The organism is Corynebacterium pseudodiphtheriticum DSM 44287, assembly GCF_000688415.1.
Taxonomy (GTDB): Bacteria; Actinomycetota; Actinomycetes; order Mycobacteriales; family Mycobacteriaceae; genus Corynebacterium; species Corynebacterium pseudodiphtheriticum.
In genome coordinates this window covers 1-115343 of sequence record NZ_JIAH01000007.1, presented here as the reverse complement: position 1 = coordinate 115343, position 115343 = coordinate 1, and the positions used below count along the sequence as shown (strand labels likewise).

101 protein-coding genes and 2 pseudogenes (1 of these 103 running past the window's edge) are annotated in these 115343 nt (G+C 53.7%); 22 read left to right on the top strand and 81 right to left on the bottom strand.

The window, feature by feature from the left end; all coding sequences use genetic code 11:
* Together O146_RS0105450 and hflX are read right to left on the bottom strand one after the other, a co-directional pair.
* Window positions 1–329: the start of a uracil-xanthine permease family protein gene (locus O146_RS0105450; protein ID WP_051619279.1), read on the bottom strand. It extends 934 nt beyond the left edge of the window; 329 of the gene's 1263 nt are visible here — the first part of the coding sequence; it begins with the start codon at window positions 327–329; the stop codon falls past the left edge of the window.
* Window positions 330–364: 35 nt separating this feature from the next.
* Entirely contained in the window at window positions 365–2017 is a 1653-nt protein-coding gene (hflX, locus tag O146_RS0105445) for a GTPase HflX (protein ID WP_051619295.1), read from the bottom strand.
* A 79-nt stretch (window positions 2018–2096) separates the two neighbouring features.
* Between hflX and O146_RS0105440 the strand changes: the two genes are divergently transcribed.
* Window positions 2097–2873, top strand: a complete 777-nt coding sequence (locus O146_RS0105440; protein WP_021352619.1) for a hypothetical protein — start codon at window positions 2097–2099, stop codon at window positions 2871–2873.
* A 121-nt stretch (window positions 2874–2994) separates the two neighbouring features.
* Window positions 2995–3534, top strand: coding sequence for a hypothetical protein (locus O146_RS0105435; RefSeq protein ID WP_023019357.1), 540 nt, complete (start codon window positions 2995–2997; stop codon window positions 3532–3534).
* 48 nt (window positions 3535–3582) lie between these two features.
* Here O146_RS0105435 and dapF read toward each other — a convergent pair whose 3' ends face one another.
* Genes dapF through O146_RS11220 form a run of 3 tightly spaced genes read right to left on the bottom strand, consistent with a single transcriptional unit; the run spans window position 3583 to window position 6283 of the window.
* Entirely contained in the window at window positions 3583–4464 is an 882-nt protein-coding gene (gene dapF, locus O146_RS0105430; RefSeq protein WP_021352622.1) for a diaminopimelate epimerase, read from the bottom strand.
* An 11-nt stretch (window positions 4465–4475) separates the two neighbouring features.
* The gene (gene miaA, locus O146_RS11225) at window positions 4476–5456 is read right to left on the bottom strand and encodes a tRNA (adenosine(37)-N6)-dimethylallyltransferase MiaA (RefSeq protein ID WP_051619278.1); all 981 of its coding nucleotides are present in this window, start codon (window positions 5454–5456) and stop codon (window positions 4476–4478) included.
* A gap of 29 nt (window positions 5457–5485) precedes the next feature.
* The gene (locus O146_RS11220) at window positions 5486–6283 is read right to left on the bottom strand and encodes a hypothetical protein (RefSeq protein WP_155896240.1); all 798 of its coding nucleotides are present in this window, start codon (window positions 6281–6283) and stop codon (window positions 5486–5488) included.
* 193 nt (window positions 6284–6476) lie between these two features.
* On the opposite strand from O146_RS11220, the gene O146_RS0105415 reads away from it, so the two are divergent.
* Both O146_RS0105415 and O146_RS11215 read left to right on the top strand, forming a co-directional pair.
* A complete protein-coding gene (locus O146_RS0105415; RefSeq protein ID WP_027017890.1) occupies window positions 6477–7841 on the top strand; it encodes a DUF349 domain-containing protein in 1365 nt (454 codons plus the stop codon).
* Window positions 7842–7859: 18 nt separating this feature from the next.
* Window positions 7860–9107 (top strand): hypothetical protein, encoded by a 1248-nt coding sequence (locus O146_RS11215; protein WP_051619276.1) that lies wholly within the window; start codon window positions 7860–7862, stop codon window positions 9105–9107.
* On the opposite strand, the gene O146_RS0105405 is transcribed toward O146_RS11215, so the two are convergent.
* From O146_RS0105405 to dapB, 18 genes are all read right to left on the bottom strand, one after another.
* Window positions 9104–9766: an Rv2732c family membrane protein gene (locus tag O146_RS0105405; RefSeq protein ID WP_035000603.1), complete on the bottom strand. Its 663-nt coding sequence runs from the start codon at window positions 9764–9766 to the stop codon at window positions 9104–9106. The two genes, O146_RS11215 and O146_RS0105405, sit on opposite strands and share 4 nt — an antisense overlap.
* Window positions 9767–9789: 23 nt before the next feature.
* A complete protein-coding gene (gene miaB / locus O146_RS0105400; RefSeq protein ID WP_027017888.1) occupies window positions 9790–11328 on the bottom strand; it encodes a tRNA (N6-isopentenyl adenosine(37)-C2)-methylthiotransferase MiaB in 1539 nt (512 codons plus the stop codon).
* A 289-nt stretch (window positions 11329–11617) separates the two neighbouring features.
* Window positions 11618–12556, bottom strand: coding sequence for an ABC transporter permease (locus O146_RS11210; RefSeq protein WP_064833247.1), 939 nt, complete (start codon window positions 12554–12556; stop codon window positions 11618–11620).
* Window positions 12556–13611, bottom strand: coding sequence for a quaternary amine ABC transporter ATP-binding protein (locus tag O146_RS0105390; RefSeq protein WP_027017887.1), 1056 nt, complete (start codon window positions 13609–13611; stop codon window positions 12556–12558). The genes O146_RS11210 and O146_RS0105390 overlap by 1 nt, the downstream gene beginning before the upstream one ends.
* Window positions 13612–13882: 271 nt before the next feature.
* Complete coding sequence (locus O146_RS0105385; RefSeq protein WP_051619293.1) at window positions 13883–14530, bottom strand: regulatory protein RecX; 648 nt, start codon at window positions 14528–14530, stop codon at window positions 13883–13885.
* The gene (gene recA / locus O146_RS0105380; RefSeq protein ID WP_023019349.1) at window positions 14514–15665 is read right to left on the bottom strand and encodes a recombinase RecA; all 1152 of its coding nucleotides are present in this window, start codon (window positions 15663–15665) and stop codon (window positions 14514–14516) included. The genes O146_RS0105385 and recA overlap by 17 nt, the downstream gene beginning before the upstream one ends.
* A 208-nt stretch (window positions 15666–15873) precedes the next feature.
* Complete coding sequence (locus tag O146_RS0105375) at window positions 15874–16089, bottom strand: DUF3046 domain-containing protein (RefSeq protein WP_021352635.1); 216 nt, start codon at window positions 16087–16089, stop codon at window positions 15874–15876.
* A gap of 45 nt (window positions 16090–16134) precedes the next feature.
* Window positions 16135–17010 carry a PspA/IM30 family protein gene (locus tag O146_RS0105370; protein ID WP_027017885.1) on the bottom strand — a complete coding sequence of 292 codons (876 nt, stop codon included), beginning with the start codon at window positions 17008–17010 and terminating at the stop codon, window positions 16135–16137.
* A 109-nt stretch (window positions 17011–17119) separates the two neighbouring features.
* Entirely contained in the window at window positions 17120–17494 is a 375-nt protein-coding gene (locus tag O146_RS0105365; protein ID WP_027017884.1) for a helix-turn-helix domain-containing protein, read from the bottom strand.
* Between the two features lie 172 nt (window positions 17495–17666).
* Window positions 17667–18167, bottom strand: coding sequence for a CinA family protein (locus O146_RS0105360; protein WP_051619275.1), 501 nt, complete (start codon window positions 18165–18167; stop codon window positions 17667–17669).
* Window position 18168: 1 nt separating this feature from the next.
* Window positions 18169–18729 (bottom strand): CDP-diacylglycerol--glycerol-3-phosphate 3-phosphatidyltransferase, encoded by a 561-nt coding sequence (gene pgsA, locus O146_RS0105355; RefSeq protein WP_023019345.1) that lies wholly within the window; start codon window positions 18727–18729, stop codon window positions 18169–18171.
* Between the two features lie 36 nt (window positions 18730–18765).
* Window positions 18766–19782 (bottom strand): TerC family protein, encoded by a 1017-nt coding sequence (locus O146_RS0105350; RefSeq protein WP_027017882.1) that lies wholly within the window; start codon window positions 19780–19782, stop codon window positions 18766–18768.
* Between the two features lie 221 nt (window positions 19783–20003).
* Window positions 20004–23531 carry an FtsK/SpoIIIE family DNA translocase gene (locus O146_RS0105345; RefSeq protein ID WP_027017881.1) on the bottom strand — a complete coding sequence of 1176 codons (3528 nt, stop codon included), beginning with the start codon at window positions 23529–23531 and terminating at the stop codon, window positions 20004–20006.
* Between the two features lie 85 nt (window positions 23532–23616).
* Complete coding sequence (locus O146_RS0105340) at window positions 23617–24243, bottom strand: TIGR03085 family metal-binding protein (RefSeq protein WP_027017880.1); 627 nt, start codon at window positions 24241–24243, stop codon at window positions 23617–23619.
* A gap of 48 nt (window positions 24244–24291) precedes the next feature.
* Window positions 24292–26556, bottom strand: coding sequence for an RNase J family beta-CASP ribonuclease (locus O146_RS0105335; RefSeq protein WP_027017879.1), 2265 nt, complete (start codon window positions 26554–26556; stop codon window positions 24292–24294).
* On the bottom strand, window positions 26557–27465 hold the full coding sequence (dapA, locus tag O146_RS0105330; protein WP_023019340.1) for a 4-hydroxy-tetrahydrodipicolinate synthase: 909 nt from the start codon (window positions 27463–27465) through the stop codon (window positions 26557–26559).
* Window positions 27466–27582: 117 nt separating this feature from the next.
* On the bottom strand, window positions 27583–28338 hold the full coding sequence (gene thyX / locus O146_RS0105325; RefSeq protein ID WP_027017878.1) for an FAD-dependent thymidylate synthase: 756 nt from the start codon (window positions 28336–28338) through the stop codon (window positions 27583–27585).
* A gap of 3 nt (window positions 28339–28341) precedes the next feature.
* Window positions 28342–29091, bottom strand: a complete 750-nt coding sequence (gene dapB, locus O146_RS0105320) for a 4-hydroxy-tetrahydrodipicolinate reductase (RefSeq protein WP_021352647.1) — start codon at window positions 29089–29091, stop codon at window positions 28342–28344.
* A gap of 145 nt (window positions 29092–29236) precedes the next feature.
* Here dapB and O146_RS0105315 point away from each other — a divergent pair, with 145 nt between their 5' ends.
* Complete coding sequence (locus O146_RS0105315) at window positions 29237–29932, top strand: AMIN-like domain-containing (lipo)protein (RefSeq protein WP_023019338.1); 696 nt, start codon at window positions 29237–29239, stop codon at window positions 29930–29932.
* A 141-nt stretch (window positions 29933–30073) separates the two neighbouring features.
* Here O146_RS0105315 and O146_RS0105310 read toward each other — a convergent pair whose 3' ends face one another.
* From O146_RS0105310 to O146_RS0105300, 3 genes are all read right to left on the bottom strand, one after another.
* On the bottom strand, window positions 30074–32380 hold the full coding sequence (locus tag O146_RS0105310; protein ID WP_023019337.1) for a polyribonucleotide nucleotidyltransferase: 2307 nt from the start codon (window positions 32378–32380) through the stop codon (window positions 30074–30076).
* Window positions 32381–32612: 232 nt separating this feature from the next.
* A complete protein-coding gene (gene rpsO / locus O146_RS0105305; RefSeq protein ID WP_021352650.1) occupies window positions 32613–32882 on the bottom strand; it encodes a 30S ribosomal protein S15 in 270 nt (89 codons plus the stop codon).
* Between the two features lie 155 nt (window positions 32883–33037).
* Window positions 33038–34111 carry a bifunctional riboflavin kinase/FAD synthetase gene (locus O146_RS0105300; protein ID WP_024272723.1) on the bottom strand — a complete coding sequence of 358 codons (1074 nt, stop codon included), beginning with the start codon at window positions 34109–34111 and terminating at the stop codon, window positions 33038–33040.
* Between the two features lie 30 nt (window positions 34112–34141).
* Between O146_RS0105300 and truB the strand changes: the two genes are divergently transcribed.
* Entirely contained in the window at window positions 34142–35125 is a 984-nt protein-coding gene (gene truB, locus O146_RS0105295; protein WP_023019336.1) for a tRNA pseudouridine(55) synthase TruB, read from the top strand.
* Between the two features lie 42 nt (window positions 35126–35167).
* On the opposite strand, the gene O146_RS0105290 is transcribed toward truB, so the two are convergent.
* The 9 genes and pseudogenes from O146_RS0105290 to rimP all read right to left on the bottom strand — a co-directional run.
* Window positions 35168–35845: a 4'-phosphopantetheinyl transferase family protein gene (locus O146_RS0105290; RefSeq protein WP_027017876.1), complete on the bottom strand. Its 678-nt coding sequence runs from the start codon at window positions 35843–35845 to the stop codon at window positions 35168–35170.
* A complete protein-coding gene (locus O146_RS11205) occupies window positions 35842–36774 on the bottom strand; it encodes a metallophosphoesterase family protein (protein ID WP_231892322.1) in 933 nt (310 codons plus the stop codon). Before O146_RS11205 ends, O146_RS0105290 begins: the two co-directional genes overlap by 4 nt.
* Window positions 36756–38108, bottom strand: a complete 1353-nt coding sequence (locus tag O146_RS0105280) for an MATE family efflux transporter (RefSeq protein ID WP_081820581.1) — start codon at window positions 38106–38108, stop codon at window positions 36756–36758. Before O146_RS0105280 ends, O146_RS11205 begins: the two co-directional genes overlap by 19 nt.
* Window positions 38105–39070 carry a DHH family phosphoesterase gene (locus O146_RS0105275; protein ID WP_035000602.1) on the bottom strand — a complete coding sequence of 322 codons (966 nt, stop codon included), beginning with the start codon at window positions 39068–39070 and terminating at the stop codon, window positions 38105–38107. The genes O146_RS0105280 and O146_RS0105275 overlap by 4 nt, the downstream gene beginning before the upstream one ends.
* Window positions 39071–39095: 25 nt before the next feature.
* Window positions 39096–39527, bottom strand: coding sequence for a 30S ribosome-binding factor RbfA (gene rbfA, locus O146_RS0105270; protein WP_021352657.1), 432 nt, complete (start codon window positions 39525–39527; stop codon window positions 39096–39098).
* A gap of 171 nt (window positions 39528–39698) precedes the next feature.
* Window positions 39699–42593 carry a translation initiation factor IF-2 gene (infB, locus tag O146_RS0105265; RefSeq protein ID WP_023019332.1) on the bottom strand — a complete coding sequence of 965 codons (2895 nt, stop codon included), beginning with the start codon at window positions 42591–42593 and terminating at the stop codon, window positions 39699–39701.
* 101 nt (window positions 42594–42694) lie between these two features.
* The gene (locus O146_RS0105260) at window positions 42695–42991 is read right to left on the bottom strand and encodes a YlxR family protein (RefSeq protein ID WP_051619292.1); all 297 of its coding nucleotides are present in this window, start codon (window positions 42989–42991) and stop codon (window positions 42695–42697) included.
* A 115-nt stretch (window positions 42992–43106) separates the two neighbouring features.
* A complete protein-coding gene (gene nusA / locus O146_RS11200) occupies window positions 43107–44354 on the bottom strand; it encodes a transcription termination factor NusA (RefSeq protein WP_238632394.1) in 1248 nt (415 codons plus the stop codon).
* A gap of 116 nt (window positions 44355–44470) precedes the next feature.
* A pseudogene (gene rimP / locus O146_RS11195) lies at window positions 44471–45055 on the bottom strand (ribosome maturation factor RimP); the annotation flags it as partial.
* A gap of 37 nt (window positions 45056–45092) precedes the next feature.
* Here rimP and O146_RS0105245 point away from each other — a divergent pair.
* On the top strand, window positions 45093–45962 hold the full coding sequence (locus O146_RS0105245; protein ID WP_155896239.1) for a hypothetical protein: 870 nt from the start codon (window positions 45093–45095) through the stop codon (window positions 45960–45962).
* 9 nt (window positions 45963–45971) lie between these two features.
* A complete protein-coding gene (locus tag O146_RS0105240) occupies window positions 45972–46862 on the top strand; it encodes a PhzF family phenazine biosynthesis protein (RefSeq protein ID WP_027017871.1) in 891 nt (296 codons plus the stop codon).
* A 70-nt stretch (window positions 46863–46932) separates the two neighbouring features.
* On the opposite strand, the gene O146_RS0105235 is transcribed toward O146_RS0105240, so the two are convergent.
* Window positions 46933–48762, bottom strand: coding sequence for a proline--tRNA ligase (locus tag O146_RS0105235; protein WP_027017870.1), 1830 nt, complete (start codon window positions 48760–48762; stop codon window positions 46933–46935).
* A 43-nt stretch (window positions 48763–48805) separates the two neighbouring features.
* On the opposite strand from O146_RS0105235, the gene yaaA reads away from it, so the two are divergent.
* From yaaA to O146_RS0105220, 3 genes are all read left to right on the top strand, one after another.
* Window positions 48806–49579, top strand: a complete 774-nt coding sequence (gene yaaA / locus O146_RS0105230; protein ID WP_027017869.1) for a peroxide stress protein YaaA — start codon at window positions 48806–48808, stop codon at window positions 49577–49579.
* A 195-nt stretch (window positions 49580–49774) separates the two neighbouring features.
* Window positions 49775–50707 (top strand): hypothetical protein, encoded by a 933-nt coding sequence (locus O146_RS0105225; protein WP_027017868.1) that lies wholly within the window; start codon window positions 49775–49777, stop codon window positions 50705–50707.
* A 3-nt stretch (window positions 50708–50710) separates the two neighbouring features.
* The gene (locus O146_RS0105220) at window positions 50711–52177 is read left to right on the top strand and encodes a protein adenylyltransferase SelO (RefSeq protein ID WP_051619274.1); all 1467 of its coding nucleotides are present in this window, start codon (window positions 50711–50713) and stop codon (window positions 52175–52177) included.
* Between the two features lie 132 nt (window positions 52178–52309).
* Here the strand turns inward: O146_RS0105220 and mqo are convergent, their stop codons facing one another.
* Window positions 52310–53806, bottom strand: a complete 1497-nt coding sequence (mqo, locus tag O146_RS0105215) for a malate dehydrogenase (quinone) (protein ID WP_027017866.1) — start codon at window positions 53804–53806, stop codon at window positions 52310–52312.
* Window positions 53807–54072: 266 nt separating this feature from the next.
* Between mqo and O146_RS11190 the strand changes: the two genes are divergently transcribed.
* Both O146_RS11190 and mtr read left to right on the top strand, forming a co-directional pair.
* Entirely contained in the window at window positions 54073–55137 is a 1065-nt protein-coding gene (locus O146_RS11190; protein WP_023019322.1) for an alpha/beta hydrolase, read from the top strand.
* A gap of 5 nt (window positions 55138–55142) precedes the next feature.
* Window positions 55143–56582 (top strand): mycothione reductase, encoded by a 1440-nt coding sequence (mtr, locus tag O146_RS0105205; RefSeq protein WP_425265830.1) that lies wholly within the window; start codon window positions 55143–55145, stop codon window positions 56580–56582.
* A gap of 98 nt (window positions 56583–56680) precedes the next feature.
* Here mtr and map read toward each other — a convergent pair whose 3' ends face one another.
* The 5 genes from map to dxr form a co-directional block, all read right to left on the bottom strand.
* On the bottom strand, window positions 56681–57547 hold the full coding sequence (gene map, locus O146_RS0105200) for a type I methionyl aminopeptidase (RefSeq protein WP_027017864.1): 867 nt from the start codon (window positions 57545–57547) through the stop codon (window positions 56681–56683).
* Window positions 57548–57793: 246 nt separating this feature from the next.
* Complete coding sequence (locus O146_RS0105195) at window positions 57794–59647, bottom strand: penicillin-binding transpeptidase domain-containing protein (RefSeq protein WP_027017863.1); 1854 nt, start codon at window positions 59645–59647, stop codon at window positions 57794–57796.
* Window positions 59648–59679: 32 nt separating this feature from the next.
* Window positions 59680–60843 (bottom strand): flavodoxin-dependent (E)-4-hydroxy-3-methylbut-2-enyl-diphosphate synthase, encoded by a 1164-nt coding sequence (gene ispG, locus O146_RS0105190; protein ID WP_027017862.1) that lies wholly within the window; start codon window positions 60841–60843, stop codon window positions 59680–59682.
* Between the two features lie 67 nt (window positions 60844–60910).
* The gene (locus O146_RS0105185) at window positions 60911–62131 is read right to left on the bottom strand and encodes a M50 family metallopeptidase (RefSeq protein ID WP_027017861.1); all 1221 of its coding nucleotides are present in this window, start codon (window positions 62129–62131) and stop codon (window positions 60911–60913) included.
* A gap of 68 nt (window positions 62132–62199) precedes the next feature.
* The gene (gene dxr, locus O146_RS0105180; RefSeq protein WP_051619291.1) at window positions 62200–63408 is read right to left on the bottom strand and encodes a 1-deoxy-D-xylulose-5-phosphate reductoisomerase; all 1209 of its coding nucleotides are present in this window, start codon (window positions 63406–63408) and stop codon (window positions 62200–62202) included.
* Between the two features lie 174 nt (window positions 63409–63582).
* Between dxr and O146_RS0105175 the strand changes: the two genes are divergently transcribed.
* Window positions 63583–64020 carry a DUF2631 domain-containing protein gene (locus O146_RS0105175; RefSeq protein WP_021352678.1) on the top strand — a complete coding sequence of 146 codons (438 nt, stop codon included), beginning with the start codon at window positions 63583–63585 and terminating at the stop codon, window positions 64018–64020.
* Between the two features lie 162 nt (window positions 64021–64182).
* On the opposite strand, the gene rlmN is transcribed toward O146_RS0105175, so the two are convergent.
* The 6 genes from rlmN to rpsB form a co-directional block, all read right to left on the bottom strand.
* On the bottom strand, window positions 64183–65310 hold the full coding sequence (rlmN, locus tag O146_RS0105170) for a dual-specificity RNA methyltransferase RlmN (RefSeq protein ID WP_024272727.1): 1128 nt from the start codon (window positions 65308–65310) through the stop codon (window positions 64183–64185).
* A gap of 40 nt (window positions 65311–65350) precedes the next feature.
* Window positions 65351–66244 carry a phosphatidate cytidylyltransferase gene (locus O146_RS0105165; protein WP_021352680.1) on the bottom strand — a complete coding sequence of 298 codons (894 nt, stop codon included), beginning with the start codon at window positions 66242–66244 and terminating at the stop codon, window positions 65351–65353.
* A gap of 176 nt (window positions 66245–66420) precedes the next feature.
* A complete protein-coding gene (frr, locus tag O146_RS0105160) occupies window positions 66421–66978 on the bottom strand; it encodes a ribosome recycling factor (protein ID WP_021352681.1) in 558 nt (185 codons plus the stop codon).
* A gap of 71 nt (window positions 66979–67049) precedes the next feature.
* Window positions 67050–67745 carry a UMP kinase gene (gene pyrH, locus O146_RS0105155; protein ID WP_051137460.1) on the bottom strand — a complete coding sequence of 232 codons (696 nt, stop codon included), beginning with the start codon at window positions 67743–67745 and terminating at the stop codon, window positions 67050–67052.
* Window positions 67746–67988: 243 nt separating this feature from the next.
* Window positions 67989–68816, bottom strand: coding sequence for a translation elongation factor Ts (tsf, locus tag O146_RS0105150; RefSeq protein ID WP_027017858.1), 828 nt, complete (start codon window positions 68814–68816; stop codon window positions 67989–67991).
* A gap of 75 nt (window positions 68817–68891) precedes the next feature.
* The gene (rpsB, locus tag O146_RS0105145; protein WP_021352684.1) at window positions 68892–69710 is read right to left on the bottom strand and encodes a 30S ribosomal protein S2; all 819 of its coding nucleotides are present in this window, start codon (window positions 69708–69710) and stop codon (window positions 68892–68894) included.
* Window positions 69711–70134: 424 nt separating this feature from the next.
* Here rpsB and O146_RS11185 point away from each other — a divergent pair, with 424 nt between their 5' ends.
* A complete protein-coding gene (locus tag O146_RS11185) occupies window positions 70135–70743 on the top strand; it encodes a M23 family metallopeptidase (protein ID WP_081820579.1) in 609 nt (202 codons plus the stop codon).
* 29 nt (window positions 70744–70772) lie between these two features.
* On the opposite strand, the gene O146_RS0105135 is transcribed toward O146_RS11185, so the two are convergent.
* The 9 genes from O146_RS0105135 to rplS all read right to left on the bottom strand — a co-directional run bounded on the left by O146_RS0105135 (window position 70773) and on the right by rplS (window position 78430).
* Window positions 70773–71726, bottom strand: a complete 954-nt coding sequence (locus O146_RS0105135; protein ID WP_051619272.1) for a tyrosine recombinase XerC — start codon at window positions 71724–71726, stop codon at window positions 70773–70775.
* A gap of 78 nt (window positions 71727–71804) precedes the next feature.
* Window positions 71805–73016: a DNA-processing protein DprA gene (gene dprA / locus O146_RS0105130; RefSeq protein WP_035000601.1), complete on the bottom strand. Its 1212-nt coding sequence runs from the start codon at window positions 73014–73016 to the stop codon at window positions 71805–71807.
* Window positions 73013–74563 (bottom strand): YifB family Mg chelatase-like AAA ATPase, encoded by a 1551-nt coding sequence (locus O146_RS0105125; protein WP_023019313.1) that lies wholly within the window; start codon window positions 74561–74563, stop codon window positions 73013–73015. The genes dprA and O146_RS0105125 overlap by 4 nt, the downstream gene beginning before the upstream one ends.
* On the bottom strand, window positions 74550–74951 hold the full coding sequence (locus O146_RS0105120; protein ID WP_023019312.1) for a YraN family protein: 402 nt from the start codon (window positions 74949–74951) through the stop codon (window positions 74550–74552). The genes O146_RS0105125 and O146_RS0105120 overlap by 14 nt, the downstream gene beginning before the upstream one ends.
* Window positions 74952–75170: 219 nt before the next feature.
* Window positions 75171–75479, bottom strand: coding sequence for a DUF2469 domain-containing protein (locus tag O146_RS0105115; protein WP_021352690.1), 309 nt, complete (start codon window positions 75477–75479; stop codon window positions 75171–75173).
* Window positions 75480–75602: 123 nt separating this feature from the next.
* A complete protein-coding gene (locus O146_RS0105110) occupies window positions 75603–76220 on the bottom strand; it encodes a ribonuclease HII (protein WP_027017854.1) in 618 nt (205 codons plus the stop codon).
* 79 nt (window positions 76221–76299) lie between these two features.
* Window positions 76300–77040: a signal peptidase I gene (gene lepB / locus O146_RS0105105; protein WP_027017853.1), complete on the bottom strand. Its 741-nt coding sequence runs from the start codon at window positions 77038–77040 to the stop codon at window positions 76300–76302.
* Window positions 77018–77710, bottom strand: a complete 693-nt coding sequence (gene lepB / locus O146_RS0105100; RefSeq protein WP_051619289.1) for a signal peptidase I — start codon at window positions 77708–77710, stop codon at window positions 77018–77020. Before lepB (O146_RS0105100) ends, lepB (O146_RS0105105) begins: the two co-directional genes overlap by 23 nt.
* 375 nt (window positions 77711–78085) lie before the next feature.
* Window positions 78086–78430, bottom strand: a complete 345-nt coding sequence (gene rplS / locus O146_RS0105095) for a 50S ribosomal protein L19 (protein WP_021352694.1) — start codon at window positions 78428–78430, stop codon at window positions 78086–78088.
* 177 nt (window positions 78431–78607) lie between these two features.
* Between rplS and O146_RS12995 the strand changes: the two are divergent.
* From O146_RS12995 to O146_RS0105075, 5 genes and pseudogenes are all read left to right on the top strand, one after another.
* A pseudogene (locus O146_RS12995) lies at window positions 78608–79273 on the top strand (thiamine phosphate synthase); the annotation flags it as partial.
* 57 nt (window positions 79274–79330) lie between these two features.
* Window positions 79331–80455, top strand: a complete 1125-nt coding sequence (gene thiO / locus O146_RS0105090) for a glycine oxidase ThiO (protein ID WP_027017851.1) — start codon at window positions 79331–79333, stop codon at window positions 80453–80455.
* A gap of 83 nt (window positions 80456–80538) precedes the next feature.
* Window positions 80539–80772: a sulfur carrier protein ThiS gene (thiS, locus tag O146_RS0105085; protein WP_023019307.1), complete on the top strand. Its 234-nt coding sequence runs from the start codon at window positions 80539–80541 to the stop codon at window positions 80770–80772.
* A gap of 7 nt (window positions 80773–80779) precedes the next feature.
* On the top strand, window positions 80780–81562 hold the full coding sequence (locus O146_RS0105080) for a thiazole synthase (RefSeq protein ID WP_027017849.1): 783 nt from the start codon (window positions 80780–80782) through the stop codon (window positions 81560–81562).
* 9 nt (window positions 81563–81571) lie between these two features.
* Window positions 81572–82804 carry a ThiF family adenylyltransferase gene (locus O146_RS0105075; protein WP_051619271.1) on the top strand — a complete coding sequence of 411 codons (1233 nt, stop codon included), beginning with the start codon at window positions 81572–81574 and terminating at the stop codon, window positions 82802–82804.
* A gap of 74 nt (window positions 82805–82878) precedes the next feature.
* Here the strand turns inward: O146_RS0105075 and O146_RS12600 are convergent, their stop codons facing one another.
* The 5 genes from O146_RS12600 to rpsP all read right to left on the bottom strand — a co-directional run bounded on the left by O146_RS12600 (window position 82879) and on the right by rpsP (window position 87641).
* Entirely contained in the window at window positions 82879–83046 is a 168-nt protein-coding gene (locus O146_RS12600) for a hypothetical protein (RefSeq protein WP_021352699.1), read from the bottom strand.
* Window positions 83047–83231: 185 nt separating this feature from the next.
* On the bottom strand, window positions 83232–85577 hold the full coding sequence (locus tag O146_RS0105065) for a Tex family protein (RefSeq protein ID WP_027017847.1): 2346 nt from the start codon (window positions 85575–85577) through the stop codon (window positions 83232–83234).
* A 90-nt stretch (window positions 85578–85667) separates the two neighbouring features.
* Window positions 85668–86552, bottom strand: a complete 885-nt coding sequence (gene trmD / locus O146_RS0105060; protein ID WP_021352701.1) for a tRNA (guanosine(37)-N1)-methyltransferase TrmD — start codon at window positions 86550–86552, stop codon at window positions 85668–85670.
* Window positions 86549–87049 carry a ribosome maturation factor RimM gene (rimM, locus tag O146_RS0105055; RefSeq protein WP_027017846.1) on the bottom strand — a complete coding sequence of 167 codons (501 nt, stop codon included), beginning with the start codon at window positions 87047–87049 and terminating at the stop codon, window positions 86549–86551. Before rimM ends, trmD begins: the two co-directional genes overlap by 4 nt.
* Before the next feature lie 109 nt (window positions 87050–87158).
* Window positions 87159–87641, bottom strand: coding sequence for a 30S ribosomal protein S16 (gene rpsP, locus O146_RS0105050; protein ID WP_021352703.1), 483 nt, complete (start codon window positions 87639–87641; stop codon window positions 87159–87161).
* 411 nt (window positions 87642–88052) lie between these two features.
* Between rpsP and O146_RS0105045 the strand changes: the two genes are divergently transcribed.
* On the top strand, window positions 88053–90143 hold the full coding sequence (locus O146_RS0105045) for an acyltransferase family protein (protein WP_027017845.1): 2091 nt from the start codon (window positions 88053–88055) through the stop codon (window positions 90141–90143).
* Window position 90144: 1 nt separating this feature from the next.
* Here O146_RS0105045 and ffh read toward each other — a convergent pair whose 3' ends face one another.
* From ffh to gdhA, 16 genes are all read right to left on the bottom strand, one after another.
* Entirely contained in the window at window positions 90145–91719 is a 1575-nt protein-coding gene (gene ffh / locus O146_RS0105040) for a signal recognition particle protein (protein ID WP_021352706.1), read from the bottom strand.
* Between the two features lie 306 nt (window positions 91720–92025).
* The gene (locus tag O146_RS0105035) at window positions 92026–92418 is read right to left on the bottom strand and encodes a cation:proton antiporter (RefSeq protein WP_021352707.1); all 393 of its coding nucleotides are present in this window, start codon (window positions 92416–92418) and stop codon (window positions 92026–92028) included.
* Complete coding sequence (locus O146_RS0105030; RefSeq protein ID WP_021352708.1) at window positions 92418–92678, bottom strand: MrpF/PhaF family protein; 261 nt, start codon at window positions 92676–92678, stop codon at window positions 92418–92420. Before O146_RS0105030 ends, O146_RS0105035 begins: the two co-directional genes overlap by 1 nt.
* Complete coding sequence (locus tag O146_RS0105025; protein WP_021352709.1) at window positions 92678–93049, bottom strand: Na+/H+ antiporter subunit E; 372 nt, start codon at window positions 93047–93049, stop codon at window positions 92678–92680. The genes O146_RS0105030 and O146_RS0105025 overlap by 1 nt, the downstream gene beginning before the upstream one ends.
* On the bottom strand, window positions 93049–94641 hold the full coding sequence (locus tag O146_RS0105020) for a monovalent cation/H+ antiporter subunit D family protein (protein WP_021352710.1): 1593 nt from the start codon (window positions 94639–94641) through the stop codon (window positions 93049–93051). Before O146_RS0105020 ends, O146_RS0105025 begins: the two co-directional genes overlap by 1 nt.
* Window positions 94641–94988 (bottom strand): sodium:proton antiporter, encoded by a 348-nt coding sequence (locus O146_RS0105015; protein ID WP_021352711.1) that lies wholly within the window; start codon window positions 94986–94988, stop codon window positions 94641–94643. Before O146_RS0105015 ends, O146_RS0105020 begins: the two co-directional genes overlap by 1 nt.
* Before the next feature lie 3 nt (window positions 94989–94991).
* A complete protein-coding gene (locus tag O146_RS0105010) occupies window positions 94992–97808 on the bottom strand; it encodes a DUF4040 family protein (protein ID WP_027017844.1) in 2817 nt (938 codons plus the stop codon).
* Between the two features lie 24 nt (window positions 97809–97832).
* Complete coding sequence (ftsY, locus tag O146_RS0105005) at window positions 97833–99404, bottom strand: signal recognition particle-docking protein FtsY (protein ID WP_081820578.1); 1572 nt, start codon at window positions 99402–99404, stop codon at window positions 97833–97835.
* An 87-nt stretch (window positions 99405–99491) separates the two neighbouring features.
* The gene (locus O146_RS0105000) at window positions 99492–100370 is read right to left on the bottom strand and encodes a glycine betaine ABC transporter substrate-binding protein (protein ID WP_027017842.1); all 879 of its coding nucleotides are present in this window, start codon (window positions 100368–100370) and stop codon (window positions 99492–99494) included.
* Window positions 100371–100493: 123 nt separating this feature from the next.
* Window positions 100494–103961 (bottom strand): chromosome segregation protein SMC, encoded by a 3468-nt coding sequence (gene smc, locus O146_RS0104995; protein ID WP_027017841.1) that lies wholly within the window; start codon window positions 103959–103961, stop codon window positions 100494–100496.
* 39 nt (window positions 103962–104000) lie between these two features.
* Window positions 104001–105482 carry an alanine/glycine:cation symporter family protein gene (locus tag O146_RS0104990; protein ID WP_021353229.1) on the bottom strand — a complete coding sequence of 494 codons (1482 nt, stop codon included), beginning with the start codon at window positions 105480–105482 and terminating at the stop codon, window positions 104001–104003.
* 19 nt (window positions 105483–105501) lie between these two features.
* Complete coding sequence (mutM, locus tag O146_RS0104985; RefSeq protein ID WP_027017840.1) at window positions 105502–106410, bottom strand: bifunctional DNA-formamidopyrimidine glycosylase/DNA-(apurinic or apyrimidinic site) lyase; 909 nt, start codon at window positions 106408–106410, stop codon at window positions 105502–105504.
* Between the two features lie 5 nt (window positions 106411–106415).
* Window positions 106416–107177, bottom strand: a complete 762-nt coding sequence (gene rnc, locus O146_RS0104980; RefSeq protein WP_021353231.1) for a ribonuclease III — start codon at window positions 107175–107177, stop codon at window positions 106416–106418.
* Window positions 107170–107712 carry a YceD family protein gene (locus O146_RS0104975; protein WP_021353232.1) on the bottom strand — a complete coding sequence of 181 codons (543 nt, stop codon included), beginning with the start codon at window positions 107710–107712 and terminating at the stop codon, window positions 107170–107172. The genes rnc and O146_RS0104975 overlap by 8 nt, the downstream gene beginning before the upstream one ends.
* Before the next feature lie 31 nt (window positions 107713–107743).
* Complete coding sequence (locus O146_RS0104970) at window positions 107744–108466, bottom strand: DivIVA domain-containing protein (RefSeq protein WP_027017839.1); 723 nt, start codon at window positions 108464–108466, stop codon at window positions 107744–107746.
* A gap of 93 nt (window positions 108467–108559) precedes the next feature.
* Window positions 108560–109903 carry an NADP-specific glutamate dehydrogenase gene (gene gdhA, locus O146_RS0104965; protein ID WP_027017838.1) on the bottom strand — a complete coding sequence of 448 codons (1344 nt, stop codon included), beginning with the start codon at window positions 109901–109903 and terminating at the stop codon, window positions 108560–108562.
* 266 nt (window positions 109904–110169) lie between these two features.
* Here gdhA and O146_RS0104960 point away from each other — a divergent pair, with 266 nt between their 5' ends.
* Window positions 110170–111285 carry a glycerate kinase gene (locus O146_RS0104960; protein ID WP_027017837.1) on the top strand — a complete coding sequence of 372 codons (1116 nt, stop codon included), beginning with the start codon at window positions 110170–110172 and terminating at the stop codon, window positions 111283–111285.
* Between the two features lie 25 nt (window positions 111286–111310).
* Here O146_RS0104960 and O146_RS0104955 read toward each other — a convergent pair whose 3' ends face one another.
* From O146_RS0104955 to O146_RS12730, 3 genes are all read right to left on the bottom strand, one after another.
* Window positions 111311–111709 carry a hypothetical protein gene (locus tag O146_RS0104955; protein ID WP_027017836.1) on the bottom strand — a complete coding sequence of 133 codons (399 nt, stop codon included), beginning with the start codon at window positions 111707–111709 and terminating at the stop codon, window positions 111311–111313.
* Window positions 111710–111935: 226 nt separating this feature from the next.
* Window positions 111936–113255, bottom strand: coding sequence for a GA module-containing protein (locus O146_RS0104950; RefSeq protein ID WP_027017835.1), 1320 nt, complete (start codon window positions 113253–113255; stop codon window positions 111936–111938).
* 284 nt (window positions 113256–113539) lie between these two features.
* Window positions 113540–115343 (bottom strand): hypothetical protein (locus tag O146_RS12730; RefSeq protein WP_035000600.1); only part of this gene is annotated, 1804 nt, incomplete at its 5' end.

Sequence of the window (115343 nt, the reverse complement as noted above, 5' to 3'; positions counted from 1 at the left end):
CCGGTAACAAAAATTCCGCCCAGCTGCGCGCCGATACCGTGCTGCTGTGAGGCAATCAGCGGTGCGATGAAAGCGAACGAGGAGCCAAGATACGACGGCAACCGGTTGCGGGTAATAAGCAAGAACAGCATCGTGCCCAAACCAGAAAACAACAGTGTGGTGTTGACCGGGAAGCCTGTCAGAGTCGGAACCAACAAAGTCGCCCCAAACATCGCAAAGACATGCTGAATGCCAATGCCTATTGTCCGGGGCCACGAGAGCCGTTCCTCAGGCGCAACAACTGCGCCCTTGTTTATCTTCTTACCGTCACCGTGTAGCGTCCAGCCCATCGAAGTAGTCACGGTTAGTCATTATTGTCGGCGACTTAGCTGGTTTGGTAATCGGATTCGAATTCTGCAAGTTCTTTCGCCATCACCGCTGGTAGACGGACATCAATTACCGTGCCTTCTGCATTGTAGCTTTCGCTGTGGACCGTACCGTACTCGTGAACACGAGAAACAAGGTCACCTCGGGTGTATGGAATTTCCAGCAGCATCCGGGTATCCAGCGAATTCAAAAATAGCTCCACTCTGCCAGAAAGCTCAGCAATCCCTTCCCCCGTTTTCGCAGAGACATACACAACGTTGTCTCTTTCCAGCACATGACGCATCTCGGCTAGCACTAGTGGATCTGCAGCATCAATCTTGTTCATCACAATAATTTCCGGAGGAGCCTGCTGGCCGGTTTCTTCGACAATATCGCTGATGACCTTGTTCACAGCTGTAATTTGTTTCAACGGGAATGGATCTGCAGCATCGACCACGTGCAGCATCACATCGGCCGCAAGCACTTCTTCCAACGTCGATTTGAACGCTTCCACAAGTTGCGTCGGTAGGTGGCGCACGAAACCGACGGTGTCGGTGAAAACGACGCTGCGACCGTCGCCAAGCTGAGCTTTCCGGGTCGTCGGATCAAGAGTCGCAAACAATGCATCTTCGACAAGTACGCCGGCATCAGTCATCGCGTTAATCAAAGAGGACTTTCCGGCGTTCGTATAGCCAGCAATCGCGATTTGTGGCACCAAAGAACCTTGCCGACGAGCACGCTTAACCTCCCGGGCGGTTTTCATCCCGGCTAATGACTTACGCAATCGCGCCATTTCTGCGCGAATCCGGCGACGGTCTGTCTCAATCTTAGTTTCACCCGGACCACGCAAGCCCACACCGCCATTAGAACCGGCACGACCACCAGCCTGGCGGGACAGGCTGCCGCCCCAACCTCGGGTGTGTGTGTAAAGGTATTCAAGTTGTGCGAGCGAGACTTGGGCTTTGCCTTCCTTGGACTTCGCATGCTGGGCAAAAATGTCCAAAATCAGCATCGTTCGGTCAATAACCTTGGTATCAAGCTCGCGTTCCAAAGCCGTGAGCTGACCTGGGTTAAGCTCGCCGTCACAGATAACGGTGTCCGCACCATATTCCTGAACCAGTGATTTCAACTGTTGTACCTTACCCGAGCCAATGAATGTCCCAGAGTCAGGCGAATCACGCTTTTGGTACAAAATTTCGAGTACCTCAGCGCCGGCGGTCTCAGCCAAAGCAGCTAGTTCTTCTAGCGTCGCCTCCAATTCGGCGACAGTTCCTTCTGTCCATACACCAACGAGGATTACTTGCTCGAGACGAAGCTTTCGATATTCGACTTCATAGCCATCAGTGGTGTCCTCCGTGCGAATAGTGGTATCCCGAGTGACGCGACGGAATGCGTTTCGTTCCGCCAAATCCATATCCCCGGTAGTCGGCGCACTATCTCTAGAATTATCTCCAGAGACCAGGTCACTACGAATGGCCTCAGATTTCCCAGCCGCAATTTCACTCAAAGCATCTTGCGCGTCAGTGATTGCGAAAGAATCCTGTGCTTCATTATCTTTGAATGCTGCTTCGAGGAGTTCATCATGCGCAGCGTTAGAGGTTTTAGAGGAGTTATGCTTGGCGTCAATATTTTTAGAGCCAGCAGAAAAGCTATGTGAAAAATTCTTTGTCATCTTGTTTCCCATTATGCCAGCCACATCGCTATAAATCGAGGTTTCGCAGCTTTTCCGGTATTCGCTACACTGGGGCGCTATGACGGCGACGAAACAAACCAACTTATCCGCGATCGGCATGCACTTCGATAACTGGCAGGATGCCGTTGAAGCAGCCATCGCCACCAACCAGCTCATGGTCACCGGAGAAGTCCGCGGTGGCCAGTTGGTGCAATTCAACGACTCTTCCGGCGCACAGCTAAACATTCTGGCTGTAGAGCCATTTTCTACTTTCGTTGGTTTCAATTCGTTAAGCCAGACTTATGCTCACGTCGAAATGATCAACGACGTGCTCAGCCTGTGCGAAATTATTGATCCGCAAGGAACGCCCGTAGCAACCGTGACTGCACACCTAGCACAGGGGCCATTGCTTGCCGATGAACCTGCGCAGCCATGGCAGCAAGTCACCATGGCGGTGCTTGCCGACGACGTCGAAGTCATTTCCGATGCCGCCACATGGCAACAGCGCAACCCGGACGGACAGCTTGGTTCTGTCAGTTCTCGTGGTGCTGCGATTATCGAGTCTGGTTCTGGAGCACAAACCCCAGATGCCGCCACGACTTTTTCCGGTCAAGTAATCCAGTCCACTACGTTGCGCAACCAGCTGACCGGACAGGAATTTCATCATCTCGTATTGGATGCCCAGTTCCCACTGGACGTTTGCATCGCCACCGATGCATTAGCAACAGTTCCAGAAAAGGGGCAGATTGTACACGGTAATGGTACGTTGACCGCTGCAATCCTTGCCCCTAGCGGCGGTTGTGGATCTGGCGGCTGTGGCTGCGGTTCCGGCGGCTGTGGCTGCGGCGGACACTAGTACCCCAGGCACAAGCACAAACACTGTAGTAGATATAGGCTGGTAAGCGGACCCGAGGTATACCAACGATCGACTATCAAGTAGCAGCTTTGTATGTCACGCTAGTTTTTTAGGTTAGGTTATGTCTTCAACTACCCCCGGCGGTTATTCTCGCCAACGCATCGGCATCATCATTGTCGCATTGTTTGCGAGCTTCCTGGTGTGGTGGTGGTTGAAAGCCGCCGGAATCATCCTGGTGTTGGTAATCGGCGTCTTAGCCTGGTATTACGTTTCTTCGCGGCCTTCCTCAAATGAGGTACAAGCACTACGTGCCTCGATAAAGCTTTCACTCGACGAATTAGACGATGTGATCGCCGAATACGACGAGTTCGCTTACTCCCAAGAACCGGATTCTCTGGCTGACCGAACTATTCACCGCCCAGAACTGTTAAATAGCGACAGCGATGAGCCAGAGATCGAACGTTTTCACTACGAATATTCCACTGCACAGCGCTATCGCAACCGCATGCATGCGCATCTAGCTAACCCCCGCTTGGGAGTAAACCAGCTTGAAAGACTATTAAAAATTTCGGACGAACGAGTGTCCAACCTCCGGGAACATTGGTTCGCCGCGCGTCGTGCCGCCCAGCGCAAAGGGCCCGGCTCCACGAGAAGCAACTAACGGTAGCTACTCCGGTCCGAGGGACAGAATCCGTAGTTGCAAAAACTGTTACTGGTCCGCCAGTTCAATGTGGAAGGTACCTTGGGCAACGATGCGCGATGGGCCTGTCAGCGTTGCACCATCCTCACGGATTTCGACAGTTACAGTTCCCCCCGGTACGACGACGGTGACCGTGCCTTCTTGCTTGCCAGCATCCGCAAGGACTGCACAAGCTGTTGCTACAGTTCCAGTTCCGCAGGATTTTGTTTCACCAACCCCACGTTCAAAAACGCGCATATGCGTTGTGCCATCCACTAGTGGAGTCGCGATCTCCACATTGACTCCTGCCGGGAAGAAATCCTCATCAATACGCGGCGTCTGCAGCTGGAGACGAGCAATATCCTCCGAGTTCCATCCTGGAACTACCACCGCAAGGTGTGGGTTCCCCACATCGACCGCAATTCCTGCAAAAGATTCCCGGCCAATATGAGCCGTCGACAAGCCTGTGATTTCAGCCCGCCCCATTTCCACGCTGATAACTGCTTGCTGGCTATCCGGTATCCGCCCCGAATCGTCAACTTCCGCAACCTTGATGGTTTTATCCCCGGCGCGAGTAGCAATGCTGAATTGTGGCACCGTCTCGTAGCCCTGACGATAGAGCCAATGAGCAAAGACTCGAGTTCCATTGCCACACATCTCAGCTATAGAACCATCGGCGTTGCGGTAGTCCATGAACCAAGTGGCATTCGATTCGGATACTTGCGACACGTGTGGTTTTACGTGCTCGGTGCGAACAACACGTAGGATGCCATCGGCGCCTATGCCACCGGTGCGGTCACACAATGCTCGAACCTGTTCCTCCGTGAGGTCTCTCTGATTGCTGGGATCGTCAATGATGACGAAATCATTGTGGGTTCCGTGGCCTTTTGCAAAATCTATCTGGAAGTTCACAGGTTTTAAGTTTACCGGGGTGACAACGAACTGTGAGGATTTTCGATAGTCGCGCTCGAATTACCAATAGTGTCCAGGTAGTTAATGGCTTGCCGGTACGGGTCTGCTGTGGCATCGAGCCAGACGATGCGCTTATCACGACGAAACCATGAGCGTTGCCTTCGGGCGTATTGTCGGGTCGCAATCAGTGTTTTTTCTTCGGCTTCTTCTGCGGTGAGCGCGCCGTCCAGCATTGCTAAAACTTGCGCGTATCCAATGGCACGGCCAGCGGTGGAATCAGCCACCAATCCTTGTCCTTGCAGTGCTCGTACTTCTTCTACCAGTCCTTGCTGAAACATATTGCGCGTACGCGTGGCGATGCGCTCGTTGTAGCATTGTGAATCGACATATAAGCCGAAAACCGTGGCGTTCCAACGATAAGCGGAGGTTTTATCTGGTTGGCTGGCTTGGAACGGCTTCCCTGTTAGTTCGATGACCTCCAAGGCACGGACGATGCGGCGTGGGTCGTTTTCTTCGATCACCGCAGCAGCAGCTGGGTCTACCTCCCGCAATTTGCGGTGGAGTGCTGTAGTACCTATTTCTTCCTGTAACTCATAATATTTCTCACGCACGGCGGGTTCGGTGGGAGGGAATTCCCACTGGTCCAGCAAAGCTTGGGCATACATCATAGATCCACCGACGATGATCGGTGTTTTCCCGCGGTCCAGGGTATCGTTAACATCCGCGACTGCGGCACGCTGAAAGGCCGCAACGGAGGCGGTATCGGTGACAGCAAGCACGTCGAGTTGGTGGTGCGGAATTCCCTGACGTTCTATCGGGTGCAGTTTAGCGGTGCCGATATCCATACCACGATAAAGCTGCATGGAATCAACATTGACAACTTCCCCGTCGAAATACTGCGCCAAGGCGAGTCCGAGATCTGATTTTCCCACCCCAGTGGGCCCCACTACTGCTAATGGTCGTGGGGTATGAATTCTATTTGCGCTTGCCATATCCTCTGCAAACCCCTTTGTGAAAACTATTAAAATTCCTGCTGGAAAAATCTATTGAAAACAGCTGCAGGCTCGATTAAACCGGTTGCTATATAGCGTGCCACTCCGTGGGTCGTGTCGAGATCGTGCAAATGCAAAGACGTGATTCCTCCTGCAGCTTTCAGCTGTGCAATTTCCAGCCAAAGCTCTGGTTCCCATACCCCTGCGCGAGATAACTGCTCGCTATTCGGATGTGTAGCGAAGCCAGGCCCGCTAGTGTTGCCACCGAGCAATGCTTGCGACCATTGATGTGCGTGCGACGCGGTCGGTAGTTCGGCCAACGGTGCGCTCTGGCTCAGGCCCGCACTGCCGTCTATCCCCATGAGCACCAGTGTTCCTAACTCGTGTTGGTGAGCGGCGAATTCTTGCAGGCTACCGTAGCTAGCAGTGATTAAAGGCTCCAGTTCATTACACAGGTAGCGTAGGACCAATTCCGCCAAATAGTGTCCGTCGGCAAGCTGAATCTCCGGTGCGCCCCACGCGCGGAAATTACCACGATGTTCGGTGCGCCAACGAGGATCTTGCGAGCCGACTAAAACAATCTCGGTAACAGGTGTGCCCGATTCGCGAGTGGTGTCGACAAGCATCCTCAATATTTCGCGAACGCGGTAGCGAATACGGCCGCTAGCGGTATCTGCTGGCGCTAATTGCGCAACAAGTGCAGGACTGGTCGGCACGATGCACAAAGGAAATGCCAGGGTCGAATGGCATATCGGTAAATCATCTGCATGCTTTTCTGCAGGGGTGATTTCTGCCGACTCAGCTGAAGATACGGAATTCATACTCACGATATCTAGCCTAACGGTTGTACCTTGGGAAAGAACGATATTGTATGAAACGACGAAGAAAGGCGTATGGCAGGTAAATTAGAAGTACTAACTTGCTACCCCCTAACAGACCAGAACAACCCAGACCGCACATAAACAACGCCTAGACAGCACCGGCTTGTTTAAGTTCACGAAACTTCGAGGACAATTAGCGATGACACAGCAGCACACCCCTAACCCAACCCCCGCATCTATTCCTAAACCGGGGCCTCGGCCACACGCTTCCGCACGCTCATCCTCCATGTCTGCCTCCACACCGACACCGGTGCCAGTATCTGCGCCGATTACCTCTAATCCGGAGGACCATGGCTATATCTCCACGGATGGAACCGTCTACCTCACCAGTGTTCTTGCTGGAAGTGAGCGCGTAGTCGGCTATTGGCAAGCTGGCAGCAAGGACGAAGGGCTAGCACACTACGGGGCTAAGTTCGACGAATTAGCCACCCAAGCTGAGGTGCTGGAAACTCGTCTACGCGCGCATCCGCATGATGCTGCAGCAATCGCCCGTTCAGCACAATCACAACGCGAAACCCTCCACGATGCTGCAGTCATCGGTAATCTACCCGCCCTGGACGAGCGGCTCGCCGAGATTAGTAAACGCTGCGACGATGCCGCCGAGCAAGCCAAGCGTGATCAGCAGCACCGTGCAACCGAGGCCAAAATTGCCAAAGACCGTTTGGCAACCGAAGCCGAAGAAATTGCAGACAACTCCACAGAGTGGAAAGCAGCAGGTAACCGGTTGCGTGCGATTCTGGAAGAATGGAAGTCCATTAAAGGCCTCAACAGAGCCACCGATGACGAATTGTGGAAACGTTTTTCCCGAGCTCGAGACGCATTCCACCGGCGAAGAGGTGCACACTTCGCAGATCTAGATAAACAACGCGCGCAAGCACAAAAAAGCAAAGAATTATTGGTAGAAAAAGCCGAGGCTTTACAAAACTCCACAGATTGGTCACGTACGGCTGGAGCTTATCGGGATCTCATGCGCGAATGGAAAGCCTCTGGGCGCGCGCCACGGGGTGCTGACGATGCCTTATGGACCCGATTCCGCGCTGCCCAGGATCACTTCTTCAGCGCACGAGATGCCGAACAAGCAGCCAAAGACGAAGAATTTGCTCAAAATGCAGAGCAAAAAGATGCGTTGCTTGCCCACTACGACGAGCTAATTGATCCGTCGAAAGGTATTTCCAGCGCCCGAGAAAAACTCCGAGAATTGCAAGAGAAATGGGACGCGATTGGCTTCGTCCCGCGCAATCAGGTTCGTACATACGAAGACAAGATCGCCGCTATAGAGGCTCGGGTAGCGGAAGCAGAGGATGCGGAATGGAAGCGCACAGACCCCGAAGCACAAGCCCGTATTGCCCAATTTCAAGCAAAAGTCGATGATTTCACTGCGCAAGCCGATGCAGCGCAGAAGGCCGGGAAACAAGCCAAAGCCGAAAACTTGCGCCACCAGGCCGAACAATGGCGCGAATGGACTCGAATGGCTGAACAGAGCCTAGAGAATCCTGAACAATAAAGGAATTTCTAGATTCTCATGCAGCTCGCGCAATTTTCCACTCCCATCCAGTCTCGGCAAGAACCTTCGGATTTCACGCCGCAAGCGCAAAATCTTCCTGAGAGCCAATTCATCCCCAGCGATGAGATTCGGGATTTTGTGCTTGCTGCTAACGTTGCAGCCCAAGATGCCGCAAAGGACCCTGCAGCTTCAACAGCACCTGAACGAGTTGTCTCCCAATTAGCGGGTTCGGCGGAATCGGCGACCTATCTGTTCGCTCTCTGCGAAAACGCACCCCTGGGTGAAGTCTCAGAGTTGTCCTATCCTCTTATTAGCTCTACCGAGCCCCCGCAACAATCCGGAATTCGCGGGCATGCTTGGCCCGGCAGAGAGCCTAATTTTGCAGGTTTTATTCACCTCACTTTGCCCTTGCTGGAAGATACCACCATCGCCGAAATCGAGTGTGTACTTGACCTGGACCTTCTTCCTTTACCAGGTGAGCGCGCTAGTAAAAAAGCGACAGCAGTAGCAAAATGTTTACTCGCTTATACCGAAGATATCGCTATCCAGTTCGGCCGCACTCGCGCACAGATCACGCTGCATTATCCAGCAAACCACCCACCAAGCGCCGATCCGTTTTACTTCGCGATCACACACGCCGGTTATCAACAGCATTTAGGGCATGTCCAAGCATTTATTCCAGTCGAGAAACAGGAACAAAAACCCGTTACAGACACCCGAAACAGCAGAGGACCAAGCAGCACAGGACTAAGCAGCAGAGAACTAAACTACGAAATTGTCACGTGGCTAGATTTCGCAATTACGGAAAAATATTCTTCGCAAATACGCGAATTATTGACCATAGCTTCGGTCGATGTCCCTAACGGAGGCTTGGAACTAGAGCCAATCCACTGGACCCCAAGTCGGATGGCCCAAGCCGCTAAGCGCTTGCGGGCACGCGGTGGTACTACCCTGCTGGTCGGAATCGTCGACAAGCACACAGGAAAGATCTGTGCACTCACAGAAATTGCCCGACACTATGGCTCTGATCCCTCGGTAGCGGAATGGACTCTAACGGTCACTGCACGCGAAAATCGGAATCAGGGTCTAGCAAAGTTGGTCAAACGTCACGCAATCGCTGCTGCGCGTGCACACTGGCCAAGTGTGCAACGCATTTATGGTTCGGTCCCTGAGCAGCCCGACCAGATGCGCGCTATTTATCGCGCCCTGGGAGCCTCCGAATTCAGTTGCAGCTCCACCTGGGAAAAATCGCTCGATGCCAACTAATCGTTCTCGCTAGCACGCGAACCTGCCCGACGACGCCTGTCGTCAACAAACAATGGGTTGGAATCATAATCTGTATGCTGCACCGTCATACCGGAGACGCGCTTTAACCGAGTAACCTCATCAACCGTGGTCGAATCCGCACGCATGCGTGCTGCAGCTCGTTGTTCCGGATTCTTTTTCAAAGCAACCGCACAATACGCGCCAAACGCAAGCACCGCGCCGAGAATGCCAACATACATGCCGATGGAATGCGGCGCGTTCTCACCACCGTGTGGGCCCGTATGACGCACCCACAACGAGAACAAAGAATACGGCAAGGCAACCGCTACGCACATCCAACCGACCAACCCAGCGGGCGCGAATTTGGTGAGCAGCACAGAGGTGCTCGCAAGCCCAATACCTATGGTTAACAACACTGCCCAGACTTGTTCAATCACAGTAGTTATGTCACTGCTACCGAACAACATTTCATAGCCGCGAGTATTACCAGCATACGGGAGAATCAAGAACCCCACATACGCGAAAACTGCGCCTCCCAGTGGGTAGACAGCTTTACCCAAAGTCATAGTGCGCGCTGCTCGTTTTTCTACCGCCGCAGATTTTTCCGCGTCCGGTCGAGAATTTGATCTCGCTGGTTGTTGTGATGGCCAAGTAGTCATATTTTCGATGCTATTAGACAGCGTTAATTGCTGCGAGTCGACACCGTCGGCAAGCCCAGGCTTACGCCAACAGGTGCGGTGCTCGGGGTCTTGCCTGCACTCGACATATCACCGGCCTTAGTTCGACGATGTTGGCTAACTCCACCATCAGCAATCAGGAAATACGGTTTTGCGGCAGTGATCGTGGTTGTGACGACATCTCCTGGACGGATCTCACCGTCTAAGTCTCCGCGTGGAGAAAAGTGCACCAAACGGCCGTCGCGGGCACGCCCAGATAACCGGTTGGTTTTCTCATTTTTACGTCCTCCGCTTGCTTGGACAAGTAACTCAACCTCAGTCCCTACCAACGCACGATTGTCTTCCAACATGATCTCATCTTGCAAAGCAACCAACCGCTCGAAGCGATCTTGCACGACTTCTTTAGGCACCTGAGCTTCCATCTCTGCTGCCGGTGTACCAGGACGCGGCGAATACTGGAAAGTGAAGGCCGACGAGAACCGAGCACGCCGAACTATGTCCATTGTGGCCTGAAAATCTTCCTCAGTCTCACCGGGAAAACCGACAATGATATCAGTGGTGATCGCAGCACCAGGAATCTTCTCGCGCGCCTCATCGACAATCTTCATGAATTTCTTGCTGCGATAAGACCGGCGCATGTCTTTGAGGACCTTGTCAGATCCTGATTGCAAAGGCATATGCAACTGCGGGCAGATGACCGGGTATTCGGCCATTACGTCGATAACATCACTGGTGAATTCTGCAGGGTGTGGGCTAGTAAAGCGCAAACGATCGAGCCCCTCGATCTGAGCGCACGCTGCGAGCAGCTTAGAAAACGCACTGCGATCGCGTTTGAGTTCAGGATCAACAAAGTTGACGCCATAAGCATTGACATTCTGTCCCAAAAGGGTAACTTCACTCACCCCCTGCTGTACCAGCGCCTCAACTTCGGCGAGGATATCTCCTGGCCGACGGTCGATTTCTTTACCGCGCAAGGACGGTACGATGCAAAAAGTACAGGTGTTATTGCATCCAACCGAAATGGAGACCCACCCAGAATACGCAGATTCGCGTTTTGCCGGTAAGACTGAAGGAAAATCTTCTAAAGCATCAACAATTTCGACCTGAGCTTGTTCATTATGCCGCGCACGCTCTAACAAGGCAGGCAGCGACCCCATGTTATGAGTGCCGAACACAGCATCCACCCAGGGTGCATTGTCTAAAACTGCATCTTTGTCTTTTTGCGCCAAGCAACCGCCAACAGCAATCTGCATTCCTGGGTGGTTTTGCTTGGTTTTCTTTAGGTTACCAAGGGTACCGTATAAGCGTTGATCAGCGTTTTCACGCACTGCGCAGGTGTTAAAAACAATAAGATCCGGCTCGACTGGGCCAGAGTTTTTGGATTCCGAATCAGTGCTCTTATCCGAACGGTACTCTGCTGCCGAAACATATCCAGCATCTTCCAGCAATCCGGCTAGGCGTTCAGAATCATGTACATTCATTTGACAGCCAAAAGTACGAACCTCGTACGTCCGAGGGCTCGTTTCCGATTGTTCTGTTTTTATGTCTGCTAAATTTTCAGCTACATCTGCGCAATTCTCTTTGGCAGCCCCGTGACAGACTTTTTCGGTCTTCGCCGGCTCAGCCACGTCAACGGACGGTTGCCACATTTCAGTGTTATTTTCCCTATATTCATTGCGCATGCTCACGGGAGTTCATTGTAGTTACTGGCAGCGCGAGTTCATAACAGCACGCTACCAGCCATCTCTTGCGCCGACATGCCACCATATAGGGATCTAGGTTGGTGCCTCAGTTTCATCGTGTCCGTTCCCTGCAGCAACCGAAATTGGTGAACTACGGTTTTGCGTTCTCGACCAGACCTTGTTCCACTCTTCCTTTCTGTCGCTGTCGCCGAGCTTTCCGCCACCGTGCTAATAATGACGATGGATAATCACCAGAATTACCTAAGGCCGCTGTTAGCCGATCTAAGAATACAGCCAAAATCACCACAGCAAGACCTGCTTCCAAACCTTGGCCGAGATTAAGCGTCGAGATCGCTGCAACGACTTCTTTACCAAGACCGTCGGCACCCACCATGCCTGCAATAACCGCCATCGACAGCGAAAGCATGATTATTTGGTTTATCCCCGCCATAATCGACGGCATCGCCATGGGAAGTTCGATTCCGCGCAAAATTTGTCGATCAGTAGCACCATAGGCACGTCCCGCTTCCACGACCTCGGGGTCAACATGGCGAATCCCCAGTTCAGTCATACGTACCCCCGGGGCCAGAGCAAAGATGATCGTCGAAAAGGTTCCCGGAACCACACCGATAGAAAAGAACATCACTGCAGGCAACAGATAGACAAAAGCCGGCATTGTCTGCATAAAATCCAAGATAGGGCGTACCACTGCCGAAACCCGATCATTTTTTGCCGCCCAGATCCCGACAGGGAGCGCAATGACCACTGCGACCAGCGTCGCGATTATCACCATCGCCATAGTGTCGAGCATTTGTTCCCACTGCCGTAGCCCCATCACTAACAAGAAGCTCATACACGCGTTAAGCGCTAGCCGCCATGACCGCAGTCCCCAACCTGCGCAAGCAAAAATGGCCAACAACAGGATTGCTGGTATTGCTTTTAACCCATCCGCGAGAGCTTCGACCAGAAATTTTGTGATCTCAGAAAAAACATCAAAGATCACTGAGGCATTCTCCCTCAGCCACATGAGCGCATTATCGCCCCAGGTGCCGAGAGGGATGCGCGGGATAATTTCTTCGCTCAATGCCATTAGCGTCCGCTTTCTTCGAGAAGGTTAGTATCGTTCGCCGCAGCAGCAAGCAAACGTTCTCGAGTAATAATGCCTTCGATCTCACCGATGTCGTTCTTGACCACGAGCGGGGCATCATTGCGAGCAGAATGCGTAAATAAATGCGCGATTGGAGTCCGTGAGTTCACGATGAGCTCACTGCTAAGCGCTGCGCTAACAAATTGCTGCGATTCCGCTTGTGTGCAGATATCTCCGGCCACTAGCACGCGAGCACGGTCAATATCCTGAATAAACTGAGCTACGTAGCTATTTGCGGGTTTGCGCAAAATCTCACCGGCAGTACCAATCTGTTCAATACGACCATCTCGCATGACTGCGATTCGGTCTCCCACACGCATGGCTTCATTCAGGTCGTGAGTAATAAATACCACAGTTTTTCCTAGCTCTGCTTGGAGATTTAGCAGGTAATCTTGCATTTCTTTCCGGATCAACGGATCCAAAGCAGAAAACGCTTCATCCATCAGAAGGATCTCGGCGTCGTTAGCAAGAGCACGGGCGAGGCCGACGCGTTGTTTCATACCACCTGAGAGCTCATCCGGGCGATAATGCGACCAGCCGTCAAGCCCCACCAGTTGTAGGGCTTTGGTTGCTTTTTCTTCGCGCTCAGTTTTGCCTACACCTTTGATTTCTAAGCCATAAGCGGCATTTTCTCCTACACTTCGGTGCGGTAATAGCGCAAAGTTTTGAAATACCATGGAGATATTGTCTCTACGCACTGAACGCAGCTCAGCTTCTGACATCTCGGTGATGAGACGACCACCTAAGCTCAGCTCCCCGGCTGTCGCGGGATGCAGTCCATTGACCATGCGCAGCAAGGTTGATTTTCCACTTCCGGATAGCCCCATGACGACGAACACTTCTCCAGGAACCACCTCGAAGCTTGCGTCGATGACTGCAGCTGTCAAACCTTGGTCACGCAGCTCTGTACGAGTGGTCCCAGTTCTCAGTGCTTGCACCCCCCGAACAGGATCTTTCCCAAAAATTTTATACAGTCCGTTGGCAATTATTCCGGACATGAATGCTCTCCTCTAATTTTGAAAACCATATATACACGGACTAATACCCGTGCACGAGAGCATGTTCCGAGCCGCAAGTTTTTCTTCTTCGTCAGTTTCACCGTCAAAGTAACAGGTTGCTATGAACATCTCAGTTTCGCCGCTACCCAGGTCCAGTAGATTCTCGGCGCCTTCTCCGTAATATAGCTAACCTGCTACATATATGCGGTTTAAAACATCGACTGAGAACTCTACATTCTCATCGTGATTTGCTGCCGGTCTGGGCCAAACCCTAGCGAACTTCGGTTCCTAACTCATCACATCGCTTGTCGAGAGCTTGTCGTGCAATGCCGAGTGCCATCCCCTGGCCAAAACCTCGCCGCGCAAGAACCCCGACAATTTTCCGCAGCTCTTTGTCATAATCTGCACGATCTTCCATTCGCTTTACCTTCTTGGCTTTTTTCCTTGCCAAGGTTTCTGCGAGCGCGGCCTCGTCGTCGTCATCGATTTGTTCTAGTGCCTGCGCCCTGATCCCCGGGGCGATGCCCTTGTCCGCCAATTCATGGTCGAGCACCAACCGTGTCTTCCCACGTCGCTGGTGTCGCTGATGGACCCACTCGTGTGCAAATTTCTCGTCATTCAATAATTCAGAATGTTCTAAATCAGCGATGACTTCGTCGATAACCTCTGCTTCGAATTCTGCATCGAGAAGTTTACCGCGCAGCTCCTGCGTGGAGCGTGCACGGTAATTGAGTAGGCCGAGGGCCTTCTTGCGCACCGGTGTTTTTGCTTCTTCTAGCTCGCGATCGATGAAAGCCGAACCATCCGAGTTTTTGGCGGTGTGTGCGGCAATGGCATCCCGCAACTGCGTAATTTTTCGTGCACTCGGCTGCGAATCGCCACGAGATTGATGCGCAGGCTGGTTACTCTTCGGAGTCATCGAAATCTGGCGCACCGTCATTAACGTCTGCGTTATCGCTCAATGGTGTATCTGATCCTGGAACATCGAAGTTTTCGGCATCCTTATTATTCTTGGCTGCGTATTTACCAATTCCAAGCTTCTGGAAAATCTTTTGCTCTAGTTCATCACTCAAATCAGGGTTCGATTTCAGGAACTGACGGACTTTTTCTTTTCCTTGGCCAAGCTGCTCCCCTTCGTAGGTGAACCAGGAACCAGATTTTTTCACGATATTGTTTTCTACGGCCAGATCAATGATCGAAGACTCCCGTGAGATACCTTCACCATACATGATGTCAAATTCAGCGACCTTAAACGGTGGCGAAACTTTGTTTTTGACAATCTTGATTTTTGTCCGGTTGCCGATCGCATCTTGGCCGTCTTTTAGAGTTTGGATTCGACGAATATCGCAACGAACTGAAGAATAGAACTTCAAAGCTTTGCCACCAGTGGTGGTTTCTGGTGAGCCAAACATCACACCAATTTTCTCGCGCAGCTGGTTAATGAAGATCGCGGTGGTACCAGAGTTGTACAAAGCGCCAGTCATCTTCCGCAATGCCTGCGACATCAAGCGCGCTTGCAGTCCGACGTGCGAATCTCCCATCTCGCCTTCGATCTCGGCCTTTGGTGTCAAGGCGGCAACCGAGTCCACCACGATGATGTCGATTGCGCCGGAACGAATCAACATATCCGCAATTTCTAATGCTTGCTCTCCAGTATCTGGTTGCGAGACCAGTAAGTTATCGGTGTCGACGCCTAAGAGTCGAGCGTATTCCGGATCGAGCGCGTGCTCAGCATCGATGAACGCCGCAATACCGCCTGCCTTCTGAGCTTCTGCAATCGCATGCAAAGTTACAGTCGTTTTACCCGACGATTCTGGGCCATAGATTTCCACGACTCGACCACGCGGGAATCCTCCAATCCCCAATGCGACGTCGATTGCGGTATTACCGGATGAGATCGCCTGGATTGGAGGACGGTCATCGTCACCCAAACGCATAACCGCCCCCTTGCCGTAGTCCTTCTCGATCATCGCCATCGCGGCATCTAAGGCCTTCTGGCGGTCTGCCCCGGCGTTATCGGATTTCTTGCTATTAGTTTTTTTCTTTGTTGCCATTTCCTCTACTTTCACTAGGACTCATGGAGAGTACCTAATCACATCAATTAACCGCGTCGGCATGTACTGTCATGCAACCGCGATCGTCATTTTCCTGTACTGCATATCAATTAGACTGCGTCCGCTTACTTTTGGTTCCACGGATCATCCTGCCCCAGCTAACCGGTTTTGCACCTGGCGACGCGGGATTCATGCGGTAGCAGGACCCTTACCAGCCGGGATTATCTTTACCTAGGCGACGTTCTTCTGGAATACGAAAATCATGCATGATTCCATCCCAAATTTCTGCCGGATCACATCCCGCGTCGATGAGTTCGTCGGCAGTAGCTTCACGGCCTGTTAACACATGTGAATGCGCTATCCATTTCGCCTGAGTTTCGCCAAACTCATCATTGAGCAGGCGACTGAATTCGGTTAACCGCATAACGTCACCGCCTTAAAATCGACATCTTATTGGTGCTGATGTGACTTATTCGCCACGGAGCTCACGCATACGTTTCGCAATCTCATCTTGTGAAACCTGTGGCTGTGAATTCTGCTGCGTCTGGGAGCTGGCTTGCTGTCCAGATTCCACTTGTTTCGGGGCAGTAGATTGCCCTTGCGTGACGGATTGTTGCGCAGAGTTCGAGCCAGCCATCTCCGCACGAATCTGCTCGAGTCGCGAATGCCCTGCCATCTGGATACCGGCCTGCTTGACCTCGTGCATGCGATTCTGAACTGAATTCTCGGACAACTCAGCTTGACCGAGAGCACGAGAATAACGTTGCTCAATCTTGTCGCGCACACTATCGAGTGAAGGAGAAGAATCATTGGTGAGATTGTTCATGGAGTTCAACGACTCCGAAACCTTCTCCTGCATCTTGGCCTGTTCCAGCTGGCTCAACAACTTCGACCGTTGCTGGAACTTTTCTTGCAGTTGCATGTTGTTCCGTTCAACTGCCTGCTTGGCTTGATCCGCCTGTTTTAGCGCCTGATCGTGTAGCTGCTTAGTCTCTTCCACGGATTGTTCTGCAGTCACCAGTTGTGCAGCAAAAGCTTCAGCAGCATTTTCGTATTCAACTGCCTTGCGCTCATCGCCCTCGCGGCGAGCCTTATCTGACAGTTCAAGAGCCTGTTTAGTATTGGACTGAAGTTTTTCGACCTCATTAAGGCGGCGGTTCAACTGCATTTCTAATTGCCGCTGGTTACCAATAACAGCAGCTGCCTGCTGCGATAATTCGTGGTGCTGGCGTTTTGCGTCGCTAATCGCCTGCTCGATCTGAACTTTCGGATCCGCATGTTCGTCGATCTTGGAATCGAACAGAGCCATGAAGTAGTTCCATGCTTTACTGAAAGGATTAGCCATGCTTAATCAAACGCCTTCCTATGTGCGTATCGAGGTCAATAAGTAGGTCTCGCAGTCCCTATAGAACCACAAATCAACGGAATCAATGGACCGACGAACTGCGCGAATTCTACAGCTCCGAGACTGGTTCTGCTGCAGCCGGGGAAGCTTTCGCCAGTTCTTGGTCTACCGAAGTCATTGCCATATTTCCAGCAGCTTCGATGAGCACGTCAGCAACAGTTGCATTCAACGCGTGACAGACAGATGCTAATAGTTCCGACGAGACTTCCTTGCGTCCGCGCTCTAGCTCGGAAATATAGCCCGGCGAAACCCGAGCCGCTTTCGCAAGTTCACGCAACGTGACACCTTTATCGGCGCGAAAAGCACGCAGCGCGAGCCCTAAGGCTTGCCGCAATAACGGTTCCGGCTGCGCCAGACGTTCATGATACGCAGTGCGCTCTCCGGTGATAATCGGAGTATCGAGTACTACTGATTGAGTTGCCATCACTAATTCCAACGATTCGAGTTCATTATTTGTTCCCACTCGAAATGTGGGATCTTCGGCAAGTATACAACGACCTTTCACGCGAAGGACGGACTTTACCGGTTTAAGCAAAAGCATTTTCGAGAGCTGTCTAGCACGAAGGAACAAGAATCTATGGTTAATTTAAGGTGCTCTAGTGCAAAGTGATTTTCTCGTATAAAAGCTGAATTGCAGCATCCACAGCATTACCACGAACCTGCGCACGCGAGACATCCGGCCATTGATAGAAAGCCGATTCGCCGTTTCCCATCTTCGGGCCGGCTACCGCAACATAAACATCACCAGAAGCGTGACCGTCCGCAGCCCCTGGCCCAGCCACACCAGCCAGAGACACAGCCCAATCACTCTCACAAACTATGCGGGCTCCGGCGGCCATTGCCCTCGCACATTCTGCAGAGACAACACCATAATGTGCAATCACGTCGGCATCGACTCTAGCTAAAGAAGTTTTCAGATCCGCAGAATAAGTCACCAACCCACCTCGTAACACTGCCGAAGCCCCCGGGATATCGGCTATCCGTGCTGCCAGCGCACCGGCAGTCAAAGACTCACAGGTAGCTAGAGTCTGCCCCCGTGATTCCAATACCCCAAGCACCGTTCCAGCATTAATAAAGTTTTCGTCTGCTTCACTCACACTAATTCTCCCGTTGAGAATCCCGAAGATAGACGTATCCCGTCCATAAAGTAACTGCAACGGCGGCTAACATTACAAGCAACGTCGGAATATTCATCCAACTTGGCAGTGGACAAAGATATAGGGCAACTGCGAGAGACTGGAGCGCCGTCTTGAGCTTCCCTCCTTGGCTAGCAGGAACCACTTTTCCTTGACGCAGCAAGGCAAAACGCCAAACTGTTATGCCAAATTCGCGAACGAGGATTACAACAGTGATCCAAACTGGCAACTCGCCGATGACATTCAAGCTGACTAAGGCTGCCGTCATGAGTGCTTTATCGGCAATAGGGTCTGCAATTTTGCCGAAGTTCGTCACGAGCCCGCGCGCTCGGGCTATATCTCCATCGAGTTTGTCCGTGACCATAAGAGCCGCAAAAACCAGGAAAGCAGCCCACATCCAAGCGATTTCGGTTCCCCCGCCTGCAAGGACGAGCCATACAAAGACCGGTATAAAAGCGATCCGCATACTCGTGAGAACGTTCGGGAGATTTAGGTTAGACGGCTTCGCAGATGTGGTACTCACACCTAGAACCTTACCCCTTCAGCGTTACGCGTCTGGTCATACCCCCGCGGCTTTGCGGGTATCAACGGCACCTTGAGCTACATCGCGACGAGATTTAATGATCGAGGCAATAACGGTCACAACCAATGTCGCAACAATGAACACTAGCGAACCGACCGTGGATACTTCTGGCACTGCAAGATTCTCGCCACCGTTAATAAAAGGCAGGTTGTTTTCATGCAGTGCATGCAGCAGAAGTTTGATGCCAATAAATCCTAGGATCACGCCTAATCCGTACGCCAGATAGATCAAGCGATCTAGCAACCCGTCGAGAAGGAAATACAGCTGACGCAGTCCCATCAACGAAAAGGCATTTGCAGCAAACACCAGGTAAGCCTCGGTCGTAATACCGTAAATTGCCGGAATTGAATCAAAAGCAAACATGACGTCGATAAACCCAATTGCCAACAGTGCTACCAGAAGCGGTGTGACAGCGGTTTTTCCGGACTTACGAACGACCAATTTATCCCCGTGATAGTCCTTTGTCACTGGCATAATCTTGCGTATTGCTTTGATGATAAACATGTCATTCGGATGGGTTTCTGGCTTATCCCGAAACTCATCAACGACAAGTTTAATCGCGATATACAGCAAAAAGATCGCGAATATATAGAAGATATCGGACCATGCAGAGATCAAGGCAGAACCAGCCAGAATGAATATCAAGCGAAAAACGAGAGCCAAAACAATGCCGATCAACAATACTTTTTGTTGATACTTACGAGGCACTTGGAAAGCTCCGATAATCAATGCAAAGACAAAGAGATTATCGATTGACAAGGCTTTCTCAGTCACATAGCCCGTAAGGTACTCGATTCCATGCTCAGCATCCCAGCCAAACCACACGACCGCACCGAAAAGAAGAGCCAGACCAATATAAAACGCCGACCAAAAGCCAGCTTCTTTTAGTGTCGGCGCGTGTGGCGTGCGCACGTGACTATAGAAATCGAAAATGAAGAACCCTGCGATGACAGCGATCGTAATTAACCAAATAAAAAGTGGTACTCCCACCATGACCTCCGGTCAGCATGTAGATGGACCAGAGGTCTCTCCTACCGCAGTATCCGCATAATTACGAGCTCTTAGGAGCCTCAATGCGCTCATACTGGGCCGACAGAACCGGGTACAGAAGGCTTCGTACCGTGTTGACGATTACTGTCGCGTCGAGGATACTCCCCTCCATGGACTGCACAACAGTCTAGCGCACTGAACCAAAGATGTGGTTATTCAATGCGCTAAAAAGCTTGTGACGTTGGATTATACGTAGCTTTTGTAATATGAGCTGAACCATCCGTGTCACCAGCGGAGTCCTCGACAACGTTATCTGGCTGCCCCTGATTCTGCTGCTCTTGCACTTCTCGCGGGGCGTCGGCCGGATCTGCTCCCTTGATCATCCAAATCGTAGTGTCAAGTTCTTCTGGCTTCGTTAATACTTCGCGCGCCTTCGAGCCCTCCGATGGGCCGACGATTCCGCGGGTTTCCATGAGGTCCATCAGGCGCCCAGCTTTTGCAAAACCGATACGTAGCTTCCTCTGCAACATAGATGTTGAGCCTAATCCGGAAGTCACCACAAGCTCGACGGCTTCCAGCAAGTCGTCCATATCCTTGCCGATATCATCATCGATTGCTTTTTTCGCCTCGGCTTGTTTGTCCTCGGTAACGCCCTCGGTATAGTCCGGTTCCCCTTGCTCCTTCGCTGCCTCGACGACGGCGTACACCTCATCGTCGGACACAAATGCACCCTGCATACGCACTGGCCTTCCACCCTGTGGAATGAATAAACCATCACCCATACCAATAAGCGACTCTGCGCCTGTTTGATCCAGGATCACACGCGAGTCTGTGGAAGACGAAGTCGCGAACGCCAACCGCGACGGCACGTTAGTCTTGATTAGACCAGTAACGACATCTACCGATGGACGTTGCGTAGCAAGGACCAAGTGAATACCAGCTGCACGCGCTTTTTGCGTGATCCGCACGATGGATTCCTCGATCTCCTTCGGGGCCGTCATCATAAGATCTGCTAACTCGTCCACCACGCACACGATGAATGGGTACGGTTCCATCTTCCGTTCGGACCCCGCCGGGGCTTGCACCTCACCGGTGCGCACTTTGTGGTTGAAATCCTTAATATGACGCACGCGCGCCGAGCGCATGTCTTGGTAGCGCTGCTCCATTTCTTCCACCAACCACTGCAACGCCGCTGCGGCTTTCTTCGGTTGCGTGATAATCGGTGTAATCAAATGCGGGATGCCCTCATACGGGGTCAATTCCACCATCTTGGGGTCCACCAGGATCAACCGAACATCATCCGGAGTGGCGCGAGTTAACAGTGAAACCAACATCGCATTAACGAAAGCCGATTTACCAGAACCAGTCGAACCGGCGACCAGCAAATGGGGCATTTTCTGAATCGACGACGAGATGAATTCGCCTTCAATATCTTTACCCAACCCAACCAATGTCGGATCTTCATCTCCCGCGATAACCTCAGATTCCAGGACATCACGCAAGCGAACGATCTCCCGGTCGGAATTCGGCACTTCGATACCGACTGCAGACTTTCCGGGGATCGGAGCGAGAATACGCACACTGCCAGTGGCTACCGCGTAGGCAAGGTTCGATTGCAAGTTCGTAATCTTGCTAACCTTCACACCTGGCCCAAGCTCAACGATATAACGCGTCACTGTTGGCCCACGGGTAAAACCGGTGACCTGCGCATCAACCTTAAATTCCGCAAAACATGCATCGATGGCTTCAATTGTGCGGTCATTTATCTCCGTCCGGGTTTTCGGAGCTCGCCCCGGTTCCAATAGACCTGCAGAAGGAATCGTATATTCAGTGGCCAATTTCGATGCTTGCTGAGTCGCGCCTGCGTCTTCACGCGGTCCATCATTAATCTGCGACGCCAAACCAACCTGGGTTGCTTGTTGCGCCTCAGGCTGACGAGCGCCAGACTGCGGTTTTACTCCGAGCACACGAGTTTGTCGCGCCGTATCCTGGTACTTGGTATCCACGGTGCGCGGGTTTTCTGCAGCTTGCTTTTGTTGCAGCCCGGATTGAGCTTGGTCCACAGCATCTTCTGGCGCTAGAGGCAGCTCTTCTGTCTTCTCTACTTCTGGTTCCGTACGAGCAGACCTGGACCTCGTTGGACTGTCCAAGACCGCAGGAAACTCATCCGTATCACTTGCCGTCGGCGCATTTTCCAAACCAGCAGCAGTCTTCGAAACCTGCTCCTGATGTTCTCGAGAACCATTACTGGAAAGCACCTCAGTGTGCTCTACCTGAGATGGTTGTTCGATGCGAGGAAAAAGTCCGGTGCTCTTCTTAGCATTAGCAACTACATCGTGTGTCCCTGCGGTGCTTGACTGGGTTGTTGTGAAACCTGGCCGCTTAGACTGCGAAGCCACTGGATTCGTCCGCAACGGCGCGCGTCGACGTGGCGTGCGTTGTGCTCCAGATGCAATGGCTGCAATTTCGTCGTTCGCTCGCCCGTAGGCATCCCCGTATTCATTGTGGCCGCCGACCGACTCCCGATCGGGATCAGCATCCAAATTTTTGTTGCTATTTCCAGAAATTACATTACGCAAATACTCAGTAAACTCTTTGACCGTAATTCCGGTGACCTTCAATGCACCATAAATAATGACTAGGAACAACAGAGGAACAGCAACATAGGGACTGAATCCAGCAGCTAATGCTCCGCCTGTCCATGCCCCGAGTGCACCACCAGCGACAAATCGTTCCGGCCATTCTGCTGGTGCTCCGGAAAATAGATGGATCAATCCGAGCATAGAAATAACGATCAACGCAGTCCCCATGGATACACGAACCCTGTGTTCTACAGCCACGCGTCTGCCGGAAAACAACGCCGATGCTGCGAGAATGAGCGCGACGGGGACAATGAAGGCACCGGCCCCCAACACGGCATGGGTGGCCGTCGCGATGGCCCGACCAATAAATCCAGCGATATCAAGCCACACAGAAGCACCCAGAACGATGGCAACACCAATCAGTGTTAAGGCAATCGCATCAGAGCGTGACGAAGGTACGCCCGCCTCCGGCTTCACCGCAGGGAGAGCTGACTCGGAGGTACCGACCTCACTCCCCTCAATCTGCTCAGCGTGTGCATCATCACTCTGCTGGTCTAAGCCATCAGCTGACACATGATTATCGGTCGCGCGTTTCTTTTCTCGTGATTGCGCCATCACGCCTGAACTACGTTGTCCCTTTTTTGTCTTAGCCTTCTTGCCCGTCATGTCTGTCGAGTAGAGATCTTCGTCTAATCCTGCAGGTGAATTTTTCCGCTTCTTATTCCTGCCAGCTGCTTGCCGGCCCATTTCGGTAGCATCGGCATCTGTGTCGACACCATCGGTAAAGTCGTCGTAGTCGGCATATGCCTCGTAATCGTCATCATCCTGGCCAATATTTCCGAACTTTTTGAGCGCACCTGATGTTTTCGAAAATGCAGTGGCAATACCTGAGCCCACAGCACGGAAAGCACTTCCCGTGCGTTCATGCGAAGTATTGGCTGCACGTTGCGCAGAACCAAAAACTACAGTTTCTAGGTTTGCAGAATCAGAATTCTCCTCCCTAGATTTCGCGGGATCTCCACCAGTTTTTTCCGGCATTCCAGAACTTAATTTTTTCCCGGCTGTGCGACCAGAGCGGGTGCGCGGAGCCGGGCGAGTCGAGTTGGCGCGGGCTTTGTTACGCTCGCCGCCACCACGATGATTGCGAGGGCTGGTGGACTTTACAGACATGCCCCATACCCTAATGCCTCAATGCCCAATATCCCCAAGCGCCACACCAATTTCGTGTATTAACTTACACAACTGTTAGTCAAGTCTAAAAGCTTGATCGAACGATAGCGCTCTCTTCCCCTGTGATCTCAACGCTGACTGCATTACGTCCAAATCCCCACAAGATCAATTCACCAATATCCCCTGACACACGCACCACATCATCACCCTTATCGACTACGCCCCAGCTTCCACCGAAGGTCAATGGTGGGAAACCAGTCGCAGAGAGAATGATGGGTAGTCGAGATTTCCCCAGCATTGTTTTAGCAAGCAGGGGCAAGGCTCTGGCTAAGGATTTCTCCCCCTCCAAGCTAATTTCCCGGCGTTGCCAATTCGGTTCCGCACGGCGGACATCTTCATGGTGAACAAAGTTTTCTACTGCATTAACCTTCGCTTCAACCAATCGGAATAAGGAAAACTGCGGAGGCCCCTGCCGCCAATTTTCTACAAGCTGCTCGTAACGCTGTGCCTTTGCCTTTTCTTGCACTTTCCTAAGATGCGACGACAATGACGGGACAAACATACCTAACGCCGCATCCGGACGATGTTCGCGCACCCACAAGTGCGCTGCTAAATCTGCTGTCTTCCAACCCGAACATAAGGTTGGAGCATCAGGACCACGTTTGAGCATTAAGTCTGCCAAGCACTGGCGTTCCGAATCAGAAAAAGACATGTTTCCCAGGGTACCCTGGGAAACATGTCTTACTGAGGAAAAGCGAGCTTAGACGGACTCGCGAGAATTATCGACTTCTTCGTCGTCGACGATCTCTATTTCCGAAGCCATTGGTACAACGGTCGGAAGGATAACAGGTTCGCGTTTCCAATTTTGCTCGATGAAGCGAGATACTTTCCGGCGCAACTTCTGCACCATGCGGTAGGTGTCGTTTTCACCTTCCGCAGCAAGATCATTCATCGTATTATCCACGAGCTCGACAACCTGCGGGATCAAGGCACGATCATCTTCTGCAAAGCCCGTTGTCTCCACACGTGGGCGCTCCAAAAGCTGTGAAGTTCGGTTATCGACCACGCACGTAATAGAAACGACGCCACCAGCGCCCAAGCTCGTACGGTCAGCCAAGGTATCCGCATCGACGTTGCCCATATTTAGGCCATCAACGTAGAGGTTTCCAACGGTCTTTTGTCCGACAACCTCTGCTTTACCGTTAGCCATATCAATGACCACGCCATTCTGGGCCAACATGACTCTCTCGCGCGGAACCCCGGTAGAAATGGCAAGCTCTTTGTTGGCACGTAGATGCCGCCATTCACCGTGGACTGGCCATGCATTTTTTGGTCGCGCTGCGTTATAGAGGAATAACAGTTCACCAGCATAACCGTGGCCCGACGAGTGCACCTTAGCATCTGCGTTGGTAATCAGCTCAGCGCCGATCTGCGAAAGCATATTCATCACGCCAAAAACTGCTTCTTCGTTACCAGGGATCAGCGAGGAAGACAGGATAATAAGATCTCCTGCTCGAACGGTGATCTGCCTATGCTCGCGACGAGCCATGCGCGACAATGCAGCCATCGGCTCACCCTGCGTGCCGGTAGTGATGAGCATCGTCTTGTGCGAGGCCATCTTTGAGGCTTCTTCAATCGGGATGATGGTTCCTTTTGGTACACGTAGGTACCCCATCTTTTCCGCGATCTCCATGTTTCGCAGCATCGAGCGTCCGTTAAAAGCGACCTTACGGTGCGCTGCTACCGCGGCATCAATGGCGGCCTGCACACGGTAAACGTTAGATGCAAATGACGCAACGATCACACGGTTTTTCGCAGACGCCACAATCCGCTTCAACGTCGGAGCGATATCTGCCTCGGTAGCAGAAACACCAGGAACGGTTGCATTGGTGGAATCACACAGCATTAGGTCTACGCCTTCGTCACCATAACGTGACAAGGCTGGAAGATCTGTCGGGCGATTGTCCAATGGGGTCTGATCCAGCTTAATATCGCCCGTGTGAATGATTGAACCAGCTGGGGTGTTCAACATGATTCCCAGCGCGTCTGGGATGGAGTGATTGACAGCCCAGAAACGGCAACGGAACGGACCGTAGCTGACATCTGACTTTTCGTTAACTTCCACCATCTTCGGCTTCTGGCGGTGTTCTTTAGTCTTCGCAGCAATCAACGCCAAAGTGAATTTCGAAGCCACAATTGGAATATCTGGCCGCAGCTTCAGCAGCCATGGGATAGCCCCAATGTGGTCTTCGTGCGCGTGTGTCACAACAAGCGCTTCTACCTTATCGATCTTCTTTTCGATCGGGCCGAAGTCAGGCAAGATCAAGTCGACGCCTGGTTCTCCAGACGACGGGAATAACACGCCACAGTCGATGATCAGCAACTTGCCATCGTACTCAAAGACGGTCATGTTGCGACCAATCTCCGAAATTCCACCAAGAGCGTACATACGCAGCGAGCCTTTTTGCAGCTGGGGTGGTTCTGGCAGGCGTTTGGTGAGATCAGCGCCTTGCATCGATTTCGGTACGTTACGGCGACCACGATTGTTGTTGCCGCCCTGGTTGTTACCGCTACCCTGGTTGTTGCCACCACGGCCACGGTTATTTCGCCCACGGGAGCCACGGCCACGACCTTTAGCGGAGTTGACTCCGTTATTGTCCTTGCCGTCGCCATGGTTGTTTTCGCTGTCTTTAGCGGCGCCTTGTTTATTCGAACCAGAGTCTTCCCGGTTATTAGAGCGGGGATTCTTGCCAGATTTTTTGTTATCCGGCTTATTGGGTTTGCCCTGCTTCTGCGCCCCCTGTTTATTAGGCTTGTTCGACTTCTGTCGGTTTTGGTTGTTACCAGCACCATCGTCGTCGGATCCACCAGACTGTGAATTCGCCTCTGGTGGCTTGAACGAAGGGCTTGGTGCGGTATCAGTGGCACCACTAGATTGTGACAGTGATTGCGCTACGGTTGCAACGTCCTCCGGTGGCCCCGCTTTTCGGGAAACTTTCCGGGAACGGGTGCGAGATTCAGTCATCTATAAGACTCCAGCTTGGTCCAAATCACGGCGTAACCCATCCACCTGCTCGTCGTCTAACGGAGCGAGTGGCAGACGTGGTTCGCCTACTTCAATTCCCTGTTCGCGCAGGGCTGCTTTAGCAAAATTGGCACCTCCCAGACGCTGCTGCGCCTGGATTAACGGTGTTAATACATTTGTGTGGATTTCTCGCGCACGGGCGAGATTTCCCTCGTCATATGAGTCGTACAACTCACGCAAAGCTCGTGGCGCGGCGTGTCCGATAACGGAAATAAAGCCGCTGGCCCCGACGGACAGCCACGGCAAATTGGCCGGGTCGTCACCGGAATACCATGCGAGTCCAGTTTCTTGCATGAGGTTACAAGCAGCATGCAGATCACCTTTGGCGTCTTTGACTGCTTTGATGGTGGGCAACTTAGCAAGTTCGGCAATCGTGTCCGACTCCACTGAGATGCCCGAGCGTCCAGGAATGTCATACAAACTGATGGGCAAATCGGTTGCCTGCGCCACCGCTGTGTAATGAGCGATAAGGCCCGCCTGACTCGGCTTCGAATAATACGGCGTGACCACTAACAAAGAATCGGCTCCCGCTTCAGCGGACTTTTTTGCTAGATCGATCGTAGTTGCCGTGTTATTCGTACCGACACCTGCCATAATCTTGGCACGGTCACCGACCTCATCTTTGACAGCCTTCAGAAGTTCAAGTTTCTCGTCCACCGTCGTAGTCGGTGACTCTCCGGTGGTACCGGATACTACAAGGGCATCCAGGCCGTTATCCACCAAGTGAGCGGCTAGTTTTCGAGCAGCCGGTATATCCAAGGCACCGTCCTTATCGAACGGGGTCACCATGGCAACACTGACGCTGCCGAATGTCTCGACTCCAGTCTTGACTGTCAAACCTGTGCTCATGCTGCTCTAGGTTACCCGTTAACCACGCCCAACCACGAACCGGCGCACCCTTTGGAGCGTATGATTTGGTTTTCGACCGTGTTTAGGCACCCTAGGAATATTCAGTCTGAACGTTGGCTAGGCATAAGGGCTAGCCGCCATATAGGTACCATCCGATAACGCACTGATATAGAAATCTGAAAACAACGATGGCGCTTGTTTCTGAAGCAACCGCAGACACTCGACCGCCAGACGGCGCATTTCCACGTCCGCGTGCTCACTCGCGCGTGCACCAATAAAGTGCCGCCACGTGCGGTAATTTCCCGTCACCACAATGCGCGATTCCGTCGCATTTGGTAACACAGCACGCGCTGCTTGCCGAGCCTGTTTTTTGCGTAACAAGGCATTTGGTTCGCCGGAAAGTCTTTCTTCCAGAGCAGCAAGCAACTCGTTGTAGACAAATCGAGAATCATCTACTGCTTGTCCCACTAAACGAGATAATTCCTCATCCCCCGCAACCGCATCCGGCATAACGAATTGTGCGTCTCCCGAATGCACAAACCGCTGCGAGAGCTGGCTAAAAGAAAAGTGCCGATGCCGAACAAGTTCATGGCTCACTGAGCGCGAAATCCCACGAATATACAGTGTCGCGGTGGCGTGTTCCAGTAGCGCGGTGTGCCCTACTTCCATGATGTGGTGCAAATAAGCATCATTAGCAGCGGTATGTGGGTTTGGCTTCGCGAACGTTTCATAACATGCACGACCAGCGAATTCCACTAGAGATTCAGCATCCGTTGCAGAAGAGTCTGCTTGCCAATTTATCTCTGGATCCTGTGGGGGAAAAAATTGAGTAGCAGCGAGAAGATCTACTTTCAGGTTCTTAGATGTGGCCATGTGCTAATTCAGGCCCAGGAATTTCTCCAGGCCCACAGTCAGACCTGGGTGATCTTTAATCTGACGAACACCAGTAAATACGCCTGGAACGAAGGATGTCCGATCATAGGAATCTTGTCGAATTGTCAACGATTGGCCTTGCGCACCAAAGATCACTTCTTCGTGTGCCACCATCCCACGGGTGCGCACTGCGTGGACTGGAACCCCATCAACGTTTGCTCCACGCGCGCCGTCGAGTGATTGCTCAGTAGCATCCGGCATCTCCGGCATGTTCGCTTGCCGTCTCGCATGAGCAATGCCTTGCGCGGTATGAATCGCGGTACCCGAGGGTGCATCAAGTTTTGTTGGGTGGTGGTATTCCACAACTTCAGCGGTCTCAAAAAATTCAGCGGCCTGACGGGCAAAGTGCATCGTCAAAATAGCGGAGATTGCAAAATTCGGTGCAATTAACACGTGGCCAGCCCCATCCGCCTGAGCCCAATGCTTCACCTCTTCCAGACGCTCCTCGTCAAAACCCGTGGTCCCGACAACACAATGGATACCGCGTGCTAGGCAGAATTGTAAGTTCCCCATGACCACAGCTGGCTGGGTAAAATCAACGACGACTTCAGCCTGCTTTTCCACTAAAATGTCCAGACTGTCATCTCTATCGACAGCAGCAACTAGTTCCAGGTCATCGCTTCCGTCAATAGCTTCCACAATCGCACTGCCGACGCGGCCTCGTGCTCCTAATACTCCGACTTTAATGGTCATAAATCTTCCTTAGGTAGAACGCCCCATGATGAGAGCGCATATTTTTTAGTATGGCTTAGTGATCCGACTATCTCGTTACCTAATTGTATCGACTCTGTATTTAGTTTTCGCCGAATATTTGCGAGAGAAACGATAAACTAGAACCATGAAAACTCCTCGGACATTTCTCAGCTTGGCTGCCACCATTATCACTTCCGGATTGGTGTTAAGCGCATGCGCTACCGCTGACAATACGGATAATTCCGCGCAGCGGCCAACCAGCACCGTGACCTCGACCTCCCCACAGCCAGCAGAAACTACCGAAAACAAAACGACAACCAAAACAAACGACGCGCAAGATACATCCCGCACGACCGCTGCGCGTGGTCAAGAATCAGCTCAGCCAACAGGTGCGCAGATGCTTGGCACGCCTTCGATGGAAGACCGGCAGGACCTTCCTGACGGTCTTGGTGATTTAAGCCCCACGGATGTGCGCATCGGTACCCACCAAGGATTTGACCGGGTCGTATTCGAGTTCGCAGGTGTCGGCAAGCCAGGTTGGTTCACACACTACACAGACACCCCGGCACAACCTGGTTCCGGCTTTCCCGTGGAGTATCAAGGCAATACAGCTTTAAATATCGCTATAGAAGGCACCCCTGCCCCAATTGATCCACAAAAGCAAGCGCAATGGATCGATCTCAATGCAAGCTTCCCGGGCGCCGGGTCGGTTGCCGAAGTCAAATTAGCCGGAGCCTTCGAAGCTCAGTCTAAGTTCATCATTGGCTTAGATAAGCCACGACCCTATTCCGTTACCCGCCTGGAAAATCCAACGCGTGTGGTCGTAGATATCCAGAAATAGATATCCAATAACAGTTTTTAGTCCCCGCGCGGGCAAGCTCGGGGTAATAACAAAGGCAGCCTCCGACGGTGTAAATTACCGCTCGGAACGCTGCCTTTATTGTGACCGGTTTATACTGCACCGGCCACGACCGTGTGGAATTTAATCTTCCTCCACCGGCACCAGTGAGATCTTGCCTCGATCATCGATATCAGCGATCTCGACCTGCACCTTGTCTCCGACGTTAATTTCGTCTTCAACCTTTTCGATGCGACGACTACCGCCGATCTTGGAGATATGCATCAGACCATCACGGCCTGGCATTAGCGAAATAAACGCGCCGAAAGCTACAGTCTTCACGACGGTTCCCAAAAAACGCTCCCCAACCTTAGGAAGCTGTGGGTTCGCAATGGCGTTGATCTTTTCCACCGCGGCGTCTGCTTCCTCGCCGGTAGCCGCCGACACATAGACGGTGCCATCGTCTTCGATAGAGATTTCAGCACCAGTCTCGTCGTGGATGGCATTGATCGTCTTGCCCTTAGGGCCGATCAATTCACCAATCTTCGAAGGTGGGATGTTTACGGTGATCACCCGAGGTGCGGTATCAGCCAAGGCATCCGGTGAATCGATAACAACTGTCATCGTTTCTAGGATTGTCAGGCGTGCCTCGCGCGCCTGTTCCAAAGCCTCGGCCAATACGTCAGAAGGAATGCCATCGAGTTTGGTATCCAATTGCAGAGCCGTGATGTAATCCGGCGTACCAGCAACCTTAAAGTCCATGTCACCGAATGCATCTTCCACTCCCAAAATGTCAGTCAAGGTGACAAAGCGATCCTCACCATCGACTTCACCGGACACCAGGCCCATAGCAATACCAGCCACAGGTGCTTTCAAAGGGACACCAGCGTTGTACAGCGACAAGGTAGAAGCGCACACAGATCCCATGGAAGTCGAACCATTTGATCCCAACGCCTCAGAAACCTGGCGAATGGCATACGGAAAATCCTCGCGTGAAGGAATTACCGGCACAACCGCTCGCTCTGCAAGCGCTCCGTGACCAATTTCTCGGCGTTTCGGGGAGCCGACACGGCCGGTCTCACCAGTTGAGAATGGTGGGAAGTTGTAATGGTGCATGTATCGCTTAGATTCACCGGGGGTCAAAGAATCTACCCGCTGAACCATCTCCAGCATGTTCAACGTGGTAACCCCCAGGATCTGAGTTTCGCCACGCTCAAACAACGCAGAACCGTGTGCTCGAGGAATTAACTCGACTTCCACTTCCAAATCACGGATGTCAGTGGTGCGACGTCCATCTACACGGTAGCCATCACGCAAGATCTTTTCGCGGACAATCTCTTTTTGCAAGGCACTGTATGCAGCACGGATTTCCGACAACGCATCGTCATCGTCGATGTCATATTTTTCTTCGATATCGTCGGCGAGGTCTTCGTCCCACTCAGCAATGTAGTCATTGATAGCTTCGTCGCGGGCTTGTTTCTCACCAATCGATAGCAGCTTGTGCAGCTTCTTGCGAGCCTTCTTTGCGACTTCTTCAAAGACTTCGTCGGAATATTCCTTAAACAAGGGGAACTCCGCGGTTTCTTTCGCAACCTGCTTAGCCAATTCTGTTTGTGCCTGGCACAGTAGAGAGATAAAAGGCTTCGCTGCTTCCAGGCCCTGCGCGACAGTGGATTCGGTTGGAGCCGGCGCTCCCGCAGCCACACGGTCGGCTACCTGCACACCCGCGCCAGCTTCCACCATCATGATGGCCACATCATTGTTGGCAACTTTATTGCCTTTAGAATTTCGACGCCCCTTCTTCTGGCCGCCTTCTTTCTTCTCCACGATTCGGCCTGCCACAACCATCTCAAACAGCGCTTCCTGGTGCTGTTGATGGTTCGGGAAGGCAACCCACGCGCCTTCTGGGTGTTCATCGTCGGCCAGCAGAGCCATACGAACCGCTCCGACCGCACCAGAAACCGGTAATCCGGAAATCTGGGTAGCTGCCGAAGCTCCATTGATGGCCAGCACGTCGTAATATTCCCCCGGCGCTATCGACAGTACTGTGTTGACATTTTGTACCTCGTTGCGCAAACCTTTGACGAAAGTCGGACGCAGCGGACGGTCAATCAAGCGACAAGCCAAAATCGCCTCGGTAGATGGTCGACCTTCACGACGGAAGAAACTGCCCGGAATACGGCCCGCAGCATACATACGTTCTTCCACATCGACAGTCAGTGGGAAGAAATTTAGCCCCTCTTTCGGCTTGGAAGAGGCGGTCGTCGTCGACAAGATCATTGTCTCGTCATCCAAGTAGGTGGTCACCGAGCCATCTGCTTGGCGGGCAAGCTGCCCAGTTTCAAATCGGATGGTACGGGTTCCGAAGTCCCCGTTGTCGATGGTGGTTTCTACACCGTTGATTCCGACTTCTTCATCAATAAATTTTTGCACAGCCTGGTTGCTGCTCATACAAACTCCTTGCTCTTAAACGAGCTCGTTCCTGGTGACGATCATCGTAGCCGCCAAAAGATCTTCATCTCTTATAAAAGACCTATACCTATTTCGGAAATATTCCTGGCAGATTTTATAAGCCAGAATCAGTTTAGCATGAGACAGACCCGTGATACGCAAAAACCACCCTGCCCGGGAAGCCGGACGGGTGGCGATAAGCGTGCAGCCTAGGCTGTTTAACGACGACGAATTATCGACGCAGTCCCAAGCGAGAAATCAGGTCACGGTACCGGTTAATGTCTTTGCTCTGCAGGTATTTCAGCAAACCACGACGACGACCAACCAACAGCAACAGACCACGGCGAGAGTGGTGATCGTGCTTGTGATCTTTCAGGTGCTCGGTCAGGTTGGTGATACGGTAGGTCAGCAGCGCGACCTGGGCTTCTGGGGAACCAGAGTCAGTCTCGTGAACGCCGTATTCCTTCAGGATCTCTTGCTTCTTTTCTGTAGAAAGAGCCATGCTTATCTCCTTATTTCAGTCCACACGAAAATTTATTTGCAACCACTGCGGACCATAGTCGCAAACCAGTCACTCATACTAGCCGCCAGGGCTACTAACGAGCAAATGGCGAGGTTGTGTTTGGCCAAACTCATAATCAAGACTGGCTATCGACACTAATCCCGCGAACCTCCTTGTAAAGCACGCTGCAAGAAAAACTCCCCCGCCACTGAATCATGATCAATAACTGAACTATCGCGCATCTCCAGGTCCTGTGCTAAGACCTCACGAACGCTGCAAACATCACGGGAAATAGCTTCCAGGAGTGCATCTAGACTGTCATATTTCTCCATCGATCGAATTCGATCAACGAAATAAACCGTGGCACCATAACCGTACAAATCCGCTTCTCGGTCCAATACAAAAGACTCCACGCTGCGCTCGTCATCGCCAAAAGTCGGGTTTGTGCCCACGGAAATAGCAGCAGCATAAGCCACCCCCGGAACCATATTCCCATTCACCGGGGAATTCGACCCCTCAACCACAAGCCAACCTGCATACACTCCATCAGCAGGAAGGGCTAGGTTTTCCGGAAAATACTGGTTCGCGGTAGGAAATCCAAGTTCTTTACCACCCCGCCCGGCTCCGCGCACAATCGGGCCATAGACGCTAAACGGCCGCCCCAATGCCCGACGTGCAGCAGCCACATTTCCGGCCATAAGATATTTGCGAACGGCTGTCGAACAAACCAAAATCTCACCGTCGGCAAGTGTCTTATCATGCAACAATTGCACCACGTCTACACCAATCCCACGCGCGGCACACAGCTGCCGCATGATTTCCGGCGTGCCAACGGCGTCTTTACCAAAAGTGAAATTCTCTCCGATTATCACGTGGCTGGCGTGCAGTTTGTTGACGAGCAACCGGTCGACGTATTCCTGCGGCGACCAACCCGCCATCTCGACGGTGAAATCAATCACCATCACATTATCGATGCCCATCTTCTCCACGACGGACATACGCTGATCAAAACTACTCAGTGCTAACGGAGCGCGTTCCGGTAAAAATACGCTAACCGGGTGCGGGTCGAAGGTAATCAGAACCGATTGCTGCCCAGTAGCTCGTGCTTTGCGCACCGCAGCAGAAATAAGCTCTTGATGTCCGCGGTGCACCCCATCAAAAACTCCGATGGTGATCACAGAGGATTCCACGCGTTCGGGGATCTCGTCCATACCCTGCCAAATATTCACCCTGCCAGCTTAAGGCATACACTGACTGCTATGAATTCAGCTACGGATTTTTCGCAGCCAGACCCACTAGACGGTTCCGGGTTAGTGGTCGTCGACAAGCCAGCGGGCATGACCTCACACGACGTCGTCGGCAAGTTACGCCGCATCTTCCGCACCAAAAAAGTCGGACACGCGGGAACTTTAGACCCCATGGCAACTGGAGTACTGGTCGCCGGGATTAGGCGTGGCACCAAGTTTCTAGCCCATATGGTGGCCGCGGATAAAACCTACCAAGCAACCATCCGGCTAGGTGCTGCTACCACTACTGACGATGCCGAGGGCGATTTTCTTCCCGCAACGACAATCGAAGACGGGCTGAACCAAGAACAGGTCAGTGTTCGTTTATCCGGCCTATCTGACGACGATATTGCAGCTGCAGTTGCTTCCTGGACCGGCACAGTCGAACAAGTCCCTGCGAAAGTCTCCGCCGTGAAAATTGCTGGTAAACGAGCCCACCAGCGGGTGCGCGAAGGCGAAGACGTAGAAATTCCCGCGCGCACTGTAACGATCAACCAATTTACTGTGCATTCCATACGACGCGGCAGTGACGACGAGATCGGTACTGCTTTTATTGATATTGCATGCACCGTGACATGTTCTTCCGGAACTTATATCCGAAGCCTGGCCAGAGATATCGGTTCAGACCTGGGCGTCGGTGGCCATCTGACGAAGCTACGCCGAACGCACGTTGGCCCTTATGGGCTCAGCGATGCGGCAACCCTCGACGAGCTGGCCGACAATCCACAGCTCAGCTTAAGCCTCGACGACGCTCTGCAACGGAGTTACCCCCACTGGCAGGTCACTGAACAACAAGCAATCGATCTATCCATGGGTAAACGTTTGCCCGCTTGCGGTCTGGACGGTGTAGTTGTGGCCATTGCCCCAAATGGGCGAGCGATAGCACTAGTCACCGAAACCACAGGAGCACGAGCCGAAATTAAAACCGTCTTCGTGGCACGTCCCAGTACTTTATAAGTTGATGACTCAGCAGTCCCGTCGTCTCAGCTTTTAGCGGTCTCATGTTCTCAGAGATGATTCGGTCACGGCTGCTGCAGTAAATACGAAGCCATCGTCAATCATCCACTTCCCAGTTATCAACGGCACCGGGGTCGGGCGTACCAGTAAATAGGCCACGAAGGTGCCGTCTTCGCGAAGATCAATTTCGGCTTGTTCGAAACCTAACCATCGCTGAGTCATCGGAAACCACGTCTTATACACGGTTTCTTTCGCACAAAAGATGATGCGATCCGCACACGATATTCCGGTTGCTCGAAAACGCGAAATTTGTGGCTTTTCACTACCCCGTAGAATCAAATCCACAATATCCACTGGTAATTTTTCCGCTGGTTCAATATCGATTCCTAAGCTGTGTAACCGATGAGTCGGCGCCACAGCCGCCGCCCGCATACCAGAGGTATGCGACATGGACCCGCAAAACCCCTCCGGCCATAGCGGCATGCCTCGATTTCCCCGCAAAATAGGCTCGTTTCTGGAATACCCCAACTGCCGGAGCGCTTGATGAGCGCACCATCGAGCATCACCAAACTCGGCTTTGCGTTTTTCCACTGAATGTGAGACTAGCGATTGTTCCAACGGGTGCAACCTGTGAAAATTACTCAAGTCCCCCGCTGCATCGCTACGAACCGTAACGATTCGGGCGGAATCCGGCAACAAAAACTCATAATTTCTGGTCATACCCCATCGCTCCCCTTGCCACGACGTCGCGGCATACGTAGCTCCGGGTGACTTTCACGGCACTGCTTGAATCCTACCCGCTGCGCAATCTGTCCACCGTTCGGATCAGCAACCAGTTCTAGCACTGGGCAGGGCCAAATTCTATTCTGATCGCTTCGGCCCCATTCCCGGGGATATCCCAACGAGACCTCATGGTGTTCCACGCCATCTAGTTCAAAGATTGCTGGCATATGCAAATGACCGTAGACCACGGCCTTCGCGTTATAGCGCTGCGGCCAAGTGCGAGTATGCCGACTGCCGCACCACAACGCAAGTTCCGGCAACACCATACGCAACGTCGGTTCCTGTACCAAAGGCCAATGATTGACTAAGACTGTCGGCCCGTTAACACGTGATAGACGCGTAATAGAATAGGCCAACCGATCCCAGCACCATGCCCGGATATCGGCGAATGGTGCAATCGCGATTTCATCAGTCATCACTACGTTTTTCTGTGCAGCAAGCTCCAAAGCCTCTTCTACCCCAGTACCTGCTGGACGAAAACTGTAATCATACAGCGTAAATAGTGGCACAACGGTGGTATCACCGAACACAGGGAAAGTATCTTCCGGAGTCAAAACATCAATACTGCGACATATCTGCACCAAAGCATCATATTTGGCTCTTCCCCTATGCGCGTCCGTCGACCGAGAAAACAGCTCATGATTGCCGGGGACCCAAATCACTTGCGCAAACCGACTGCGCAGCTCGCTCAACACCGTAGAAATCAAATCTAGGCGTTCTGCGACGTCGCCTGCGACCAGCAACCAATCATCCGGATGTCGCGGGCTAATCTCATCGAGCCGCAGTCGGTTCGCACGCACCGCGGCATGCAAATCAGCTACTGCCCACAAAGTAGGCCGGGGATGGTTCATTCCGTCATGGCCCATTTCATCGAGTAGAAACGGTAAACCACCGCAGCTGTGCGAAACACGATAAATGCCAACAAACCGCACCAAATGCCAGCCAGTCCGCCGTCGGCAAGGTATGCGATCCACACGCCAGGCAAGAACCCCAATAAGACTGCCCCAATCGTAATCGTGCGTAAAAACGCGACATCACCTGCACCAAGCAGTACGCCATCAATGGCAAATAGCACACCTCCCAGCACGATCATGATGATCAGCAGCCACCACGGAGTCATGATTGTCTCTAGCACTCCGGCATCCTCGGTAAATAATCGAGGTATCCACCCAGAAAACACGGCGAAAACTGTAGCTAGCCCCACCGCAAAAATTGTGGAGTACCAGATAATCTTTAAGCCTGTCCGCCGCGCCAACGCAACCGTGCGTCCACCCAAAGCAGCACCAATGAGCGCTTGAGCGGCAATTGCTAATGAATCCAGCACCAATGTCAAAAAATTCCACAACTGCAGCATGATCTGGTGGGCTGCCAAAGCATTAGTGCCGAAACGTGCAGCCACACCTGCCGCAGATAAAAAGGCCACTTGAAAAGCCAGCGAACGCAAAATCAGATCGCGACCCAATACCAATTGCCGTGCAATCACTTGACCTCGTGGTGCCCAACTGCCCTCATGTGCACGAATCAAGCACAGCACAAAGCACGAGGCTGTCAGCCCCATGCCAAGCACATTCGCCCATGCTGAGCCCACCAGCCCGAAAGTGGAGACCAAAAATGGCAGGGCAAGTGCCCCCGGGATAACGCCTATTAAGGTGAAATAGAACGGCCACCGCGTGTTGTGGATGCCCCGCATCCAGCCGTTGCCGGCCATGATCACTAGGGTCAGTGGAATCGCACACGCCGATACTCGCAACCAGTTAGCCGTGGCCGCAGCTACCTCCGGATCGCCAGTCAACCACTGCGCAATCGTAGAACCGAATATCCACAATCCAACGGCCAACACCGCTCCCACAGCAAGTGCTATCCAGGTTGCTTGCACTCCTTCAGCTATCGCGGCAGATTTCTTACCCTGCCCGAATAACCGCGACGAACGGGCGGTAGTGCCATACGACAGAAAAGTCAGCTGTGTTGTCAACATCGATTGCACAGTCGCCCCAGCACCAAGTGCTGCTAATTCGAAGCTGCCTAAACGACCAACAACCGCCGTATCAAGCAGCAAATACAACGGCATCGCGGCCAATACACCAAGCGCTGGGAGTGCGAGACCAAAGATACTGCGTGCAGTAACCTCACGATCTACGTCAGTTCTTTTATGCACGGCGTCGTTAAGTTCGGAACTGTTATTACCAGAAATTTTGGTCATGGACACTCACGTTCAATCACCCGGAAAAGCTGATTTAGTACTGCAAGGTTGGTTCCCCGCGCAGAAAAAGCTGCGGCGGGAACATGCCCTCCACCACCGAGCTGCATGGCAATCTGCGAACAATCAATTTCTCCTGAGCGCAATGAGATATTCCAGTAGCCTGGCGCCATTTCTTTGCACACGACTCCCAGGTTCGTGCCATCGAGCGAACGCACAAAATCAACTAGTTTTTCCACGGCAGATTGACTGTGGCTTGCAATGATGCGGTGTGGAACTTGCAAAATTGCCATGTTTACCGAACCAGCGGCTTTGATCTGCAGATTGGATAAAACCTCACCCGTCATCTGCAAATCGTCCGCAGCAGTAAGATCCACCAAATCTTCCGCTATTTGTTTGGTGTCCAGACCAAACTTCATCAATTCCGCGGCCATGGTATGCATTAAGGCACTGCCCCAACGGAAACTTCCAGTATCCGTCATCAACCCTGCATACAAACCATGCGCGATGGATTGATCAAGTTCTACTCCCAGGTGCGCGAACAACTCATAAAGAACCACGGTCGTTGATTCACGGCTTGCATCCACCAAGTTGATGCTTCCGTATCCGGGGTTTGTTGCGTGGTGATCGATGTTTATGGTGTGCCCAGTGAAATCTTCGAAACTGGAAGCAGCTGTACCTGTCCGGGAAAGCGACCCGCAGTCCACACTGATGAGTATGTCTGCCGGGGGTAACGTATCGGCAGCACCGAAGAGCTCGACCCTATTTGCCTGCGGAATCGACAAAAGATTTTCCGGGATGCTTTTTTCTTGACCAACGAACATCCGCGAAGAAATGCCGAGTTGTCTTAATCCCAGGGAAAGCGCACAAGCCGACCCAATGGCATCAGCGTCAGGATTAACGTGAGCCAGGATATTTACCTGTCGAGCTTGCTTGATAAGGCTTGCAACCTGCGAATATATCATTATTCGGCACCTTTATTCTGCGCTATTATTCGGATTCTTTGTAGGGATCCGACTCACCTGCCGGGCGGGCCTGTTCACGCAATCTAGCCAGTTCTTCGTCACGAGCTTTTGCTTTCGCTAACAAGCCTTCCATATGTGCGGAAGCCTGTGGGACTTCGTCGAACTCGAACTCAAGGGTCGGTGTAAACCGTACTGAAAGCACATCACCAACGATTTTGCGCAGTTGTCCCCGGTGTCGGTGCAACGCCTGTGCCGCCTGCTCGAGATCAGGTTCTTCGCTGATATCGCGTCCGCGTACGGTGTAATACACCGTAGCGTTATGCAGGTCACCAGTTACCCGGGTATCCGTAACGGTGATGAGCTCCAACCGCGGGTCCTTAATCTGATGTTCCAAGGCACTTGCCACAATTTCTTGGATTCGCTTCGCAATTCGACCGGTACGCGCATTATCTGCCATGATCTAGCCACCTTTCACATAAATAAGTTTTAACTGCTGATATTTTAGCGCAGACGAAAAACACCCACCCGTTGCCGGTGAGGCAAATCGGGTGGGTGTGCTAGCCAGCATCATAAGTGAGCAATAGCGTGACAGTCAGGTTACTGCCCGCGATCGCTACTTGAACAGGTACTAGTCGCGTGGGACTTCTACCTCTTCGTAAGCCTGGATGATATCGCCAACCGCAATGTCTGGATACGACAGAGTCATACCGCATTCATAACCGGCCTTGATCTCAGTCATATCGTCCTTTTCGTGACGCAAAGACTCGATCGTGGCATTCGGCGCGATGACGTTACCGTCACGCAAGATGCGCGCCTTACCGTTACGCTTGACCGAGCCTTCGTTAACCATACAGCCGGCGATAAGGCCAACCGCGGAAGACTTGAACAGCGCACGGATTTCGGCTTCACCGGTATCGCGTTCTTCGTAAATCGGCTTGAGCATGCCTTTGAGGGCCTGCTCGATCTCTTCGATCGCGCGGTAAATAACGGTGTAGTACCGCACATCGACGCCTTCTTGGTTGGCAGCTTCTGTAGCTTTACCTTCTGCGCGGACATTGAATGCCACGATAACGGCATCCGAAGCAGCAGCCAAAGACACGTTGGTCTGTGTAACAGCACCAACACCACGGTCGATGATGTTCAGCTCGACTTCGTCGTCGATATCGATCTGCAGCAACGCATCTTCCAGGGCCTCGACAGAACCTGCGTTGTCGCCCTTCAAGATCAGGTTCAGCGTGCTGGTTTCCTTCAGCACCTTGTCCAAATCTTCCAGAGAAACGCGCTTCTTCGTCTTTGCCTGGATTGCAGAACGACGGCGGGCATCACGCTGCGCAGCAATCTGGCGCGCAACCCGGTCGTCTTCTACAACCAACAAGGAGTCACCTGCGCCTGGTACGCCATTAAGCCCCTGTACCTGCACCGGACGCGAAGGTCCAGCTTCTTCCACGTCATTTCCAAACTCGTCGACCATACGACGCACACGGCCGTGAGCATCGCCGACAACGATGGAATCGCCAACATGCAAGGTACCGCGCTGGACAATCACAGTGGCAACAGGGCCACGTCCGCGGTCCAGGTTTGCCTCGATCGCCAGACCCTGTGCGTTCATGTCCGGATTCGCGGTCAGCTCCAGTGCTGCATCTGCAGTCAGAACTACCGCTTCCAGAAGTTCATCGATGTTCGTTCCCTGCCGGGCAGAGATATCGATGAACATGGTGTCTCCACCGTATTCTTCCGGAATAAGACCATATTCAGTCAGCTGACCACGGATCTTATCAGGTTGCGCTTCTGGCTTATCGATCTTATTCACTGCCACAACCACTGGAATGTCAGCGGCCTTGGCGTGGTTAATCGCCTCAATAGTCTGTGGCATCACGCCATCGTCGGCAGCAACCACCAAGATCGCCAGGTCAGTAGCTTTCGCACCACGAGCACGCATTTGAGTAAATGCCTCGTGACCTGGAGTATCCAGGAAGGTCAGAGTACGCTGTTTACCTTCGGCAGTGACCTCGGTCTGATAAGCGCCGATTCCCTGGGTAATACCGCCAGCTTCGCCCTCACCTTCGTTGGTCTTACGGATGGTATCCAACAATCTGGTCTTACCGTGATCGACGTGACCCATAACGGTAATGACTGGAGGGCGTTTCGCGAGATCTTCCTCGCCGCCTTCATCCTCGCCGAACTGCAGGTCAAACGACTCCAACAGCTCACGGTCTTCGTCTTCTGGCGAGACAACTTGCACTTCATAGTTGATCTCGGCAGCCAGCAACTGCAGGGTCTCTTCCGAAACCGTAGCCGTAGCTGTGACCATTTCACCCATGTTGAACAGAGCCTGGACCAAAGCAGCTGGATCGGCATTAATCTTTTCCGCAAAGTCCGATACCGATGCGCCACGGCGTAGGCGGATGGTCTTACCCTTACCGTCTGGCAAGCGCACACCACCAACTACGTTTGGTGCGTGCAGCTCCTCGTACTCCGCCTTCTTCTGGCGCTTAGACTTCTTACCACGACGTGGAGGACCACCTGGGCGACCGAATGCACCAGCGGTGCCGCCACGGCGACCACCACGACCACCGCGGAATCCACTTGGTGGACCACCACGACCCGGGCCACCACCTGGCGCGGCTTTTCCGCGTCCACGCCCGCCACCAGATTGCTTGTTCGGCATCGCCGCCGGACTTGGAGTTGCCGGCATCATAGCTGGGGTCGGACGACGTCCACCACCGCTACGTTCATTCGAAGAGCCGGAACGATTATCACGTGGCTTGGAACCGCCATCACGAGCGGGTTTGCCCTGCCCTTGTCCCGGCTTCGGGCCCTTCGACCCTCCAGGACGTGGCCCTGGTTTCGCACGGTCATCGCCAGCACCCGACGAGAATGGGTTGTTCGCCATCTTCGGCCGGCCACCTGGCTTCGGCATTGGCCGTGGCATCGAGTTTCCTGGGCTCGGCGCACCGGGTTTAGCCTGTCCCGGTTTTGGTTGACCTGGTTTAGCTTGCCCTGGTTTAGCGGCGCCTGGCTTAGGCGCATTGGCACCTGGCCGTGGTGCTGGACGCTTATCTGCACCCACGGAAGTTTGTTTCGATGAAGGTTGTGCTGCCGCCTGCTGGTTCTTCGCAAGCTTCGTAGGCCGCTGCTGCCCTGGCTTCGGTGCACGAGCAGCCTGTGCGCCAGACTTTGCTGGACGTTCTTGGCCTGGTTTTGGTGCTCCTGCGGTGCCTTGTGCAGGTTTCGGTTGCCCCGGTTTCGCAGCGCCAGGTTTCGGTGCAGCCGAAGGCGCTTTTTGGCCTGCACCAGGCTTGGCCTGGTTTTGTGGCTTCTGCGTAGCAGCTTGTGCTGCCTCGCCAGTTTCGTTAGATGCATTCTGCTCGTAGTGAGCGCGCATCTTCTTCACGACAGGCGGTTCAATTGTCGACGACGCCGTTTTGACAAATTCGCCTTTTTCTTTCAGCGTCGCTAGTAGTTCTTTACTGGTAATGCCGAGCTGTTTAGCAAGCTCATGCACTCGTAACTTTCCGGGCACTTGACTCCTCTGTTGTTTACTAGAGGCCCAAGAAACCCTTGTGACCCCTAGTGTGTGCTAGTGACTTTCATCGCTGATGCAACTTCATGGTTGAGCGCTCATCAGTGTCGGTCTTCCTTACATTCTCTAGTCGGTGAAGCGGCGCGGGCTTCCAGGTACGTCCGTACATGACCAGCATCCAGTTTCCTGGATGTTTTGAACGCACGCGCGAAAGCGCGACGTTGCAGCGCCTTTTCGAGTGCAGATAACTCCGGCGTGATCCATGCTCCGCGGCCAGGTAGACCGCGGCCAGGGTCCGCGAGAATGCGGTGGTGATCATTGGGGTCAATCACCATACGAAGCAGGAGAGCGTCGTCAAAGCGTTTGTGAGTAGCGATGCAGGTTCGAACTGGGTTCATACCTTTGTTCATCGCATCCCTTCGCTATGTTGACACACATACTCGCTTGCAGTCGCTCTGCACGCAATAGCCCAGTCTAATAGAAAGCAGGCAAAAGGTGAACTTGGCGAAGTAGTTAGTTGTCTGTTCCCTCAGCCAAAGCGCTTGGAAATTCCGCTCCGCGGTATTCCACACCGTCACTGCTGACTACAGCTGCTGGAGTGCTGCCTACCTCTTCTTCGGGCAATCCTCCGACAAGTTCCTCGGCCTCTTGGGCATCCGCAGCAGCCTGCTGCACCCGGGCTCGAACCTGTTCCAGTGGCTCCAATTGTTCCTTATCGGAGTGAATATCAATTTTCCAGCCGGTCAAACGCGCAGCCAGGCGCGCATTTTGCCCCTCTTTACCGATGGCTAGCGACAGTTGATAATCCGGAACTACCACACGAGCTTGCTGCTCATGTTCGTCAAGCACCTCGGATTTCACAACTTTCGACGGCGCCAACGCGTTACCTACATACACGGCTGGATCTTCGGAATAACCGATAATGTCGATCTTTTCTCCACCCAACTCGCGCATGACATTGTTCACACGCTGTCCACGCGGACCAATACATGCACCTTTCGGGTTTAAACCCTTGGCATTACCACGCACCGCAATTTTTGTCCGATGCCCAGCTTCGCGAGCAATAGAAAGGATTTCCACACTTCCATCGGCGACTTCCGGAACCTCAAGTTCAAACAGGCCGCGCACCAAATCAGGGTGGGTACGTGACAAGTTCACCTGCACATTGGTATTTTGCCGGTTCACGCCAACGACATAGGCCTTGACGCGGTCACCGTGCTTTAGTTTTTCGCCGGGTACTTGTTCCGCAGGAAGCAAGATTCCGTCCTGGGCATCGATCTCAGTTCCTAGCTCAACGACGACAATGCCACGCTCGTTTGCGCGTGCATCCGCCTGCACTACTCCAGAAACCACACGTCCTTCGGTCTCGGAATAAGTTTCAAAAGTGCGCCCGGCTTCCGCTTCTCGCAATTTCCGGACAATTGCGTTACGAACGGCAGGAGCACCGATACGAGAGAAATTAATTGGAGTGTCATCATATTCTGATTCCACTTCACCTGCAGCGTCAATCTCTTGCACGATCACCGTGGCCATACCTGTATTCGTGTCAATGTCGATGCGTGCACGGTCGGTCGGCCCGTCTACTCCTGCGGCCGCCGCCCGCGCACGATTGGCTTTACCGGCTCCGGATAGATCTTCTTCCATTCCGCGGTATTCACGGTATGCGCCAAGCAATGCTCGGGCGATAGTTTCCAGCAATTCCTCAAACGGAATGCCTTTTTCAGTTTCAATGCTGCGTAATGCGTTGAGATCAATATTCACTTGTGATCGTCCTAGTCTGTGCTGTCCATCTCGGCTGTGCTTTGGTTATTGCTGCTGATCGTTTCATCATCTGCGTTCGGGTTTATCGCGAGCCGCTCCGATATTTCTACCCCACCAAAGGGTTGTCGCGTCAGCTCCAACTCTGCATGCGGCGGCTGCGAGAACTCAATTTCTACCACCGCGTGCACCGTTGGCGCTAATTCCAGGGCGACCGGGGTACGGCGCGTTTTAGCGCTTGCCTGTCCGCCCCCTTTCTTAGCCCCAGAACCAGCTGGCCCAACACCCGATTGTTTTGTGGGCACCAGAATTACCGCAGTCTCGTCGTCGGCAAGCGCACCAATACGCCAGACCTCGGCCGTACCCTGCCCACTAAGCTGAATCGCTACCAAACGGTGCCGGTTGCGTCGCCAATGCCGCGGATGAGTCAGCGGCATATCCAACCCAGGAGTAGAAACCTCCAGAGTGTAGCCAGGGCCAAAGCTCATTTCTCCGGCTTCTTCGCGGGCATCGAGCTCCTCCCCAATTTGCTGTGAAAGTTGCTCCAACATATCTGAACCAGGCCGCTGATCTCCATCAAGGTAGACCCCAACCTGTGATTTTTTACCCGCGCGGGTAATTTTAATGTGCTCAATATCTAGTTGCTGCGCATGAGCAATCGGGCTAAGAACATCTTCTAATTGTCGCGTCGACGGGAATGCCATGCCCACTAGCCTAACCGTCAGCGGTAACCTATTTGCTGTGAACCCCAACAACCATCTCCGTAGCACCGGCATCGCAGCTTCGATTATCGCTGTGGGCCTAGCCCTGAGCGGTTGTAACTTCTCGCTCGATTCCATCGCAGAGAATTTTGGCCCCGAACCTGACTCTGCACTGGTCAAAATGGCATTCAGCGCCGAAGATGAAGCTGCGAACTTTGCCGAATCCCACCCGGGACTATCGGAATTACGCGCCGGTCAGGCTGGGGCGATATTCGAAGAAATTGCACGTATCTGTGGCGATTATCCCGATGGTACCTCCCCAACCACCTGCGAAATAGATCGTGCGCAACGCAGCAACTACGACGGAGAGCATGCCGTAGCAACCACCCCTGAACAGGCTTTGGACCAGTTTTTAGCAGCACTTGCCGACGCCCCGCAGCAGTCATATCCTCTGCTGATTGAACAAGCTGTCGCGCTCGCCGAAACCATAGGCGACCACGAAGCTACGGTGGAGTTGACCGCAGAAAAGCTGCCACTAGAACCGCCCTCTACTCCTGCCAACTGGGATGCGCTAGTGGATTGGGAATATCGTCTCGGTTATGGCTTGGAAATGGCGCGCGCCTTTAGCTCAGGTGAAGATGCACAACGCATCGACGAGGCTGCATCGCAATCAGATGCTCGCTTAGCACTTTTGCGCCAGCATGGCATTGCCAGACCTGAACGTGCTCTGGCCTACAACCCCGGAAATTTTCCTGAGGGGCTCAACGATACAAACACTCAGCAGTTCGTCACTCATGCACTGGAAGAGACCTCTCAACGCTGGAAACAGCAGGCTGTCGAGGCCACTGATGCTTCATGGCAGAAACTCGCCGTACTTTTTGCCGCCGAAACTAAAAGCAATCATGGTTAGACTGGCGGCATGAGTACCCATGATTTTCTGCAATTAGATGTATTTAACACTAGCGCTTTCACCGGAAACCCCTTGGCTGTAGTCAACAACGCCGATGAGCTTAGCGCCGAACAAATGCAAGACATAGCCAGGTGGACAGGGCTTTCTGAGACCGCTTTTTTATGCGCCGCCGACGATGACGCACACGCAGATTACCAGGTACGCATTTTCACGCCTGACCGGGAGCTACCATTCGCTGGACATCCAACGCTCGGCGCAGCATTTGCTTGGCGAGAGTTTGGCGGCAGCGACAAAACCGAAATCTCGCAGCAATGCCAAGCCGGCACCGTTTGCGTGCGCGAAGAGGCTGGCAAGTGGTACTTCGCTGCCCCCGAATTGCGGCGCACCGGGCCACTTGATGACAACACTATTGGAACCATCGTGCGCGCCCTGGGAATCTCCCATTACGACATTATCGACCACTCCTGGGGCGACAACGGACCAGGCTGGGCGTTGATCCAGCTGAAGAACGCCGACGCGGTACGCCGCATCAAGGCCCGCACCCACGGTGACGTGAACATGGCAATTTTTGGTTTCGAAGAATCCGTCACCCACCAACACGCGCAACCGATCGTTGGCGCAATAGATGAAGAATTTGTTGCTGATGCCGGCGATGCCTCGGAAGGCGACGCAATTCTCGAGGTGCGCGCGGTGCACGGCTCGCACGAAGACCCTGTAACAGGATCTGCCAATGCAGCCATCGCACAGTTTCTGCACGCAAAAAACGCTGTTCCGAAGCGCTACCGCGCGAAGCAGGGTTCACGCATCGGATTCAACGGTGAGATTGATATCAACATTGATTCCGAAATCTGGGTCGGCGGAAAAGTTGCCCCGATCATCCGCGGCACTATCAACGTTTAGCTGCTATAGCTGGGAAGGTTGGCGTCGCTGGGAAAGTCGGCGTTGTTAAACGCCGCTCCCAGTGAAGCTTTTAAACCATTGGCTGAACTTGACGGTCATGCCCAAGCAGCTCAATGATCTTGGCGACGATTTCTTCCTCAGTCACTTGCAAGGTTTCGCCGCCGCGAATACGCAATTCGATTTTTCCTTCTGCATATGCGCGCCCGACGACGGCGATTAACGGCATTCCTAATAACTCGGCATCTTTAAAGCGCACGCCAGGGCTGACTTTCGGGCGATCATCGTAAAGAACGTCCATCCCGTGGTCAGACAGGCTGGTGACCAACCGATCGCCGGCCTGCTGCGCCTCCTCGCCCTTTGCAGCCACCGTCACATGTACCTGGTACGGCGCTGCAGCGGCAGGCCAGATCAAGCCTTTATCATCGTGGTTTTGCTCCGCCAGCACTGCCAACATGCGGGAAACACCAATTCCGTATGAGCCCATGGTAGGCACCACTTGCTTGCCATTTTCATCGAGGATAGTGGCTTTAAACGCTTCGGTGTATTTGCGACCAAGCTGGAAAATATGTCCTAGCTCAGTGCCTCGCTGAATACTAAGTACTTCGCCATTCGGTGCAATGTCTCCATCCTTAACTTCCGCGGCTTCGATAGTTTCCGAGACTTCAAAATCACGTCCAGCCACCAAGCCCACCACATGGTGGTCTTTCTTATCAGCCCCGGCAATCCAGCTGGTACCACGCACCACGCGCGGATCCGCCAATATGCGGATTCCCGCGCTTGCTAACCCGCGTGGGCCAAGGTAGCCGCGGACCAAGCCGTGTGCAGCAAAGTCTTTGGCATCTGCCAGCTCTGCCGTTGCTGGTTCCAGAGTGGCCTCCAAGCGCTTCATATCCACCCCACGATCACCCGGAATTAACAGGCCAACCAACTCGGACTCTGGTTCTCCCGGCGTGCCATCAGTGTCACCAGCATCAGAAACATGAGAAGCGTCAGTAGCCACGGGCGCTGGCTGCTGAATTTTCACCAACACCGTCTTCAACGTATCAGCAGCAGTGACCTCGTGCTCGGCAATGCGGATTCCTTGCTTATTTGCCCACTCCACCAAAGCATCGATGGTCTCAGCATCCGGAGTCTCATGTTCTTCCGCAGCTGGACGGGCCAGAGGATCAGATTCTGCGCCAGGTTGGGTGGTTACGGCCTCTACGTTTGCCGTGTAATCGCCCGCACTGACAAACGTATCCTCACCGCTCGGGGAAATTGCCAAGAACTCTTCTGAAGCCGAACCCCCCATGGCTCCGGAAGTAGCTTGGCAAATGGCATAGTCGATGCCCACCCGATCGAAAATACGCTGATACGCGTCGCGATGGCGCTGATAAGCAGCGTCGAGCCCCTCATCGGTGAGGTCAAAGGAATAAGAATCCTTCATGAGAAATTCCCGGCCCCGCAAAATTCCCGCACGCGGGCGTTCCTCATCCCGATATTTGGTTTGGATTTGGTACAGAGTTACCGGAAAATCCTTGTAGGAGCCGAACATGTCTTTAACTGCGGTGGCAAACATTTCTTCGTGGGTAGGGCCCAGAAGCAAGTCGGCATTCTTACGGTCCTGTAGGCGGAATAAGTTGTCGCCATATTCCCGCCAACGGTTGGTAGCATCATAAGGCTCACGCGGTAGCAATGCAGGAAACAGCAATTCTTGGCCACCGATCGCGTCCATTTCTTCCCGCACGATACTTTCCAACCTGCGTAGTGCTTTTAATCCCAACGGTAGCCAGGTGTAGATTCCTGGAGCGACTCGTCGAATATAGCCGGCACGCACAAGCAGCTTGTGGGAAACAAACTCGGCATCTGCAGGGTCTTCACGCAAAGTGCGTAAAAACAGTGTGGACATACGTGTGATCATGGCCCTTAGCTTACATTCTGTTACTACTGCCTAGTATGGGGGCATGCTGATAGTTCTTCCTCCTTCTGAAACCAAAGCGTTTGGCGGCGATGGCGCCCCACTGAACTGGGACACTTTGCCCAACTTATCGTTCCCGAGCTTGCACGAGGTCCGACGAGATATCGCACAAGACCTCGGCGCATTACCCATAGAAGAAGCGTTTGCGGTCCTTGGAGTTTCAGAAAAAATGCGGCCGGAACTAGAAGCCAACCAGCAGCTTGACCAAGCCCCAACTATGCCAGCAATTTTGCGTTACACCGGTGTGCTTTACGACGCCTTGGATCCGGGAAATCTTCCAGATGCTGCCCTAGATTCGCTTGCAATCGGCTCTGCACTTTTTGGTGTTGTGTCCTCTAGTGATCCGATTCCTTACTACCGCCTTTCCGGCAGCAGCAAGCTACCGCGACGTAGCGGCGATGACACCCCCACGATGAAAAAGCGTTGGGGCTCGGCTATTTCCACGGCGTTAAAACAACGAGAAGAGCTCATAGTGGACTTGCGCTCTGGCACCTACCAACAACTCGGCCGTGTCCCCGCGGTTACGGTAAGAGTAGAAACCCTGCGTGAAGATGGTTCGCGGAAAGTAGTTTCGCACTTTAACAAACATTACAAGGGTGAGCTAGCTAGAGTTTTAGCTCTGGCGGCAGCTGCGGGTGCACGACCGGACTCAGCAGACGAAATAGCAGATATCGCGCGGGTCGCCGGTATGCACTTTGAAGGCCCCGTCGACAAGCAGAATTGCCACGAGCTCACGCTGGTAGTTTCCTCTACGCACTAAGGCGCTGCACAATAAATTGTGGAAAAGAAACTTGTTGAACGAATTACAACCCGCCGACCGTTTTTCCCACTAGACTGAATGAACGTGACCCCTGCTACACTTTGAGGGCCTCCACTTTGGTGGCAGCGAAGCCAAGCAGCTCGGGGCAAACCGTGTCCATATAGCACCGTGTCCATATAGCAAGGAGATTCGTTCATGACCCAAGATTTCTTCCACATCGGCGCAGAAAAACTGCGCGAATTGATGAGTCCAAAAAGCGCAGCCGATGCCCTAAGGCAAACGATTCTGGATGGATTCGACCCTGCCGATGATTTCGATAAAACCCGCGCAGTCGTCGACAAGGAAGATAACGCGAAATTCCTCCTCCTGCCAGCGATCAACCCGGATTATTTCGGGGCCAAGCTGATCACGGTCGCCCACATCAACCCATCCCGCGGCCGCGACACTGTACAAGGCACCTACGTACTGTTTTCCAACACCACCTACGGTCCGTTGTTCTCTATTGATGGTGCGGAACTGACCAACCTACGAACCCCGGCCGTAACGATGGCCGCTTTCAAAGATTTTATTGAGGCCCGGGATGAAGACCTCAAGGTCGCCATCTTCGGCTCCGGCGTGCAGGCACGAGCACATAAGGAAGCCATCGACGATAATTTTGGGCAGCGCAACCCGAGCTATACCTTCATTTCCCGTAACAATCCGGGCGACCTGGACAACTGGGTAGAGATTGGTTCCGAAGAAGCGAAAAAAGCTACCAAGCAAGCCGAGGTCGTGGTGTGCTCCACCTCTGCACACGAGGCCTACCTGGATATCGACGAAGTCCGCAGCGATGCACTGGTCGTTGCTTTAGGTGCCGGAAACCCCAACGACCGCGAGTTGACCACCAATTTCATGGAAAAAGCCCAGATCATCTTGGAAGGTGGCGATGTCACTCTGCAGTACGGCGGTGATGCCGCTCGTGCATTACAAGAAGGTGCGGACCTCTCCCACGCAGTCACCCTGCGCGACATCATCACCGGTGACAAGTCATTGCACCGCGAATCCCCGATTGTCTTTAAGACCACCGGTATGCCTTGGTTAGACTTGGCTGTTGCTGGTCGTATTGCAACCCAATTAGGAATTAAATAAACAGTGCAGCATCTGCACCACGACTTCGCTGATCATTTCCCAAATCTGTGCCTCGACTGGCGGGCTGCAAAGGCCCCAGCGCCTCAGATTGTGTGCCTCAATGAGCCGCTCGCCCACGAGCTGGGGCTAGATCCAAGCTGGTTGCGCAGCCCGGAAGGAATCGGCTTTTTATGTGGGACTCATCTGCCAGAAGGCGCACAGCCGGTAGCAATGGGCTATGCAGGTCATCAGTTTGGCCAGTTCTCACCCAGATTAGGTGATGGGCGCGCCCTCCTGCTGGGAGAAGTGAGAGATGGCGCGGGCAAACTACGTGATATTCATCTTAAGGGCTCCGGACCAACGGTATTCTCTCGCGGCGGTGACGGATGGGGCGCATTCGGGCCAATGCTGCGCGAATACTTGGTCTCGGAAGCTATGCACGCACTAGGTGTACCGACGACTCGTTCGTTGGCGGTAATTTCTACCGGCAGAGCAATTGCTCGCGAACGCGTAGTCCCGGGCGCACTGTTGGTGTGCGTTGCAAGCTCACATATCCGCATAGGCAGCTTTCAATATGCGCAACTAACCGGCGGCGAAGAGCTTGTGTGCAAACTCGCAGAATACACCCGTAATCGTCACTACCCGGACGCCGCTGATGCCCGCGAAGTTTTTCACCACGCCCTCGATGCACAATTAGCCACCGTCGCACAATGGATGCGCTTAGGTTTCATCCACGGCGTGCTGAATACCGATAACACCACGTTATCCGGCGAGACTATCGATTACGGCCCCTGCGCATTCATGGATGAATTTAACGAGCATGCAGTGTTTTCTTCCATTGATCACAGTGGCCGATACCGCTACCACAATCAACCACACATCATCGGATGGAACTTTGCACGATTAGCCGAAGCGATGTTGCCAACCTTTGCCGCTGATCCAGACGAGGCAGTGGGCTTCGCACAAGAAACCATGAATACATTTCAAGAACGTTGGCGTAAGGCACACAATTCCGAGCGGTGCCGTGCAATCGGCGTGGAATACAGCGAAGATAACGCCAAGCTTGCCGACGAATTCTACGAATTAATCGGCAAAGCGAACCCAGACTTAACCTCGGCACACCGGGCTCTAGTAGACGCGGCAGTCAGGGATAGGCACACAATCGCGGCTCCCGGAGTCGACACCGCAAGATCGCCGGTTAACGTGCTCGCTCGCCACCTTGGTGATACGGCACCAGCTCGGGAATGGATTGCTCGCTGGCTCAACCACGCGCCTAGCCCCCATGCACTCGCACGATTACATCCGATGATTATTCCGCGCAACCATCTGGTGGAAAACGCGCTAAGCTCGGCGACCGATGGCGATCTGGAGCCCTTCCACCAGCTACTCCACGCCGTAACGCATCCATTCGGCAAGAAGCATCCACCGGAATTCCTGAAGCCAGCGCCCCGAGAATTCAGCGCAACGTATCAAACCTTCTGCGGTACTTAGGCCACACAGGTTTTCAGAAGATGAAGGGCTCGCACCATTAGGTGCGAGCCCTTCATGCCATCAACCACCTCGGGCAAGACTGCCCGCTGGAGTTGCTCGAATGATTCTGCTTTCCAGCTTGTTTTCTTTGCCCTAGTCTTCCAGCTTCAGGGTCTTCTGCGTGAACTCCCACAATTCGTGGTACATCTTCTCATCCTTGAACAGCTTCGTTCCGTAGGACGGAATCATTTCATAAATCTTGTCTGCCCACTCAATCATCTTCTCGCCGAAGCAACGTTCCAACAGCTCTAGCATTGCGGCAGGCGCGATAGAAGCTCCTGGGGATGCACCAAGCAGGCCGGCGATCGATCCCTCAGTGTTGTTAATCAGAGCAGTACCAAATTCCAAGGATCCGAAACGCGGTGGAGCTGCTGGCTTAATAACCTGCACGCGCTGGCCGGCCGTAACGATCTCCCAGTCCTCGTTCTTTGCGTCTGGGACGTAATTACGCAAGTTTTCCATCCGCTGATCAAAGTCCTGCATCACCTCCGTGATCAGGTACTTGGTCAAGTTAAATTCTTGAACCGAAACTCCCAGGTAAGAAGGGATATTATCTGGGCGGATCGACTTGAACAGATCCAGATAAGAGCCCTTCTTTAAGAACTTCGGCGACCAACCACCATACGGACCAAACATCAGGCCCTTCTTGCCGTCGATCACGCGGGTGTCCAAGTGCGGAACCGACATTGGCGGGGCATTTTTGGTCATGGCTTGCCCATAGACCTTGGCGTAGTGATTGTCGATCAGCTCTGGGTTCGTCGAACGTAGCCACAGACCAGAGACCGGGAAGCCCGCGTAGCCATGCACCTCAGACAAACCTGCTTTACGCAACAGGTCGAGTGCGTAACCACCGGCACCCACGAACACGAAGTTGGCTTTCACTACACTAGTATCGCCAGTGTGTAGATTTTTGACGGTTACTTTCCACTTGTTTCCGTCCTTATGGAGTTTTTTAACCTCGTGCCCATAGCGCATTTCGGTGCCAGCGGCCTTCGCTGCGGTAAAGAACTGCTTGGTCAAGGCACCAAAGTTGATGTCAGTGCCTTTGTCCGTCCAAGAGATCGCAACTTTTTCGTTGTCATTCCGGCCGCTCGCCATCACAGGCAGCTTCTCCGCAAATTCATCGCGGTCGTCGGTGAACTTCATGTCTGGGAACATGTGGTTACCGCGCAGTGCTGCAAACCGGCGCTCGATATAGCCAACCTGGTCGGTTCCCTTACCAAAAGACACGTGTGGAACTTTGTTAATAAATTCCTTGGGATCCGACAAGATTCCGTTATTAAGCTGGTGCGCCCAGAATTGACGAGAAATCTGAAATTTCTCGTTCACCCCCACGGCCTTAGACAGGTCAATGGTGCCGTTCTTTTCTGGGGTGTAGTTCAGTTCGCAAAGTGCGGAGTGACCAGTGCCCGCGTTATTCCACGGCGACGAGGATTCCATGGCCGGAGCATCCAGACGCTCAATAACCATTTGTGACCAACTAGGTTCCAGTTCACGGAGCATGGCACCGAGCGTGGCGCTCATGATTCCTCCGCCGACAAGAACAATGTCTACATCATCGGTGGGTTTCGGGTTTGGGTTTTTGGACACCTGACTACCTCTTCGTATTCGATTGCACCACTTCCGCCACGCGCAAACGGCTACGCCCGAAAAGTTGAGCGCTTCGCGATACGCACAGCGAAAATTTACTCGCCTTTTACCATACGCCCCGTGTGAGCTAATACGCGAATAACTGTGGCATGTTTATCCCCTGCATCATTTTCTGCAGCACAAAACGGATTTCCTTGTGCAACAAACACTGCCCGCTCCACGCCTGTACCTAACACGAAAGCAAACCTTGCACCTAGACTGTTGCCATGCATAACTCTTGGGAGACCGACAGCCTGCTCGGAGCCCCGTTCGAGCAGTTCACTTTTAATTTCGGAATCGAGCCAACAGAAAACACCACGGCTTATGCGACACTCGTGCGTTACCCAGGGCCCCATCACCCCGCCGCGCACGAGCGGGATACCGCTGTGCCTGCTTCTGAACCCCTTGCCGACGATTGGGCGAGCCGGCCGGCAATCTTATGGATTCATGGGCTCACTGATTACTTTTTTCACCAGCACGTGGCACACTACTTCCACGAGCACGGATTCGCCTTCTACGCGCTTGATTTACGTAAATGCGGTCGCTCTCTGCGCGCAGACCAAACACCACACCACTGCCTGAATGTCGCAGAGTACTACGAAGAGCTTGATGCAGCAGCCGAACTTATCGCACAAGCACACAACCAGGCGCCGAACAAACGAATCATCCCATTAGCCCACTCGACTGGCGGATTAATCGCGCCACTCTGGCTTGACTACCTACGTCGGGAAAAACCACAGCTGCATGCACATTGTGCTGCCTTGGTTCTGAATAGCCCCTGGATGGAGCTACCAGTCGCTGATATTTTGGCAAAAATCGCGCGCCCAGTGCTGGCAGGCGTCGGCAAGATGTTTCCTGGTCTCCCGTTTCCAGGTGGTGTCATGGACTTGTATGGTCGCTCACTGCACAAAAACTACGACGGCGAATGGGACATTGATTTAAGATTTAAGCCATTGCACAGCTTCGAAAAGCATATGGGCTGGATCCGCGCAATCATCAAAGCACAAGGCCGCATCCACCGCGATGAAATAAATACCGGAGTTCCGGTGTTGACATTGTCGTCAGCACAATCAGCGGTAGGAACTTCCACCATGGATAAAGCTCACCAGGCCGATATCATCTTGGCCGTTGAACACATGTGGACATGGACGCCACACTTGGCGCCAGACGTCACGCTTGCCCCTATACAAGGAGCAATGCACGATGTATTTCTTTCCCGCCTGTCTGTGCGTGAACAAGCATTCGAGACTACCCTGAAGTGGCTACACCGAAACGGAGCAATCGCAAACTAATGAGCATGGAATCTTCAATGACATCATCCGCAACGAATAATTCTGCACAGCCTAAGCACTCCAAGCATTATGACCTGGTGATCATCGGTACCGGCTCGGCAAATTCGATTCCAGACGAGAATTTTGCACATAAATCAATCGCGATTATCGAAAAGGGTCGATTCGGCGGAACCTGTCTAAACGTCGGATGTATTCCAACGAAAATGTATGTCTACGCTGCGGATATCGCATTAGCAGCACGCACATCACAAGACCTGGGCATCCATGGTGAAATCACCAAAGTTGATTGGAATTCCATCGTGGAACGCGTATTCGCCAACCGGATTGACCTCATCGCGCAGGGCGGCGAAGAATATCGCCGTGGCGACGAATGCCCAAATATTGACGTTTACACCGGCCATGCAGCTTTTAACGGACCAAAATCGATTACCGTGACAGGTGCCGGTGCTGATGGTTCTGATTGCATCGTTACCGGCGATGAAATCGTGATTGCTACTGGCTCCCGTCCAATGATTCCAAGGCCAATCGCCGAATCTGGTGCACAGTTCTATACCAACGAAGACATCATGCGTTTGGACAAGCAACCAGAATCGATGATTATTGTTGGTGCCGGATTTATCGCTATGGAATTCGCACATGTCTTCCACGGTCTGGGCACGAACGTCACTGTTGCAGTTCGCGGCCAAGAGTTACTGAAACACTTGGATCACGACATCAAGTCCCGCTTCAACAAGGCGATGACTGATGCCGTCGATGTTCGCTTTGGCTTGAACATCACGGATGTGGAAAATACCGATCATGGTGTCCGCGTAACCTACGACGACGGAAGCACCCAGGAAGCAGATGTCCTGTTGGTCGCCACCGGACGCGTGCCTAACGGCGATCAAATGCATCTGGATACCGCGGGCATCGAAATGCGCGAAGACGGACGTGTGAAAGTCGACGACTACGGCCGCACGACTGCAGATGGAGTCTGGGCACTCGGCGATGTATCCTCGCCGTACATGCTGAAGCACGTCGCTAATGCAGAGACCCGAGCCCTCAAGCACAATATGCTGCACCCAGAAGATCTGCGCCCGATGCCGCACGACCACGTGCCATCAGCGATTTTCACGCATCCGCAGATCGCCACCGTCGGCATGACCGAGGACGAAGCCAAAGAGGCTGGTTTCGATATCACCGTGAAGGTACAAAACTACGGTGACGTCGCTTATGGCTGGGCCATGAATGATTCACAAGGCATATGCAAACTGATTGCTGATCGCAAAACCGGGCGACTACTCGGAGCGCACTACTTCGGTGCGCAAGCATCCACTCTGATCCAACAAATGGTACAGGTGATGGCCTTTGACCAAGACGTGCGTGATGTAGCAACCAAGCAGTACTGGATTCACCCAGCGCTGCCAGAACTCACGGAAAACGCGCTCCTCGGCCTAGAATTCTAGGCTGGAATTTTCAATATATTCCTGAGCAAAATCAAGGCGCTGCCGACGTTGCAAGCACAGTCGGCAGCGCCATTAGCTGATTCTCTAAAAGGCCGGTTTTAAATGGTCGGCTTTGTCAGAATCTCGTTACCGTCGTCAGTGATGACGATTGTGTGCTCAAATTGAGCTGTGAATTTGCCGTCAGAGTTTTGGATAGTCCAATCATCATCCCAAACGTCATAATCTAGCGATCCCAGGTTGATCATTGGCTCAATAGTCAACGTCATGCCCGGCTCTAGGACATCCCGGTAGTGGTCAGAATCGTAGTGTAAGACGACCAGACCATTGTGGAAAGTCGGTCCAACGCCGTGACCCGTGAAATCACGCACCACGTTGTAGCCGAAACGGTTGGCATAGGATTCAATCACACGTCCAATGACGTTGACTTCCCTGCCTGGCTTCGCCACCTTAATCGCGCGCATCATGGCTTCTTCCGTGCGTTCTACGAGCAACCGGTGTTCTTCTGATACCTCACCAGCCAAAAACGTACGATTGGTATCGCCATGGACGCCGTTTTTGTATGCGGTGACGTCGATATTGACGATGTCACCTTCCTGAATCACGGTGGTATCCGGGATCCCGTGGCAGACGATCTCATTGAGTGAAGTACAGCAGGATTTCGGGTAACTCATATAGCCAAGGGTCGACGGATAAGCGCCATGGTCACACATGTATTCATGAGCAATGCGGTCAAGTTCATCGGTGGTCACACCCGGGGCTACGGCACGGCCTGCTTCTTCAAGTGCGTTCGCCGCAATCTCGCAAGATTCGCGCATAGCCTCAATGGTTTCTGGTTTTTGAATGAACGGCTCACCAATATTTTCTTGGACGGTGTCCTTCCATACGTATTCTGGGCGCTCGATGTTATCCGGAACAGTACGGAGAGGAGTTGGCTTGCCTGGGGAGAGCTTTCCACGTTGAGTCATGACTCCCCATGGTAGTAGCTAGGTAGCTTTCTTGGTGAACCAGGCACCAGCAGCAACGCCACGATTCCGAGTGACAAGACACGACCCAGTCCAACGCTGCACATCCTTCTATCCAAGGCCGGGGCGTTATTTGCTGTCTCAGACAGCCTAGGGTCGGTTGTTGCTGCCGGTCTGTCTATAGATTCACTGCCTGACATGAATTAAGCAAAACGCAGATCACAGACCGCTGTGCTTTACCTCGCTTCATTATTCTTCAAGCGGACCCGGTTCCGCGTAAGCACCCGCCCCTGCCCGGAGTTCATCAAGACGTTGGAAGAAACGGTCAGAGACATTGACCGCCGTTGTCGAACCTCCCCCGTCAACGATCAGCGTCGCGAAGGCAATGTCGTCGTCCCGGAACCCAGTAAACCAAGCATGCGAACCCCCGGAATATTCCGCTTCACCAGTCTTTCCGTGAATCGTGCCACCGGCTTGCATACCCGCAGCAGTTCCCGAAACAACGACTTCCCGCATCATCGAGCGCAAACCATCAATGGCTGCCGGGGAAGGACCAGGAAGTTCTTCACTCGGTTTAGTTTCGTGCCCTTCGATCAGCGTCGGCACAGGACGATACCCCGCAGCCACCGTCGACGACACCAAAGCAAAGCCGAATGGGCTAGCTAGATCCAGGCCCTGGCCATAACCGGCTTCCGTACGTTCAAACGCAGTTTCTCCTTCCGGGATTTCCCCAGTGATGGTCAGCAATCCCGGAATATCGTAATCAATTCCCAGGCCAAATTTCTTGCCAGTCTGTTCCAATTCACCCGGCGCAAGGTTCGTCGACATCTCAGCAAAGGTCGTGTTACAGGATGCCGCGAATGCGCGCTGCAACGGGACTGTGCCTAGCGAGAATTGGTTGTAGTTGACCACGGTACGGCCCTGAATATTCATTACTCCAGGACAGCCCACGGAGTTTTGTGGGTTAAGCCCTTGATGCTCGATCCCGGCTGCCGCGGTAATAATCTTGAACACAGAACCAGGCGGGTAATGCCCATTAAGCGCAATATCGCCGTCTTTATCCGCTGCTGGCGTTTGAGCGACTGCAAGAATTTCACCAGTCGATGGCCTCATGGCAACCAACATTGTCTGTTTGTCCTGCCGCAGAGCAACGGCATCTTGTGCAGCCCGCTGGACGTTGTAATCGATCGCGATTTTTAGTGCCGGGGCCGGATCTGCTTCATGCACGCTCACGTCGGAAAGCGCAGCACCGTGGGGATTAACCACACTAACTTTCCAACCGTTCGCACCTTCCAGGTCATCGCCGACGATGCGAGTCACGCGCGACATAATGTCCGGAGCAAAGTCTTTTTCCAGAGGAACCATCGCGGGTTCTTCGTTCAATCGAACTCCGGGAATATCAGAAAGATCGTCGACAATCGTTGGGCCTGCATCAGCAGAATACACCCCCACCGAATAGATCCCGTCGATGCTTTCTAATGATGACGCTAGTTCTCCGGCATCTAAGGGCGATATCGTCGCATCACGCCCACTAGCAGCATTGACTGCGCTAGCGATGCGCGCTGCAGCCGCACGCGGATCTTCCAGCTGCGCAGCATCAACCAACAACCGGTGCGATACTCCCGGCGATAGGAGCTCCACCCCGTCTGACGAAACCACGCTGGCACGAGCTGCCTCTACTGCGCGGAGTTCCAAATGCTGGTTAGCTCCAAGATCCGGGTGAATAATAGTGGGCTTATAACGGACCGTCCACTCATCGGAGGCCTTAGTCAGCGTCATCTCTGTTTCATAAACCAATTCGCGATCACGCGGAAGATTCCAATGCATGGAATAACGTGCAGTTGCGATGGAGTCGTTGACGTCAACGTCGGCAAGCGTTGTGGTTAAGCCTTCTGCTTGCAAGCCGGTGAAAGTTTCATCGATTGCTTGCACAGCACTCTGAGGATTATCGATTACCTCAGATAAAGCCTCCGCATCACGCTCAGCCATCGCATCCAAAAAATCTTGGGCGACTGGATCTGCAGAGGCAGGCTTCGGGGTACACGCCACCAGCGTAGAGCCGCTAATAACGGCAGAAACCAGCAGCGCAACCGTCTTTTTCATAGCGAGAAGACTAACACGCCAAAGGCACGGTTTTAGGAAGTGACGCGCACATCAGCCTTTGCGCCTTCTTGCGCTTCCAAACCTTGCTCCTCAGCGATGATGTTTGCCTGCTCAATCAGCGTTTCTACGATCTGCGATTCTGGGACGGTTTTGACGACTTGCCCCTTCACAAAAATCTGGCCTTTTCCGTTGCCGGATGCCACACCAAGGTCTGCATCGCGGGCCTCGCCAGGGCCATTAACGACGCATCCCATCACGGCCACCCGCAACGGGAATTCCAAACCGTCGAGGCCTTCAGTAACTTCTTCCGCCAATTTGTAGACATTCACTTGGGCACGACCACAGGACGGGCACGAGACGATCTCCAATTTGCGTTCCTTCAGGTTCATTGCCTGCAGGATCTGTTCACCGACCTTGATCTCTTCCACCGGGTCCGCAGACAAAGAAACGCGAATTGTATCGCCAATTCCCTGTGATAGCAGAGCACCAAAGGCAACCGAGGATTTAATGGTTCCCATCATCAACGGACCAGCTTCGGTCACACCTAAATGCAAGGGGTAATCCGTTTTTGCAGCTAATTGACGGTAAGCCTCCACCATGAGCACCGGATCGGAGTGCTTCACCGAAATGGCAATGTCCCCGAAACCGTGCTCTTCAAACAGAGAAGCCTCCCAAATGGCGGATTCGACCAGGGCCTCTGGGGTGGCTTTGCCGTATTTCTCCAACAACCGCTTATCCAGTGAGCCACCATTGACGCCGATACGGATGGGAATGCCCGCATCGCCTGCCGCCTTGGCGACTTCTTTCACGCGGCCATCGAATTCTTTAATATTGCCGGGATTAACGCGCACCGCAGCGCAACCAGCATCAATGGCCTGGAAAATGTATTTCGGCTGGAAGTGAATATCCGCAATGACCGGAATCGGAGACTTCTTAGCAATCGTCGGCAAAGCTTCAGCATCGACAGGCTTCGGGCACGCAACCCGGACGATATCGCAGCCCGTCGCCGTAAGCTGGGCAATCTGCTGCAGCGTAGCGTTAATATCGTGGGTTTTCGTTGTCGTCATCGACTGCACAGAAACCGGATAATCCGATCCGACTCCCACATCACCGACCATAATCTGACGTGTTTTCCGCCGCGGAGCCAGAGTTGGCGGCGGACCTTCCGGCATTCCGAGTCCAATCGGAGTTGGCATGTACTCTCCTTGCAAATTGCGAATGTGCTGGCAATATTCTAGCACTGCCTGCTGGTGCTACCCATTGCTAAAACAGTGCGATTGGATTCACGATATCCGCGATAATTACGATGACGCCCACCGTTAACAACATCGCAGCCATGCCGTACGTCAGCGGCAGCAATTTCTCGTAGTTTGCTGGGCCGCCAGGTTCTTGTCCCCGTAGTCGGCGAAGCAGGTTGCGGACCTTTTCCCACAGCACTACCGCAATGTGACCGCCATCGAAAGGCGGTAATGGAATCATGTTAAACAGTGCGAGAAAAAAATTAAGTGTTGCCAGCATCATCCAAAACATTGGCCATAATTCACGCTCGACGAGCTCACCACCCGCACGCGAGGCACCTACCACACTTATTGGGCTATCCTGCTCCCGTTCAGCCCCGAATATAGAAGCGGCGACTGCGGGGATCTTGCTTGGGAACGCAATGATGCCCTCAACCGTCGCTTGCAACATAAACCAGGAATATTCAAAACTAGCTGGAATTGCCCCGGCAACGCTGTAATCCCGATGCACGTCCAAAGGAGCACTTGCTAAACCTACCGATCCCACGGTTCGTGGTTGCCCCTCGGCGTCATAACGCACCACCGAATCTAGTTCTACATCCAACTGTAGTTCACGGCCGTTACGCTCGATATCCAGCGTGATGGTTTCCCCTGGCCGGGATTGCACCTCATCGCGGAACTGCATGAAGTTATCAAGCTTTTCGCCGTTAAAACCGGTGATAATATCTCCGGACTGCACCCCGGCCTGACCGCCAGCTCCCTGCCCTGTGCAATTTTCTAGCTCAGCAGGCGCATCAGACTGGGTGGGCGCTTTTTGGTCTGCAGAGCACGTAACCTCACCAACGGTGGCGCGAACATCAGCGTGCGGATCTGGCAGCCCAGCACTAGCAGCAACTAAGAATAAGATCAGCAAACCGAGCACAATATTGACGAACGGACCGGCTGCCAAGACCACGATTCGTTGCCAAGCTGGCTTGGAATACATGGCGTGGGGTTTTTCGTCCTCGGTCATCTCATCCATCGCGGTCATACCCGCGATATCGCAAAAACCGCCAAGAGGCAGTGCTGCCAGGCCGTACCGCGTATGTCCCTTAGTAAAAGAGAACACCGAAGGGCCAAACCCAACGTAGAAACGACGCACGCGCATCCCAAATGCCCGGGCAGAAACCATATGTCCTGCTTCATGCAAGGCAATAGTGACCGCAATGCCCAGCGCAAACAAGAAAATGCCAAGAATAAAAGCCATCGCGAAAACTCTACCTCAACTGCACGCTAATTCAGACGGATATGTTCTAGATCTCTACTGCCGAGCCACTAGTGCAGCGCTGCAATATGCTCACGGGCGATACGCCGGGCTGCAGTTTCGAGTTCATAAACATCATCCAAACTGCTAGCAAGTGGCCCTGGTCTTCCTGCAAACATATCCATCACCGCTCCAACGAGGTCAACAATCTGCGGAAAATGGATTTGCTCGCGCAAAAATGCCCCGGCGGCTTCTTCATTAGCCGCGTTGAATACGGCCGGCATTCCGTCGGTGGCTAGAGCAGTACGCGCCAAATTTAAAGCGGGAAACGCCTCATTATCCACGGGCAGAAAATCCCAAGACTGTGCATCCTGCCAGTTCAAAGACGGTTGCGCATGTGGCACCCGGTCGGGCCAAGCTAAAGCGAGTGCTATGGGCAGCTTCATTGAAGGCGGTGAGGCCTGTGCGAGCGTCGAGCCATCATAAAAGGTCGCTGCAGAATGCACAATCGACTGCGGGTGCACAACCACATCGATACTGCTAGCAGGGAAATCGAATAAATAACTAGCCTCAATCAGTTCCAGGCCTTTATTTACCAAAGTGGCCGAATTAAGCGTATTCATCTGCCCCATCGACCAGGTTGGGTGTGCTGCCGCTTGTTGCGGAGTCACCTCCCACATACGGCTACGGTTCCAACCGCGAAAGGGCCCTCCAGAAGCTGTTAGTACCAAACGCGAGACCTCTTCACGACGACCAGAGCGCAGAGCTTGTGCCATGGCAGAATGCTCGGAATCAACGGGGACAATCTGACCCTCATTAGCTTTTTCGAGCACCCACCGACCGCCAGCTACCAATGATTCTTTATTCGCCAACGCCAACGTCGAGCCCGCTTCGAGAGCCGCAAGAGTAACCGGCAACCCTCGCGAGCCATCCATGGCATTGAGTACGACATCAGCCTGCGTGGCTGCACACAATGCAGCAGCAGCATCTGGGCCTCCCATGATGTTTGCGCCGAGCTCCTGGGAAACTTTTCTCGCGACATCGTTATCAGCGATGGCGAGGCAATCTGCGGGAATCGAAAAATCTCGTGCCTGCTGACAAAAAAGCTCTATGCGCGAGCCTCCTGCCGCAAGGCCAACTAACTGGAACTTGTCTGGGTTATCAGCGATCAATTCCAGAGCTTGCGTGCCAATCGAACCTGTCGAGCCCACTACTACAACAGTGCGGGGGGATGCAGATTTCCGGGACGAAGACTGGTGGTCTAGTTGTGCGAGATTCACAGCCGTTACTTTATCGTCTAGCGACATTAATCGCTTTATGCCCGCCGATATGCGAGAATAATGGCAGCTATATTTTAGGTTCGGTAACTACCGCCACAGTGAATTCTCCGGGTTCTCCTCGGCGGTGTGCCGTACACAGGTTTTAACTGACGTTGATGTGAAGGAGTATCCGCTGTGGCTTCCCATGAACCCGCACCGCAGGTACATAATGGTGTATCTACCCTCGATGTTCCCTCGGCTGCCTGGGGTTACAGCGCCGTTAAGCGCACCACCATCCAGGTAACTGGCTGGCTTTCCGTTCTGTGGCTCTTGGGCTTGAACTTCGGCAACCACGAAGGCCATGTCGAGACCATTTACTTATTCCTCTTCGCGATCTTGATCGCAGTCGGCCTGCTCATTCACCTGTTTGAGCCAAAGCTATCGCAAGTACGCACCATTACTGGTCGAAACAAGGGTGAAAACCACAAAGAACCAGAATGGGCCTATCAACAGGCAACTTTGACCGGTGTCTATGCTGACCTGACTGATTCCCAGTTGCGCTCTATGAACATCGACCCTGCTCGTGTTGCTCAGCTGCGTGCCGGCCAGCGCAACGAAGCGATCGAAGGCTAAGCACCCTTCCCGGCCTGATTTCCACGGCCAGCTACAGCATGCCGGCCAGCAAATTGCCGTATCAGACTAATAGCCACCCCAGTTTCGGGGTGGCTATTAGTCTGTCTGGGGTCATAAATCGAGGGGAATCAAAGCTCACACAAAAAGCTAAGCAAAGGCTTTCTAAGCGCGGGCCTCGGCCTCCATTTTCCTACCAGCTTCTTCTTCAGCAGCCAACTGACCACAAGCCGCCGCGATTTCTTGCCCCTTAGTATCACGAACAGTACACGGCACCCACTGAGAAACTCTGCGAACAAACTCGTCTTGCCTATCTTTTGGCGAGGCATCCCATTCCGATCCCGGAGTTGGATTCAGTGGAATAACGTTCACGTGCACCTTGGTGCCCAAAGCATTCCATAATTTCTCACCAAGTAAATCCGCCCGCCAGTCCTGGTCATTCTTATCCCGGATTAAAGCATATTCAATGGATACGCGACGCGAAGTTTTCTCCACATAATACTTCGCCGCAGCAAGCACTTCTTCCACGGACCAACGATTATTTACTGGTACTAAGGTGTCACGGAATTCATCGTCTGGGGTATGCAAAGATACTGCGAGCGTAACGTTCATTTGTTCGTCGGCAAGCTTGCGAATAGCCGGAGCCAACCCCACAGTGGAAACCGTCACGTTGCGTGCAGAAATCCCAAACCCCTTGGGGCCGGGAGCAATAATTTGGGCAACAGTTTCCTTAACACGTTTATAGTTCGCCAGAGGCTCCCCCATCCCCATGAATACGATATTCGACAAACGAGAACCTTCGGCGGCCAAGGTTTTAGCCGCATGGCGGACCTGCTCTGTCATTTCTGCAACCGAAAGGTTACGATCCAATCCGCCTTGGCCAGTTGCACAAAACGGACAGTTCATACCGCAGCCCGCTTGCGAAGATATGCAAAGCGTGGCGCGATTCGGATAACGCATCACCACCGATTCCAGCAGTGTCCCGTCGTGCAAGCGCCACAACGACTTTGATGTGTGGCCGTCATCTGTTTCCTTGGAATACAGGTGCGTCATCAGTTGTGGGAACAACGCTTCGGCAACTTTGTCACGGGCATCGGCCGGGAGATCTGTCATCGTCGATGGATCTGCTTCATAACGCTCGTAATAATGACGAGCAATCTGGTTAGCCCGGAATTTTGGTAGCCCCAACTCGGCCAACGCAGCAATGCGCTGTTCGTCACTCAAATCCGCAAAATGCTTCGGCGGAAGGCCCCGCTTCGGGGAGGAAAAATCGAGTTTTACAGGTTGTGGCATGACGACCATACTGCCTTGTTCGGCGGGCAGGAACAAATCACTATGAGCTATATTGCACCAGTGCGTTGATCAATAGCCACGTTGCCATAGCAGCGGGCAACATGCCGTCAATTCGATCCATGACCCCACCATGGGCAGGAAGTATCGCAGACATGTCTTTGATGCCAAATTCGCGTTTGAATTGCGACTCCACAAGATCACCGAGAGTGGCACAGATGACCAGTCCCAGCCCTAAGACGATGCCGATTCGCCAGTCATCATGTAATAAGAAATGTACAGTTAATGCGCCCGTGGTAATGCCAAATAGAACTGAGCCTGCGAAGCCCTCCCAAGACTTCTTTGGACTCACTGCAGGAGCCATCGGGTGTGCGCCAAACATTACGCCAGCAGCATAACCACCGACGTCAGAAGCAACGACACACAACATGAAAGTTGCGATCGAAGCACTCCCCGACGCCCAAGGGGTAGACAAATGCGAGAGCATAGCCGCGAACGAGGCAAACAATGGGATCCACATCAGCACGAAAACGCCGACGGACATATCCCGCAGGTAATTCTGCGGAGCAGAATGCCGACCGTTATGGAACAACCGCCCGAACATCAAAATGAGAACGGACGCGACAAAAGCCGTTACCAATCCTGTGAGCTCAAATGGCCAGGAAAGCCATACCATCGCCTGGCCCATGAATATCATTTGATAAAACGGCAGGCTATAGGAATTCTCACGCAGTCGGGACAATACTTCCCACATTGCGACGGCCACTCCGACCGAGACCACTGGGTACCAAGCAACCGGACCGATCAATAGCGCACCGATTACTAGCGCTCCCAGCAGCACACCAACCAGGATCGCGACCCTAAGATCACGGCCAGCATCGTTTTTAGGGTATGGAAGATGGCCACGTAGTGACCAAGTAGATCTAGATTCTTTCATACCCCTCCTCAAGGCTATTGTTACGGAATGCATGGCACAGCAGGCGGAAACACCGTTGTAGGTATCTTCTCGCTTTCCGCCTAGGTACCTGGGAATTACTTGCTCGTTGTAGAAAGACGTCGCACTGCGAGTAAACCGCGCTCACAGTGCGACGTAAGCAGAATTGAGGAGGTAGTTTAAACTTCCATCAATTCGGATTCCTTGTTGTTTACGACGTCGTCGATTGACTCGACGTATTTCGCAGTAACTTTTTCCATCTCTGCTTCAGCAGCCTTAACTTCGTCTTCGCCGCTGTCTCCGTCTTTTTGTAGTTTCTTAAGCTGCTCCATCGCTTTACGGCGCACATTACGGATAGCGATCTTGCCATCCTCGCCCTTGGAGCGAGCAAGCTTCACCATGTCTTTACGACGTTCTTCAGTGAGCTGTGGGATAGTGACCCGCAAGACATGACCATCATTGGTGGGGTTAACCCCCAGATCAGAATTCCGGATGGCATTTTCAATCTCACCGATCATGGACTGCTCATAAGGCTTAATCAGCAGCATACGAGGCTCAGGAACCGAAACCGTCGCCATCTGCGTAATTGGGGTAGGAGCACCGTAGTACTCCGCAACCAGACCGTTAAACATGGATGGGTTCGCCCGACCAGTACGAATAGTGGTGAGGTCTTCGCGTGTGTGCTCAACAGAAGCCGCCATACGCTCTTCTGCTTCCAGCAAAATATCGTCAATCATGAATAGATCCTGTACTTAATCGTGTATTACAGATTTGAAAAGTGTCTAGCCCAGCCAGCTAGCCACGGTTTCTAGCTTTCCTGTGAGGATACCAGGGTGCCAATTCGCTCCCCTGCGACAGCACGTGCGATGTTGCCTTCAGTCAGCAGGTTAAACACCAAAATCGGCATATCGTTGTCCATACAAAGGCTGAAAGCAGTGGCATCTGCGACCTTCAGACCTTTTTCGATGACTTCCCGTGGGCTGATTTCACTGTACAGCTCGGCATCCGGGTTATGCCGTGGATCGTCGGAATAGACGCCGTCAACCCCTTTAGCCAAAAACAGTACCTCTGCCCCAATTTCCAAAGCCCGTTGTGCGGCAGTGGTATCTGTGGAGAAATACGGCATGCCCATACCTGCGCCGAAAATGACAACCCGGCCCTTTTCTAAGTGCCTATCAGCACGCAATGGTAGGTATGGTTCGGCGATCTGGGCCATATTGATGGAAGTCTGTACACGGCAATCGACTCCCAGTTGTTTTAGAAAATCTTGCAGCGCCAACGAGTTCATCACTGTACCGAGCATGCCCATGTAATCCGACCGTGCTCGGTCCATCCCTCTCTGGGACAACTCGGCACCACGGAAGAAATTTCCCCCGCCGATAACTACCGCGATTTCTGCGCCGGTTTTGGCTACCTCTGCAATTTGGCGGGCGACATTTTCCACCACATCCGGATCAATGCCAACGGTTCCACCGCCGAACATTTCACCGCCGAGTTTCAGCATGACGCGTTTATAACGGGCTCTTTGGGCACTTTCGGTGTCAGTCACCGTTGTTCTCTCCTTGGCTGTGCAGACATTGGATTCTATGCTACCTTCTCGGTTCACTAGCCTAGCAATTGGACACTAAGGTCGGCAGTTTTTCTTTCCTAGCTTCGTTAACCACCCTTAAATTACAACAAAGCCCTCGCCAGAAAATGGCAAGGGCTTTGTGAGACACGCATTGTGCGCGATTGTTAATTCAGGTTATTACGCCTGACCAACCTCGAAGCGACGGAATCCAGTCAGCTTCACGCCTGCTTCCTCAGTTACCTGAGCGACGGTCTTCTTGCTGTCCTCTAACGATGGCTGCTCCAATAGAACGACATCCTTGTAGAAACCATTCAGACGGCCTTCTACGATCTTTGGAATTGCCTTCTCTGGCTTGCCCTCTTCGCGAGTGATCTGCTCAGCAATAGCCTTTTCCTTCTCAACAACGTCGGAAGGGACGTCCTCGCGGGTCAGATACTTTGCCTTCAACGCAGCAACCTGCATTGCAGCAGCACGTGCTACGTTTTCAGCGTTGTCAGCATCAGACTCGTAGGAAACCATGACACCAACAGATGGTGGCAAGTCACCAGAGCGCTTGTGCAGGTAGAGAGCAACCTTGTCGCTGTCTACGGTTGCGGCACGCTTCAGTTCCAGCTTCTCACCGATCTTGGCTGACTGCTCTTGGATCAGCTCACCGGCGGTGGAGCCATCAACTTCAACTGCTTGCAACTCTTCCTGGGAGTTAGCCTTAGCGGAAGCAGCAGCTTCAGCGATCTTCTGGGCAAAGTTGATGAAGTCCTGGTTCTTCGCAACGAAGTCAGTCTCACAGTTAACTTCGACCATGGTGTTTCCGGAAACTGCAATTAGGCCTTCGGAAGCGTCGCGGTCTGCACGCTTGCCGACGTCCTTGGCGCCCTGGATACGCAGGGTTTCGACAGCTTTGTCGAAGTCGCCGTCGTTTTCTGCCAGAGCCTTCTTGCAGTCCATCATGCCGGAACCGGTCATGTCACGGAGCTTTTTAACGTCTGCAGCGGTGTAATTCGCCATAGTGTGGACGATCCTCCTTATGTAGGAACGATGTGGGAACGGGAAACGTTTTCTTAGTACGTCTCGTTATCGCGATTAAGCGTTCTCGGAAGAAGCGCCTTCTGCCGATGCTGGGTCAGCAGCAGCCGCTGCTTCTGCAGCATCGCGCTGTTCCTTATCTGCGGAATCGCCGGCGGATTCCTTAGCAGCAGCGAGCTTACGCTCTTCACGTGCCTTCTTGCCTTCTTCAACTGCGTGGCCGACGATGCGGGACAGCAGCTTAGTGGCGCCGATGGCGTCATCGTTGCCTGGAATTGGGAAGTCAACATCGTCCGGATCACAGTTGGTATCCAGGATAGCGACGATCGGAATGTTGAGCTTGTGAGCTTCGGAAACTGCGATGTGCTCTTTGTTGGTGTCAACGATCCACAAGGCCGATGGCGCCTTGGTCATCTCGGAAATACCACCCAGAACGCGCTCCAGTTTTTCGCGCTCGCGGGTCAGAGTTAGAACTTCTTTCTTGGTACGACCCTTGTAGCCATCCTCAGCAGCGTCCATAGCCTGCAGTTCTTTCATGCGGCCAAGACGCTTAGTGACAGTCTGGAAGTTGGTGAGCATACCGCCGAGCCAACGGTGGTTCACGTATGGCATGCCAACGCGCTTTGCTTCTTCTTCAACAGCTTCCTGAGCCTGCTTCTTGGTACCAACGAAGAGGATGGTGCCGCCGTGAGCAACGGTTTCTTTCACGAATTCGTATGCTTCATCGATGAAAGTCAGAGTCTGCTGCAGATCGATGATATAGATGCCGTTGCGATCGGTGAAGATGTGGCGACGCATCTTTGGGTTCCAGCGACGCGTCTGGTGACCGAAGTGGACACCCGCGTCGAGGAGCTCGCGCATGGTTACAACTGCCATGGTTAGCTTCCTTCTCGGTAGATAGTTTTGGTTTTCAAGGACATCGCAGGGCTTACACCCTACTTTTGTGCTGCAAGGGTTTTTATCCCTTGCCCTAGCAATGAAGTCCGCCGCTAACACTCCACGGTAAACTTTCGTGATTCACATAGAATCGAATACCACGTGGAGACCACGTCAGCGCCGGTTTTTCACCACCCTCTATATTGTTATGGAATGGTGAAAAACTTCATCGCGCGTAGTCAGTGCGCATAACACACACTGCTGGGCCGTATTTTAGGTTAATTCTTCGGATAACACCAATTTATTTGCTGAGTTATCCACAGCTCAATTGCGTTATGTCACTAAGATGTTCAAGCGCCACACTATTCACACACTTTTCATTCCCACCGCACTATTTACACGCTCTTCCTAGAGACTTGGATTTATGAAAAGTGTGCATTATCTGGCTCTACCGACTGTTCGCCAGCACGATGAAACAACCGGGTGGATAGCTCTCCCACGCAAGTTATCCAGCATCGCGTGCGTGCTCGCACTAGTGGTCTTTACCGCAATTCCACACGCACTTGCTGTCGACCAGCTAAGCCTGGACGAAAGGTCTGCCAATTCCGAGGCGTTTTCAGGCGTTTATGTTGATCCCGGCACCCGTACCGCTACCCCATCGCCAATCTTGCGTGGTTTTGATCCACCAGAAAAAGATTGGTTGCCAGGACATCGAGGAGTGGATCTGGATGTAGCGATTGGTGCTCCCGTTGCTTCTGCAGGAGCAGGTATTGTGCATTTTGCCGGAAACGTAGCCGGAACACCGACCGTATCCATCAATCACGCTGGAGGGCTACGTACGACATATCAGCCGGTCTTTCCACGAGTCAAAGCTGGCGACCACGTAACTGTCGGGGAAATCATTGGGACCTTAGCCTCCCCCACCGACGGAACCCCGGGCCTGCACTGGGGTGCTCGCACCGGCCCTAAGACATACATCAACCCGCTAGATCTATTGGGCGAAGCGATTATCCGTTTAAAACCATGGGATTGAGATAAACCGTCAGCTTACCTGGCAATTTATTAGGCCCTTGGGTGAGCCTGCGAATGCACCTGTTTTAAACGCTCAGCAGTGACGTGTGTATAACGCTGAGTTGTTTGCAGCGAAGCATGCCCCAAAATTTCTTGCACCACACGAAGATCTGCTCCCCCTTCTAACAAATGTGTTGCTGCGGAATGCCGCAATCCATGTGGACTCAAGCCCGTAATTCCTTGCTGTAGCCCGGCGCGTTCTACTATTCGCCGTACCTGGCGTTGGTCGATTCTCTTCCCGCGGGCGCCGATAAATAGTGCAGGTTCCGTGGAATCATTCCTGGTTTTGGTTTGTATTACGACACGGCCGTCGGCGATCCAGGTTGCCAGGGCATTCGCAGCTGCTCTCCCGAATGGCACGATGCGTTGTTTATTTCCTTTGCCAGTAACTTTGATGGTTTGTTGTTGGGTATCTAGATCATTCCGGTTGAGGGAAACGAGTTCGGCAACGCGCATTCCTGAGGCATAGAGCAATTCGAGGATTGCAGTATCACGTTGGCTTATGGGGTCACGTTTATTGGGTTTGGTTTGGTCTTGATTGTGTTGTGCTACGACGTCGGCAGCTTCGTTGACCGCAAGTACCGTGGGTAACGTTGAGGTAGCACTTGGATTATGTAGTCGTGCTGCTATGTCGGCTTCAAGATGTCCTTGGCGTTGTGCCCATGTAGAAAAAGCGCGAGTCGCAGAGGCCCTGCGCGCTATTGTTGCTCGGGATTTTCTCTCACGTACCGCCTGTGCAAGCCATGCCCGTAAGTTGGGCAGGGTGAATTCGGCGAAGGTCGGTACAAGGGTGGCCAGGTCATATAAATCGCTGCGATAGCTGCGTACGGTGGCCGGTGAGCGTCCTTGCACGTAATGCTGGTAATCGGCGAAGTCGTCTATGGCTTCGTGTAATTGGCTTCGCCGAGCCCCTTGTGAACTGGATATATGGGTGCCGGTCTCCATATCGTTTGATTATAGGCCGGCTCGCTATGTCATGGTCCTGCGTTGTCATGGCACAGCATTTTCTGCTCACGGTATTTGCTAATCATTTTGCTGTGTTCGTGTGAACCGTCCGTTCTTTCGTGCAATGAATCCGTTTTTGTGTAAATCGAGTAGCAAATGAACAGTCAGCCCTAGTGGCATTCCGGCCTCGGTAGCTATTTGCTCTGCTTGCTTACCGGGAAAACCATGAGCCGGTGTGCAGTCGTAAATTTGAAGTTCATTGCGTGAGAGTTTTTGTATAGGATCCGGGCCGAACTGCATCTCGTATTGGCCGGTAGCATCAATTTCGCCGATACCACCGAGTAGTTCACGCACGTCATCGGCACTCGTAACCAGCTGTGCGCGACCGTCTTTGACTAGCTGGTGACAGCCGAGCGAACCCACGGTAGTGATAGGCCCTGGTACTGCCATGGTGGTTTTACCGAAGCCTTCTGCCCAGTGCACAGTGTTCAATGCGCCAGAACGCCATGCTGCTTCCACTACGACTGTGCCTTCAGTCAAGGCCGCTACTAGGCGATTGCGAGTGAGGAATCGGTGTCGTTGTGGTGGTGTTTCTGGTGGGTATTCAGTGACCAAGGCTCCGTGGCTACCTGAGGCAATAGTGTTGAAGAGTTTTGTGTTGACGCGGGGGTAAGTTCTATCCACCCCGCAGGCAGATATAGCCATGGTTGTACCTCCTGCTGCGAGAGCCGCAGAATGTGCCACAGTATCAATACCGATCGCGCCGCCAGCGACAATAGTCCATTGCGCTGGACATAGGCCTCGCACAAGGTGTTCGGTGGCTGCTTTGCCATAAGAACTTATGGACCGCGTCCCCACGACAGCAACGGCTTGGGCGACGAGCTCCCGCAGATCGTTGCCACGCACCCACAGGCTATGCGGTGGGGAACTGGCCCCAGTGTGCTTGCTAGCTAAGCCGCTTCCACGTTCAGCACCCAGTTGAGCAAAACCAAAAGCCGCATTGAATGTCTCTGCCGGATACTCCTCATCATCTGGAGTCACCAGGCGCGCCCCATAGTCCGCAGCTATTTCTAGATCTTTTTCCCAGCGGCACCAATCATGTCGGGCTTCAGTCTGTCCCAATACCCCATTCAACCAGCTCGCTCGTGCGCGAATACCACGGGCAATTTCTGTGCAGTCTCTGCCGGAGCGCAGTAATTGCCACAATGCCTGAGAAGGTCCTTCGATCACCCGATTGAGATAAGCCCACGCATAGCGCTCTGCATCAATTTTGTTGCTACCTGAGGTCATAGCACGACCTCCTGGTGTACCTGAGTCATGTCACCACGGATTTCTATGGCTTGCGCGACTTCTTCCAAGCCAGGTTGCGCGCTGCCAACAAGATCACACAGCGTCCAAGCAAGTTTTAAAATCTTATCCACTGCCCGCTGGCTAATATCCCCATTTGCTAAGTGCGCCTGCACCAAAGCCATGCCCGCCGAATCAGCCGCAAATTCCCGGCGCAGCAAGGTAGTGGGCACCGTTGCATTTGTCCGTGCCGCAATACCAGCTTGTGCCCAGCGGAAATTACCGCGCTGCCGTGCTTCTGCGACAGATTCAGCAATGTCTGCCGACGTCCGTGCCCGATCACTGACTAACGTCGCTGCCTGCGAATGCGTCCGCACGGTCATATCAAGCCTATCGCGCATCGGCCCAGACAGATTATTCAAATAGCGCATGCGCTCATGCGGCCGACACCGACATTTCGTGGCATCTTCAGCAGCACAACGACAGGGATTAGCTGCTAAAACCAGCTGACAGCGCGCCGGGAAAATAATCTCGCGGCGGTTGCGCACTAACCGTACTTCGCCTTGCTCCAACGGGGTGCGCAAACTATCAACCACTGCGGCCGGCATTTCTGAAATTTCGTCGAGAAACAACACCCCATGGTGGGCCAGACTGACTGCACCAGGACGGGGATTACCGGATCCTCCTCCCAATAACCCGGCGCGAGTAATGGAGTGGTGCGGGGCTATATAGGGGGCTTTCGTGATTACAGATCGCGGGGCACTACCAGTTCCTAAGACGGAATGTACTGCGCTAACTTCCAAGGATTGCGATGTTGATAGTTCAGGCATAATTCCGGGCAGCCGTGCGGCCAGCATGGATTTACCTGAACCCGGCGGGCCTATTAGCAACATATGGTGTCCACCAGTAGCGGCGATTTCTGCAGCTCTAACGGCATCTTCCTGGCCCGCAATGTCTGCAAAATCCAGACTCGGAGGCCCGGAGGTATCTGAATGGCGGGCATAGCTGTGGGCGTCGGCAAGTTCTGTCTCACCACATATCCAGCGATAAGCTGCCGTCAACGTGGGCGCTACCAACACGTGCATGTCCTCCAGCAGCGCTGCCTCGGGCGCATTGGCTGGTGGAATGATCACAGTTTCAAAGCCGTAGCGGCGAGCCGCTAACAAGGCAGGCACAATTCCAGCGACAGCATGTACCCGCCCATCTAGACCTAGTTCGCCGAGCACCAGGACTGAACTCAAATCACGTTGTTGACGTCGTCCAGTGTGCCCCGCGGCTTCCAAAATTGCCAAAGCAGTAGGGAGATCGAAATGTGATCCTGATTTGGGCAAGCCCGCAGGCGACATAGAAACCACAATCTTGGTTTTCGGCCAGCCTAGTTGTGCATTTGCGACTGCTGTACGGATACGATCACGTGATTCATTGACGGCTGTATCGCCCAGCCCCACGACATGAATCCCTGGCAGCCCTGGCCCAATATTTGCTTCGACGGTGACAATATCGGCGTGGACACCAGACAGTGCGACAGTATGGGTTTTAGCAAGCACCACGCTCAACCCCTTCAAAGACCTCTACGGCAACGCCTTTGCTTGGGTCCGTGTCCGCGCTGACGACGATTACATCAAAACGAATCTGCCCCAGAAAAGCAGCACCGTCACAGTGCTGCTGTTCGCTGAGCCACCGGGAGGCAGCATGCCGCATACGGTGAAGTTTCTTCGTGGTCACCGCCTCAGCCCCTCCGAAGGCCCTACTGGTGCGGGTTTTAACTTCCACGAACACGATTGACCCCGGCGGCCCATCACCGGGCCGGACAATCAGGTCTATCTCTCCACCGCGATAATAAACGTTACGAGCGATAACTTCGTAACCGCGGTTTCGGTAAAAGTCTTGGGCAATAGACTCACCGCGTTGGCCTAGTTGCCGTGCATGAGTTGGCATCACAGATTCCCCCAACAAAAACTGTTAATCATCTGAAGCTTTTTCAGATATCACTAGTTTTCGTCGGTACGTCGTCTGCTACAAGAAGCAACCACCGAGCTACCGCTTAATCTGTGGACAATGGGGGTTATCCACAGCCTGGCGTAAACAGATTTGACAGAATCCAACTATTCCGAAAGTCAGGTTTGCCGGACGCCAGATTTGTCGGTAGTGCAGGCACTATTCCGGCATAATCATATCTGGTTTATCGAGTTCTTCGATGTTGACATCTTTGTAGGTAATCACTCGAACATAGCGAACGAAACGCGCCGCGCGATACATGTCCCAAACCCAAGCATCAGACATGCGCACCTCGTAATATACGTCGCCACCACCAGAGGTATGCGGAATGAGTTCTACCGCATTGGCTAAATAAAAACGACGTTCAGTTTCGATCACGTAGGAAAACTGGCTGACGACGTCGCGATATTCACGATACAGAGACAGCTCGACTTCAGCTTCGTAGTTGTCCAGTTCTTCTGCGCTCATCTGCGATTACTCCTTACGCGGCCGGCTAAGGATCCGGTGTCTGCGAACAATGTGAAAACCAGTCTAACTGGCAATCGCCCCTGCACGGCTGCGGCGCACCGGGGCACAAACGCCTAGCCAGAATTATGGCTGCGTGGCTTCCCAGTACGCATGAGCAGCCGCCACATTTGCGTAACTGCGACGGTGCTCCGGGCAAGCTCCCCGCTGTTCTATCGCTTGACTATGCGCTTTGGTGCCATATCCTTTATGCCCGGCAAGCCCATAGCCGGGATAACGCTGATCTAACTCCACCATCAGACGATCACGGCTTACCTTTGCCAGCACACTTGCCGCAGAAATGCACCGGGCTGCAGCATCACCACCAATGATCGGAAGCTGTGGCACAGTCAAACCGGGAATTTTCATCGCATCGCTAAGCACGTAGCCAACGGGGTGCGCCAAACCAACCACAGCGCGACGCATCCCGGAAAGGTTTGCATGCTGAATTCCCCGAGCATCAATTTGTGCCGCCGAGATATGCACAACGTTATAATCCACCGCCTGATCAACGATGAGATTATAGAGCTTCTCTCTCTTAGCAGGAGTTAATTTTTTCGAATCGGTCAACGCTGCCAATTTCGGCAATGATGCAGCAGGCAACACGCACGCGGCTATGGTCACTGGCCCACAGCAGGCACCTCGGCCAGCCTCATCTACTCCCGCGATTGGCCCAAACCCACTACTTTCCAGCTGCAGTTCCATCCAGCTTGGGCTTCCATATAGCTTCGTGCCAGCCGTATCTTTGTGCGCTTTCTGCGCGTTTCGTGTTACCGCCATGGATTTACTCCAGTCCGCCAAAGCGATCCAGAGGCAGAAAAATTCCGCGGACCTTCCCAATGAAATTATCCACCGGAACCGTGCCCTGCTGCGGATCGCCCAGGTAAGCCCGCGAATCGAGGGAATTTGTACGGTTATCCCCCATCACCCAAACATGGCCCTGGGGCACAGTCACGGGGCCGAAATAGTCCCCACCACACTCTTGTGCACCACCGGGTCCGTCGACACGATGCGCAGGCGGGTCAGCAAGATATGGTTCTGCGATAACTCGTCCGTCGACAAGCACCCCAGGGTCACCGGGCATACACTGCACGGTCTGGCCCTCAATAGCGATGACCCGTTTAACGAAGCTATTCGCATCCGGGGCGACCACACCAATCGCAGAGCCTACGTTCTGTACACCACGCAGAAAACGATTGTTGCTGCGCGGGGAAGAAAAACCCGAGCGCCACGACTCAGTACCATCAAATACTGCTACATCGCCCGGCTGTGGATCACCAAAACGATAGGCTAACTTGTCGACGACGATGCGATCATTACTCTCCGGACAGTCTGCACACCCCTGCAAGGTTGGCTCCATCGACGACGAAGGCACCACATAAAACCTGCCGACGAAAGCCTGCACCCCAGCAAGAACACCAAAACTCACGACAGCGGTGACGAGCATAATCCGCCAACGCCACGCCTGCGGAGCACTTCGGCGCACAGTGGTCGGGGCAGAACTACTGCTGGATGTCCGGGTCATCGATACCGCCAAAGCGGTTAAACGGGTAAAAGACAAATTTTGCTTTGCCGCGAATATTTTCCGCCGGGATAGTGCCCTGACGATCATCAAACATGTGCGCCCGAGAATCTGCGGAATTAGTCCGGTTGTCCCCCATCATGAAATAGGAATTTTCCGGAACCTCAACCGGGCCAAAATACGGGCCGCCGCAAGCCTCCGAACCTATAGACTCATCGACCGCATACTGTGATGGGCTTTGCACGTAGGACTGATCAATCGGCTGACCGTCTACCATCACAGCCGTGTCGCCTTCCTGGCAGGACACTGTTTGCCCGCCAGTAGCAATGATGCGCTTCACCAAAGTATTTTCATCTGGCGCGGCCAAACCAACCAACGATAAGCCATCCTGAATACGAGCAAAGACAGCATTATCGGAACGCGGTGACTGATACATGCCGTCCCAGGATGGGGTGCCTTCGAACACCACGACGTCGCCAGGCTGCGGTTCAGAAAAGTAGTAGCTGACCTTTTCCACAAAAATCCGGTCATCCGTGCACTCCGGGCAACCATGCAAAGTCGGTTCCATGGACGCCGAAGGGATCACGTACTGGCGGCCGACGAAATTCTGAAACAGCCCGACGACCACCAAAACCACCAAAACCGTCAGTATGGTCTCGGCCCAAGCTGGCATCCGCGGTTTTTCTTCGGCGGCACCACTGTCGGCGGCATCACTATCGGCAGCTTCACTGCCCCTAGTCGCTTGAGTTTCCTCGCCGGCCGCAGCCGCTGTTACAGCCCCGGTTTCAGGCGCAGTCCCGGCCTCAGCCGCTGTTGCAGCCTCGGTCTTAGCCACAGACTCAGGCACAGCCTCATCTCGCAGGCGCCGACTTTTGGCTAGATCATCTCCAGTGCGGTTTTCTTCGCTAGTCACGGATTACACCTTAGCAGTGGATAAATGTACAGGCGGCAGATCAGCAACGTACTGAGCAGCACTAGAGGTATTCAGAGCAACAAAAAACCCAGGCAGAATAATTCAGCCTGGGTGATTGCAGCATCTGTGAAAAACTTAGCGCTTTTCCTTGATACGAGCCTTCTTGCCGCGCAGGTTGCGCAGGTAGTACAGCTTCGCGCGACGGACTTTACCGCGGCGAGTAACCTTGATCGAGTCGATGTTTGGAGAGTGTACCGGGAAAGTACGCTCAATTCCGATACCGAAGGAGATCTTACGTACGGTGAAGGTCTCACGAATACCGGAACCTTGACGACGGATGCAGACGCCCGAGAAAAGCTGGGTACGCTGGGTGGTTCCCTCGATAACCTTGACTTCTACGTCCAGGGTATCGCCGGCACGAAATTCTGGGATGTCGTCGCGCAGCTGCGCAGCATCGACTTTGTCGAGAATGTGGTTCATAGCAGTGTCCTTAATACGTCGGGAAAGAGGAGCCTAGCAATCACAAAGAATCATCAGCATGACAGTTACGATTCTGCGTGATGTGACCGGTTCGTATCCTTAACAATCAACCGCTCTAGTCTGGCACAATAGTTAAACAGATTTCAAATCTATTCCAGCAATACAAACGGTGGTTTCATGTCTGCACCTTTCCCTACTCGTGCCCATAGCGCCCGGGAGCACCTGGATTTCCGTTGCTACTTTGTCACCGGATCAGGAAGCCACGACGAGATTGTTGCTCGTGCGGTTGCTGCTGCTCGCGGTGGCGCCGGCATCATCCAAGTGCGCTCCAAACCAATCACGGAGGCAGATCTCTATCGGCTCGCCGCCGATGTCTCGGTGGCTGTTACACAGGTCAACCCGAATTGTGCGGTTCTGGTCGACGATGTCGTGGAACTCGTCGCCAAGCTCAAAACCGATGGCTACCCCATTGCCGGAGTCCATGTCGGTCAAGATGACATGAACGTCGCTAAGGTTCGCGAAATCCTTGGCCCCGGCGCGGTCATCGGCTTGACCACGGGCACAGTTGAACTAGCGCGAGCTGCGAATGCCTACGCCGAAGAGCTGGATTACATCGGTTGCGGTCCGTTTCGGGTAACTCCGACGAAAGATTCCGGACGTAGCCCGCTGGGCATTTCTGGTTATCCACCAATCGTCGCAGCCAGCGCAGTGCCGGTCGTTGCCATTGGCGATGTCACTATCGACGATGCCCAGGACTTAGCCGCCACCGGAGTTGCCGGCGTCGCGATCGTACGCGGGATTATGCATGCTGCGAACCCAGAAGAATATGTAGCTGGCGTCGTCAAGAATGTTACCGCTGGGCAGGCGGCCTCCCGCAGAGCCGAGCAGGTCGAGGTCAATATTATCGGTGCTGGAATGGTGGGTTTGGCTACCGCAGTGGAGTTAGCACACCACGGTCATAGCGTCCGGGTGTTAGATCCGAGCCCTGCATCGGGTGCCACACATCATGCCGGTGGCATGCTCGCACCTGCCGCGGAGGTCGTCTATCAACAAGACCCACTCTTCCCGCTGATGCAGTATTCCGGCCAGTGGTATCCCAAGCTGATGGAGATCGTTGCCGAACACACGGATCTTCCAACTGGCTATCGCACCGAGGGCACGTTAGTGGTCGCTGCCGACCGCGCAGATTCTCAACATCTGACGGAGTTGATGGATTATCAGAATGCGCATGGTATGGATGTGGCGAAACTTTCGGTGCGCCAAGCCCGCAAACTCGAACCGGCACTTTCTCCGGCGGTGGCGGGAGCCGTGGAAATTCCGGGGGACCACCAAATTTTTCCTCGCCAGACTGCCCTTGCGCTGCTCGATGCACTCAGGAACATGGGCGTGGAGATAATCCGAGAACAAGCCACGAAGCTCGAAGATGGTGCGGTGCTTACTGCCCAGGGACGATATCCTGCGAAACAAACTGTACTGTGCAATGGTTTGGGCGCTCGCGATATCGCGGGAGTCTTGCCGGAAACCGGCACCAACCCAGCAAGCCCAAAGGAGGCGTTCCAGCTTCGCCCGGTCTATGGCGAGGTGTTACAACTCCAGTGCCCCGAGCACTTGCAGCCATTGTGCGATCGAGTAATCCGCGGTTTTGTGGAAGACCGTCCGATCTACATCATCCCGCGTTCCGACGGCCGCATCACGATCGGTGCAACCAGTCGCGAAGATCACCGCTCTGGCCCCCCAGCGTCATCAGTCTACGATCTTCTGCGCGATGCCATCCGCCTCGTGCCCGGAATTGAAGAATGTGAATTTCTCGAAGCTACCACCGGCGCACGCCCTGGCACCCCCAATGATCTACCTTATCTGGGGCGAGTCAGTGCTAATCTGGTGATATCTACCGGCTATTTTCGACACGGGATTTTGCTTTCCGCACTGGCTGCGCGCGTTAGCCGTGAACTCATTGAAGGCGCAACACCTGATCAGCTCAGCGTGGATATCAGCGCTTGCGCCCCGTTTCGCGACGCCCGCTAACAATCCGTTATTCTGCGCTAAATCTACCCCGGAACCGATTATCTGACCCCAGCACCCAGCCTATAGCTGTTGAAAGGATCCACATGACAGATCGCTCTACCGATACTGCTAAGACCGTTGAAATCACGGTTAACGACCAGCCGCACACGACTTCGGCTATTGATGTCACCGCGCTGGTTAAAGAAATCACCGGTAAAGATCTCACAGCGGGCATTGCCGTTGCTATCGACGGTGAAGTAGTGCCAGCTTCGCAATGGTGTCGCGCACTAAACGACGGTGAAACCGTCGATATCCTCAACGCACGGCAAGGAGGCTAGTGACCACATGCTCACTATTGCAGATCGTTCTTATGAATCCCGCTTGATCATGGGCACAGGTGGCTCTTCCTCACAGGAAATGCTGGAAAAAGCACTAATTGCTTCCGGCACACAGCTCACAACGGTCGCGATGCGGCGCTATTCGGCAGCTACCGGCGGAGGCGAATCTGTCTTTGAGTTAATGCAGCGCTTGGGTATCGACCCGTTACCCAATACCGCCGGCTGTCGCACCGCCCGCGATGCTGTGATTACCGCGAAATTGGCCCGCGAAGCACTCGACACCAACTGGGTGAAACTCGAAGTAATCGCCGATGAACACACATTGTTACCCGACGTCACCGAAACCTTGGACGCCTGCGAGCTGCTGATCGACGAAGGCTTTACCGTCTTAGCCTATACCTCTGATGATCCGGTGGTAGCTCGCAAACTCGAAGATGCCGGCGCTGCTGCAGTAATGCCATTGGGCTCACCGATCGGCACGGGCTTAGGAATTTTGAATCCGCATAATATTGAGCTGATCTGTTCTCGCGCGCAAGTACCAGTGCTGATCGATGCCGGTATCGGAACTGCCTCAGATGCCGCCTTTGCCATGGAGTTGGGATGCTCCGGTGTCTTGCTTGCCAGTGCCATCAATCGGTGCCAAAGCCCGGTAGCGATGGCTGAGGCGATGCGTCACGCCGTCACCAGCGGACATCTTTCACGTAGCGCAGGACGCATCCCGCGCCGGGAACATGCCCAAGCCTCCAGTACTTTTTCTGGTCTCGCCTCGTGGCCCGATCAAGTGCTATAGATGTGGAGCATGACCACTAATTCTGTCGCGCAAGCACACGATTTCCTCACCCGACTACCCGACCGCGAGATCCAGCGCACTGCGCGGCAAATGAATTTGCCGGGTTTTGGACCGCGCCAACAGGCACGTTTACATGCCAGCCATGTGCTTATCGTTGGTGCCGGTGGCTTGGGGTGCCCAGCGTTACAGCAGCTGGCGGCCGCTGGCGTCGGCAAGATTACGCTGCTGGATGACGACACAGTGGATTTAAGCAATATTCACCGGCAAATTTTGTTTGGCGCCGGTGATGTTGGCAAACCCAAAGTCGAGGTTGCTGCCGCGCGCGCTCGGGAATTGCAACCCGATATTCAAGTTATTGCCCTGGCAGAACGCATACGCGTCGATAATGTCTTGCAACTTTTCGACGGCGTCGACCTGGTGCTGGATGGCTCAGATACTTTTGCTACAAAATATTTAGTCGCTGATGCCTGCGAGATTCTGGGAATCCCACTGGTATGGGGCACGGTCTTGCAGTATTCCGGTGAGGTTGCACTATGGCACTCAGGCCCAGACGTACAAGAGAAGCAACGCGACGGTTCCCAGCAAGCGAAGCAACGTGGTGTTGGATTGCGGGACCTATTTCCCGAACAACCCGATGCCACAAGCGCACCAGATTGCGCAACCGCCGGAGTGTTGGGAGTGACGACGTCCGTGATTGCTGGACTGATGTCTACCGAAGCCATCGCCTATCTCACCGAAATGCGCTACGAACCGGGCCGGGTTTTGCGTTATCAGGCTATGCCAGCTGCGCTGACCAGCTTCCGTGTCCGTACTGATCCGCAACGCCCATTAACCACACAATTAGCAGAGTTTTATGGCGCCAGTTGCGCGGCGACTGCCACTGAACCGAAACGCCTTTCGGATCAAAATGGACAAAAAGACCACGCCACACAAGCACGCAAGCTTTTGCAACGAGTGGCTGGGGGCACAGCAGTAGCGCTTGATGTACGAGAAGCGCACGAGAAATACCTGGCAGACCTTCCAGAGCATTACCAGCCACTGCGACTACCGCTTAGTACGATCACCAACAGCGCAGACATCGAGACCACAATTGGATCCGCTACAGAAGTCGTGGTTTTTTGTGCTTCCGGGCTGCGCAGCCAACGCGTCATCGACGAATATGGCCCTGCGCTACCGCAAGTGCAGTTATGCAGCCTACCCGGCGGGCTCAATGCGCTCGGTACCGACCATCGGAAACCCTAGAATCCAAGCCCGTTGCTGGCACGCAAAAAGCCCGACTCCCGAGAAGGGAGCGGGCAAATAAGAACGGGAAAGCTTTAGAGGTATTCCAAAGCGTTGAAACCGCCGATGACCAGACCAAGGCCAACTGCCATCACAACGAAGAAACCAATGAACGGCAGATAAACCTCAGACATATTCGACGGCTGATCATCACCGGTTTTAATGTCCCGGGCCTCTTCTTGCCGGTCCTGCTTGGTACTCATGCTTTGCCCCTTTGAATAGCTTTCTAAACTCGCACCCGGGCATAACTTGTAGCACGTGCGCTACACCCGGGCATCGTCTCCTACAGTATACTGCCTGCTTCCAACAGAATCCAACAGCCGTGCGTTAAAGACGCACGAAAGAAACCAACAGCCGTGCGTTAAAGACGCACGAAACTAACCAAGAGTTAGGCACCGAAACCGGCGTTGCGCAAGGCATCAGCCATAGAACCAGCTGGTTTATTCTTCGCCGTGGCAGCAGAGTTTTTGGTTCCACGCCCCTTTCCAGCACGAGTTTCAGCACGGTCACCACCCGACCGCCCGGATCGACCACCCTGATTCGAGGACTTCCGGGAAGACCCACCGCCTGGCTTGTTGCCACCCGATTTATTGCTTCCAGCGCCAGGCTCATCGTCTAAACGTAAACTCAATCCAATGCGCTGACGGTCAACATCAACATCAATGACCTTCACCTTCACAATCTCACCCGAACGCACCACTGTGTGCGGATCAGACACGAATTTGTTGCTCATCGCAGAAATATGCACCAAGCCATCTTGGTGTACCCCAACGTCTATAAACGCTCCGAAAGCAGCAACATTGGTAACCGTGCCTTCTAAGATCATGCCCGGTTGCAAATCCGCTACCTTCGTCACGCCTTCTTTAAAACTCGCTGTTCGGAATTCCGGACGCGGATCGCGGCCGGGCTTCTCCAGTTCAGCAATAATATCGGCGATGGTCAGCTCACCAAACTCCTCGTCTGCAAACTCAGCAGGCTGCAACTTCGCCAGACGAGCAGAATCACCGATTAGCTCTTCCACGCCTGCTCCAACCGCAGCCGCAATTTTTTGCACTACCGGATAAGCCTCGGGGTGTACCGCAGAGGAATCCAAAGGATTATCCCCGCCATTGATACGCAAAAACCCTGCCGCTTGTTCGAACGCTTTGGGCCCTAAACGTGGTACTTCTACCAACTCTTTGCGCGTAGCAAACCGGCCATTCTGATGCCGGTAAGTCACCAAATTCTCCGCAACGGTCGCGTTTAACCCGGCCACTCGTTCTAATAGCGGAACCGAAGCCGTGTTGACATCCACTCCCACGCTGTTTACTGCATCCTCGACGACGTCGTCCAGCGCCCGGGCTAGGTTGGTCTGATTCACATCGTGCTGGTATTGCCCCACACCGATGGACTTCGGATCGATTTTCACTAGCTCAGCCAACGGGTCTTGCAAACGCCGGGCAATCGAAACTGCTCCACGTAGAGAAACGTCCATATCCGGCAATTCGGCCGCCGCTTGTGCCGAGGCGGAATACACCGATGCACCAGATTCCGACACCACAACAACTTGCGGGCGTGTTTCCAACGTGCCGACAACTTCCGCTGCTAACTCTTCCGACTCCCGGGAGGCCGTTCCATTACCCACGGCGACGAGCTCTACGGCGTGCTTAGCGCACAAACCGCGCAACACCTCCACCGCCTGCGCCCACTGCTTTTGTGGCTGGTGCGGATATACCACTGTGGTATCCACGACTTTTCCGGTGGCATCGACCACCGCGCACTTCACACCGTTGCGGTAGCCCGGATCCATACCCAACATGGCTTTTTGCCCAGCGGGCGCAGCCAGTAAAACATCACGCAAGTTCGTCGAAAAAACCTGTAGGGCTTCATCTTCTGCATAGCTACGCAGACGGTTGCGCGCATCCAACCCAGCAGAGACCATCAACTTGGTTCGCCACCCCCAACGCACAGCTTGTGCCAACCAACTCGAGGCCGCGGTATCTAGTTCGAAACGCTGAGCAATCAAATGCTCGTAGCCTGCGTCATCACCACCATCGAATTCCAGCTGGATAATGCCTTCCGATTCCGCGCGTAACAACGCCAAAATGCGATGTGAAGGCAATGCGGTCAACGGCTCCAAAAAATCGAAATAATCACGGAATTTCGCACCTTCAGTTTCTTTCCCAGCCACGACCTGAGCGCCCAGAGTGCCATCACGGAAAAATTGCTCACGAACCTCCCCGACCAGGTCCGCGTCCAAAGCGAGCCTATCGACCAAAATCGCTCGGGCGCCATCCAGGGCCGCTTTGGCATCAGCATAGCCGTCGACAAGATAATCCTGCGCAGCGGTCTCCGGATCCACCGACGGATTCTCAATCAACGTGTCCGTCAACGGCTCCAGGCCAGCTTCCCGAGCTTTGTCCGCCTTGGTCTTCCTGCGTTTTTTATACGGAAGGTAGAGATCTTCTAAACGAGCCTTGGAATCGCATTCGTTAATCTCCGCGCGCAGCTTATCGGTGAGCTTGCCTTGCTCGTCGATTGCAGCGAGTATCGTCTCCTTGCGCGCTGCGAGTTCTTCCAGGTAGTCCGCACGCTGTTGGATGTGCCGCAACTGGGTATCATCCAGCGCGCCGGTAGCTTCCTTGCGGTAACGGGCGATAAACGGAACGGTGTTTCCTTCGGCAAGCAGGGACAATGCTGCCTGCACGCGGTTGCTGGAAACACCTAATTCTTCGGCAATAACACTGGCGATCATTGGGCCAAGCCTAGTTATTCGCCACTGTCTCCACCACCTTTAGGCGAGCTTCTAGCAGAAGGCTAGTCCGCGGACCGCCTGATATCCCCGCTAATTTTCGCCGATACCTGCTGCTTCTTCCCGGATAGCGGCGAGAATTTTCCGGTCCGCTGTGCTCAGCTCCACATTTTCCAATAGATCTGGGCGCCGTGACTGCGTGCGCAGCAACGCTTGTTGCCGCCGCCACTGCGCCACTTTGCCATGATGCCCGGAAGTTAGTACTTCCGGAATTTCTAAACCGCGCCACACGCGTGGCTTGGTGTATGACGGCGCTTCCAACAAGCCGTCGGAAAACGAGTCTTCCTGGTGCGAACGTTGGTTGCCCAAAACCCCGGGGATTAACCGAACGATAGCTTCGGCAATCACCAAAGCCGCAACCTCGCCGCCAATCAAGACGTAATCACCGATCGAAACCTCACGCACACGGTAGCGGTGGGCCGCGTCATCAATAACGCGTTGATCAATACCTTCGTAGCGCCCACACGCGAAAACAATGTGGTCTTCATTGGACCAGGCTTGTGCCTTATTTTGACTAAACACTGCGCCAGCAGGGCTAGGCACAAGCAGCAACGGTGCATTCGGGTCCTCGCCTGCCAAGACATCCCGATCATCGTAGCGTTGCGGAACAGTACCGGACAGTTCATCGTGAGTAGCACCGTGGATGTGCTGCACTGCGGAATCTAACTGTTCAGCCCCTCCTGCACGTTTTCCCGCGGCAATCTCGTCGAGCGCAGGGCCCCATACCTCGGGTTTCATTACCATTCCTGGCCCGCCTCCATAAGGCGAATCATCGACGGACTTGTGCACCCCCGTGGCCCAGTCGCGGAGGTCATACACACCGACACTGATCAGACCACGCTCGATTGCGCGCCCAAGCAACGCGTGACGTAATGGCTGCAAATATTCTGGGAATATTGAGACAACATCAAGTCTCACAGGTCCAACAACCCTTCCGGCGGAGTGATCGTCATCGTTCCAGCTTCCAAATCTACTTCGGCAATGAACTCGTCGACGAATGGGACTAAAACGGTGCGACCGTCGTCGGTCAGCGTGATTTCCAGCAAACTACGGTTGATGGTTTCGACGACACCGCTAATTGCGCCAATCTCCATGCCATCGTGCCACACGCGCAAACCTTCCAAGTCATGGTCATAATAACCATCCTCGTCCGAATCATCAGCCGGCGCATAAAACTCCATGCCCCGCAACGATTCCGCCGTAGTGCGGTCCGTGATTTCCTTCAATGCAAGTAATAAACGCCCTTTATGCGGACGCGCACTGCGGACCTGTAATGATTGCGTGCGACCTGACTGACGGCCCTCGATAACAGTATCCGGGGCAAAGCGGCCTTCCGGGTCATCGGTAGTAGTTTCCACCACGACTTCGCCACGGATGCCATGGGTCTTAACGACCCGACCAATTCGTACGTCCATATCCCCTAATTTAGCGTGTCCGTCATACAAAAACCGCGCGGGTTCCCGGTTCGGGAACGCCACGCGGTGTTGCAAAGCCTGCGGAATCTTTCAGACCGACTGCAGACTTTTAGTCGTTGGATTCAGCTTCGGCTTCGCCTTCAGCAGCAGCAGCCTTCTCAGCTTCTGCCTTTTCCTTAGCAGCTTTAGCGTCGGCTTCTTCCTTAGCCTTCTTCTTCTTTTCGGTGATGGCTTCGATAGATGGGCCGTTGTTGGCTTCTTCCAGGGCCTTGTTGAACAGCTCCAGCTTGGAAGGCTTCGGCTCAGCGGTCTTCAGAGTACCCTCTGCACCAGGCAAGCCCTTGAACTTCTGCCAGTCACCGGTGACCTTCAGCAGAGCGAGAACCGGCTCGGTAGGCTGTGCACCTACAGACAACCAGTACTGAGCGCGCTCGGAATCAATATCGATCAGGGAAGGCTCCTGCTTAGGCTGGTATCGACCGATAACCTCGATCTCTTTACCATCACGGCGGGTGCGAGAATCGGCGATGACCACACGGTACTGTGGAGTGCGGATCTTGCCGAGGCGTTGCAGCTTAATTTTGACAGCCATTATTGGCTCCTTTTCTTTGTAGAGATTCACTGGGCAGTTCTGACACCTGCGAATACAGGCCGGTTCAACCCTTGGATTAGTCTGCGCGTGATCCCAACCGCGACGACCGTAGACGACCGCGATGTTACGCAGATACACAGACAGCCCTCGAGTATAGCCCGGAAACTTGTTGTTGGCCAACTACGGTTTTCTTGCCGCATATTCGCACAGCAGCGGTTTAGTCAACAGCAAGTTAATCAGCAAGGGCTTAAGCCAAGTTGACCAGCAGCGGCTTAAGCAAAGCACCTGCAGGGTGAGTCAAATAGGGCGAACAAGAAAAAGACGTTAAACTACCCAAGTATCCATAATCGATATCGCTATTCGCTCCCGTTTCGCAACAGTCTTATCACCGATTGATTATTTGACCCCGCTTTGACTCCTACACCAAATAAACCCTCCTACCGCTATGACTTGGACGGCCTACGCGGCCTTGCCATCGCCCTAGTGGTAGTTTTCCATGTCTTTGTTGGCAGGGTATCCGGTGGCGTGGATGTGTTCTTACTGTTGTCCGGTTATTTCTTTCTTGGTTCACAGCTCCGCTATGCCTCTGGTGACAACGCCTCGCTGAATCCATGGTGGCCCATCTGGCGCACAATTCGACGGATAGTCCCCGCACTCGCATTAGTTGTGGGCATCACCGTGATTTTAGTGCTGACCACCACCCCGTGGCTGATGAATATCGAACTGGCACAGCAGATAACCGCCAGCCTAGCCTATTACCAAAACTGGGAGTTGACCAGGCAAGACGCGGATTATGCTGCGGCGGCAGCGGAAATCTCCCCACTGCAACATCTGTGGTCGATGGCAGTGCAAGGGCAGTTTTATGTGCTGGGCATCGGATTCGCATTGTTGCTGGCGTGGGCGCTACAGAACCGTAGGCACCTGGTACAGCGGGTTGCGGGGCCGATACTTGCCATCGTCACGGCCATTTCATTTGCTTATGCTTCCCGCTTCGGCCTTTACGGCATGTCAGATAATTATTATTCCACCTGGTCACGGATGTGGGAATTAAGCCTCGGGGCAGTTTTGGTGATTTACGGCAGCAAACTAGCCCTGAACCGTTGGCTTTCCGACATTGCTGGCGTCACCGGGTTGGTGTTGCTGTTTATCACAGGCATCATCGTCGAAGATTCCACGGCCTATCCCGGGCCATTGTCGCTGCTTCCAATTGGTGGCGCCGTACTGTTGATCATAGGTGGCAACGGCTACATCGCACAGTTTTTAGCCACTCGCTCGATGCGTTGGCTCGGTGAAATCGCCTACTCGCTGTACCTTTGGCACTGGCCCCTACTCATTATTGCTACGAATTACTGGAAGCAATCCGAACCCAGCGCGATACTGGGCATCAGTATCATCGCTATTTCCGTGCTGTTGGCGTGGATCACAAATAGGTTCATAGAAAAACCGCTGCGGGAAAAATCTTCCCGCCGGACGAGCAAGTCTCCACAGATCACCTGGAAGGAACTGCGCCAGAACATTAGCTCGCACCGTGCACGCGCCACCGGAGCCACTGTTACGGTTGCCGCCTTGCTCGCGTTGTTCTGCATCCAACCATGGTGGACGCAGCGTCTACACAATGAACGCAGCCTGCCGTTACCGCAGGAAATGTATCCTGGCGTGCTGGCCCAATCTGGGCACGACGTCCCAAAGAATGTAGACGTCGCACCAGATCCACATCTCGTTTCTAGCCTCGCCCCTGTCGTGTCCGAGGTCCACTGCTTTATCCCGGCCGATCATCCTTCTTCGACCGTGCAATTCGAGGAATCCCGCTATGGGGAACCCTGCGTTTTCGGTGACCGTGATGCAGACAAGACCGTTTACTTAGTAGGAGGCTCACACGCCGAACAGTGGGCTGGACCGTTAGATGCGCTGGGAAAAAGATACGGTTTCCGCTTAGAGGTGATGCTGCGCGCGGGCTGCCCGATTGTCACGGGACCAAATGATTTGATCGTCGGCACTCATCAAATTGATCAGCGCTGCTATAACTGGAGTCAGCGGGTAATTGAGAAATTGCTCGAAGAAAAACCTGACCTCGTGATTTCAAATTCGACCCGACCGGTAGGCGAATTTGGTCATGGCCCAGATTATGTCCCGTATGGCTACGCAGCTTTTTGGCAAGAGCTTGCCGACGCTGACATCGATTTTGTCGGGATACGCGATAACCCTTGGGGCTTTCGACCCAACGGCGAGCCTTTCAACTTCAGTAACTGCCTAGTGGACGGTGGCGGGCTGTGTTCAGTCGCACGGAAGCAGGTGTATCAAGAAGTCGACCCCGCCGAATCCGTGTTGAATGAGCTGGGAATGAAGGCCGTAGATACAGCAGATTGGTTCTGCGACCAGCGACGCTGTGAAGTTGTTATCGGCAATATCGCTGTCTATCGCGATATGCACCATATTTCGAATGCATATGCAAAATCGGCCCAGCCTTTGCTGGAGCCGATTATCAAACCTTACGTCAAATAGCTTACTTGTTACCGAAGTTGAGCTTGCTCAAATCGATATTTTCCATTCCCGGAGGCATCTGCTGCTGCATTTGCTGTAGATCTTTCATCGATGGCATTCCGCCTCCCATTCCAGGCATACCTGGCATGTTTGGCATGCCTCCGCCTCCGCCCCCGCCTTTCTTCCGTTTGCCCTTCTTGTTCTTCCGGCCCTTTGGTTTCTTCTTCGTCGCCGAACGTTTCGATCCGCCCATTCCAGGCATACCGAACTGCCCAGCCATCTTGCTCATCATCTTTTTCGCTTCGAAGAAGCGCTCCACCAGTTGATTAACTTCGGAGACTTCCACACCGGAACCGGCCGCAATACGCTTGCGGCGAGAAGCGTTCAAGATCTTCGGATCGTCGCGCTCAGCAGGGGTCATGCCGCGAATAATGGCCTGGATACGATCCAGTTGTTTTTCGTCGACCATGTCGGCCATCTTCGACATTTGGCTGCCGCCTGGCATCATCTTCAATAGATTGCCGATGGGGCCCATCTTACGCACCATCATGAGCTGGTCGAGGAAGTCATTCAGCGTCATCTCGCCCGAGCCGAGCTTATGCGCAGCCTCTTCGGCCTTTTTCTGGTCGAGGTTAGCCTCAGCCTGCTCAATCAAAGTGAGCATGTCGCCCATGCCCAAGATACGGCTGGCCATGCGCTCGGGATGGAATACATCGAAATCGGTGAGTTTCTCGCCGGTCGAAGCGTACAGGATCGGCTTGCCGGTTACCTCACGAATAGACAGCGCTGCACCACCACGAGCATCACCGTCCAACTTCGTCAGAACAACGCCAGTAAAATCGACGCCATCCCGGAAAGCCTCGGCGGTATGAACGGCATCCTGACCGATCATCGAGTCTATGACAAACAAGACTTCGTCGGGGTTAACCGCGTTCCGAATATCCCGGGCCTGGTTCATCAAAGTCTCGTCAATACCAAGGCGACCAGCAGTATCGATAATAACGACGTCATGTTGGGCCTTGCGGGCTTCTTCAATGCCGTTACGTGCGACCTCGACTGGGTCTCCGTGCGAGGTTCCCATTTCATGTTGGGAATCCATGGAGGTGCCAGGGTCCGGAGCGAAGGTTTTGACTCCCGCGCGCTCACCAACAATGCGCAGCTGATCAACAGCGCCTGGGCGCTGCAAGTCACAAGCTACCAGCATTGGGGTGTGACCACGGCTTTCCAGGTGTTTGGCGAGCTTACCCGCCAGAGTGGTTTTACCAGCACCTTGCAAACCAGCCAACATGATGACTGTCGGCGGGGTTTTCGCCAAGTTCAAACGCCGTGTCTCGCCGCCGAGGATATCTTGGAGTTCCTCATTGACGATTTTTACAACCTGTTGAGCCGGGTTCAGGGCTTCGGAAACTTCTGCGCCAATGGCACGATCTTTGATGCGTTTAATGAAACCGCGCACGACGGTGAGCGAAACGTCGGCTTCCAACAACGCCAACCGGATTTCCCGGGCGGTGGCATTGATATCCGCCTCCGTCAGTTTGCCCTTGCCGCGAAGGCCTTTCAGGGCAGACTGTAGCCTGTCGGACAATGACTCAAACACGTCGTGTAACTCCCTACCGTTGGCATATACTAGCCCCACTAGCCTAGCCGGTCTTGCCCGCGCAGGTCATATCAGACTCCCCCAAATGCCGGGGCCACGAAAACACAGGATTTAGATTGCTTTTCCGCCGCTTTCCCGAGTACGGACTCGGATAACGTCTTCGGCCGGGGTAACTCAAAATGACAGCCACAGTAGCAGCGGTAGTGCTTACTCAGTCCGGCCTTGCTAAACCAATCGCAAGATAGTTAGGGGTTAAGTAGCAAAAAGCCCCAGGCCACAAGGCCTAGGGCATATAATCAAATCGAATTAGTCGCGTTTGCGCGCTTGTCCGGTCTCTTGTTTGTACTGGAAATCGTCGGGAGAGACGAATTCACCTTCCCAAACGTTTGCTTCGTTAAATTGCACATCGACGATCGCGACGTGACGCAGAATGGACGAACGTGAAATCAGTATCGAGCCGATTGCCGAAGTGCCCAGCAGTAAGATGATCGCCCCGATGCCAACGATTGCGGTAGACCAACGGGGCTCCAACAAAAAGACACCGATAATAATCATCGACACACCAAAGCCTGATGCTGTCGACAGAACTGACATACGCGCGTAAACATCTCGGAAAGTAAGCATGCCTGCACCGCAGATTACGAAGTTGGCAGCGCCTATAAGGATGAATACCGAGGAAACAATTTCCATAACGTCCATTAACGAGCACCCCTCAATAGAGCACGGGATAGCGAGACTGCCGACAAAAAGCCGACCAGTGACGCGACGAGCATCAGGTCAAAGGTATAACCGGATCCTTTCAAGAATCCGCTGAGCCCGAGAAGCGCAACCAGTACGAACAATAAGAAGTCCGCGGCGGAAACCCGGTCCGAACGGGTCGGCCCCACCAACATACGATACGCTGCGGGAAGCGCCGACAGTGCGATCATAACGATTGCGATAGCGATTACGGTTGTCATTATTTAGCGTCCTCATTCAATCGCGGACGGAACATGATGCCCTTCAGCATGCGTTCTTCCATGTCCCGGAGATCTTCGCGTAATTCGTCGGCAGATTTGTTATACATACCGTGCACATACATGATGCGTACACCGTTCTTCGTCTCCCCTGCACCGACTACCAAAGTACCTGGGGTGATGGTCACCAACGCCGCAAACAGCGTGTAATGGCCGGCTTTAAAACTGCGAGATTCATAACAAGCTACGCCTGGCGTCGAATCATGGCCCCGGGAAATAATGTCGCGAATAACGGACATATTCGCAACAACGAATTCTTTCAGGTACCAGAGCCAAAAGCCCAACATACGAAATGGCCAAGTCACAATATCCATTAGTTTTTCACCGCCTCAACATAGCTGGAGGTATCCATCAGGTTGTTAGCGGCTACCTCGGAATACTGCATCAAATATTCGCCACCGACACCAAGCACCAAGGTAATGACGGCAGTTATTACTGCTGGAGCAGCGAGCCAAAAACCAATACGCGATTTCGGTTTCTTCGTGGTTTTGTCCTCAGTCATCGTCTGAGAATCGCTACGCGTATATGTGGCAACGCCGCCTCCCAAGGTTGCATGAGGGCCGTCTGGGTCTTGTCCGTGCGCGGGATCCGGCAGTGGGGTTTTCGGGTTACCCCAGAAAACGCCTCCCCAGATCTTCAGCATCGACAATAGCGTGAGCAAAGAGACGACCACCATGACTGCCAACGGGTAGATCCAGTTAACCTCCCAAGTAGCTATCATCAGCGAGAATTTGGCTACGAAGCCGGAGAATGGCGGGATACCGGCCAGAGACAAAGCTGCGACGAAGAACGCAACGGCCATGATTGGTTCGCGTTTCGCCATCGCGGTCACCTTGCCCAATTCGCCGGTTCCGTATTGCACCTCGATTGCGCCGGTCGACATAAACAGAGAGGCTTTCACAATCATGTGGTGTACAAGATAGAAAATGCCTGCTGCCAAACCGAGTTCCGTAAACAACGCGACGCCCATCATGATGTAGCCGAGCTGGGAAACCATGTGGAATGCCAGAATCGAACGCGTAGTTTTCTCACCCACTGCTCCCAGGACACCAACGACCATGGTTAAGCTGAACAGCGCGACCATGATCCAGAGGAAGCGGTCATCGCCATCGAAGAGCACCGCGTAGATGCGGTAAATCATGTAAACGCCGACTTTGGTGTGCAAGCCGGAAAACAGTGCGGTAATCGCAGGGCTGGTATACGGGTAGGTCTGCGCCAACCAGGAGTGAACCGGCACGATCGACGCCTTGATGAACATAGCCAGCAAGCACACAGCACCTGCCAGGGCGACGGCTGGGTCTTCTTTGGCGGCACCGGCTAGCTCAGCGAGGTTAATGCTTCCGGCTGTGCCGTAAACCAGACCTACACCGACCATGTACAACGTAGAGCCAAGAAGGTTCGACGCAATGAATAGGCGCATGCCACCTACTAGCAGTGATCCACCGCGCTGGTGAATCGTTAATGCATACAACCCGTAGGACGGCAAGAGCATGATCTCAAGACAAACGAAAAAGTTAAAGAGATCGCCAGTCAAGATCGCACCAAAGACGCCGGCCATCAAAATGAGGATCAATGGTGCGGCAAAGCGCTGCTTGGTTAAACCCGAAGCAGCAGCAAACCAGGCGCAGACTAGGCCCAGTACGGCCGTGGTCACGAGCATCAGCACAGCGAACATATCGGCCACGAATGGGATCGAATATCCAAAGCCCCACATACCAATGTTGTGAGCGATGGTTTGCCCGTCAGAAACCAGTGGGAACAGCGCGGCAGATGCTGCGATAGAGCCAGTCAGCGTTGCGAAGAGCACAATGTCTTGTAACAACTGGAAACGGTGTCCGACGACCAGGACGCCACCAAGCACTAGGGGCAGCGCAGTAAAGAGTGGTAATAGTGCAGCAATATCCATTACAGAACCACATCCTGCTCGCGTGCAAGGTTAACTTCTGGGCGGGTGGCGTCGTCTTTCTTACCGACGGCTGCCGTGACAAACATCAAAACCGAAATTGAGAAGGAAATCACGATTGCGGTGAGAACTAATGCCTGCGGCAGTGGGTCGGCTGCTTCCGCGACAGCCGCGGTGTCGTGGCTTCCGAATGGCTCGTTACGCGAAGCAGTACCGCCGGCTGCAATCAGGATTAGGTTTGCTCCGTGCGAGAGCAGGGTAAAGCCGAGCGCAATGCGTAGCATGTCGCGGCGCATCATTAAATACACCGCACAGCCTACGAGCAGGCCGGCAGAAATGGCGAGTGTCATAAATTAGTTCCTTTCTGCCTGGGGTTCGGCTTCCAGGGACCGGTCCGCAAGGTCGGCATCCGCTCCTGGTTCGCGGGCATCGGCTTCGTCAGAATTCAGTCGAGGCATTCCCAGAAGGTTGAAAGCAGCCAGAATCATGCCAATCACGGCCAGATATACGCCGAGATCGAACAGCAGGGCCGTCGACAAGTGCAAACCAAAAATGTGGGTGTCCAGTGGCCTGAGGAAAGAGCCTTCGACAAAGCCCAATAGACCCGTAGCTACAGCCACTGTGATGCCGCCACCAATCAGTGCCATGTATGGCAAGCGGATCTTGGCTTCGGCGTTCGATGGTGCGGCCAGGTAGACCAACGCGAATCCAGCCGAAGCAATCAACGCAGCTACGAATCCGCCGCCTGCTTCGTTGTGCCCGCGGAAAAACAGCAAGATCGACAAAGCGACGATGATTGGCCCCACCAGCTTGCTGGTCGAACGCAAGAACACAGAGTTTGCGCGTGCATCAATCAGCGGAGAGTGCTTGTCCATGTGGGTATCGTGCACCGCAAGCAAGCGGTTATTGGACAGGAGCACGGCAATCGCAATACCAGCAACGCCAAGGACCGTTAGCTCACCCAAGGTATCGAAGGCACGGAACTCGACCAGAATGACGTTGACAATATTGGAGCCGCCCGTCAGTTCTTCCGTTTCACGCAAGAAGTATTCGGAAACATCCGAAATCTCGCGGCGTCCGGTTAGCGCCAACACGGCCAGCGTGGTGGAGATACCTACGGCAACCGAGAGAACGATAGACCAGAAATGCGAACGACGTGTATCTGGAGTGAAATGGTCCGGTAGACGGTGCAGAATCAGCACCAGAACACAAACTGTCAGGATCTCCACCGTCAACTGGGTATTCGCCACGTCAGCGGCACCAAGGACGTAGAACCACAGAGTCATGCCAAAGCCCGCGATCGATACGACCACAACCACTGTCAAGCGTGACTTAGCCATCACGGTGGCCATACAACCCATCGCGACGAGTAGAACAAAAATCCAGTCGATGGCCCAAGCCCGTTCCCCAACTACCTCAGGAAGATCGTTCAGGGTAAAGATGCCGATCACCGCCAAGGTGATGACACCAAGCAGTGGTAACACGAGGTGACGCCGCATCGACGTCGTACCAGTAGCGGCTGTGAAGTACTTGCCGCCCGTATTGATGATCCCTTGGCGCAAAAATTCCACCACATATAGACCAGTGAGCGGAGCACCAAAAACAGACATCGCCCGGAACAACTGATCACGATTCAGAACTAGCACGATGCCAACGAGCACGATGAGCACCGACATTCCGAGTGCCATGTTGAAACCGTGCCAAATGGCGAGGTGCACATGTTGGTCTGCACCGGTAACAGCGAGCGCGGCGTCATCAACCAGGTTATCGACCGCACCCGGGTATAGGCCCAATGCAAGCGTCAGCAAAGCCAACAACGCTGGGATGACCCAGAAAGTGAATGCAGCTTCTGGGACGGTCTTGTTTACGTCGGTTTCTGCAACACTGCCCCGTGCTCCGGAGACACCGATGATGTATTTGAAGGAATACACGAAGGTAAACATCGACGTCACGACCACACCGGCGGTGATTAGAACGTTCATGTTGTCACCGAACGGCGCATCCAACGCAGCCTCTATCAGACCTTCCTTGGATACGAAACCGAACAGCAATGGAATGCCTGCCATCGATGTTGCGGCGATGACCACCAAGGTCTTGGTTACCGGCATTTTGGTACGGACATAATGCAGCTCAGAGTACAAACGCGTACCAGATTCATGTTCGACGATGCCTACAGACATAAACAACGCAGCCTTGAAACACGCGTGCGCAATGGTGTGCACAATGGCCGCCGTCAGTGCTGCATCCGTGCCGATGCCAACCGTGGCCACCAAAAGTCCCAGCTGCGACATAGTGGAATAAGCAAGCAGTTCCTTCAAGTCGTCGCGGGTCACGGCGGTCATGGCGCCAAAAGCAGCCGTGAACAAACCACACACAATAAGCAAAATATTCCAGATGGCTACTTCTCCAAATAGCGGAGAATAGCGCAGAATCAAGTAGATTCCTGCTTTAACCATTGCTGCCGCGTGGAGATAAGCAGAAACCGGCGCGATAGCTACCATAGAATCAGGCAACCAAGCTTGGAATGGGAACTGCGCAGACTTTGTAAACGCGGCCCCGGCGATCAACATCGCTACCACAGTCAAGGTTCCAGGATTGTCAGCCCAATAGTCCGACGCAATAACTTCACTAAGCTGTAATGTAGCCGTCGACACAGACATGATGATGGTTGCCGTCAGCAGCAACAGACCACCTAGGACAGTGACCAAGAGGGTTCGGATAGCTGGCTGTTGACCCTTTTCACCGGAGTTCCCGATGAGGAAGAACGAACACAGCGTCGTCATTTCCCATGCAACATAGAAAACGAACAGGTTGTCAGTGGTCACCAACAGAGCCATTGCCGCCGCGAAGCCGGTGATAAAGAAGTAGAACGCCGAATCCTTGTGGTGCAGGTAGCGGGTGGAATACATCAGCACCCCGGCGCCAATCACTAGGACCAGCAACAGAAATACGAATGATAGACCGTCCAGGCGAACGTTGAAGTCCACGCCCAACGAAGGAATCCACGGTACAGATTCCGTGTGTATCCCATCGTAGACGGCAACCCCCATGATGGTTGCAACGATCAGCGGTAGAGCCAACACCCAACCCGCATTTCGGCCTAGTAGGCGCGAAAGCAGCGGGGCGCTGGCCACCGTCACCCCGAGTAGCGCTAATAAGGAAAAAATCATCGTCGTTTAGATTATCACGTAGAGCTAACGCTCATTGCCCAGGAGCGCATCGACAAATGATTCGATTTCAAACGGAGCCAGATCGTCCGCGCCTTCGCCCAAGCCCACGAGCTTGACCGGCACTCCCAGTTCTTCTTGTACTTGGAACACAATGCCGCCCTTTGCCGTGCCATCAAGCTTGGTCAAAACAACACCAGTGATGTCGACGACCTCACGGAAAATACGCGCCTGGGCCAAACCATTCTGGCCGACGGTGGAGTCGATAACCAGGAGAACCTCGTCGACTTCCGCCTTCTTCTCGATGACACGCTTAACCTTGCCCAACTGGTCCATCAGGTTATTCGAAGTATGCAAACGGCCTGCGGTATCAACCAGCACCACATCAACGCCCTCGTTGACTCCCGTAGCCACGGCATCAAAAGCGACAGAAGCAGGATCTGCTCCTTCGGCACCGCGGACGGTGGTCGCCCCAACGCGACGACCCCATGTTTCCAGCTGGTCGGCTGCTGCAGCACGGAAGGTATCAGCAGCGCCGAAAACCACATCATGCCCCATTGCTACTAACACGCGACCAAGTTTGCCGGTGGTGGTTGTCTTACCGGTGCCGTTGACGCCGACAATCATGGCAACGGCCGGTTTACCGTCATGTGGCATCGCTTTGATGGAACGATCCATCTCTGGCTTGCCTACTTCAATAAGCGCCTCACGCAGCATCGCGCGGGCCTCGGCTTCGCTCGATACACCGCGCTCAGAGATTTTCGCACGCAGCAAATCGGTGACTTTCATGGTGGCATTCGTTCCCAAATCCGCCATGATCAAGGTATCTTCAATTTCTTCCCATGCGTCCTCATCCAGATCGCCTGCTGTGAGAAGCCCCAACACTCCTTGCCCGATGGCATTTTGCGACTTGGATAACCGACCCCGCAATTTAGACAAACGTCCCGTAGCCGGAGCGATATCGTCTTGGGGCTTCGGCTCCGGTTGAGGTACTGCCTCCGGTTCTGATTCCGGTGCCGGTTCTGGTTCCGGCTCTACCTCCGGTTCTGCCTCTGTTTCTGGAGCTTCCTCTGGAGTTGTCTCTACTTCTGGAGCTGCCGGTGAAGTTGCCTCTACGTCTGGAGCTGCCGGTGAAGTTGCCTCTACCCTTCCGTCAACAGAGTCTTCCGCAGCAGACTCTTCGGCTTCTGGCTGCGCTGAAGCTTCTTGCTCGGCTGACTCAGCAGCCTCCGCATTCCTAATGGATTCTCCATCTGCCGCATCAGCCGACTCAGAAGCGATTGGTTCCTGCTTAAATTCAGGCTCAGGCTTAGCAGCAGGTTGTTTTTCCCCTGCCCCGCCCGGAGCAAAATTAAAGCCTCCGGTGGCTTGGTAATTACCGGATTTTTGCTCTTGGGTTAGCTGTTTTGGCTCTTCGGAATCCTCACCACCGAAACTAACCATCTTCGACTTTTTGCGCTTCGCGCCAACGATTAGCGCAATAATGATGATTAGTGCCAACGCAACAGCGGCAACAATCACCCAAAACGCGACGGCATTGTTCGTCGCAAAGTCCATGAGACTATCCCACCATGATTCTGAAGTATCCATGGTCTCCATTCTGGCAGCCTTCCTCGTTTTTTACATGCGCATCCCCAAAATTGGCATACGCTGTTGTTTCGTGGTTTTTAGTTGTCTTTTCGTTATCTACTCAGTAGGCCAGGCCGGTAAAGAATCGCCGTAATTTTCGATCCACTCTGCGATAGCCTCTTGCTCTTCGCCTTCGTCATATTTGTTCAGCAATAAGTCTTCGAGCGCACCATATTCCTCATCCGACAGTGAAATTTCAGAAATCCATTGCGCCAACTCTGGGTGCTCAGCGGAAAAATCAGGGCGAGCCAGCGTATGCAAGCCTTCTGGCTCTCCCAAAGCACCTTTCGGATCCGCCAAGTCCTTCACTGGGTACGTATTATTTGCCCAATACGGACGCCACAGTGTCACCACAACATCGCGTTTATCGGAAATCGCGTCGTCCAACTCCGCCAACATCGCCGGAGTCGACGAAGTTTTCAGCGTGTAGCCATCCAAACCATATTCCGGGATCACCTCGTTTTCAACGACGTTCACCGCTCCAGAACCCGCCTCAATTCCGATGATGTCGCCGTCGAAGCGCGCTTCTGCACCAACCAGATCCGCAATAGAATCCAGTTCACTGTATTCCGGTACAGCAAGAGTCAATCGTGCATTCGGGAAGAAAACCCCAATGTCTTCAATATTGTTTTTGAATCGCTCCCACTGATCCTTATTGGTACGCTCCGGCCAGCTAGACGGCACAATGTCAATATCACCATTAGACACGGCTGTATAAACAGCAGCAACGTCATTAACGTCGGTGTGCTCGAAGCTATAGCCGTGGTCAGAGGCGACGTATTCAATTAAGTTCGCCATGAGCAGCATGTCACTCCACGCTGTCATATATCCGAAAGTCAGTTCTTTGTCATCGCCGTCGTTGGGATCACTCGCGCACGCACCCAGGGCCAACGAGGCACTCACCAGCATGGACACAAAAGTCATTTTCTTTTTCACAGACGCTAGTCTACGTGCCTTAAACGTCGCTGACCGCAACCTGCAAACATGCCACTTTTACCGGCACATCGCGGGTGCTAGTTGCTGAACGTAGACTTCAGCCGCAGCTACTTAGCGGATCCGTTATCCGCGCGCCAACCGCTGCGAAAGCACATGCGTCACACCATCTGAGCGCATCGTCACACCATAAAGTACATTCGCGATATCCATCGTCGGTTTCTGGTGCGTGATCACAATCAATTGTGAATCCCTGCGCAATTCCTCGAACAAGGCCAGCAACCTGCGCAGGTTCACATCATCCAAGGCGGCTTCTACCTCATCCATCACGTAAAACGGCGACGGACGCGCACGGAAAATCGCCACCAACATTGCCAATGCAGTCAGTGATTTTTCCCCACCCGACAGCAGAGACAAACGCTTCACCTTCTTCCCCGGCGGCCGGGCTTCCACCTCAATGCCGGTGCTCAGCAGGTCTTCTGGCTCGGTCAAAAGCAACCGCGCTTCGCCACCAGGAAACAACGTGGCAAATACGCGCGGGAACTCCGCCTCCACATCTTTCCAGGCTTGCGTAAACAGTTCTAGGATTTGCTGGTCGACCTCTGTGATCATGGTTTGCAGATCGCGCCGGGTCTGGATGACGTCGTCAAGCTGTTGCGATAAGTAGTTGTAACGCTCCTCCATCGCTTTGTATTCTTCCAGTGCCAATGGATTGACTTTTCCCAACGCCCCCAGGTCCTTTTCGGCGCGCTTGAGCCGCTTCGTTTCTGCCGCGCGGTCGAAATCTTCCCCCGGACTATATTCGCGCACCAGATCCTCGATCGCGATACCCAGCTGCTCACCGACTTTATTTTCGGCTTCTTCGACGCGTACGGCGGACTGTGAGGCCTCCATGTCAGCTTGATGAAATTCCTTCGTCACCGCGTCCAACGATCTCCGCGCTGCCGAAACTTCCGCGCGTACTGTGTTTAAGCGCGTATTTGTTTCGTTCCGTCGAGCAGTAAGCTCATCACGACGGCGTCCGGCCCGCTCGGTCGCTGCTTCCGCCCGTTCTGCAATTTCTTGGGCATGGCCCAGCACTGCCTCGGCCAACTCAGCCTGTTGCTTGCGGCGAGCCATGGCTTGTTCATGCCTACGCTTAGCTACTCTCTCGTGTTCTGCTTGCCGACGCAGCGCATCACCTTTTCCATGCGCTTGCCCGGCCCGATCTTGCGCGCTACGTGCGGCCACAGCGGCATCCATTTCCCGCGCCTTAGCTTGGGATAATGCTGCCTGCGCTGCCTGTCGTTGCTGCTCTAAAGCCGCAGCTTCTTCCTTGGCATCACCGGCTTCTCCGGTGTCGTTGTGCTTATCGACGCGCGCCAGCCGGTCGCTAACTTCCCTGTGCTGCGATTCCAGCTCCTCGCTGCGTGCGCGCGCCTGCTGTGCTCTCTCAGCAGCAGTTTCATGCTCTCTGGCGTAGCGCTCCACCTGTTGGTGCACGCGCTGTTCTTCGCGTTCTGCTGCTTGAATGTCTTTATCGTGTTCCCGCAGTGCGGATCCGTGATGGGCGGATTCTAAACGGGCTTCTTCCGCCGACTGCTTCGCACCTGCGATCGTGCCAGCCAACTGCTCCAATTCCGCTTGTGCAACGCGCAGTCCCTGTTGCGCCTGCGCAATCTCCGAGCTGCGCTCCACCGCAGAACCTGCGTGCGAGCCAACCTCGACCCAGCCTTCACCAATCAGCAGTCCGTCTCGGGTAACCGCGCGCAGGCGTGGATCCTCACGAATCAGTTCTCGTGCGGTGGCGTAGTCTTTCGCGACGACGACGTCGGCAAGCATCCGGCCAACTGCCACTGCCACGGAATCATTCACAGTCACGTGGTCAAGTAGCCACTCGGCGCTGACCGCAGTATCCACATGCCAGGCAGTCGCGCTTCGACTCGTATCCACCAATACCGCGCGTGTGGAATCAACCGCCTCAGCAAGCAACTCGGACGAAACGGGACCAGCCAATGCTTTCGCATAGTCGCCTAACGCGGCAGAAAGCGCCGCCTCCCATCCGGCATCTGCTCGCACAAGATCAACCAGATCACGCCAAGAATCATCCAGATGTTCTCGGATGTCTTGCTTCGGTGCTTGCGCCTGCAAAGTGTCGATACGCGATTGCAAGGTATAAACCACGCGCTCTCGTTCTCGTTGAGTTTCGCGTAGGTCATCGAGGCGCTGCTCGGCAGCCGTCGATTCGGAACTGGCTTGTTGTGCACGCGCGGCCAAGGTTTCGCGCTGTCCATGCAGTTCCTTAGTTTTTTGCGCCCATTCACGGGCTTCTTTGCGCACCTCTTGCAGGCGCGTGCGAGCTTCCTGCCCTGTTTCTTCTGCGCGCTCCAGGTTTTCACGGGCGCTGTTCAGCTGCTGCGAGACGGATTCTTCTTCCGCGACTAGGCGCACCACGCCTTCGCGTCGGTCGGATTCTGCGCGCAATCGTGCCAGGTGCTCCCGCTCAGCTTCTTGTACCGTTTCATTGAGCTCAGCGACTTCTTCTCGAATCTCTTCTAGCTCTTCTGCAGCCGCTTCAGCGGCTTCTACGAGTTCTTCATGCTCTTCATCTGCGCGTAACGCCCGGGATTCCAATTCGTCGGGGTCTTGGCCAGAATAGGCAGCGATGTTCCCGGAATTGCGTGCTCTGTCGGCAGCAATGCGCACAGTCGCAGCGATGCGTTCGCTCAACGCGGACAGACGGAACCATAGGTTTTGAGCTTCTTGTTCTGCTGGGGTGACCTGGGAAAGCTCGGCTTCGGCTTCCGTCTGCCGAAACTCTGCTTCTTCCAGGTGTTCCTGGTTGGTCTCCACCCGCCCGCGCAGCTCTTCCGCTTTTGCTGCCGCCTGTTCTTTATGCCCACGCAAGCGCACAATTTTTTCACCTGCCAGCACCAGCCGGGCCTCCCGCACCTCTGCTTGCACAGTTGCAGCCCTACGTGCGGTTTCGGCCTGCCGAGCCAGTGGTTTGAGCTGTTTTGATAACTCGTCAGTAAGATCTTGCAGACGATCCAAGTTCGCCTGCATACCGTTGAGTTTGCGCTGAGCTTTTTCTCGCCGACGACGGTGTTTAAGCACGCCTGCGGCTTCTTCGATATAAGCACGGCGTTCTTCCGGTTTCGACTCCAGGATCTCAGACAGTTTTCCCTGGCCAACGATAACGTGCATCTCTCGCCCGATGCCGGAATCTGACAATAATTCCTGAATATCGGCCAGTCGAGCCTTAGCACCATTGATTTCATATTCACTGGCACCGTCACGGAACATGCGCCGTGTCAGGCTGACCTCGGTGTACTCGATCGGCAGCTGCCCGTCGGCATTGTCAATCGTCAGAGTAACTTCAGCGCGTCCGAGCGGTTTGCGCCCTCCCGCTCCGGCAAAGATGACATCTTGCATTTTGCCGCCGCGCAGCGTTTTCGCGCTGCCTTCCCCCATGACCCAGGCCAGCGCATCCACGACGTTGGATTTTCCAGAGCCATTTGGCCCGACAACTGCACAGATGCCGGGCTCAAATTTCATTGTCGTCGCCGAAGCGAATGACTTAAACCCTTTGAGGGTTAATGCTTTTAAGTGCATAGACTACGTGGACTATGTCTGGAACCAGCCCAGGCTGGTTTATTTCAGCGCGTCTTCTTCGCTGCGGCGGGTTACTGGATCGGACCCATCCCAGGCTTCAACGTTTTTCAGGCCCGGCAGCATATCGCGGTGGAAAACCGGATCCTGGCCGCGGCGCTTTTGCTGGTTGTAGTTCTTCAGCAGTTTGAGCGCAACTCCACCCAGCGGGACAATCGCAATCAGGTTAAGGACCACCATTGTCGCAGCGAAGGTATCTGCCAGCGCGAAGACCACAGGGATGCTGGTGACGGAACCAATAACGATGAAGGCCAGCACGCCTACTCGGAAACCATTGAGGACCTTCGGAGATTCCGTGAGGTATTGCAGGTTAGTCTGTGCCAGATAGTAGTTACCCAGTACGGAAGAGAAAGCCAGGCAGAAGATGATAAAGGTGACGATGTGGATGCCCCAGTTACCAACCTCGTTTGCCAAGGCTGTTTGGGTCAGTGCAGCGCCTTCAATGTTATCGAGGCCGTACTTGTGGTCGCCGCCAAGCAAAATGATGAAAGCGGTAATAGAGCAAACCAGGAGGGTGTCGAAGTAAACGCCCAAGGTCTGCACTAAGCCCTGCTTAACCGGGTGAGACACGGTAGCAGTGGCAGCAGCGTTCGGAGCGGAACCTTGGCCGGCCTCGTTAGAGAACAAACCGCGGCGCATACCGTGGGAAAACGCCGCACCGACAGTGGCACCGACAACCTCGGTAACACCGAAAGCATGACCGATAATGTGGCCGATCATTCCTGGAACTTCGTTGATGTTGATGATGATGACTACCAAGCCAATGATCACATACAGGCCAGCCATGAATGGGACAATGACCTGGGTGAAGTTCGCAATGCGCTGCACACCACCGAAGATGACAACCGAAGAAATAGCCGCCAAGGCAATGCCGATGATGAGATTAAACACCCAACCTTCCAGGCCTAAAGAGGTGGACATGGTATCGACAATGGCGTTCGATTGGAAAGCGTTGTAAACGAAGCCGAAGGTGAAGGCCAAAGCCACCGAGAACACCGCTGCCAGCGGTTTGAAGCCCAGGCCACGGGTCATGTAGTAGGCCGGACCACCACGGTAGTTTCCGCTAGCTTCTTTGGTTTTCCACAGCTGTGCCAAGGTCGCCTCAATGAATGCGGTCGCGCCACCAACCAGCGCGATAATCCACATCCAAAACACTGCACCAGGGCCACCGATAGTGATGGCTACCGCGACACCAGCGATATTGCCGGTGCCCACGCGGGAGGCTGCAGAGATAGTGAAAGCCTTGAATGCGGAGATACCGCCATATTCGGGGTCCAGGTTCTTGCCTTTACCTTTCGGCCCTTCACCCAACGAACGGAACATGTCGCCGAGCTTGGTGACCTGTACACCACTTGTCCGCACGGCAAAGTACACACCAGATGCAATCAGCAGCCACGGGATGATTGCCCAAATGCCGTCATTAAACTTAACGATGACGGCTTCAACGCTTTCCAGGAAGTTCATAGCTTGTCACTTTATAGTGTCATTGGCACACTGCACAAAAGTGACTCGAGCGTTTGTTAATCACAATTCGGGTGATCTCATTTCCGCAGCGTAGACATGGTTTTCCGGTTTGCCCGTAAGCATTTAATGAGCGTTCAAAATACCCGCTCCCACCATTAACGTTGACGTAAAGTGCATCGAAGCTGGTACCTCCGGCATCTAAGGCGCGGGACATCACATCGTGAGCCGCTTCCAGCAAGGCCACCGCCTGGCGTTGCAAGAGTTTGTTCGCGGGCGTCGCCGGATGGATTTGTGCCGCCCACAGTGCTTCGTCGGCATAAATATTGCCAATGCCGGACACAATTTCTTGGTTTAAAAGCACGGATTTAACCGCAGAACGGCGCTTTCGCACTGCGCGGGCGGCAGCTAACAAATCAAAATCTGGACTAAACGGGTCCGGGGCGATATGCGCTGCTGGTTCTGGCAGATCCGGCTTCTCTTCCGAAAATTCGCAGACCAACCACCTGCCAAAAGTGCGTTGATCGACGAAGGCGAGTTCACGCTTGTCGACGCCGGCCGCACGATGATCGGCAATACCAGCAGCACCGCTGTCTTTTGCATCAGCAGCGTCACTGCTGGCGCTCGGGACTTCCAGCTCTGCCCGAATGCGCAGGTGTTTGGAAGTCACCTGCCCGGGCTTGCCGACGAGCATCTGCCCGCTCATCCCCAGATGCACGTACAGGGCCTGGCCGTCGGTAAGTTCAGCCCACAGGAATTTGCCACGCCGACACCACTGCTTGATCACCGCCCCGTGTAGCAAACCGGGCAACGGAAACTCCTGCCCTCGGTTCGCCCGTGGGTGTAAAACCTCGACATTGTGGAACCGCGCTCCGGTGGTGTGCTGGGCCAGACCGGAGCGGACTACTTCAACTTCGGGTAATTCCGGCACGGTGGCTATACCTTAATCGCACCTGGGTTCGATTGCACCAATTCGCATGCCTGACGTGCGGCTTGCTGTTCAGCGGATTTTTTGTTCGGGCCTTGCCCATAGCCAACCTCGGTTTTGCCTACTGTCGCCGTGACATAGAACGTCAAGTCGTGATCAGGGCCGGTGCGTTCGTCCGAATAGACGGCCATCGGTAGTTTTGCGACCGCAAGTGCTTCTTGCAGGGTGGTCTTCCAATCCAGCGTGCGATTGCGTGCAGAAGCACCATCGATTTTGGTAGCAAAAAGCCGCAGGATTACCTCTCTAGCAATTTCGAAACCGTACTGCCGGTAGATTGCCCCCAGCAAGGCCTCAGTCGTATCGGCAAGGATGGAATCTTTATCTCCACCATCCGTGAGTTTTTCGCCTTTCCCCAACAGAATGTGCGGACCAAGATTAATCTCTCGGGCTACGTCGGCCAGGCCGTAGCGAGAAACGATGGATGCACGCATCTTCGAAATATCTGATTCAGGGCGGTCCGGGTGGAGCTCGTACAGTTTCGCGGCAATGGACAAACCAAGAACCGCATCGCCGAGAAACTCCAAGCGTTCATTGTTCGGCAGCGCGCCGTTTTCATTAGCAAAAGAACGGTGCGTTAATGCCAGGCAAAGATACTCATCAGATAAATCCACCCCCAAACTGTCGAGCAGCGGGGTGTGATCAGTCGATTCAAAAGCCTGCTTTAAGGCTTGTTCGCCAGTCAGCCGGGTTTTCTTATTCGACCTAGTCACGGAACTTCTCCAGCCCTGCCCAACGCGGATCTACACGTTCTTCGGTTTCTTCGCCCGATACTCCGTCAGGTGCTGGAGTGGGCGCATCGTCTGGGCAGCCGTCTTCACAGACCGGGTTAAACGGCAACGCGACTACTAGCTCATCAGTGACGGTTTGCAGCAAGTCAATCGTGTCCTCGTGGCTGACTTGTGGAATCTCATCGCCGGAGCCAGCGTCTTCGTCGTCTTCCGCGTCGCCGCTAATAAACTCATCGTCGGCAGCAAAAACTTGACTAATCCGGAACTCGGTCGGACGCTCGAGTGGGCTTAAACAGCGAGAACACTCTCCCCGCAGCACTGCGCTGACGTCGGCATCTGCCATGACGCCGGAACCGAGCGAGTGCAGCACGGCATCGACGGTGACTTCCGCTCCCTCTTCAATCGCGAGCATTTCTGCGCCGATGCGTCGTGGCGCTGGTCCGGTATGCGTGATCTGCTCTGGGCCTTGCTGCTGTGTCAGCAGCGCTTTGACGTCGAAAACAAATGGTGATGTCATAACTCGTCCTAGCATACCGGGCTAGCCCGAACTAGTAGTCGTAACCTTCATCGCGTTCATCCCAGCGGCGGGCACCGCGCCCGTTCGCACTGACTGCCCCACCTGCGCCAGCCCCACGACGCAGGGCGGCGCGATCGCGGGTCACCGTGCGCAAGACGCCATTGAGGTTTTCTTCGAATTCACCGAGACGGGCATCGATATAGTCATCGCACTCGGTGCGTAGCTGCTGCGAGTCGGCATGTGCTGTAGACACGATGCGCTGGGCTTCTTCCTCTGAACGGCGCACAACTTCCGCCTCGGAGACTAAACGCTGTTGCTCCGCTATGCCTTCGTCAACGCTGCGCTGGTAGGAGGCGTTACCGTCTGCGACCAGGCGCTCTGCTTCATCGCGTGCACGAGTTACGGTGGTTTCGGCTTCTTCCCGAGCACGTGTAGTCACGGCTTCAGCATCTGCCTCTGCACGGTCAACCATGTCGGTAGCACGAGTCTGGGCGTCGGCAAGAATGTCTTCAGCATCTGCCTGGGCGTCATCCACAATCTGGCGAGCGCGCTCTTCTGCACCAGTAAGAATCTCATTGCGGTTATCTAACACGTCTTGCGCATCATCAATCTCCGTCGGCAGGGCGTTACGAAGATCATCCAACAAGGCCAGCATGTCGTTACGCGGGACCATGCAGTTGGAGGTCATTGGCACGCCGTAGCCTTGCTCGACATGTTGGACTAGTTCATCAAGCGCTTCAAAGACACGATACATAACCGACATCCTAAACTAGCTGGATACAAAAACGGGTCTGCCACGTCGGTGGAGACATGACAGACCCGCAACTTGGCAGATTAGCAAGCAGTTTTAGATGACACCCTGTGCCAGCATGGCGTCGGCAACCTTCTTGAAACCGGCTATGTTAGCACCGGCGACATAGTCACCTTCGCGGCCGTAGGTCTTTGCCGTCTTCGAAATCGACTGGAAGATGTTCGCCATGATCTGCTGCAGCCGTTCATCGGTGTAGTCGAAAGACCAGGAATCACGGGTGGCGTTTTGCTGCATTTCCAGTGCGGAGGTGGCGACGCCACCGGCATTGGCGGCTTTGCCTGGGATGAAAGCAACATCCTTAGACTGGAAGTAATGCGCAGCCTCCGGGGTGCATGGCATGTTCGCACCTTCGGCAACGTACCTCACGCCATTTTCCACCAGGCGCTTCGCATCGTCCTCATCCAGCTCGTTCTGGGTGGCGCATGGCAGTGCAATATCGCCGGATTCTTCCCAAATATTGCCACCTTCATGGAAGGTAACACCGTCTACTTCTTCAGCGTAAACGTTAATGCGCTCGCGACGGTTTTCCTTAACGTCGCGGAGTTTCTCTACATCCACACCTTCTGGGGTGGAGATGTAGCCGGAAGAATCGGACATAGCGATGACAGTGCCGCCAAGCTCCTGGGCTTTTTGGGCGGCATAGATGGCGACGTTTCCGGAACCGGAGATAATAACCTTGGAACCTTCGAAGCTGTCGCCGAAGTGATTCATAGCTTCTTTGGTGATGTAGGCGACGCCATAACCGGTGGCTTCGGTGCGCACCAGCGAGCCGCCCCAGGTCAGTCCTTTTCCGGTCAGGGTGCCGGATTCGTGCTGATTAGCCAGACGACGGTATTGGCCGAACAGGTAGCCGATCTCGCGCCCGCCAACCCCGATATCACCAGCTGGAACATCACGGTATTCACCGATGTGGCGGTGCAGCTCAGTCATGAATGACTGGCAGAAACGCATAATTTCAACGTCGGAACGCCCCTTTGGGTCGAAGTCGGAACCACCCTTGCCACCACCGATAGGCAGGCCGGTCAGAGAGTTTTTGAAGATCTGTTCAAACCCCAGAAACTTAATGATCGAGAGGTTTACCGAAGGGTGGAAACGCAGACCGCCCTTGTATGGGCCCAGAGCAGAGTTGAACTGCACACGGAAGCCACGATTGACCTGTACCTCACCATTGTCGTCGGTCCACGGCACACGGAACATGAGCTGGCGTTCCGGCTCGCAAAGACGTTCAATGAGACCGTAGTTGGCGTATTCCGGATCTTTTTCCAGGACAATCTTGAGGGAGTCCATTACTTCTGCCAAAGCCTGGTGGAATTCAGGCTCTCCGGCATTGCGCTCGAGCAGGCGGTCGTAGTAGCTGTTGACTTGCTTTTCGACGTTCACGTCTATGGCCTTTCTAGTGGATTGCACCAAAGTGGCTTGCACCAATAATTTTTAAGTTTTCTCGCATCGCGTGGATTTCGCAAACAAAAACACTCCAACTTCAGGAACATACCGGTCATCCTATTGGAACCTACCCCCATAAGTGTGCACTGGATCATTATTCAACACTCCGTCACCGCGTTAGCCTGTCGTTTTTCAACGGCCATTCGACAGGTATCCAAGAACTAATCAACAACCGATCCGCCGACTCGACTACCCTGACGGCTATGCATATCGTTATCGCTCCGGATTCTTACAAAGGTTTCGCTACTTCCGAGCAAGCTGCAGCCTGGCTTGCCGACGGAGTCGCCGAGGTTTTTCCGAATGCCACTATCACCACCGCCGGTATGGCCGATGGAGGCGAAGGCACAGCGGAGCGGTTTTCCGGTGAGACCATCACCCTGCCAACGACTGACGCCGCCGGGCGCTTAACCGAGGCGAGCTATCGCTACGACCGTGCCACGAAGACTGCTTATATCGATATCGCAGCTGCTTCTGGGCTACCTGCGGTGACCGACAACCTCGACGCGTTAAGTGCTGACACTTACGGCACCGGCGTGCTCATCGCGGATGCACAGACACGCGGAGCGCAACGAGTCGTGCTGGGTTTGGGTGGCTCGGCCACCACTGATGGCGGTATGGGAATTCTGGTGGCTTTGGGGGCGGCACCACACGATAAACGTGGTTATCCTTTGCCGAAAGGTGGCGGGCCGTTGGATCGCCTAGAACACATTGACACTGCGAACTTAAATGTCGCCGCTGCGGGTATGGAGTTCGTGTTGTTGGCCGATACGACTGCCCCCGCCTGTGGCCTGGATGGCAGCGCAGAGGTTTTCTCGCGACAAAAAGGGGCCAATGATGAGCAAGTCGCCCATTTAGATGCTGCCTTGCGCAATTTGTGTGAGGTAACTGGGGTAGATCCTGACTCAGAATTCATGGGCGCAGCCGGTGCCACTCCAGCGGGACTAATCTGGTTGTCGCGTTTAATCTATGGCACCGATGATCACGTGCACCTGTTGCCTGGTGCCGCCGTTGTAGCCCAGGAATTAGGGCTTCTCGCGGCTATCGCGCAAGCCGATCTAGTGATTACCGGTGAGGGCCGTTTTGACGAGCAATCCAGCCGCGGAAAGGTAATCAGCCAGATCGCGCAGCTGGTTGATGCAGCTCGGCAGAACACCAGCGAGAAACCTGACCCAGTATTGGCTATCGCCGCGGCTGAGTTCGATGTGCAGCCGGGCGACAATGTGCTCGCCGTGCAGCTGGCGCCGGGTAAAGATGTGGCAGATCAACTACGTGCGGCCGGGGAGGAAATCGCCCGAAAATTTCAGCAAACCCGCTTATAATCGCTAGGCCTATTGCTCGCAATATCTAGCGAAAGATGTTTACCGTCCATGGGTAGGTTGCGGGTTGCTCATAGGCTTTCTCGTTTTCCAGCAGCACGCGGTCATTCGGCAGTGGCGCTTCCGGTGTTAAAAACCGCGACAGTGCCATGGTCAGCTGGTTGACCGAGCCTTTTACCCCGTCGACTTCGAAGCGGTAGCGGTGCATGACACCGTCTTCGAGTTCCGCGTCGTTGTGTTCGTCCTCGTAGATACGGTGCAGTTGCTCTACGACGTCTTCGGCTACTTTAGGCTTGTCGTCGAAGGACAGCTTCACCGATTTCAGCATCTCGGATTTCACGAGTTTATCGCAGGCAAGCTCGTAGTTTTCGCGCAGGCGTTGTGCGGGTTCTACGGGGATGAGAACGTCAAACTGAATAGTTGGCATAACGATAAGCCTACCCTCATTATTCTCTGTTGCCTAGAGGCGTTCGTGTGCCGTTATTCACGGTTTTCTTGCCGACGCCACGCTGCCTTGCGCGTTCACCACCCGACATTCTTGGCACCGCGTACACATGACGAAAACCGCCACCCCGTGTGGGACGGCGGCAGTCTAGGAGGGAACGAGTTAGCGTTACACGCAGCTACAGTTGCACGCTACTACGGAGCAGAGCTTACTTCGCAGCCTTGTTCAGCTTTTCTGCACCGTGGAAAGCGGCTTCGACTTCGAATACCTGCTTGGCGGCGAGGATCTTGTTGCGGGCTTCCTTCTTCTGCTCGTGGGTTAGCTCGGTGAAGCCTTCCAACTGTTGCAGGGCCAGGTGCTTGGTGCGGGCAATCGCCTTAGCCAAGAATCCAGATGCTTTCTTTGCTTCTTCGTTTACCTGGTTCTTGGCAACGCCAGCCTCGTAGGCATCTTCCACTTCGTAAACGTGCTCAGCATCGTTGACCATCTTCTCGTAGAAAGCCTTCTGCTGCTCGGTCAGGTGAGACAATCCACGCAACTTCTCCAAGGCCTCTGCCTTGGTGTAGTCCAGTGCCTTTTCGACGTCGGTGTCTGGAGTTTCTACTGGAGTCTGTGCACCTGGAGCTGTTGCGAATGGAGCAACAGGGTTAGCGTTTTCGGCCTTGGCAGCAGCCAAAACTGTATTCACCGTGTCTGCGTTGTCTGCAGACTCAATCTGCTTGTAAAAGACATCGCGTTGCAGTGGGTTCAGATTTGGCAGGTGGCTCAGCTCATGCAACGCATCCTGCCGTGTATGGTTCAGCTCCACCAAAGATTTTTGGGTTTTAGCTTTCGCTTCTCCTACAAACTTATTGAGTTCTTCGTCTTTGATCGTAGAAATCTCTTCGTCCGTAAACCCAGCCGCCTTGAATCCGTTCCTGAGGATTTCTTTTATCTCAGCATCGCTTTTACCTTCGCGGATTGCTTTCGCGACATTTTCTGCTGCAACAGCTGCTATTTGGCCTTTCCAAGTTCCTCCAAACTCAGCTTCGAGACGCTGCGGGGAGTATTTTCCTGCTGGCGCAGGGGTTGCCCAGTCCGCCGGGTTCTGTGCAGGACTCTCTGGTGCAGATGGGTGGTCAGCCGGCGCACCATTCTTTGCCGCCAGAGTCTGTTTTGCAGAGGCTACCGTTTCTTGGAGCTGAGATTGCAGCTCATCCGACGGATATTCGTCTAGATCTTGCTTGGAGAAATCTGAACCTGGAACTCCGGCAGCACTTTTTAGACCATTCTGCAAAATCTGACGAACTTCATCATCGGTCGCACCATTTTTCAGTGCAGTCGCAGCCTCATTCACGGTATCAACGGCAACGTTTCCTGCTTCTGTGCCGGAAAATTCATTGTGGAGCTCATCAAAGGATGGTTCATTTACCTCTACCGCCATTGCATAGTTAGCAGTAGCGAGGCTACCTCCTGCAACGGCCACTGCCGCCGCAATAGCAATTCCGCGACGCTTCACGGTTCCGGCGACAAGCTTAAGGTTGGACACGATCTGTCCCCTTTCAAATAAGTACTCAGGGTGCATCAGCGGTTGCCGATGTTTTGTACGTGTCAACTTAACTCCGTTTTATGTGTAGCTGAACAAAAATAACCATGAGTTTGTTAGCGAAAAGATAAAAGGAGGCTGACAGAAAAATGACACCTGACCAGGTGTAATTCATGTCTCCGCACGTAGTGATCCTGGGGACAATGGGCACGAAAAAGCCGCTGCTTCAGTGGAAGCAGCGGCTTTCAGCGATCAAGGATCAAACTGAAACTAGCGATCCGTTTTCTTTAGAAACGAATGCCAATCTTAGCTAGAGCATCGCGAACCTGGGCTTGGACGTTGCCAGCTCCGGTGAAATAGTTGACGATTTGCAATAGTCCGCCGAAGAGCAGTCCCAGTGCACCTACGCCGGCAGCAATACCGAAAATTCCTTTAGCAGAATCCGATGCACCGCTTGGATTCCACCAGTTAGACGATCCATCAAGCAGACCTGGCTTAGGTTGCTCCTTTTTACCGCCCTTGTCTTGGCCTGCCTTATCCAGTTCTTTCTTCAGCTGCTCAAGTCGCTGCAGATCGGATGCTAATTTTCCGGCCTTGGCAGTCAGCTCGTCACGCTGTTGTTTCAGCTTAGCTTCCTGAGCATTGAGTTCAGACTCCTTAGCACTCTGGTCCTGAGCCTTCTGCTCCAGCTCGTTGTTCAGCTTCTGCAACTTGTCAAATTGCGGCTGCAGTTCCTTCGATTTCGCAGTCAATGCCTCTTCTTGTTTTTGCAGCTTTTCAGCCAACGCTTTCAGCTCAGACTCTTTAGCATTCTGATCCTGAGCCTTCTGCTCAAGCTCATTGTTCAGCTTGTTCAGCTTTTCAATCTCCGGCTGAAGTTGCTTCATTTTCTCAACAAACTCAGCTTGCTGCTTCTTCAGTTCGGCAGCCTTAGCCTCCAACTCTGCATTACGGCCTGCGAGTCCAGACTCTTTTTGGTCAAGCTCAGCTTGGCGTGCAGCTTGTTCTTCGGCCTGCTTCTGCAAGTCATTGTTGAGCTTGTCCAGCTCTTCAATCCGAGGGAGAAGCCCCTTCGCAGCAGCATCCAATTGTTCACGCTGTTGTTTTACAGAAGCTTCGCGCTCATCCAACGTAGATGCTTTGTCGTTGAGATCTGCTTCTTTCTTATCAAGCTCAGCTTGGCGCGCATCCTGATCTTTAGCCTTCTGCTCCAAGTCATTGTTGAGCTTGTCCAGCTTTTCGATCTCGGGCTGAAGTTTCTTCAATTCCTCAGCAAACTCAGCTTGCTGCTTCTTCAGCTCGGCAGCCTTAGCATCCAGCTCGGAGTCACGCGCATCCTGATCTTTAGCCTTCTGCTCCAGCTCATCGTGCAGCTTCTCCAGCTTTTCAATCTCCGGCTGCAGTTCTTTCAGGCGTTCAACAAACTCAGCTTGCTGCTTCTTCAGCTCGGCAGCCTTAGCATCCAGCTCGGAGTCACGCGCATCCTGATCTTTAGCCTTCTGCTCCAGATCCTCGTGCAGCTTCTCCAGTTTTTCAATCTCTGGCAGAAGCGCCCTCAACTCAGCAACCAGCTCTTCACGCTGCTGCTTTAGAGCGGCTTCACGCTCATCCAATTCAGATTCACGAGCATTCTGATTCTCAGCCTGCTTCTGCAGATCGTTATTCAGCTTGTCAAGCTCTTCAACCTTAGACAAAAGCTCCTTGGCAGCAGCAACCAGCTCTTCACGCTGCTGCTTCAACTCGGCGGACCTTGCAGCTAGCTCAAGCTTTTCTTTCTTTACTTCAACCAGTGGGCGGAAGCCATCTTTCCACGCCGTCTTGTCCGCTTCATCGTGCAAATTAGAGCCAGGCTGTTCGTACACAAGCTCGGCGTGCTTATTGACAACTTCTTCGACATTCCCGACGATGGCGCCATCCGGTGAACGCAGCTCAGCTTCAATAATCTGTTCCCGTGCTTCAAAATAAGCTTTAGGCGATGGCGTCGTATAATCAGCGGCTAGTTCGACCTCGCCGTCAGCAACGAGGGTGCTGAAATACTTTTTCGTCTCCTGCTCAATCTTGTATTCAAAATTACTGTACTTATCAGCATCT

Coding starts and splice junctions, on each gene's coding strand:
- O146_RS11215 (WP_051619276.1), top strand. CDS start 7,860: ATGCAGCTCGCGCAATTTTCCACTCCCATCCAGTCTCGGCAAGAACCT.
- O146_RS0105290 (WP_027017876.1), bottom strand. CDS start 35,845: ATGACCAGAAATTATGAGTTTTTGTTGCCGGATTCCGCCCGAATCGTT.
- tsf (WP_027017858.1), bottom strand. CDS start 68,816: ATGGCGAATTACACCGCTGCAGACGTTAAAAAGCTCCGTGACATGACC.
- O146_RS0105365 (WP_027017884.1), bottom strand. CDS start 17,494: ATGGCAACTCAATCAGTAGTACTCGATACTCCGATTATCACCGGAGAG.
- O146_RS0105120 (WP_023019312.1), bottom strand. CDS start 74,951: ATGCCAACTCATGCACGGCAACTAGGCCAACGCGGTGAGTCTATTGCC.
- lepB (WP_051619289.1), bottom strand. CDS start 77,710: ATGCCAGCTTGGGCCGAGACCATACTGACGGTTTTGGTGGTTTTGGTG.
- O146_RS0105015 (WP_021352711.1), bottom strand. CDS start 94,988: ATGACACTCGCCATTTCTGCCGGCCTGCTCGTAGGCTGTGCGGTGTAT.
- O146_RS0104955 (WP_027017836.1), bottom strand. CDS start 111,709: ATGCCAACTATTCAGTTTGACGTTCTCATCCCCGTAGAACCCGCACAA.
- O146_RS0105440 (WP_021352619.1), top strand. CDS start 2,097: ATGACGGCGACGAAACAAACCAACTTATCCGCGATCGGCATGCACTTC.
- O146_RS0105275 (WP_035000602.1), bottom strand. CDS start 39,070: ATGATATATTCGCAGGTTGCAAGCCTTATCAAGCAAGCTCGACAGGTA.
- yaaA (WP_027017869.1), top strand. CDS start 48,806: ATGCTGATAGTTCTTCCTCCTTCTGAAACCAAAGCGTTTGGCGGCGAT.
- O146_RS0105165 (WP_021352680.1), bottom strand. CDS start 66,244: ATGAAAGAATCTAGATCTACTTGGTCACTACGTGGCCATCTTCCATAC.
- smc (WP_027017841.1), bottom strand. CDS start 103,961: ATGCACTTAAAAGCATTAACCCTCAAAGGGTTTAAGTCATTCGCTTCG.
- O146_RS11210 (WP_064833247.1), bottom strand. CDS start 12,556: ATGGCATTGAGCGAAGAAATTATCCCGCGCATCCCTCTCGGCACCTGG.
- O146_RS0105075 (WP_051619271.1), top strand. CDS start 81,572: ATGACCACTAATTCTGTCGCGCAAGCACACGATTTCCTCACCCGACTA.
- rbfA (WP_021352657.1), bottom strand. CDS start 39,527: ATGGCAGATAATGCGCGTACCGGTCGAATTGCGAAGCGAATCCAAGAA.
- O146_RS0104990 (WP_021353229.1), bottom strand. CDS start 105,482: ATGAACTTCCTGGAAAGCGTTGAAGCCGTCATCGTTAAGTTTAATGAC.
- map (WP_027017864.1), bottom strand. CDS start 57,547: ATGACTCAACGTGGAAAGCTCTCCCCAGGCAAGCCAACTCCTCTCCGT.
- dapA (WP_023019340.1), bottom strand. CDS start 27,465: ATGAGCACAGGTTTGACAGTCAAGACTGGAGTCGAGACATTCGGCAGC.
- O146_RS0105310 (WP_023019337.1), bottom strand. CDS start 32,380: ATGAGCAGCAACCAGGCTGTGCAAAAATTTATTGATGAAGAAGTCGGA.
- O146_RS0105415 (WP_027017890.1), top strand. CDS start 6,477: ATGACACAGCAGCACACCCCTAACCCAACCCCCGCATCTATTCCTAAA.
- miaA (WP_051619278.1), bottom strand. CDS start 5,456: ATGGCAAGCGCAAATAGAATTCATACCCCACGACCATTAGCAGTAGTG.
- rimM (WP_027017846.1), bottom strand. CDS start 87,049: ATGGACGTACGAATTGGTCGGGTCGTTAAGACCCATGGCATCCGTGGC.
- O146_RS0105315 (WP_023019338.1), top strand. CDS start 29,237: ATGAAAACTCCTCGGACATTTCTCAGCTTGGCTGCCACCATTATCACT.
- O146_RS0105185 (WP_027017861.1), bottom strand. CDS start 62,131: ATGGCTTTTATTCTTGGCATTTTCTTGTTTGCGCTGGGCATTGCGGTC.
- O146_RS12600 (WP_021352699.1), bottom strand. CDS start 83,046: ATGAGTACCAAGCAGGACCGGCAAGAAGAGGCCCGGGACATTAAAACC.
- O146_RS0105335 (WP_027017879.1), bottom strand. CDS start 26,556: ATGACTGAATCTCGCACCCGTTCCCGGAAAGTTTCCCGAAAAGCGGGG.
- O146_RS0105370 (WP_027017885.1), bottom strand. CDS start 17,010: ATGGCTAATCCTTTCAGTAAAGCATGGAACTACTTCATGGCTCTGTTC.
- O146_RS0105010 (WP_027017844.1), bottom strand. CDS start 97,808: ATGATTTTTTCCTTATTAGCGCTACTCGGGGTGACGGTGGCCAGCGCC.
- rlmN (WP_024272727.1), bottom strand. CDS start 65,310: ATGCCACAACCTGTAAAACTCGATTTTTCCTCCCCGAAGCGGGGCCTT.
- mtr (WP_425265830.1), top strand. CDS start 55,143: ATGGAATCTTCAATGACATCATCCGCAACGAATAATTCTGCACAGCCT.
- O146_RS0105375 (WP_021352635.1), bottom strand. CDS start 16,089: ATGCGGTTAACCGAATTCAGTCGCCTGCTCAATGATGAGTTTGGCGAA.
- O146_RS0105280 (WP_081820581.1), bottom strand. CDS start 38,108: ATGACCAAAATTTCTGGTAATAACAGTTCCGAACTTAACGACGCCGTG.
- O146_RS0105080 (WP_027017849.1), top strand. CDS start 80,780: ATGCTCACTATTGCAGATCGTTCTTATGAATCCCGCTTGATCATGGGC.
- ftsY (WP_081820578.1), bottom strand. CDS start 99,404: ATGGAGACCATGGATACTTCAGAATCATGGTGGGATAGTCTCATGGAC.
- O146_RS11205 (WP_231892322.1), bottom strand. CDS start 36,774: ATGGGCCATGACGGAATGAACCATCCCCGGCCTACTTTGTGGGCAGTA.
- O146_RS0104970 (WP_027017839.1), bottom strand. CDS start 108,466: ATGTATCGTGTCTTTGAAGCGCTTGATGAACTAGTCCAACATGTCGAG.
- O146_RS0105030 (WP_021352708.1), bottom strand. CDS start 92,678: ATGACAACCGTAATCGCTATCGCAATCGTTATGATCGCACTGTCGGCG.
- O146_RS0105340 (WP_027017880.1), bottom strand. CDS start 24,243: ATGTCTTTTTCTGATTCGGAACGCCAGTGCTTGGCAGACTTAATGCTC.
- ispG (WP_027017862.1), bottom strand. CDS start 60,843: ATGCCAACTCCGATTGGACTCGGAATGCCGGAAGGTCCGCCGCCAACT.
- pyrH (WP_051137460.1), bottom strand. CDS start 67,745: ATGCTGAAACTCGGCGGTGAAATGTTCGGCGGTGGAACCGTTGGCATT.
- hflX (WP_051619295.1), bottom strand. CDS start 2,017: ATGACAAAGAATTTTTCACATAGCTTTTCTGCTGGCTCTAAAAATATT.
- O146_RS0105405 (WP_035000603.1), bottom strand. CDS start 9,766: ATGACTACTTGGCCATCACAACAACCAGCGAGATCAAATTCTCGACCG.
- O146_RS0105110 (WP_027017854.1), bottom strand. CDS start 76,220: ATGGAACTGCAGCTGGAAAGTAGTGGGTTTGGGCCAATCGCGGGAGTA.
- rplS (WP_021352694.1), bottom strand. CDS start 78,430: ATGAACCACATTCTCGACAAAGTCGATGCTGCGCAGCTGCGCGACGAC.
- dprA (WP_035000601.1), bottom strand. CDS start 73,016: ATGACCTCAGGTAGCAACAAAATTGATGCAGAGCGCTATGCGTGGGCT.
- O146_RS11185 (WP_081820579.1), top strand. CDS start 70,135: ATGAAAAGTGTGCATTATCTGGCTCTACCGACTGTTCGCCAGCACGAT.
- O146_RS0104975 (WP_021353232.1), bottom strand. CDS start 107,712: ATGACATCACCATTTGTTTTCGACGTCAAAGCGCTGCTGACACAGCAG.
- O146_RS0104960 (WP_027017837.1), top strand. CDS start 110,170: ATGCATATCGTTATCGCTCCGGATTCTTACAAAGGTTTCGCTACTTCC.
- thiS (WP_023019307.1), top strand. CDS start 80,539: ATGACAGATCGCTCTACCGATACTGCTAAGACCGTTGAAATCACGGTT.
- O146_RS0105035 (WP_021352707.1), bottom strand. CDS start 92,418: ATGGACGTTATGGAAATTGTTTCCTCGGTATTCATCCTTATAGGCGCT.
- O146_RS0105435 (WP_023019357.1), top strand. CDS start 2,995: ATGTCTTCAACTACCCCCGGCGGTTATTCTCGCCAACGCATCGGCATC.
- O146_RS0105020 (WP_021352710.1), bottom strand. CDS start 94,641: ATGGATATTGCTGCACTATTACCACTCTTTACTGCGCTGCCCCTAGTG.
- O146_RS0105240 (WP_027017871.1), top strand. CDS start 45,972: ATGAGTACCCATGATTTTCTGCAATTAGATGTATTTAACACTAGCGCT.
- O146_RS0105025 (WP_021352709.1), bottom strand. CDS start 93,049: ATGGATATTGTGACTTGGCCATTTCGTATGTTGGGCTTTTGGCTCTGG.
- rpsP (WP_021352703.1), bottom strand. CDS start 87,641: ATGGCTGTCAAAATTAAGCTGCAACGCCTCGGCAAGATCCGCACTCCA.
- rpsO (WP_021352650.1), bottom strand. CDS start 32,882: ATGGCTCTTTCTACAGAAAAGAAGCAAGAGATCCTGAAGGAATACGGC.
- truB (WP_023019336.1), top strand. CDS start 34,142: ATGAATTCAGCTACGGATTTTTCGCAGCCAGACCCACTAGACGGTTCC.
- recA (WP_023019349.1), bottom strand. CDS start 15,665: ATGGCAACAAAGAAAAAAACTAATAGCAAGAAATCCGATAACGCCGGG.
- O146_RS0105260 (WP_051619292.1), bottom strand. CDS start 42,991: ATGAACCCAGTTCGAACCTGCATCGCTACTCACAAACGCTTTGACGAC.
- O146_RS0105115 (WP_021352690.1), bottom strand. CDS start 75,479: ATGAGCGCAGAAGAACTGGACAACTACGAAGCTGAAGTCGAGCTGTCT.
- O146_RS0105135 (WP_051619272.1), bottom strand. CDS start 71,726: ATGGAGACCGGCACCCATATATCCAGTTCACAAGGGGCTCGGCGAAGC.
- O146_RS0105225 (WP_027017868.1), top strand. CDS start 49,775: ATGACCCAAGATTTCTTCCACATCGGCGCAGAAAAACTGCGCGAATTG.
- rpsB (WP_021352684.1), bottom strand. CDS start 69,710: ATGGCAGTTGTAACCATGCGCGAGCTCCTCGACGCGGGTGTCCACTTC.
- O146_RS0105235 (WP_027017870.1), bottom strand. CDS start 48,762: ATGATCACACGTATGTCCACACTGTTTTTACGCACTTTGCGTGAAGAC.
- O146_RS0105345 (WP_027017881.1), bottom strand. CDS start 23,531: ATGTCTGTAAAGTCCACCAGCCCTCGCAATCATCGTGGTGGCGGCGAG.
- O146_RS0105385 (WP_051619293.1), bottom strand. CDS start 14,530: ATGACTCCGAAGAGTAACCAGCCTGCGCATCAATCTCGTGGCGATTCG.
- O146_RS0105065 (WP_027017847.1), bottom strand. CDS start 85,577: ATGATCGCCAGTGTTATTGCCGAAGAATTAGGTGTTTCCAGCAACCGC.
- O146_RS0105195 (WP_027017863.1), bottom strand. CDS start 59,647: ATGAAAAAGACGGTTGCGCTGCTGGTTTCTGCCGTTATTAGCGGCTCT.
- O146_RS0105350 (WP_027017882.1), bottom strand. CDS start 19,782: ATGGTGGGAGTACCACTTTTTATTTGGTTAATTACGATCGCTGTCATC.
- lepB (WP_027017853.1), bottom strand. CDS start 77,040: ATGACCCGGACATCCAGCAGTAGTTCTGCCCCGACCACTGTGCGCCGA.
- thyX (WP_027017878.1), bottom strand. CDS start 28,338: ATGGCCACATCTAAGAACCTGAAAGTAGATCTTCTCGCTGCTACTCAA.
- dapB (WP_021352647.1), bottom strand. CDS start 29,091: ATGACCATTAAAGTCGGAGTATTAGGAGCACGAGGCCGCGTCGGCAGT.
- O146_RS11190 (WP_023019322.1), top strand. CDS start 54,073: ATGCATAACTCTTGGGAGACCGACAGCCTGCTCGGAGCCCCGTTCGAG.
- frr (WP_021352681.1), bottom strand. CDS start 66,978: ATGATTGACGATATTTTGCTGGAAGCAGAAGAGCGTATGGCGGCTTCT.
- O146_RS0105390 (WP_027017887.1), bottom strand. CDS start 13,611: ATGTCCGGAATAATTGCCAACGGACTGTATAAAATTTTTGGGAAAGAT.